This is a genomic window from Pyxidicoccus caerfyrddinensis (genome assembly GCF_010894405.1).
Classification (GTDB): Bacteria; Myxococcota; Myxococcia; order Myxococcales; family Myxococcaceae; genus Myxococcus; species Myxococcus caerfyrddinensis.
The window spans coordinates 290,025-405,367 of record NZ_JAAIYA010000001.1; the positions used below are offsets into that span (position 1 = coordinate 290,025).

The 115,343-nt window shown below is 70.3% G+C and carries 65 protein-coding genes and 2 tRNA genes (2 of these 67 cut by a window edge); 31 read left to right on the forward strand and 36 right to left on the reverse strand.

Annotation, left to right across the window (positions count from 1 at the left end; all coding sequences use genetic code 11):
* The 3 genes in view from G4D86_RS01060 to G4D86_RS01070 are tightly spaced (each overlapping or abutting the next) and all read right to left on the reverse strand, a layout consistent with a single transcriptional unit that may run on beyond the window.
* On the reverse strand, positions 1-11,138 hold the 5' portion of the coding sequence (locus G4D86_RS01060) for a non-ribosomal peptide synthase/polyketide synthase (protein WP_163988418.1). It extends 10,120 nt beyond the left edge of the window; the window shows 11,138 of its 21,258 coding nt (coding positions 1-11,138); the start codon lies at positions 11,136-11,138; its stop codon lies beyond the left edge, outside the window.
* The gene (locus tag G4D86_RS01065) at positions 11,135-22,564 is read right to left on the reverse strand and encodes a non-ribosomal peptide synthetase/type I polyketide synthase (RefSeq protein ID WP_163988420.1); all 11,430 of its coding nucleotides are present in this window, start codon (positions 22,562-22,564) and stop codon (positions 11,135-11,137) included. Before G4D86_RS01065 ends, G4D86_RS01060 begins: the two co-directional genes overlap by 4 nt.
* A complete protein-coding gene (locus tag G4D86_RS01070) occupies positions 22,557-27,926 on the reverse strand; it encodes a non-ribosomal peptide synthetase (protein WP_163988422.1) in 5,370 nt (1,789 codons plus the stop codon). Before G4D86_RS01070 ends, G4D86_RS01065 begins: the two co-directional genes overlap by 8 nt.
* 261 nt (positions 27,927-28,187) lie before the next feature.
* On the opposite strand from G4D86_RS01070, the gene G4D86_RS01075 reads away from it, so the two are divergent.
* The 3 genes from G4D86_RS01075 to G4D86_RS01085 all read left to right on the forward strand — a co-directional run bounded on the left by G4D86_RS01075 (position 28,188) and on the right by G4D86_RS01085 (position 30,977).
* Entirely contained in the window at positions 28,188-29,168 is a 981-nt protein-coding gene (locus G4D86_RS01075; protein WP_163988424.1) for an aldo/keto reductase, read from the forward strand.
* A 217-nt stretch (positions 29,169-29,385) separates the two neighbouring features.
* The gene (locus G4D86_RS01080) at positions 29,386-30,297 is read left to right on the forward strand and encodes a patatin-like phospholipase family protein (protein ID WP_163988427.1); all 912 of its coding nucleotides are present in this window, start codon (positions 29,386-29,388) and stop codon (positions 30,295-30,297) included.
* Positions 30,298-30,335: 38 nt separating this feature from the next.
* Positions 30,336-30,977, forward strand: coding sequence for a glutathione S-transferase N-terminal domain-containing protein (locus G4D86_RS01085; RefSeq protein ID WP_163988429.1), 642 nt, complete (start codon positions 30,336-30,338; stop codon positions 30,975-30,977).
* A gap of 140 nt (positions 30,978-31,117) precedes the next feature.
* Here G4D86_RS01085 and G4D86_RS01090 read toward each other — a convergent pair whose 3' ends face one another.
* Both G4D86_RS01090 and G4D86_RS01095 read right to left on the reverse strand, forming a co-directional pair.
* Entirely contained in the window at positions 31,118-31,936 is an 819-nt protein-coding gene (locus tag G4D86_RS01090; RefSeq protein ID WP_163988431.1) for an endonuclease/exonuclease/phosphatase family protein, read from the reverse strand.
* A gap of 323 nt (positions 31,937-32,259) precedes the next feature.
* A complete protein-coding gene (locus tag G4D86_RS01095; RefSeq protein ID WP_240359971.1) occupies positions 32,260-33,117 on the reverse strand; it encodes an acyl-CoA desaturase in 858 nt (285 codons plus the stop codon).
* A gap of 861 nt (positions 33,118-33,978) precedes the next feature.
* On the opposite strand from G4D86_RS01095, the gene G4D86_RS01100 reads away from it, so the two are divergent.
* The gene (locus tag G4D86_RS01100) at positions 33,979-34,419 is read left to right on the forward strand and encodes a hypothetical protein (RefSeq protein ID WP_163988433.1); all 441 of its coding nucleotides are present in this window, start codon (positions 33,979-33,981) and stop codon (positions 34,417-34,419) included.
* A gap of 173 nt (positions 34,420-34,592) precedes the next feature.
* Positions 34,593-34,733, forward strand: coding sequence for a hypothetical protein (locus G4D86_RS01105; protein ID WP_163988435.1), 141 nt, complete (start codon positions 34,593-34,595; stop codon positions 34,731-34,733).
* A gap of 31 nt (positions 34,734-34,764) precedes the next feature.
* Here the strand turns inward: G4D86_RS01105 and G4D86_RS01110 are convergent, their stop codons facing one another.
* A complete protein-coding gene (locus tag G4D86_RS01110; RefSeq protein WP_163988437.1) occupies positions 34,765-35,553 on the reverse strand; it encodes a DUF4336 domain-containing protein in 789 nt (262 codons plus the stop codon).
* A gap of 210 nt (positions 35,554-35,763) precedes the next feature.
* On the opposite strand from G4D86_RS01110, the gene G4D86_RS01115 reads away from it, so the two are divergent.
* Positions 35,764-37,143, forward strand: a complete 1,380-nt coding sequence (locus tag G4D86_RS01115; protein ID WP_240359972.1) for an FAD-binding protein — start codon at positions 35,764-35,766, stop codon at positions 37,141-37,143.
* A gap of 106 nt (positions 37,144-37,249) precedes the next feature.
* On the opposite strand, the gene G4D86_RS01120 is transcribed toward G4D86_RS01115, so the two are convergent.
* The 3 genes from G4D86_RS01120 to G4D86_RS01130 form a co-directional block, all read right to left on the reverse strand.
* Positions 37,250-39,010, reverse strand: coding sequence for a SulP family inorganic anion transporter (locus G4D86_RS01120; protein ID WP_163988441.1), 1,761 nt, complete (start codon positions 39,008-39,010; stop codon positions 37,250-37,252).
* 20 nt (positions 39,011-39,030) lie between these two features.
* On the reverse strand, positions 39,031-41,430 hold the full coding sequence (locus G4D86_RS01125) for an arylsulfatase (protein ID WP_163988443.1): 2,400 nt from the start codon (positions 41,428-41,430) through the stop codon (positions 39,031-39,033).
* Between the two features lie 176 nt (positions 41,431-41,606).
* A complete protein-coding gene (locus G4D86_RS01130; RefSeq protein WP_163988445.1) occupies positions 41,607-43,976 on the reverse strand; it encodes an arylsulfatase in 2,370 nt (789 codons plus the stop codon).
* 187 nt (positions 43,977-44,163) lie between these two features.
* Here G4D86_RS01130 and G4D86_RS01135 point away from each other — a divergent pair, with 187 nt between their 5' ends.
* Both G4D86_RS01135 and G4D86_RS01140 read left to right on the forward strand, forming a co-directional pair.
* Positions 44,164-45,717: an arylsulfatase gene (locus G4D86_RS01135; protein WP_163988447.1), complete on the forward strand. Its 1,554-nt coding sequence runs from the start codon at positions 44,164-44,166 to the stop codon at positions 45,715-45,717.
* A gap of 100 nt (positions 45,718-45,817) precedes the next feature.
* Positions 45,818-46,885, forward strand: coding sequence for a hypothetical protein (locus G4D86_RS01140; RefSeq protein ID WP_163988449.1), 1,068 nt, complete (start codon positions 45,818-45,820; stop codon positions 46,883-46,885).
* A gap of 380 nt (positions 46,886-47,265) precedes the next feature.
* On the opposite strand, the gene G4D86_RS01145 is transcribed toward G4D86_RS01140, so the two are convergent.
* Genes G4D86_RS01145 through G4D86_RS01155 form a run of 3 tightly spaced genes read right to left on the reverse strand, consistent with a single transcriptional unit; the run spans position 47,266 to position 48,960 of the window.
* The gene (locus G4D86_RS01145) at positions 47,266-48,021 is read right to left on the reverse strand and encodes a DUF5953 family protein (protein WP_163988451.1); all 756 of its coding nucleotides are present in this window, start codon (positions 48,019-48,021) and stop codon (positions 47,266-47,268) included.
* Entirely contained in the window at positions 48,018-48,767 is a 750-nt protein-coding gene (locus G4D86_RS52500; protein WP_338050580.1) for a DUF6310 domain-containing protein, read from the reverse strand. The genes G4D86_RS01145 and G4D86_RS52500 overlap by 4 nt, the downstream gene beginning before the upstream one ends.
* Positions 48,751-48,960 carry a hypothetical protein gene (locus G4D86_RS01155; protein WP_163988453.1) on the reverse strand — a complete coding sequence of 70 codons (210 nt, stop codon included), beginning with the start codon at positions 48,958-48,960 and terminating at the stop codon, positions 48,751-48,753. Before G4D86_RS01155 ends, G4D86_RS52500 begins: the two co-directional genes overlap by 17 nt.
* 516 nt (positions 48,961-49,476) lie before the next feature.
* Between G4D86_RS01155 and G4D86_RS01160 the strand changes: the two genes are divergently transcribed.
* Both G4D86_RS01160 and G4D86_RS01165 read left to right on the forward strand, forming a co-directional pair.
* Positions 49,477-50,244, forward strand: a complete 768-nt coding sequence (locus tag G4D86_RS01160) for a DNA/RNA non-specific endonuclease (protein WP_163988455.1) — start codon at positions 49,477-49,479, stop codon at positions 50,242-50,244.
* Between the two features lie 208 nt (positions 50,245-50,452).
* Entirely contained in the window at positions 50,453-51,469 is a 1,017-nt protein-coding gene (locus G4D86_RS01165) for a formylglycine-generating enzyme family protein (protein WP_205519420.1), read from the forward strand.
* A gap of 12 nt (positions 51,470-51,481) precedes the next feature.
* Here the strand turns inward: G4D86_RS01165 and G4D86_RS01170 are convergent, their stop codons facing one another.
* Together G4D86_RS01170 and G4D86_RS01175 are read right to left on the reverse strand one after the other, a co-directional pair.
* Positions 51,482-52,363: a bile acid:sodium symporter family protein gene (locus G4D86_RS01170; RefSeq protein WP_163988457.1), complete on the reverse strand. Its 882-nt coding sequence runs from the start codon at positions 52,361-52,363 to the stop codon at positions 51,482-51,484.
* 14 nt (positions 52,364-52,377) lie between these two features.
* Positions 52,378-53,526 carry a hypothetical protein gene (locus G4D86_RS01175; RefSeq protein ID WP_163988475.1) on the reverse strand — a complete coding sequence of 383 codons (1,149 nt, stop codon included), beginning with the start codon at positions 53,524-53,526 and terminating at the stop codon, positions 52,378-52,380.
* Between the two features lie 297 nt (positions 53,527-53,823).
* Here G4D86_RS01175 and G4D86_RS01180 point away from each other — a divergent pair, with 297 nt between their 5' ends.
* Positions 53,824-55,083 carry a threonine/serine exporter family protein gene (locus G4D86_RS01180; RefSeq protein WP_163988477.1) on the forward strand — a complete coding sequence of 420 codons (1,260 nt, stop codon included), beginning with the start codon at positions 53,824-53,826 and terminating at the stop codon, positions 55,081-55,083.
* Positions 55,084-55,089: 6 nt separating this feature from the next.
* On the opposite strand, the gene G4D86_RS01185 is transcribed toward G4D86_RS01180, so the two are convergent.
* Complete coding sequence (locus G4D86_RS01185; RefSeq protein WP_163988479.1) at positions 55,090-56,094, reverse strand: HAD family hydrolase; 1,005 nt, start codon at positions 56,092-56,094, stop codon at positions 55,090-55,092.
* A gap of 179 nt (positions 56,095-56,273) precedes the next feature.
* On the opposite strand from G4D86_RS01185, the gene G4D86_RS01190 reads away from it, so the two are divergent.
* Positions 56,274-58,565, forward strand: coding sequence for a hypothetical protein (locus G4D86_RS01190; protein WP_163988481.1), 2,292 nt, complete (start codon positions 56,274-56,276; stop codon positions 58,563-58,565).
* A gap of 64 nt (positions 58,566-58,629) precedes the next feature.
* On the opposite strand, the gene G4D86_RS01195 is transcribed toward G4D86_RS01190, so the two are convergent.
* The gene (locus G4D86_RS01195) at positions 58,630-59,472 is read right to left on the reverse strand and encodes a neuromedin U (protein WP_240359974.1); all 843 of its coding nucleotides are present in this window, start codon (positions 59,470-59,472) and stop codon (positions 58,630-58,632) included.
* Between the two features lie 364 nt (positions 59,473-59,836).
* On the opposite strand from G4D86_RS01195, the gene G4D86_RS01200 reads away from it, so the two are divergent.
* Entirely contained in the window at positions 59,837-61,726 is a 1,890-nt protein-coding gene (locus tag G4D86_RS01200; RefSeq protein ID WP_163988483.1) for a SulP family inorganic anion transporter, read from the forward strand.
* Between the two features lie 28 nt (positions 61,727-61,754).
* Here the strand turns inward: G4D86_RS01200 and G4D86_RS01205 are convergent, their stop codons facing one another.
* Positions 61,755-62,897 carry a chemotaxis protein gene (locus tag G4D86_RS01205; protein ID WP_163988485.1) on the reverse strand — a complete coding sequence of 381 codons (1,143 nt, stop codon included), beginning with the start codon at positions 62,895-62,897 and terminating at the stop codon, positions 61,755-61,757.
* A 207-nt stretch (positions 62,898-63,104) separates the two neighbouring features.
* On the opposite strand from G4D86_RS01205, the gene G4D86_RS01210 reads away from it, so the two are divergent.
* From G4D86_RS01210 to G4D86_RS54205, 3 genes are all read left to right on the forward strand, one after another.
* A complete protein-coding gene (locus G4D86_RS01210) occupies positions 63,105-64,421 on the forward strand; it encodes a DUF2252 family protein (RefSeq protein ID WP_163988487.1) in 1,317 nt (438 codons plus the stop codon).
* A gap of 273 nt (positions 64,422-64,694) precedes the next feature.
* A complete protein-coding gene (locus G4D86_RS01215; RefSeq protein WP_163988489.1) occupies positions 64,695-67,433 on the forward strand; it encodes a CARDB domain-containing protein in 2,739 nt (912 codons plus the stop codon).
* 1 nt (position 67,434) lies between these two features.
* Positions 67,435-67,503, forward strand: coding sequence for a M57 family metalloprotease (locus tag G4D86_RS54205; RefSeq protein ID WP_420821836.1), 69 nt, complete (start codon positions 67,435-67,437; stop codon positions 67,501-67,503).
* A gap of 157 nt (positions 67,504-67,660) precedes the next feature.
* On the opposite strand, the gene G4D86_RS01220 is transcribed toward G4D86_RS54205, so the two are convergent.
* A complete protein-coding gene (locus tag G4D86_RS01220; protein WP_163988491.1) occupies positions 67,661-68,128 on the reverse strand; it encodes an ester cyclase in 468 nt (155 codons plus the stop codon).
* A gap of 188 nt (positions 68,129-68,316) precedes the next feature.
* Positions 68,317-68,829, reverse strand: coding sequence for a hypothetical protein (locus G4D86_RS01225; RefSeq protein ID WP_163988493.1), 513 nt, complete (start codon positions 68,827-68,829; stop codon positions 68,317-68,319).
* 223 nt (positions 68,830-69,052) lie between these two features.
* Between G4D86_RS01225 and G4D86_RS01230 the strand changes: the two genes are divergently transcribed.
* Positions 69,053-70,918: a serine/threonine-protein kinase gene (locus G4D86_RS01230; RefSeq protein WP_163988495.1), complete on the forward strand. Its 1,866-nt coding sequence runs from the start codon at positions 69,053-69,055 to the stop codon at positions 70,916-70,918.
* 20 nt (positions 70,919-70,938) lie between these two features.
* Here the strand turns inward: G4D86_RS01230 and G4D86_RS01235 are convergent, their stop codons facing one another.
* Positions 70,939-71,865 (reverse strand): hypothetical protein, encoded by a 927-nt coding sequence (locus G4D86_RS01235; protein ID WP_163988497.1) that lies wholly within the window; start codon positions 71,863-71,865, stop codon positions 70,939-70,941.
* Between the two features lie 138 nt (positions 71,866-72,003).
* Here G4D86_RS01235 and G4D86_RS01240 point away from each other — a divergent pair, with 138 nt between their 5' ends.
* Positions 72,004-73,059, forward strand: a complete 1,056-nt coding sequence (locus G4D86_RS01240) for a hypothetical protein (RefSeq protein ID WP_163988499.1) — start codon at positions 72,004-72,006, stop codon at positions 73,057-73,059.
* A gap of 28 nt (positions 73,060-73,087) precedes the next feature.
* Here the strand turns inward: G4D86_RS01240 and aac(3) are convergent, their stop codons facing one another.
* The gene (gene aac(3) / locus G4D86_RS01245) at positions 73,088-73,858 is read right to left on the reverse strand and encodes an aminoglycoside 3-N-acetyltransferase (RefSeq protein WP_240359975.1); all 771 of its coding nucleotides are present in this window, start codon (positions 73,856-73,858) and stop codon (positions 73,088-73,090) included.
* A 122-nt stretch (positions 73,859-73,980) separates the two neighbouring features.
* On the opposite strand from aac(3), the gene G4D86_RS01250 reads away from it, so the two are divergent.
* From G4D86_RS01250 to G4D86_RS01260, 3 genes are all read left to right on the forward strand, one after another.
* Positions 73,981-75,234: a cytochrome P450 gene (locus G4D86_RS01250; protein ID WP_163988504.1), complete on the forward strand. Its 1,254-nt coding sequence runs from the start codon at positions 73,981-73,983 to the stop codon at positions 75,232-75,234.
* Positions 75,235-75,383: 149 nt separating this feature from the next.
* Entirely contained in the window at positions 75,384-76,553 is a 1,170-nt protein-coding gene (locus G4D86_RS01255; protein ID WP_163988506.1) for an FIST signal transduction protein, read from the forward strand.
* Positions 76,554-76,639: 86 nt separating this feature from the next.
* Positions 76,640-78,814 carry an ATP-binding protein gene (locus G4D86_RS01260; RefSeq protein WP_163988508.1) on the forward strand — a complete coding sequence of 725 codons (2,175 nt, stop codon included), beginning with the start codon at positions 76,640-76,642 and terminating at the stop codon, positions 78,812-78,814.
* Between the two features lie 95 nt (positions 78,815-78,909).
* On the opposite strand, the gene G4D86_RS52040 is transcribed toward G4D86_RS01260, so the two are convergent.
* Positions 78,910-79,740 (reverse strand): hypothetical protein, encoded by an 831-nt coding sequence (locus G4D86_RS52040; RefSeq protein WP_205519421.1) that lies wholly within the window; start codon positions 79,738-79,740, stop codon positions 78,910-78,912.
* A 103-nt stretch (positions 79,741-79,843) separates the two neighbouring features.
* On the opposite strand from G4D86_RS52040, the gene G4D86_RS01270 reads away from it, so the two are divergent.
* Positions 79,844-80,794, forward strand: a complete 951-nt coding sequence (locus G4D86_RS01270) for an ATP-grasp domain-containing protein (protein ID WP_240359976.1) — start codon at positions 79,844-79,846, stop codon at positions 80,792-80,794.
* Between the two features lie 20 nt (positions 80,795-80,814).
* On the opposite strand, the gene G4D86_RS01275 is transcribed toward G4D86_RS01270, so the two are convergent.
* Positions 80,815-81,501, reverse strand: a complete 687-nt coding sequence (locus G4D86_RS01275; protein ID WP_240359977.1) for a VOC family protein — start codon at positions 81,499-81,501, stop codon at positions 80,815-80,817.
* A gap of 147 nt (positions 81,502-81,648) precedes the next feature.
* Here G4D86_RS01275 and G4D86_RS01280 point away from each other — a divergent pair, with 147 nt between their 5' ends.
* Positions 81,649-82,533 (forward strand): LysR family transcriptional regulator, encoded by an 885-nt coding sequence (locus G4D86_RS01280; RefSeq protein ID WP_163988514.1) that lies wholly within the window; start codon positions 81,649-81,651, stop codon positions 82,531-82,533.
* Between the two features lie 108 nt (positions 82,534-82,641).
* Entirely contained in the window at positions 82,642-83,268 is a 627-nt protein-coding gene (locus G4D86_RS01285; protein WP_240359978.1) for a CHRD domain-containing protein, read from the forward strand.
* A gap of 74 nt (positions 83,269-83,342) precedes the next feature.
* Here G4D86_RS01285 and G4D86_RS01290 read toward each other — a convergent pair whose 3' ends face one another.
* Positions 83,343-83,960: a hypothetical protein gene (locus tag G4D86_RS01290; protein ID WP_240359979.1), complete on the reverse strand. Its 618-nt coding sequence runs from the start codon at positions 83,958-83,960 to the stop codon at positions 83,343-83,345.
* Positions 83,961-84,081: 121 nt separating this feature from the next.
* Here G4D86_RS01290 and G4D86_RS01295 point away from each other — a divergent pair, with 121 nt between their 5' ends.
* From G4D86_RS01295 to G4D86_RS01305, 3 genes are all read left to right on the forward strand, one after another.
* Positions 84,082-84,777: an expansin EXLX1 family cellulose-binding protein gene (locus G4D86_RS01295; protein WP_163988518.1), complete on the forward strand. Its 696-nt coding sequence runs from the start codon at positions 84,082-84,084 to the stop codon at positions 84,775-84,777.
* A 67-nt stretch (positions 84,778-84,844) separates the two neighbouring features.
* Positions 84,845-86,347 carry a DUF6891 domain-containing protein gene (locus tag G4D86_RS01300; protein WP_163988519.1) on the forward strand — a complete coding sequence of 501 codons (1,503 nt, stop codon included), beginning with the start codon at positions 84,845-84,847 and terminating at the stop codon, positions 86,345-86,347.
* Positions 86,348-86,411: 64 nt separating this feature from the next.
* Positions 86,412-89,156, forward strand: a complete 2,745-nt coding sequence (locus G4D86_RS01305; RefSeq protein ID WP_163988521.1) for a M16 family metallopeptidase — start codon at positions 86,412-86,414, stop codon at positions 89,154-89,156.
* Positions 89,157-89,166: 10 nt separating this feature from the next.
* Here the strand turns inward: G4D86_RS01305 and G4D86_RS01310 are convergent, their stop codons facing one another.
* From G4D86_RS01310 to G4D86_RS01320, 3 genes are all read right to left on the reverse strand, one after another.
* Entirely contained in the window at positions 89,167-94,683 is a 5,517-nt protein-coding gene (locus tag G4D86_RS01310) for a DNA repair ATPase (RefSeq protein ID WP_163988523.1), read from the reverse strand.
* Between the two features lie 121 nt (positions 94,684-94,804).
* Entirely contained in the window at positions 94,805-96,964 is a 2,160-nt protein-coding gene (locus tag G4D86_RS01315; RefSeq protein WP_163988525.1) for an SPFH domain-containing protein, read from the reverse strand.
* A gap of 121 nt (positions 96,965-97,085) precedes the next feature.
* On the reverse strand, positions 97,086-97,907 hold the full coding sequence (locus G4D86_RS01320) for a hypothetical protein (RefSeq protein WP_163988527.1): 822 nt from the start codon (positions 97,905-97,907) through the stop codon (positions 97,086-97,088).
* Between the two features lie 180 nt (positions 97,908-98,087).
* On the opposite strand from G4D86_RS01320, the gene G4D86_RS01325 reads away from it, so the two are divergent.
* Positions 98,088-99,221 (forward strand): DNA topoisomerase IB, encoded by a 1,134-nt coding sequence (locus tag G4D86_RS01325; protein WP_240359980.1) that lies wholly within the window; start codon positions 98,088-98,090, stop codon positions 99,219-99,221.
* 2 nt (positions 99,222-99,223) lie between these two features.
* Here G4D86_RS01325 and G4D86_RS01330 read toward each other — a convergent pair whose 3' ends face one another.
* On the reverse strand, positions 99,224-100,261 hold the full coding sequence (locus tag G4D86_RS01330; RefSeq protein WP_240359981.1) for an acetylserotonin O-methyltransferase: 1,038 nt from the start codon (positions 100,259-100,261) through the stop codon (positions 99,224-99,226).
* A gap of 102 nt (positions 100,262-100,363) precedes the next feature.
* On the opposite strand from G4D86_RS01330, the gene G4D86_RS01335 reads away from it, so the two are divergent.
* On the forward strand, positions 100,364-101,089 hold the full coding sequence (locus G4D86_RS01335) for a 2OG-Fe(II) oxygenase (RefSeq protein ID WP_163988529.1): 726 nt from the start codon (positions 100,364-100,366) through the stop codon (positions 101,087-101,089).
* Between the two features lie 56 nt (positions 101,090-101,145).
* Here G4D86_RS01335 and G4D86_RS01340 read toward each other — a convergent pair whose 3' ends face one another.
* The gene (locus tag G4D86_RS01340) at positions 101,146-102,837 is read right to left on the reverse strand and encodes an amidase (RefSeq protein ID WP_163988531.1); all 1,692 of its coding nucleotides are present in this window, start codon (positions 102,835-102,837) and stop codon (positions 101,146-101,148) included.
* A gap of 112 nt (positions 102,838-102,949) precedes the next feature.
* On the opposite strand from G4D86_RS01340, the gene G4D86_RS01345 reads away from it, so the two are divergent.
* Positions 102,950-104,008, forward strand: coding sequence for a patatin-like phospholipase domain-containing protein (locus G4D86_RS01345; protein WP_163988533.1), 1,059 nt, complete (start codon positions 102,950-102,952; stop codon positions 104,006-104,008).
* A gap of 135 nt (positions 104,009-104,143) precedes the next feature.
* Here G4D86_RS01345 and G4D86_RS01350 read toward each other — a convergent pair whose 3' ends face one another.
* Entirely contained in the window at positions 104,144-110,299 is a 6,156-nt protein-coding gene (locus G4D86_RS01350; RefSeq protein ID WP_163988535.1) for a myxosortase-dependent M36 family metallopeptidase, read from the reverse strand.
* Between the two features lie 237 nt (positions 110,300-110,536).
* Between G4D86_RS01350 and G4D86_RS01355 the strand changes: the two genes are divergently transcribed.
* On the forward strand, positions 110,537-110,884 hold the full coding sequence (locus tag G4D86_RS01355) for a hypothetical protein (protein WP_163988537.1): 348 nt from the start codon (positions 110,537-110,539) through the stop codon (positions 110,882-110,884).
* 19 nt (positions 110,885-110,903) lie between these two features.
* Here the strand turns inward: G4D86_RS01355 and G4D86_RS01360 are convergent, their stop codons facing one another.
* The 6 genes from G4D86_RS01360 to murJ form a co-directional block, all read right to left on the reverse strand.
* Positions 110,904-111,851, reverse strand: a complete 948-nt coding sequence (locus tag G4D86_RS01360; RefSeq protein WP_163988539.1) for an aromatic alcohol reductase — start codon at positions 111,849-111,851, stop codon at positions 110,904-110,906.
* Between the two features lie 213 nt (positions 111,852-112,064).
* A tRNA-Met gene (locus tag G4D86_RS01365) sits at positions 112,065-112,138 on the reverse strand.
* 69 nt (positions 112,139-112,207) lie between these two features.
* Positions 112,208-112,281: transfer RNA gene (locus G4D86_RS01370), tRNA-Met, on the reverse strand.
* Positions 112,282-112,381: 100 nt separating this feature from the next.
* On the reverse strand, positions 112,382-114,085 hold the full coding sequence (locus G4D86_RS01375) for a S1 RNA-binding domain-containing protein (RefSeq protein ID WP_240359982.1): 1,704 nt from the start codon (positions 114,083-114,085) through the stop codon (positions 112,382-112,384).
* Complete coding sequence (locus G4D86_RS52510; RefSeq protein WP_240359983.1) at positions 114,073-114,297, reverse strand: hypothetical protein; 225 nt, start codon at positions 114,295-114,297, stop codon at positions 114,073-114,075. The genes G4D86_RS01375 and G4D86_RS52510 overlap by 13 nt, the downstream gene beginning before the upstream one ends.
* Positions 114,298-114,644: 347 nt before the next feature.
* A protein-coding gene (gene murJ / locus G4D86_RS01380; RefSeq protein ID WP_163988543.1) for a murein biosynthesis integral membrane protein MurJ crosses the window boundary here: on the reverse strand, positions 114,645-115,343 show its 3' end. 1,005 nt of this gene lie beyond the right edge of the window; 699 of the gene's 1,704 nt are visible here — the last part of the coding sequence; the start codon falls outside the window, past its right edge; the stop codon is at positions 114,645-114,647.

The following is a 115,343-nucleotide window of genomic DNA, read 5'->3' on the forward strand; positions in this document are numbered from 1 at the left end:
ATCTGCACGGGCACGCCGTGGTCCGCGCGGAACGTCGTGCGCAGCGAGTCGTGGCGCAGCGACAGCGCGTGGAGGGCACGCTCCAGCACCTTCGCGTCCACGGGGCCCATCAGCCTCACCGCCGCGGGCACGTTGTAGGAGGCGCTCCCCGGCTCGAGCTGGTCCAGGAACCAGAGGCGCTGCTGTGCGAAGGACAGCGGCGGGGCCGCGCTCCGGTCCGCCCTCGGCGTCAGCGGCGGAGCGGCCCCGGCGTCACCCGTGCGGCCCCGCCGTTCGATTCGCTCGGCGAGCGCGGCGACAGTGGGGGCCTCGAACAGCTCGCGGATGGGCAGCTCGATGCCCAGCGTGGCACGCAGCCGGGCGACGACGCGCGTGGCCAGCAGCGAGTGTCCACCCAGCTCGAAGAAGTGCCCGTGCAGGCCCACCTGCTCCAGTCCCAGCACCTCCGCGAAGACGCTGGCCAGCGCCTGCTCGGTGTCGGTGCGCGGGGCGACGTAGCCCTCGCGCGCTCCGGCCGCGAAGTCCGGCGCGGGCAGGGCCTTGCGGTCCACCTTGCCGTTGGACGTCAGCGGCAGGGCCTCCAGCACCACGAAAGCCGACGGCACCATGTACTCCGGCAGGGCTCTGCTCAGGACGTCACGCAGGGCCTCGGGCTCCAGCACGCGGCCCTCGCGTGCAGTCACGTACGCCACCAGGTGCTTGTCGCTGGCGGTGGCCGCGCGGGCCACCACCACCGCCTCGGCCACGTCCTGGAGCTTTCGCAGCGCGGACTCCACTTCGGCCAGTTCGATGCGGTAGCCGCGCACCTTCACCTGCGCGTCGGCGCGGCCCAGGAACTCCAGCACGCCGTCCTGCCTCCAGCGGGTCAGGTCTCCCGTGCGGTACAGCCGCGCTCCGGGCACGCCGGAGAAGGCGTCCGGCACGAAGCGCTCCGCCGTCAGGGCCGGCTGCTCCACATAGCCGCGCGCCACGCCATCACCGCCGATGAACAGCTCTCCCGTGACGCCCACGGGCACCGGCTGGCCCTGCGCATCCAGCACGTACACCCGCGTGTTGCCGATGGGACGGCCGATGGGCACCCCACCCTCCACCTGCTCCACGCGCGTCATCCGGTGGCAGGAGGCGAACAGCGTCGTCTCGGTGGGCCCGTAGCAGGCCGTCACCGGAATGCGCAGCGTCTCCAGGACGCGGCGCACGTGCGGCGCGGAGACCACGTCGCCACCGGTGAGGAGCTGCTTCACCGTGCGCAGGCCGTCGAGGTGGCTGTCCACCATCTGCGAGAAGAGGCCCGCGGTGAGGTGGAGCGTCGTCACGCCGTGCCGCACCAGCACCGCCTCCAGCTCGTGCGCGTCGGACGGTGAGCCGGGTGGGAAGACCACCAGTCGCCCGCCGTGCAGCAGCGATCCCCACAGCTCCAGCGTGGAGGCGTCGAAGGAGATGGGCGCGATGAGGAGGAACGTCTCGTCCGGACCGAGGTGCGCGTAGTCGTTGCCGAAGACGGTGCGAAGCACGGCCGCCTGCGGCGTCCCGACGCCCTTCGGCCGGCCCGTGGAGCCGGAGGTGAAGTCGATGTACGCGAGGCTCTCGGGCAGCGAAGTGATGGGGGGCGCGGACGTCGGCTGGCGCGCCAGGGACAGCTCGTCCAGCAGCACCGTGCGCATCCCCGCAGAGGGCATTCCGAGCCGCAGGCTGTCCGTGGTGAGGAGCACCGTCGGGCGCGCGTCCTCCACCATCACCGCGAGCCGCTCGCGCGGGTAGGACGGGTCCAACGGCACGTACGCGCCGCCTGACTTGAGGATGGCCAGCAGCGCCACCACCAACTCCAGCGAACGGTCCAGGGCAATGGCCACGCGCGAGTCGGTGGACACGCCCAGGCTGCGCAGGAACCACGCGAGCTGGTTGGCCCGTGCATCCAGCTCCCCGTAGGTGAGCCGCTCGTCCTCGAACTCCACCGCCACCTTGTCCGGATGGCGCGCGACCACCTGGGCAAACACCTCGGGCAGCGTGCTGCCCCGGGGGTACTCCGAGGCCGTGGCGTTCCAGTCCACCAGCACCTGCCGTCGCTCGGCCCCGGTGAGCATGGACACGGAGGCCAGGGGGGCCTCGGGCCGGTCGACCACGGACTCCACGAGCACGCGGAAGTGCTCCACCATGCGACGGGCGGTAGCGGCCTCGAACAGGTCGGTGTTGTAACCGAGGAAGCCGGAGTAGCCCTCGTCCGACTCCGCGAGGTTCAGCTCCAGCTCGAACTTCACCGGAAGGTCATCGACCTGGAGCGGACTCAGCGACAGCCCCGGCATCCGGAGCTCGGGCAGTGGTGTGTTCTGCACCGCGAACAGCACCTGCACGAGCGGATTGCGGCTCAGGTCGCGCTCCGGCTTCAGCGCATCCACCAGTCGCTCGAAGGGCAGGTCCTGATGGGCGTAGGCGCCCAGGGCCGCCTCCTTCACCTGGCTCAGCACGTCGCGGAAGGACATGCGTGCGCCCACGCGCGAGCGCATCACCAGCGTGTTGACGAAGAGGCCGATGAGCCCCTCCAGCTCTCCGCGCTGGCGCCCCGCGATGGGCGAGCCGACGCTGACGTCCTCTTGTCCCGAGTACCGGGAGAGCAGCACCTGCCACGTGGCCAGCAACAGCATGAAGGGCGTCACGCCCTCCTGCTGGCAGAGGGCGTTCAATCGGTCGGCCACCGCGCGAGGCAGGACCACCGGCAACTGTGCGCCGCGGAAGGTCCGCACCGGCGGGCGGGGCCTGTCCGTGGGCAACTCCAGCGGGGTGATGCCCACGAGCTGCTCACGCCACCACGCGAGCTGCGCGTCGAGCACCGCACCGTCCAACCACTGGTGCTGCCAGACCGCGTAGTCCGCGTACTGGATGGACAATGGAGGGAGCGGAGAGGGCCGGCCCGAGGACAGGGCCTCGTACAGCGCGGCCACCTCGCGCACCAGCACGCCCAGGGACCAGCCGTCGGCGACGATGTGGTGCAGGTTCAGGACGAGCACGTGCTCCCGCTCAGCCAGCTTCAACAACAGCGCGCGCACGAGCGGACCCGTGGCGAGGTCGAAGGGCTTCCGCGCTTCCGCTTCCAGACGTCGGCGGGTCTCCGCCCTTCCCTCTCCCGGCGTCAGGCCGCTCAGGTCCACGTGCTCCAGCGGGAGCCGGACGTCGGACGTGACGTACTGCACGGGCCGGCCCGCGGCGTCCACGACGAAGGTGGTGCGCAGAGACTCGTGGCGAGCCACCAGCTCGCGCAAGCCGCGGTGCAGGACCTCCGTGTCCAGCGCTCCCTCCAACCGGACGAAGGCGGGCAGGTTGTAGGTGGCGGTGCCGGGCTCGAGCTGGTCGATGAACCACAGTCGCTGCTGCGCGAAGGACAGCGGCAGTGCCCCCGTGCGCGGCACGGGGACGATGGCGGGAGCGCCGTCCCCCGGTCGGGCCGCGTCAATTCTCGCGGCGAGGTCGGCGAGCCTCGGGGCTTCGAAGAGGGCTCGAAGCGGCAGCTCCACGTCGAAGGTGGAGCGCACCCGCGAAACGAGCTGCGTGGCGAGCAGCGAGTGTCCGCCCAGCTCGAAGAAGTGGCCGCGCAGGCCCACGCGCTCCAGACCCAGCACCTCTGCGAAGAGGCCCGCCAGTGACTGCTCGGTGGCGGTGCGCGGGGCCATGTAGCCTTCGCGCGCCGCGATTCCCAGGTCCGGCGCGGGCAGGGCCTTGCGGTCCACCTTGCCGTTGGGCGTCAGGGGCAGCGCTTCCAGCGCCACGAAGGCCGACGGCACCATGTACCCGGGCAGGTGCTTCTGGACATGGGCCCGCAGCGCCTCCACCGCGAGCGGCGGCGACGTGGGGACGACGTAGGCCACCAGCCGCGCATCCCCGGCCACGTCCTCCCTCGCGACGACCACGGACTCGCGCACGAACGGGTGCTGCGCCAGCACGGACGCAATCTCCCCCAGCTCGATGCGGAAGCCGCGCACCTTCACCTGGAAGTCCACGCGGCCGAGGAACTCCACCGTGCCGTCCGCGCGCCAGCGGGCCTTGTCTCCCGTGCGGTACATGCGACCACCGGGACGTGCGCCGTACGCGTCCGGCAGGAAGCGCTCCGCCGTCAGCTCCGGCCGGCCGAGGTAGCCGCGCACCACGCCCTCACCCGCGATGTACAGCTCGCCCGCCACGCCCACGGGCACCGGCCTCAGTCCTTCGTCGAGCACGTACAGCGACGTGTTCGCGATGGGCGTGCCCAGCGGCACCGGGCCTGTCACCTCGTTCACCGGGTGCGTGGAGGACCAGATGGTGGTCTCCGTCGGGCCGTACATGTTGTGCAGCACGGGCACGCGCTCGCGCAGGGCGCGGGCCAGCTCCGGCGGCAGGGCCTCGCCGCCCACGAGGAGCTGGCGCAGTTGACCCAGTGCCTTCGCGGACTCGGGCTCCTGGCTCAGCGCGCGCGCCATCGACGGCGTGCACTGGAAGTGCGTCACCCCATGTCGACGCACGGACTCCGCGAACCACGTGCGCGTCCCCGTGTCGCCCTGCACCACCACCTGGAAGCCGCGCGCCAGCGTCCACAACAGCTCCAGCACCGAGATGTCGAAGGACATGCTCGTCACCGCGAGCCACACGCCTCCATCGGCTGGCCCCAGCCGCGCGTCCATGGCCGTGAAGAAGTTGGCCACCGTGCGGTGCGGCACCATCACCCCCTTGGGGCGGCCGGTGCTGCCGGACGTGTAGATGGCATACGCGAGGCTCTCCGCCTCCGCGCCACCGGGCAGGTCGCCATCGTCCAGGGCCGCGAGCCGCGCTTCGTCCGTGTCCAGGCACACCACGGCCACTCCGTCGCGCGTAAGCGCCTCCGCGTGCCCCGACTCCGTCACCCGTACCCGGGCCCCCGAGTCCTCCAGCATGTACGTCAGGCGCTCGCGCGGGTACGCCGGGTCCAGGGGCACGTAGGCGCCCCCCGCCTTGAGCACGCCCAGCAGCGCCACGCCCAGCTCCAGCGAGCGCTCCTGGTGCACGGCCACGCGAGAGTCCGGTCCCACGCCAAGCGCACGCAGGTGCCGCGCGAGTTGGTTGGCGCGCGCGTTGAGCTGCGCGTAGGTGAGCCGCGCGTCCCCGAAGCACAGGGCCACCGCTTCTGGCGTCCGTGCCACCTGCGCCTCGAAGAGCCGGTGGATGGGCGCCGCCGGGAAGTCGGTGGAAGGAACGTTCCATTCCACGAGCACCCGCCGCCGCTCCTCCTCGGAGAGCATGGGCAGCTCCGCCACCGGCCGGGCCGCATCACCGGCGAGGCCCACCAGCAGGTTGCGCAGGTGCGCCATCATCCGCTGGATGGCCGCCGCGTCGAAGCGGCCGGAGTCGTAGGCGAGCTGGAGCAGCAGCTCGCGGCCCGGCATCGCCGTCAGCGTCAGCGGATGGTGGTCCACCTCCAGCGAGCGCGCGTCGCGCACGGCCAGCTCGTCCGACGGCGCGTTCAGCGCGGCGTCCACCGGATAGTTCTCGAAGATGACCAGGCTCTCGAACAACGGCTGGCCCGGGGGCACGTCGCTCCAGCGACGCACCTCCACCAGCGGCGCCAGCTCGTGCTGCCGTGCTTCCAACAACCACGCCTGGAAGGCCTTCAGCCACGACCCCACCGGCTGGGACGGCGTCAGCCGCACGCGCACGGGGATGGCGTTGATGAACATGCCCACCATGCCCTCGACGCCGGCCAGCGCCGCGGGGCGCCCGGAGACCGTCACGCCGAAGACCACGTCGTCATGGCCGCTGTAGCGCCCGAGCAGCAGTGCCCAGGCCGCCTGCACCAGCGTGCCCGGCGTCAGTCCCTGCTGCCGTGCGAAGGCGCCCACCGTCGCCGTGTCGTCCATGCCCAGGCGGAGCTGCAGCTCTCGCCGGCCGCCCTCTCGGGACGTGCCGCCCACGTCGACCCGCGTGGGCTCGGTGAAGCCCGCCAGCGACTTGCGCCAGAAGTCGCGCGCGGCGCCCAGGTCCTGCCGTGCCAGCCACGCGATGAAGTCCCGGTAAGGGCGCACGTCACGACGAGGAGGCGTCAGCCCGCGCCGCACCGCCTCGTAGCGGGTGAGCACGTCGCGCATCACCAGCGGCACCGACCACCCGTCCAGCAGGATGTGCGAGAGGCTGAACACCACGCGCCACACGCGCTCGCCGGTGCGCAGCAGCGTGAGCCGGAACAGCGGCGCGCGCGACAGCACCACGCCTCGCCGCCGGTCCTCCGCGAAGAAGGCGGCCAGCCGCGCCTCGCGCTCATGCGCGGGCACCGTACGCCAGTCCTCCACGCTCACCGGTGGTTCCACCTCGCGCATCACTGCCTGGAGCGGCGCGGCCAGCCCCTCCCAGAAGAAGGCGGTGCGGAGGATGGGATGCTGCGCTGCCGCCTGGCGCCACCCCTGGATGAAGGCCTCGACGTCGAGCGCGCCCTCCAGCTCGAAGGTGATTTGATTGAAGTACGGCTGTGCCTCATCCTCCTGGAGGTGGTGGAAGAGGATGCCCTGCTGCAGTGGTGACAGCGGGTAGATGTCCTCCACGTCGCGCAGGCGCCCGCCCTTCGCGACCAGCCGGTCGGCGAGCGCATCCAGCGCGCCCTGCCCCAACCCCGCCAGCGGGAAGTCCGAGGGCGCAAGTCCGCGCGGGTCTTCCGACGTACCGTGTGCAATCAGCTCGCGCAGCGCCGCGCGCAGCTCCGTGGCCAGCCGCTCCACCGTCTCGCGCCGATGCAGGCCCGAGCCGTACGTGAGCATCAACCGCAGCCGGCCGCCGGTGACGGCGCAGTCCACGTCCAGCAGGTGCGCCCGCTTCCCGCCCGCCGCACGCGTGGGGCCCACGGGCCCGTCCGACAGCGCGAGCGGCGCCGTCGGAGGCAGCACATTGTCGAGCTGCCCCAGGTAGTTGAAGCCCACCTCCGGCGGTGGCAGCGCGCGCAGCCGCTCCCGCAGCTCGCGGTCCGGCGACAGGTAGCGCAGCACGCCGTAGCCCACGCCCTTGCCCGGAATGCGCCGCAGCGCCTCCTTCGCGGAGCGCAGCCACGCGCCGGGGCCCTCCCCCGCTTCTTCCAGCAGCACGGGGTAGATGCTGGTGAACCAGCCCACCGTGCGCGACAGGTCCACGCCCTCGAACAGCTCCTCGCGGCCGTGCCCCTCCAGCTCCACCCGCACGCACGGCGCGCCCGTCCACTGGCGCAGCACGTGGGCCAGGGTGCCCAGCAGCAGCTCGTCCGGCCTCGCGCGGCATGCCTTCGCCACGTCCTGCAGGAGCGCCTGCGTCTCGGCGGGCTCCAGGGAGACTTCCACGAGCCCCGCCGCGCCCTCCGTGTTGGCGGCGCCGTCCCGCACTTCCAGGGGCAGCCGGCCCACGCGCTCCCAGGGCAGCCCGAGCCAGAAGGATGCCTCCTCGCGAGCTGTCGGCGTGCGGGCGTGCTCCACGAGCTTCGACGCCCAGGCCGCATAGGACAGCGTCTTCGGCGGCAGCCTCACGGACTCATCCGTACGGAACTGCCGGTACGCGGTGAGCAGGTCCTCCAGCAGCACGCGCCACGAGACGGCGTCCACCGCGAGGTGGTGGATGACGATCAACAACTCTTGCGGCGCATCCGGCCCGAGGTCGAACAGCACCGCCCGCGCGATGTCGCCCGAGCCCAGGTCCATTCCCACCTGCGCCTTGACGGCGTGGGACTCCAGCGCCGCGCGGCGTGCATCCGGCGTCAGCCCGGAGAGGTCCACCCGCGCGAGGGGCAGCGTCCCCTCCACGCCGGCCAGCTCCTGCCGCCACGGGCCCTGCCCGTCTCGCGTGAAGCGCAGCCGCAGGGTGTCATGGTGCTCGCGCAGGTGCTGGAGCGCGCGCTCCAGGTGCTCCGCGGCCACGCGTTCGCGCAGGGTGAAGCGCAGGGCCTGGTTGAAGTGGTGCGGCTCCGCCAGCTCGCGCTCGAAGAACCAGCGCTGGATGGGGGTGGGCTCCACCGGCCCCGTCACCGGCCCCTGCTCCGCCGCGACGGCGGGCGCTTCCGCGGCCACCGCCGCCAGACGCGCCACCGTGGGGAAGTCGAAGAGCTGCTTCGCGGTGAGGTGCAGCCCGGCCTGCGCGGCGCGGGAGATGATCTGGATGCCGAGGATGGAGTCGCCGCCCAGCTCGAAGAAGTCGTCGTGGATGCCCACGCGCTCTCGCCCGAGCACCTGCGCCCAGATGGCCGCGAGCGCCTCCTCGCGCGCGTCGCGCGGCCCCACCCACGTCTCCGCAACCTCCACCGCGCGCTCCGGCGCCGGCAGCGCGCGTCGGTCCACCTTGCCGTTGGACGACAGCGGCAGCACGTCCAGCGCGACGATGGCCGACGGCACCATGTACTCGGGCAGCCGCTCGGACAGCCACGTCTTCAGCAGCGCGGGGTCCGGCTTCGCGGCGCCGTCATCCTGCGGCACGACATAGGCTACGAGCCTCGCGCCCGACGGTCCGTCGTCCCGCACCACCGCCACTGCGTCCCCCACGGAGGGATGCGCCCGCAGCGCGGCCTCAATCTCTCCCAGCTCGATGCGATAGCCGCGCACCTTCACCTGGAAGTCGGTGCGGCCCAGGTACTCCAGCCGGCCGTCCGCGCGCCAGCGCACACGGTCTCCCGTGCGGTACAGCCGAGCTCCGGGCTCATTGCCGAAGGCATCCGGGACGAAGCGCTCCGCCGTCAGCTCCGGCCGGCGCCAGTAGCCGCGCGCGACACCCGTGCCGCCGATGTACAGCTCTCCCGGCACGCCCACGGGTACCGGCCGCAGGTGCGCGTCCAGCACGTACAGGCGCGTGTTGGCGATGGGCCGGCCGATGGCCAGCGGACCGCTCGCCGGGTCGGTGGCGCTCACCGTGTACACGCAGCAACCCACCACCGTCTCCGTGGGGCCGTACTCGTTGATGAGCCGCGTCTCCGGCGCGTGCTCGCGCCAGAAGGCCACGCCCTCAGCCGTCAGCGCCTCGCCGCCGATGACGAAGGCGCGCGTGCGGCCAGCGGCCTCCTCGGGCCGGAGCTGCTGCGCCAGCATCCTCAAGTGGGTGGGCGTGAGCTTCACCAGGCTGAAGTGGCTGCCCGCGCGCAGCGCCTCGACCAGGCCCTCCACTCCCGCCTCTTCCGGCACCAGCACCACGGGACGGCCGGCAATCAGCGGCGCGAGGAGGCTCGTCACCGTCAAATCGAATGACAGCGGCGAGTGGACCGGAGAGCCGCTGCCCTCGGAGATGCCATAGGCGCGGATGGCCCAGCACAGGTAGTTCACCGCGCCCCGGTGCTCCACCATGACGCCCTTGGGGCGCCCCGTGCTGCCGGAGGTGTAGATGAGGTACGCGAGGTCGTCCGCGGTGGCCAGCGGCTCGGGCGGCGTGACGGGCTCGCGGCCCGCGGTGCGCGCCCACTCGGAGTCCAGGCACACGAGGAACTGCGACGACACGGGCAGCGCGTCCGCCAGCGCGTCCTCGGTGAGCAGCACCGGCACGCCCGTGTCCTCCAGGAGGAACGACAGGCGCGACGCGGGCCAGGCCGGGTCGATGGGCACGTACGCCCCACCCGCCTTCAGCACGGCCCACAGCGCCACCACCATGTCCGTCGAGCGGTGGAAGCACAGCCCCACCAACGTCCCGCGTCGCACGCCCAGGCCACGCAGGTGGTGCGCTAGCTGATTGGCGCGCGCGTCCAGCTCCCGGAAGGTGAGCCGCGCATCGCCCATGCGCACGGCCACCGCGTCAGGCGTACGCTCCACCTGAGCCTCGAAGAGACCGTGGACGGTGGCCTCGGTGGGGAGGTCCGTGCGCGTGTCGTTCCACGCGACGAGGAGCTGGTGGCGCTCCGCATCGGACAGCAGGGGCAGCTCGCCCAGGCGGCCCTCGGGGCGCGCGGCCATCGCCTCCAGCACGCGGCGCAGGCGCTCCAGCTGCGCGTCCGCGAACGCCTCGGTGAAGCGCGTGCGGTCATAGCGCAGGTGCAGCGGCAGCCGCGCACCGTTGGAGGAGATGAGCGTGAGGGCGTGGTGGTCCGCCTCCATCGCGCGCACGTCGCGCACCTCCAGCGCGCGCGAGGCGGAGGTGAGCGCGGCGTCCAGCGGGTAGTTCTCGAAGACGACCAGCGTGTCGAAGAGGGCGGTGCCCGCGGGCACGTCGCTCCAGCGCTGCACCTTCACCAGCGGCGCGTGCTCGTGCTGGCGCGCCTCCACCTGCACCTCTTGAATCCGGCGCAACCACGCCACCCACGGCGTGTCCGGTGACAGCCGCACGCGCACGGGCTGGGTGTTGATGAACAGGCCGACCATGTCCTCCACGCCCGCCAGGTCCGGCGGACGACCGGACACGGTGGTGCCGAAGACGACGTCCTCGGTGCCGGACAGGTGGCCCAGCACCATGGCCCACGCGCCCTGCACCAGCGTGTGCGCGGTGAGCCCGTGCCGTCGCGCGAAGGCATTCAGCGCGGCCGTGGTTTCGGCCGGCAGGTGCAGCACCCGCGTGGCCCGGCCCGGCCCCTCGCCCTGCCCCGCCCCTGTCGCGGTGGGCTCGTGGAAGCCCGCCAGCTCGCGGCGCCAGAAGGACTCCGAGACGGACAGCTCGTGCTCCGCGAGCCAGCCGATGTAGTCCCCGTACGGACGCGGAGACGCGAGGCGCGGCGTGCGGCCCGCGAGCGCGCCTTCGTACAGCGCGAAGACGTCACGCAACACCAGCGGCACGGACCAGCCGTCCAGCACCAGGTGCGAGTGGCTGAACACGAGCCGGTGCGCCTCGTCCTCGGTGCGCAGCAGCGTCAGCCGCACCAGCGGCGCGCGGGACAGGTCGAAGCCGTCACGGCGGTCCTGCTCCAGGAAGGCCGCCAGGCGGGACTCCCGTGCTTCGGAGGACAGGTCGCGCCAGTCCTCCACGCGCAGCGGCAGGTCCACCTCGCGCAGCACCACCTGAACGGGCTCGTCCACGTCGTCCCAGACGAGGGCCGTGCGCAGCACCGGGTGCGCCGCCACCGTGCCCTGCCACGCGCGCGTGAAGGCCCCCAGGTCCAGGCGCCCGCGCAGCTCGCAGACGAGCTGGTTGAAGTACAGCCCCTGGCCGGGCTCCGCGAGCGCGTGGAAGAGCATGCCGCCCTGCAGGGGCGACAGCGGGTACAGGTCCTCGAGGTTGTCACTCATCGCGTCTTCTTCCCGAAGCGGGCGGACAGCTTGTCCAACTGCGCCTGTTTCACCTTGGCCAGCGGGAAGTCGGACGGAGAGTGGCCTCCCGCATCCGGCGCCCGCGACGCCACCACCAGGGCCTTGAGCCGCGCGAGGAAATCCTCGGCCACGGCCACCACCGTCTCGCGACGGTGCAGGGCCTCGCTGAACGTCCACAGCACCTCGAGCCGGCCGTCACGCACCGCGCTCGTCACGTCCAGCGCGTACGGACGGCGAGAGCTCGGGGCCCGCTGCCGCAGCGACTCCCCTTCCGGCGAGAGCGCGAAGGGCGCCCCCGCGTCCACGGCCCCGTCCACCTGCCCCAGGTGGTTGAAGCCGACCTCCGCCGACGGCAGCGCCGCCAGTGACGTGTCGCGCGCCACGTACCGCAGCAGGCCCCAGCCCATGCCCTGCGACGGCACCGCACGCAGTCCTTCCTTCACCGCGCGCAACGCCTCGCCCGGAGCGTGCGTGCCTCGCAGGTCCAGCAGCGCAGGGAAGAAGCGCGTGAACCAGCCCACCGTGCGCGAGACGTCCACGCCCGGGAGAACCTCCTCACGGCCATGGCCCTCCACGTCCACCAGCGCCGTGCTCTTCCCCGTCCACGCGGCGAGCGCCTGCGCCAGCGCGGTGAGCAGCGGGTCCTGCGGCTGCGTGTGCCACGCCTTGGGCACGTCGTGCAGCAGGGCCTTCGTCTCCTCCGCGTCCAGCGTTACGCGCACCGTGCGCGCGGTGGCCTCGGTGTTGACTCCGTCGGAGAAGTCCCGAGGCAGCCCCGCCACCTCACCCCACGGCCGCTCCAGCCACCATGCGCGCTCCGCCGCCAGCTTCTCCGAGCGCGCCAGCGACTCCAGCCCGCGCGCCCACACCTGGAAGGACGTCGTCTTGGGCGGCAGCCGCACCGCCGCGCCCGTCGCGAGCTGCGCGTACACCGCCGCCAGGTCCTCCAGCAGGATGCGCCACGACACCGCGTCCACCACCAGGTGGTGCACCGCCAGCATCAGCCGCGCCGGCCGCCCCGCGTCCGACTCCAGCAGCGCCACCTTCACCAACGGCCCGTCCAGCCGCAGCGACGATTGCAGCGCTTCCGCCTGCTCCATCCGCGCGTGCTCCACAGTCACGGGCTCGCCCGGAGCCGCGGACGCCTGGTGCCAGCCGTCCTCCGCGCGAGCGAAGCGCAGGCGGAGCGCGTCGTGGTGCTCCAGGACGTGCGCCAGCGCCCGCTCCAGCAGCGCCGGGTCCAGCGCCGTCTTCACGTCGAGCAGCAGCGACATGTTCCAGTGCTGCGGCGCCTCCAGCCCCAGCTCGAAGAACCAGCGCTGAATCGGCGTGAGGGCCACCGGGCCCACCACGGGTCCCTGCTCGGCCTGGACGGCGAGCCGCGTCCCCGCGACGGTGGCCAGCCGCGCCACCGTGGGGTTCTGGAAGAGCTGCTTCGGAGACAGCTCGATGCCGGCCGCGCGGGCGCGGGTGATGATCTGCAAGCCGAGGATGGAGTCGCCCCCCAGCTCGAAGAAGTCATCGTGGATGCCGACGCGCTCCAGGTGGAGCACCTCGCGCCAGAGGGCCACGAGCTTCTCCTCCACCTCCGTGCGCGGCGCCACGGCGGGAGCACCCCTGGCCTCGGCCGAGGCCGCGTCGGGCGCGGGCAGCGCGCGCGTGTCCACCTTGCCGTGACGCGTGCGCGGCAGGGCGACCAGCGTCACGTACGCGGCGGGCACCATGTACGGCGGCAGTCGGGACAGCAGCCACGCCTTCATTTCCGTGGTGGTCAGCGCCTCGGTGTTCCCCTCCGTCACAGGGACGACGTAGGCGACGAGCCGCTTCGGCCCCTTGCCGTCCTCTCTCGCCACCACCGCGGCCTCCTTCACCGCGGGGCTCGCGAGCAGCGCGGCCTCCACCTCGCCCGGTTCGATGCGGAAGCCCCGCACCTTCACCTGCGTGTCGGAGCGGCCCAGGAACTCCAGCGTCCCGTCCGCGCGCCAGCGCGCCAGGTCTCCCGTGCGGTACATCCTCGCGCCGGGGCGCCCGTCGAAGGCGTCCGCCACGAAGCGCTCGGCGGTGAGCACCGGCTGGCCCAGGTAGCCCCGCGCCACACCGGTGCCGCCCACGTACACCTCGCCCGGTGCGCCCTGAGGCATCAACTGGCGCCGTGCATCCAGCAGGTACACGCGGGCACCGGGCACCGCGCGGCCGATGGGCACGGAGCCCTGCTCGTCCGGACGCACGCGGTGCACGGTGCTCCAGATGGTGGCCTCGGTGGGGCCGTACTCGTTGAACAGCGCCACCGTGGGCAGCGCCTCATGGTGCGCGCGGGCCAGCTCCAGCGGGCACGCCTCACCGCCCACGCTCACCGCGCGCAGGCCGGACAGTCCGCCCGGCGGCGCCGCCGCGAGCACCTGCCCGTAGAGCGCCGGCACGGAGATGAGGTGTGTGATGCCTGCCTTCGCCATCAGCTCCGCGAGCTTCCGCGGGTCCTCGCGCTCCTCCGCGTCCGGGTAGCGCAGCGTGCCGCCCTCGAAGAGGGACCAGAGCAGGCCCGCCAGCGACGCGTCGAAGGTGAACGGCGCCAGCGACAGGACGACACCGGGCACGCCGTACACCGCGCGCCGAGCCCGCGTCGCGGACACGAGCTGCCGGTGCTCCAGCACCACGCCCCTCGGCCGGCCCGTGGAGCCGGAGGTGTAGACGATGCACGCCGCATGGTGCGCCTCGGGACCCGCCGAAGGCTCGGCGCCCACTTCGGGCAGGGACTCCAGCGACACCACCGCCGTGCCCTCGCGCCCGGGCACTCGCGCGGCCCAGGCCCTGGACGTAACGACGGCGCGCGCCCGCGTGTCATCGAGGATGCCGGAGAGCCGCTCCGCCGGATGCTCCACGTCGAGCACCACCGCCGCAGCCCCGGCGCGCATGACGCCGAGCATTCCCGCCACCACGTCCGCGGGCTGCACCAGCGCGAGCGCCACGACGGCATCCGACCCCACGCCCAACTCGCGCAGGTGCCGCGCGAGCCGCGAGGACAGCGCATCCACCTCGCGGTAGGTGAGCCGCCGGGTGCCGTCCTCCACCGCCACCGCGTCCGGCGTACGCGCCACCTGCGCCGCGAAGCGCGCGGGCACCGTGTCCGAGCCGGAGGGTTCGGGGGCCGCGGACGGGTTCCACTCCACCAGCAGTCGCTGCAGCTCGGCCTCGGACAGGAGGGAGAGCCGCGACAGGCGCTGCTCGGGCGCGGAGGCCACGGACTCCAGCAGGCGGAGCAGGTGCTCCGACAGCCGGGAGATGGTGTCCGCGTCGAAGAGGTCGGTGTTGTACTCGATGGCGCCCGCCAACCCCTCCTTCGACTCCACCAGCTCCAGCGTGAGGTCCAGCTTGGTGGCACCCGTGGGGACCAGGCGGCTGCGGATGTGCACGCCGGCCAGGGACAGCTCGGGCGCGGGCGTGTTGTGCAGCACCAGCATCGTCTGGAAGATGGGCGTGTGGCTCAAGTCACGCGCCACGTGGAGCGCGTCCACCAGCTTCTCGAAGGGCACCTCCTGGTGCGCGAAGCCACCCAGTGCGGAGCGGCGCACGCGGCCGAGCATCTCCACGAAGGTCGGGTCCCCGGACAGGTCCGCGCGCAGGGCGATGGAGTTGATGAAGCAGCCGATGAGCGGCTCCACCTCCGGGCGGTTGCGGCCCGCCACCGGCGTGCCCACCGCGAAGTCCTCCTGGCCGGAGTACGCGTGCAGCAGGGACTGCCACGCCGCCATCAGCACCATGAAGGGCGTGGCGCCCTCGCGACGGCCCACCGCGGCCAGGGACTCCGCCAGTCGCTTCGGCACGGTGACGGGCAGCCGCGCGCCGGGGTACGTCTGCACCGGAGGCCGGGGCCGATCCGTGGGCAGGCGCAGTACGGGCACGTCGGACAGCACGTCCCGCCACCAGTCCTGCTCGGTCTTCAGCTCGGGGCCGCGCATCCACTCCTGCTGCCAGACGGAGTAGTCCGCGTACTGCACGGGCAGCGCGGGCAGCGGCGACGGCTGGCCTTCCATGAAGGCCGCGTACAGCCGCGCCAGCTCGTGCATCATCACGCCCGCGGACCAGCCGTCCGAGACGATGTGGTGCAGCACGAGCAGCAGCACGTGCTCGGTGCCGCTGACTCGCAGCAGCGCCGCGCGCATCAGCGGGCCGGCCTGGAGGTCGAACGGACGGCGCGCCTCCTCCTTCGCCCAGGTGGAGACCTCGTCCTCACCCGCGCCTTCCGCCACCGCCAGGACGATGGGCACCTCCAGCGACGGCGCGATGACCTGCACCGAGCCCGAGTCCGCCATGGCGAACGTGGTCCGGAGGATTTCGTGCCGGCGCACCACCTCGTTGAGGGCGCGCTCCAGCGAGGCCACATCCAACGTGCCGCTCATCACGAGCGTGACGGCGTTGTTGTAGGCCACGTTCCCCGGCTCCAGGTGGTCCAGGTACCAGAGCCGCTGCTGCGCGAAGGACAGCGGCAACGGCCCCTCTCGCGGGACACGAGGGATGGGCGGAGGGCCCTCGGGCTTCTTCGCCGAGGCCCCGGGCGTCGCCGCGACCTTCGGCGGCTTCGGACGGCGTGCCGGCGCGGGCACGGCGGCCAGCAATTCCAGCGAACCGTCGCCACGGCACCGCGCGCGGCGGCCCGTCATCAGCCTGCGCGCCCCCGCTTCCGTGGTCTGGACGATGCGAAGCGACGCGGTGCCCGGCGCATTCCAGAAGCCGCGAGGAACACCCGCGCCCGTGACGGCCAGCTCGCCCACCACGCCCGGAGGCACCGGCCGGCCCCGCGCGTCGACGACCTCGAACGGAATGGAGCTTCCATTCCCGGAAGCGAGCCACGCGCCGAGCCCCCCGTCGTGGCGCACGACCTCCGCGCCCAGCGAGTGGGCCAGCGAAGCCGCGTCCTCTGGCGTCGCGCCCTCCAGCAGCACGCGGCGAAGCACCCCCGCCGCGCCGGGCACTTCCGACAGCGCGCGGGCCTGCGCCACCGTGCAGTGCAGGTGGGTGATGCCCGTCTCGCGCACCAGTGACAGCAGCGCCTCCGCCGCGTTGGGCCCCTCCTGAAGCGTCGCGGAAGGCACCGGTGCTCCCGGCTCCGGTGCGTACCGTCCCCGCAGCGCATCCAGGTGCCGCAGGCCTTCGAGCGTCGCGTCCACCTCCACGCCGAAGTCCACGAGGCAGGCCACCTCATCCACGTCGAGCCCGCGCACGCGCTCCACCACGGGCCCGCAGGAGTCCGGTGTGCCGAAGAGGCCGCCGTCCTCCACGTAGCGCTCCACCCCGTGCTCCAGCAGCGCGTCCACGTCCGCGGGAGTCAGCGAGCGCGGGTCCATCTTCAACCCCTGGCTGGCGACGAAGCCCGCGAGGATGTCCACCGAGCTGCGGAAGTAATTGAGCAACGGCTGGCGCACACGCTCGCGTACTTCGGCCGGGTCCGCGCCCAGGTACGTGTGCATCATCAGGCTCACGTGCCCCCGGCCCGCGTGCCCGTGCTGGTGCCAGGCCTCGCGGTACAGCGCCACCTTCGCGGCCAGCTCCTCCAGGTGCTGGCCCATCAGGTTGGTGAGTACGTACGCGCCCAGCTCGCCCGCCAGGCGGAACGTCTCCGGGCTGCCCGCGGCGGTGAGCCAGACGGGCAGCTCCTTCTGGACGGGACGCGGGCGGAGGGACAGCTCCACCTCGTCGCCCGCGCCATTGCGGCGGCGCACCGTGCCTCCGCGCCACAGCGTCCGGACCTCCTCGACGCCACGGAGCATGACCTCCTTGCGGCGCGCGTACCGGTCCGGCGCGAAGACGAAGTCGTTGGCGTGCCAGCCCGAGGCGAACGACACACCCACGCGGCCGTCGGACAGGTTGTCCAGCACGGACCACTCCTCCGCCACGAGGACGGGGTCATGCAGCGGGAGCACCACGCTGCCCGCGCGGATGCCCACGCGCTCCGTCACCGTGGCCACGCCCGCGCCCACCACCGCCGGCCTCGGGTAGAGGCCACCGAAGGCATGGAAGTGCCGCTCCGGCGTCCACACCGCGGAGAAGCCATTCGCGTCCGCGAACTTCGCCGCCTCCAGCAGCAGCCGGTACTTGCGCCCGCCGAGCGAGTCCTCGTCGTTGGCGAAGAACGACAGGCTGAAGTCCGGCCCCCTGCGCGCGGCCCCCGAGCCCGCCGACAACAGGCTGAAGCGCGCTCGCTCCTCGGGCAGCACCACGCGCAGACCCCGGGTGAGGGCCCACAGCACTTCCAGGCCCGAGCCCGGCGAGTGGGTCTCCTCGGCCGCGAGCCATACGCCCTCCGCCGCGTGGCCGGCCGCATCCAGGTGGTGGAACAGGTCCGCCACCGTGCGGTGCGTGTGGATGGCGCGGAGCCGGTCTCCCGAGGGGCCGACTCTCGGCTCCAGGCACACCATCGTCTCCGCCGCCACGTTCGCCGGACGACTCCGGGTGAGTCCCTCCGCGCGTGAGGCCCGGAGCATCGACTCCGAGAGGGTCTCCAGGGGACGCGCCGCGCCCGAGGCGTCGGTCCCAGGCAGGAGTGACGCGCGAGCCAGCGCGTCTGTGCCCTTCCCTTCCGCGAGCAGCGTGTCCACGTGAAGCACGCGGGTGGCATCCAGCGTCACGCCCGTCCTCACGCGCTCGTGCGTAAGCAGCAGAGGCGGCGGTCCGCCCTCGGACGCGAGCGAGGACAGCTCGCGAAGCTGCGGCACGGAGAGCAGCACGTACGCGCCGCCCGCCTCCAGCACCGCCCAGAGCGCCACCACGCGCTCCACGGACGGCTCCAGGCACACGGCCACCAGCACCTCGGGCCCCACGTCGCGGGCCACCAGCACCGCCGCGAGCCGCCGCGCCTTCTCGCGCAGCTCGCCCCAGGTGATGCTCCGCGCTCCCATCGTGAGCGCCACGGCGCGCGCTTCCTTCGCGGCCCGCGCCTCCAGCAGCGACACGGCGGGCACCTGCACGCGCACGTCCCTGGACTCCGGCACCGGAGCGGCGGCAACGGACGCCACCTCCAGCGGCAGCGCGGAGAGACGCTGCTCCGGGTCCGCCACCGCTGCGGCGAGCAGCGCATCCCAGTGCGCCATCAACCGCTCCATCGTCGCGGGCTCGAAGCGCTCCACGGCGTAGTCCAGCGTGCCGGAGAAGCCCTCGTCGCCCTCGCCCATGGAGATGGAGAGGGACGACAGCACGGCGCCGAACTGCGCCGGCCCGTCCTGGACCTCCACCAGGCTCATCCGCAGGCCCGGCAGCTCCAGGTGCGGCTCGAAGCGGTTGTGCAGGATGAACAGCGAGTCGAAGACGCGCTCGCGGCCCGTGTCCTTCGCGGGCTCGATTTCCTTCACCAGGTGCTCATAGGGCACGTCCGGGTGGGCGTACGCCTCCAGCATCACGTCCCGCACGCGCCCGAGCAGCTCGCGGAAGCTCGGGTCGCCGGACAGGTCCGTGCGCAGCGGCACCGCGTGCGCCACGTAGCCGATGACCGGCTCCAGCTCCGGGCGGCTCCGGTTGCCGATGGGCGTGCCCACCACCAGGTCATCCCGGCCCGACCAGCGCGCCAGTAGCGCCTTCCAGGACGCCAGCAGCACCATGAACGGGGTGACGCCCTCGCGCTGCGCCAACGCATGCACCGCGCGGGTCATCTCCGGAGAGAAGCCCACGTTGCGTCGAGCACCACCCAGCGCGGGCCCGTCTGTGCGCGGGCGGTCCACCGGCAGGTCCAGCGCGCCCGGCAGCGACACCAGGCGCTCGCGCCACGCGGCGGACTGCGAGGTGAACGCGCCCACCTCCAGCGCCTTCCGCTGCCACGCCGCATAGTCCGCGTACTGCACCGCCAGCTCGGGCAGGGGCGACGGCTGGCCCTGCTGGAAGGCGCCGTAGAGCGTCCCCAGCTCCCGCCCGAACACCACCAGCGACCACGTGTCACAGACCACGTGGTGCACCGTGACGGCGAGCAGGTGCTCATCCGGAGCCAGCCGCAGCAGCCGCGCGCGCACCACGGGCCCGCGCTCGATGTCGAGCGGCCGCGCCGTCTCCACGTGCACCAGCCTGCGCCCCTCCGCCTCGCGAGCCTCCGGCGTGGCCCCCGCCACCGGCTCCGGAGTCAGCGGCAGCTTCAGCTCCGGGGCGATGCGGACCACCGTGTGCCCGTCCACCCGGGGGTACGACGTGCGCAGCGCCTCGTGGCGCCGCGTCATCGCCTCCAGGCTCCGCTCCAGCACCGCCACGTCCAGCGTGCCGCTCATCCGCAGCACCATGGACATGTTGAGCGCCGGGTTGCCCGGCACCGCCTGCTCCAGGGCGACCACGCGCTCCTGCACCACGGACAGCGGCAGCGCGCCGTCACGGGGGACGCGCACCAGGGGAGGCAGCGCCGCCTCCGCGCTCTCCGCCCCCGTGCCCAGCCGCGCCTGGATGCGCGCCGCCACGCCCGCCACGGTGGGGGCCTCGAACAAGTCGCTCAGCGGGAGCTGGACGGGAAAGGCTTCGCGCAGGCGCGTCAGCATCTGCGCCGCCATCAGCGAGTTGCCGCCCAGTTCCAGGAAGTCGTCGTGGATGCCGAAGTCCGTGCGCCCCAGTCGCTCGCGCCAGATCTCCAGCACCTTGCGCTCCACGTCCGTGCGCGGCCCGACCTTGTCCGCCGGCAGCTCCGCCACGGGTGCGGGAGCAACCTGCTGCTCCGCCTGAACAGGCGTCGTCGCCTGCGCCGTGGCGACGGCCGTGGCCGGGATGACCGTCGGCACCTCCATCCCAAAGGGCTGGCGCTCGAAGGGATACGTCGGCAGCGACAACCGCCGGCGCTGCTCGTGCGCGTAGACGTCCTGCCAGCGCACCTCCAGGCCCTGCTCCCACAGCGCGCCCAGTGCCTCGCTCAGCGCCGCATGCTCCGACGCCTTCGCCCCCGCGCGAGGCAGCGAAGCCACCGCTCGCCCCGCGTGCCCGCGCAGCCCCAGCCGAGCCAACGCGGTGAGCGCCTGGTCCGGCCCCACCTCCAGGAACACGGTGCAGCCGTCGGCCTTCAGGGCCTCCAGCCCGTCACCGAAGCGCACCGGCGCCCGCATCTGCCGTGCCCAGTACGCCGGGTCCGTCGCCTCCTCCGCGCGAATCCACGTGCCGGTGACGCTCGACACGTACGGCAGCTGGGGCGCGGACAGCCGCAGCCCCGACACCACGCGCTTCAGCTCGTCCATCAGCGGCTCCACCGCCGTCGAGTGGAACGCGTGCCCCGCCGGAAGCCGCAGCACGCCGAGGCCGCGCGACGTCAGCTCGCGCTCCAGCGCGTCCACCTCGGACGTGGGCCCGGACACCACGCACCGCTCCGGCCCGTTCACCGCGGCCAGCGCCAGCCCACCGGACAGCAGCGGACGCACCACCTCCTCCGCCGCGCCCACCGCCGTCATGCTCCCCGGAGGTAGCCGCGCCATCAGTCGCCCGCGCGCCGTCACCAGCGCCAGCGCGTCCTCCAGCGGCAACACCCCCGCGAGGCACGCCGCCGTGTACTCACCGAAGCTGTGCCCCAGCAACGCGTACGGCTTCACGCCATACGCCTCCCAGAGCCGGGCCAGCGCGTACTCCACGGAGAACAGCGCCGGCAGCGCGTAGCGCGGGTCCGCCAACGTGTCGCGCGCGGCCACCTCCGCGCCCGGAGCCGGCAGCAACACGCCGCGCAGCGCCGTCTCCAACTGCGGCCCCAGCCCCGTCAGGCACGCATCCAGCGCCTCACGGTATGCCGGCTCCGCCGCGTACAGCTCGCGCCCCATGCCCACCGACTGCGCGCCCTGCCCCGGCAGCAGGAAGGCCACGCGCCGCTCGCGCGCCGCCGCCACGTCCTCCAGCACCTGCGCCTTGCCCGGAGCCCGCAGCTTCGCCAGCAGTTCCGCCCGGTCCTTCGCCACCACCGTGCGCCGCTGCTGGAAAGCGCGGCGCCCCGCGTTGCGTGTGAAGGCCACGTCCGCGAGCGCCACGTCGGCGGGCGCGGACTCCAGCCAGTCCGCCAACTGCCTCGCCGTCGCGTCCAGCGCTCCCGCCGTGCGGGCGGACAGCGTCACCACCTGCGTGGGCCGGGCGCTCGGCGCGGGCGGCGGAGGCAGCGGCGCCTCCTCCAGCACCGCATGCGCGTTGGTGCCGCCGATGCCGAACGAGCTGACACCCGCGCGCCGGGGCACGTCCCCGCGCGGCCACGGTCGCCGCTCGCTCACGACGAAGAAAGGACTGTTCGCGAAGTCGATGGCCGGGTTGGGCCGCTCGAAGTTCAGGCTGGGAGGCAGCTCCTCATGGTGCAGCGCGAGCGCCGCCTTCATGAGGCCGGCCAGGCCCGCCGCCGTGTCCAGGTGGCCGATGTTCGTCTTCACCGAGCCGAGGCCGCAGTAGCCCTTCCGGTCCGTCTGCCGCCGGTATGCCCGCGTGAGGGCCGCGACTTCAATCGGGTCCCCGAGCGCGGTGCCGGTGCCGTGCGCCTCCACGTAGCCGATGTCCCCCGCCTCCAGCCCCGCGTACGCCAGCGCCTCACCGATGACGTCCGCCTGTCCCTCGACGCTCGGCGCCGTGTAGCCGACCTTCAGGCCGCCGTCGTTGTTCAGCGCGGAGCCGCGGATGACCGCGTACACGTGGTCGCCGTCCCGCAGCGCGTCCTCCAGCGGCTTGAGCACCACCGCCGTCACGCCGTTGCCCGGCACCGTGCCCGCCGCCTTCGCGTCGAAGGCGCGGCAGTGTCCGTCCGGGGAGAGAATCATCCCGTCCTGGAAGAGGTAGCCCGTGCGCTGCGGCAGCGACAGACGCGCCGCTCCGGCGATGGCCATGTCGGACTGGCGCAACAGCAGGCTCTGGCAGGCCATGTGGACGGCGACCAGGCCCGTGGAGCACGCGGTGTAGACGGCCAGGCTCTCGCCGCGCAGCTTCAGCTTGAAGGACGCCTTCGTCGCGAGATTCTCGCCCGTGGTGCCCAGCAATTCGAAGAGCGAGGCCGGGTCCAGCTTCCCCTGCCCCAGCAGCGACAGCGTGTGCAGCGACGGCCCCGCGCCCGCGTAGAGGGAAATCTTCCCCGCGTACCGCTCCGGGTCATACGCCGCGTCCTCGAGCGCGGACCACGCGCACTCCAGGAAGATGCGCTGCTGCGGGTCCATCCACTTCGCCTCGCGCGGCGGCACGTCGAAGAAGCCGGCGTCGAAGGACTCGCCCTCGTCCAGCACCGACGCCGCGGGCACGAAGTCCGGGTGCTTGCGCACCGACTCGGGCACCAGCGGCGACGCCTCCAGCACCTCGGGCTTCAGGCGGGAGATGGACTCCACGCCCTCGCACAGGTTGCGCCAGAAGGCGCGCATGTCGGCGGCGCCGGGAAAGCGCCCGGCCATGCCGATGATCGCGATGTCATTGCCACCAACGCCCGTCGTCGCGTCCTGTTCAGTCATTGCCTCGGGTGTTCCTTCCGCGCCGCTGGAGGACCTGCCTGCGGGCCTCCGCGCGCTCCTGGTGCTTGACGCCTTCCGTCTCGGGCTTCGCCTCGGCGGACAGCCTCCGGGCGAGCGCGTGGACGGTGGGATGTTCGAAGAAGTGCGTGATGGGAACGTCCCGACCGAGCGACTCGCGCAGCCGCGAGCACGCCCGCACCGCCGCCAGCGAGCTGCCGCCCAGGTCGTCGAAGAAGTGCGCGTGCACGCCGACGGACGGATGGCCCAGTGTCTCGGCCCACGCGCGGGCGATGGACTCCTCCAGCGGCGTGCGGGGCGCACCGTCCGGCGCCGCGGTCCTCGCGGGAGGCGGCAGCGCGCGCGGGTCCACCTTGCCGCTCGCCATCAGCGGCAGCGCGGCGAGCGCGATGATGTCCGCGGGCACCAGGTGCTCGGGCAGCCGCGCGCGCAACAGGGCCTTCACCTCGCCCGGCGCGAGCGGCTCAGCGGACGCAGGCACCACGTACGCCACCAGCCGGGGCTCACCGCCCGCGGGAGGCCGCCACACGGTGACATGGGCCTGGCGCATGCCGGCGACTTCTCGCAGCGCCACCTCCACCTCGCCCGGCTCGATGCGGAAGCCACGCAGCTTCACCTGCGCGTCCGCGCGGCCCACGAAGTCGAGCCGCCCGTCCGCGCGCCAGCGCACCACGTCGCCCGTGCGGTACAGCCGCGCGCCGAGCTCGCCACCGTACGCGTCCGGCACGAAGCGCTCGGCGGTGAGGTCCGGACGGCCCAGGTAGCCGCGCGCCACGGACGGCCCGCCCACGTACAGCTCTCCCGCCACGCCCAGGGGCACCGGTTGCAGCGCCTCGTCGAGCACGTACGCGTGGATGTGCGGCAGCGGCCGGCCGATGGGCGGCGGGCCCGCGTCTTCCGGCGAGCAGCGCTCCCAGGTGGCGCACACCGTGACTTCGGTGGGGCCATACGCGTTGACGAACGTCCGGCCATTCGCGAAGCGCGCGACGAGGTCCGCAGGGCAGGCCTCGCCCGCGGACATGAGCATCTTCAACTCCGGGAGCGGCGCCTCCGGCAGAAGCGTGGAGACGGACGGCGGCAGCGTCACCGCGGTGATGCGCTGCTCCTTCAGCACGCGGTGCAGCGCCTCGCCCGCGAGCAACTCACCCGGCGGAGGCAGGTGCAGCGCGGCGCCGGTGGTGAGGGACTGGACGTACTCCGCCACCGAGGCATCGAAGGACGGCGAGGAGAACTGGAGCACCCGCGCGCCCGGACCGAAGGGAAGGCCCGTGCCCATGGACTCGGACAGGTGCACCGCGCCCCGATGGGTCACCACCACGCCCTTGGGCCGCCCCGTGCTGCCCGACGTGTAGATGACGTAGGCCGCGCAGTCCGGCGATGGCACCGAGGTGCCAGCCACGACGGGCTCCTCGGCGGCCTGGCCCGGAGCGCCGTGCTCTTCCCAGCGCAGGAACTCCACACCCTCAGGAAGGACGATCCGCTGCGCCAGCTTCCCATGGGCCAGCAGCACCCGCGCACCCGCGTCCGTGAGCATCCACGCCACGCGCTCGGGAGGGTGCGCCGGCTCGAACGGAACCACCGTGCCACCCGCCTTGAGCACGGCGAGGAAGGCCACCACCGACTCCGGCCCACCGCGCTCCAGCAACGTGCCCACGCGCACCTCGGGCCCCACGCCATGCCGCCGCAGCCGGGCCGCGAGCCGTCCGGCCCACGCATCCACCTCGCGGTACGTCCACCGGGTGGCACCAGCGACGAGCGCCACGGCGTCGGGAGTCCGCGCGGCCCAGGCCTCGAAGAGCAGGTGCAGCTCCGCGCCGGAGGCGTGCTTCGGGGCCTCCGCCCGGCGCCCCAGGTCCAGCAGTCCGCGCCGCTCGTCCGCATCCAGCAGTGGCAGCTCCACCAGCGGAACGTCGGGTGCGGAGGAGACCGCCTCCAGCAGCCCGCGCAGGTGGCGGGCCATGCGCGCGGCGGCGTCCGCGTCGAAGAGGTCCGCGCAGTACTCCAGGCTGGCCGAGAAGCCGCCGTCCACCTCCGCCATCATCAGCGTGAGGTCGAAGGCCGAGGCGCGGTGGCCCAGGGGGAAGGACTCCAGCTCCAGCGCGCCCAGGCGAGCCCGCGCACCTGGCTCCCCGAGGGCGAATGCACCCAGCGCCTCGCGCCCGGGCCGGCCGGACTGCAGCGCGAACATCGCCTGGAAGACAGGCGCACGGGACGGGTCTCGTCGGGGCTGAAGCCGCTCGACGAGTCGGGCGAAGGGCAGGTCCTGATGCTCCAGCGCCTCCAGCACGGTGCCGCGCACCTGCGCCAGCAGGCCGGAGAAGGACAGCCCACGGGGCATGCGCGCGCGCAGTGCCACGGGGTTGACGAAGTAGCCCACCTGCCGGGACAGGTCCGCGCGAGTCCGGCCCGCGGTGGGCGTGCCCACGATGACGTCCTCCTGCCCTGTGTAGCGGCGCAGGAAGGCGACGTATCCCGCCAGCAACGTCATGAACGGCGTGGCGCCATGCGCGTGCGCCAGCGCCTTCAGGCGCGCGGCCGTCGGGGGCTCCACGCGGAACGACACGGTGGCGCCCCGGAAGGACTGGAGCCGGGGCCGGGGCCGCGACGTGGGCAGCTCCAGCGCCGGCAGCTCACCGCCCAGCCGCTCGCGCCACCATGCCTGGAGCGCGTCGCCGGCAGGCCCCGTGTAGCGCACCTCCTGGGCCTGGAGGATGGCCGGTGCAGGAGGCGGAGGCGGGAGCAGTGTGGCGGGTATGCCGTGGACTTCGGCGGTGTAGAGCGCGCCCAGCTCCTCGGCCAGCACCTCCAGCGACCAGAAGTCGGTGACCAGGTGGTGCAGCACGAACAACAACACGGACCCGCCCTGCGCACCGGTGAAAAGGCGCGCGCGGACGAGCGGCCCGTGCTCCAAATCGAAGGGCCGATGTGCCTCGGCGTCGAGCCGCTCGCGCAGGGCCTCCACCGTCATCGCAGAAGCGTCCTCCAGCTCCAGTGACGGCACGGAGGCAGAGGGCCGCAGCACGGGCTCCCCGCGCTCCTCGGGGAACGCGCAGGCCAGGGCCGGGTGGCGCGCGACGAGCGTCGAGAACACGCGCCCGAGCACCGCGGCATCCACGGGCGAGGTGAACCGCAGCGCGCGGGCCACATGGTACGCAGTGCTCCCGGGCGCCATGCGCTGGAGGAACCACAGCGCGCGCTGACCATCGGACACGTACGTCGCGCCACTCGCCAGAGTGGACGGCACCGCCTCCGGACGCACGGAAGCGTCACCGCGCCGCTGCTCCACCCAGGCCGTGACTTCACGCAGGCTCGGTCCCTGGAGCAGCAGCGCGGGCGGGAGCGACACGCGCCATCCCTCCTCCACCGCGTGCAGCACCTCCAGCGCGCGCAGTGAGTCGAGCCCGAAGTGGGTGAGCGGCGCATCCACATCCAGCGCGCCAGCGCTCACGCCGAGCAGCCCCGACACGCGCGACACGAGCCACGGAAGCACCTCGCCCTGCCCCATCGCGGCCTTCGACACCTCGGAGTTCCGCGTCTCAGTCCCGGCCGAGCCCTCCACCGACGAGCGCTCCGCCTGCCCCTCGCGCCACTCCCGCACCACGTCCAGCGTGCCGGCCAGGAACGCTTCGCGGCACGCCCGCCGCTGCACCTTCCCGCTGGACGTCTTGGGCAGCGCGCCCGCGGAGATGAGCACCACCGCATGCGCGGCCACGCCATGCTCCTCGGCCAGCGCCGCGCGGATGCGCGTGAGCACCGTGTCCACGTCCCCCGCCACCTTCGCGGAGACCTCCTGCACCAGCGTGAGCCGCTCCTCCCCGTCCACCTCCACGGAGAACGCGGCGCCACAGCCAGGGCGCAGGCCCGGGTGGCAGCGCTCCACGGACAGCTCCAGGTCCTGCGGGTAGTGATTCCGCCCGCGCAGCACCATCACGTCCTTCAGTCGCCCGGTGACGAAGACCTCGCCGCCTTCGACGACGCCCAGGTCGCCGGTGCGCAGGTACGGCCCGTTATCCGTGCCCACAGAGCCCGCCAGCCGCCCGTGGAACGTGCGCGCCGTCTCCTCCGGCCGCTGCCAGTACCCATCCGCCACGCTGGGGCCCCGCACCCAGAGTTCCCCCACCCGCCCCGGCGCGGATGGCACGCCCGTCTCCGGGTCCACCACGCGCAACTCCTGCCCGCCCAGCGCCGCGCCGCACCCCACCAGCACCGCCTCCACCTCGCCGTCCACCGGGGCCCGCGCCTCGCCGTGCCGCAGCCCCTCGCGAGCGAAGCGCCGCACCACCGGTGCCTCCGCGCGTCGGCCACCGGTGACGATGAGCGTGCCCTCCGCCAGCCCGTAGCAGGGATAGAACGCCTCGCGCCGGAAGCCCGAGGGCGCGAAGGCCTCCGCGAAACGCTCCAGCGTCTCCGCGCGCACCGGCTCCGCGCCGCAGAACGCCACCTCCCAGCGGCTCAAGTCCAACGCGGCCCGCTCCTCCGGCGTGCTCTTGCGCACGCAGAGGTCGAACGCGAAGTTGGGCCCGCCGCTCACCGTGCCGCCGAAGCGCGACACCGCCTCCAGCCACCGCATCGGCTGCTGCAGGAAGAACAGCGGCGGCAGCAGCACGGTGGGGATGTCCCGGAACAGCGGCTGGAGGATGCCGCCAATCAGCCCCATGTCGTGGTACGGCGGCAGCCAGATGACGCCCACCGGGTTGGGCGCCGCATCGAAGCCGCGCGCGATCAGCCCCGAGTTGTGCAGCAGGTGCCGGTGCCGCAGCACCACGCCGCGCGGCGTCCCCGTGGAGCCCGACGTGTACTGGAGGAACGCCACCGCATCACCGTGAAGCTCCACCGGCCGCCACGCCTCCGCCTCCTCCGCCGGCACCGAGTCCGTGGCCAGCCAGCGCAGCGCGCGCAGGTCCGGCGCATCCTCCGTGAGAGGCTCCACCATCCCCGCGATGCCGGACGTGGTGAGCGCCACCCGCGCGCCGCAGTCCGCCACCAGCGCCTGGAGCCGGGGCAGCGTGCGCCCCAGCCGCATCGGGTCCGGCGGATACGCGGGCACCGCCACCACGCCCGCGTACAGGCACCCCAGGAAGCCGAGCACGTACTCGCGGCCGGGCGGGTACAGGAGGAGCGCCCGGTCGCCCGGTTCCAGGTGCCGCCGCAGCAGCGCCGCCACCGCCCGCGCGCCCGCGTCCAATTCGGCGTAGGTGACGGTGCGCTCGCCTTCCTCATCCAGGAAGGTGAAAACGTTCTGTCCGCCCTGCGCCGAGGCCCGGGCGCGGCAGAGGTCCACGAAGGTCAGGTCCTCGGGGCAGACGAATTCGGAGGCGGGGTCGGCGCGCGTCGGCAGGTGCATGTCGTGGGTCCCGGGGGGCCTTCCCAGGAGGGCGCCACAGACGGAAACCCCACGCGCGCACCCCACCCGCAATCCAGGGGCGCCCGCCCTACGGCTCCGCTCAGCGACCCCCTCGGATTCCCCGTACGTTTAGCGGAATCTGGGCAATCAGAAAAGACACCCGTTCATGAAAGACCCACCCGGCCGGAGTATGACGCGACGGCTTCCAGGACAAGGGCGACCAAGCGTCCACGAGTCCTGTCACGACGGAGGATTGAACCGATGAAGTACACCAACCTGGGCCGCACCGGCCTGCGGGTGTCCCGCATCTGCCTGGGCTGCATGAGCTACGGCACGCCCACCTGGCGCCCCTGGGTGTTGGACGAGGAAGCAGCGCAGCCCTTCTTCCGCCGCGCGGTGGAGCTGGGCATCAACTTCTTCGACACCGCGGACATGTACTCGATGGGTGTCAGCGAGGAAGTCACGGGCCGTGCCTTGCGCCGCTACGCGCGCATGGACGAGGTGGTGATTGCCACCAAGGTCTACTTCCCCATGGGCGACGGGCAGAACCTGCGCGGCCTGTCGCGCAAGCACATCGTCCAGGGCTGCGAGGCGAGCCTGAAGCGGCTGGGCGTGGAGACCATCGACCTCTATCAAATCCACCGCATGGACCCGAACACGCCGCTGGAGGAGACGCTGTCCGCGTTGGATCAGCTCGTGCGCCAGGGGAAGGTGCGTTACCTGGGCGCGTCGTCCGCGTACGCGTGGCAGTTCGCGAGGGCGCTGGGCGTGGCGGACCTGCACGGCTGGTCGCGCTTCGTCTCCATGCAGGGGCACTACAACCTCGTCTACCGCGAGGAGGAGCGGGAGATGCTGCCCCTGTGCGAGTCCGAGGGCATCGGCGTCATCCCCTGGTCTCCGCTGGCGCGCGGCCTGCTCGCGGGCTCCCGCAAGTCGCTGAACGACCGCAGCTCCACGGCTCGCGCGAAGTCGGACACCTTCTCCGGACAGCTCTATGACCAGCCCGGGGACTGGGAGGTGGCGGAGGCCACACAGAAGGTGGCCGCCGCGCGCAACGTGCCGCCCGCGCAGGTGGCGCTGGCGTGGCTGCTGTCACGGCCTCAGGTGACGGCGCCCATCATCGGCGCCACGAAGCCCGAGCACCTGGAGGACGCAGTGCGCGCGGTGGACCTCAAGCTGGCCCCCGAGGAGCTGAAGGCGCTCGAGGCGCCCTACAAGCCCCACGAGGTGCGCGGGATGTGACTGCGCTGCCCCCCGGTGGTGACGAGGGGGAGTGTCCTCCCGGGTGCGGGTGAGCCATACGCACGGTGGCAGCGCCCTTTCCGCTCGGGGGCGCCCTGCTCCCGGCGCAAGCCTCGGGTGGGCGGTCGATTCGAGGACGGGCCGAGGGCGTTGGGGTCGCACGAGGGAGTCCCTCCCGGGGCTGGGCTAGAGTCCAGCGATCATCTTGGAGGACTCCATGAAGCAGCTCCTGCGCGTCACCCTGCTCGCCGTGCTGATGGTGGGAGCGGCCTCCTGCCGGCGGAGCGGGTCGGCGTTGCGTCATGCCCCGGAGCGCACGTGCGTGGTGCTCTCCGTGGGGTCGGCGCGGGGGCTGGCGCACCTGGGCGCGCTGGATGCGCTGACAGAGCGCGGCGTGCACATCGACTGCGTGGTGGGCAACAGCATGGGCGCGCTGGTGGGCAGCCTCTATGCCTCCGCTCCCGAGGAGGACATGCGCACCCGTTACCGGGCGTTCTTCCAGGTGTACGAGCACGAGACGATGGAGGAGGCAAAGAAGCGCGGCGTGGTGGGTGCGGCGGTGGGCCTGCTCGCGGTGCTCATCTCGGGCGGTGCGCTGGCTCCGGCGCTCGCGGCGGGGGCGCTGGGCGCGGCGGGAGGAGCGTCATCGGTTCCCGAGCTCAGCCATGAGCGCTTCACCCAGGTGCTGGAGCGCTTCCACCATGGGGCGCGCATCGAGGAACTGCCGGTGCCCTTCGCGACCTTCTACCAGGAGCCCACGGGAGAGGGCCTGCACCGGGTGGCGGCGACGCAGGGCTCCGTCGCGGAGGCAGTGGCCTCCAGCGCGGCCAACCCGTTCCTGTTCGAAGACGCGACGCTCCAGCGCATCGACCCGGGCGCGGATCGGGTGTCGGCGGTGCCCGTGCATGACGCCTGCGAGCTGTTCCCGGGCTCGCGACTCATCGCCATCAACGTCACCGACGAGCCCGCCTTCTACCGTTCCGACCTGGACTGCGAGGTGCGGGAAATCCGCGTGGACATGACCGGCACGTCCGTCGAGGCGTTCCGGGGCGCGGGCGAGGACTTCGAGTTCGCCTGGCGCGCGGGCCATGACGCCGTTATCCGCGCGCTCGACGACGGGCAGTGGTGAGAGTTGCCCGTCTCGCCTCTCGAATTGGAGGAACACAGATGCCAACTGTGCTCGAAGAAATCGCCAGACCTGTGATTGTCGGCCGCTCCAGCTCCCACTTCACGCGAATCACCCGCATCTTCGCCGCCGAGCTGGGCATCGATTACGACCTCCGCGTGGTACGAGACCTCATGTCCTCCAATGCGGAGGACTACGGCGGCAATCCCGCGCTCCGAATCCCGAGCCTGCAGACGTCCCGAGGTGTCTGGTTCGGTGCCCTGAATGTCTGTCGTGAGCTGTACCGGCAGTCGAGCCGCAAGCCCCGCGTCGTATGGCCAGAGGACCTCGACGTGCCGGTGCTGGCCAATGCGCAGGAGCTCGCAACGCAGGCCATGGCGACGGAGGTGTCGCTGGTCATGGCCAAGGTGGGCGGCGGCACGGAAGGTCCGCACCAGGCGAAGATGCGCACCGCGCTGCTCAACATGATGGCGTGGCTGGAGCAGAACGTAGGGACCGTCCTCGCCGCGCTCCCGGCGCAGCGGGACTTGAGCTTCCTGGAGGTCACCCTGTTCTGTCTGGTGACGCATCTGGAGTTCCGGGAGGTCCTGCCGACGGCGCAATACGCCGAGCTGACGCGATTCTGTCAGCAGTTCGCGACGCGCGCTTCGGCCAGTGCGACTGCGTTTCGATTCGATCCTTGAGGGTCGATGAGGCAGCGCCTCTCTGACTGCCCGCGCCGCTCATGCGACGCGGGCGAGACAGGTACGGCCCATCCGACTCAATTGCCGGGCTTTCGAATGTGGAGGCGGCGGGAATCGAACCCGCTGCAATGAGGGGGGCGCTACTTCTTCTTGTCGGCCGGGATGTGCACGTTGCTGTAGATCAGCGGGTGGTCGCTCGCGCGCTGGACCTTCTTGCCGGCGTCGCGGTCGTAGCCGTCGAAGTGCACGCTGGGCGACCCGAAAATCCAGTCGATCCCCACGCGCTTCGAGTGCGAGTTCTTCCCGTTCATCGCCGCCTTCATGTCGGTGCCCTGGGTGATGTGCTGCCGGGCCTCCGCCTTCTCGTTCATGTCACCCGTCAAGATCACCGGGTGGCCGGTCGTCTTCTCCAGCTGCTTGATGAACGCGATCTCCTTCGCGGTCGCGATGTCGCGGTTCCTCTCGTTGTCCGGGTGCTTCTTGGTGTCGGCCGGGTTGTGGACGTTCATCACCCACACCTTCTGCCCGGTCTCCTTGTCCTTCAGCAGCACCACGGGCATCTGCTTCTTGTTGCCCTCGAAGTACGGGACGGTCACATGCGTCCCCTTCACGAAGTCGAACTTGTCCTTGCGCCACGCGATCGAGTTCACCGGGTCTGCGCCTCCGTGCGTCCCCGGGTACAATTCGAACTGGTGCTTGGTGTCGTGCATGAACGCCTGGCGCTGGCTCTTCTCGAACTCCTGGAAGCCGACGACGTCCAGCTTGTGCTGCTGGATCACCTGCGCGGCGAGCTTCATCCGCTCCACGCCGGAGGGGCGGGACGCCTTGTTCCCACCGGGCGCGGTGTGGCTGGCGCCGAGGACGTTGAACGAGCCGATCTTGAAGTCAGTCGGGCCCTTCGACTTCGCGGCGTTGTGGTGGACCGGGGCAGCGTGCCTGGCGGCGTGGTGAACTTTCATGCACAGATTCTCGGCAGGTGAGAGCCTGAGTTGCTCCCTGCTGTGCACATGGTGTCGCCCGCGGGCGAAGAGGTGTGCATTTCGCCCACCCCATCCTACCTTCGACGAACCGCCGCCTGGAAGATGTGGCGCCGCATCCCGACGTTGATCAACAGCCCCATGCCGATCATCACTGCAGGAAGCCGTCACGCTGCTCATGGGCGCTGCCGAGCTACTCGCCCACTGCTTCGGCCGCCCGCCCATCCTCGCCACGCACCCGCGTGTAGAGGGTGGTGACGGATTCGGGCGGGCTGACCCGGGCGCTCATGCCGGCATGATGCCGCTCAAGAAGGAGAGGCAGGAGCATCCATCGCGGGCACCTTCGCCGCGGCGGCTGGCGGCAACGTGGCAAGTCCCAGCTTGACCAGCAACCGCAGCACCAGACCGCCCACGTCGAGCTGCCACGGCCCCCGCCCGAGCATCGGCGAGCGCGGGTGGGCGTGGTGGTTGTTGTGCCAGCCCTCGCCCAGCGCCCACAGCCCCACCCACCACACGTTGCGACTCTCATCGGGCGAGTCGTACGAGCGGAACCCGAGCCTGCCCGCGTGGCACACCGAGTTCACCATGTACTGGGCATGCATCCAGAGCTTGAGCGGCAGGTACAGCACGCACGGCGCCGCCTGCCAGCCCCACACCGCGACGATGAGTGCCAGCAGGAGCGCGTGCGGAACCAACCGGTACCGCAGGAGCCAGAGGTAGTAGCGGTCCTGGGCGAGGTCGCGGCAGTAGGTCTTGTAGGCCTCCCGGTCCGTCGACAAATCATCCACCACCCATCCGAGGTAGCTGTACCAGAAGCCCTTTCGCGGCGTGTGCGGATCCCGCTCCTTGTCGGCGTGCCCGTGGTGGATGCGGTGGTTCGCCACCCACTCGAGCGGGCTGCTCTGCAGGGTCAGCATGGCCGCGGTGACCAGCGCGTACTCCAGCCAGCGGGGGCAGTCGAAGGAGCGATGGGTCAGCTTCCGGTGGAGACCCAGGGTCGTCCCCAGCCCGACCAGCAGGAAGACGCCGAAGCCCGCGAGCACCCAGTCCAGGCGCAATGGGAGCACGAACGCCGCGAGCGCCAGCCCGTGGTAGATGGCCAGGATCAGCCCGACGAGCGGGTTCATCCGGATGGGTCTCGCTGCCAGGCTGGACGTCTGCATGAAGGCTCCACCGTCGGGCTCGGGGCGTCCCACTCGAGACAGGGTACCTCAATTCGCGCGGATGAAGCTGACTCTGCACCCGGAGAAGACGCGGGAGGTAGAGCTTCGCGAAGGGAAGGAAGGCTTCGACTTCCTGGGGTGGCACCTGCACAAGCGGATGTCGGGGAAGTTGTGGGAAGAGAAGCGGATACGCCGCTACGGCCGGGCGGACCGCCGCCAGGCCGACTGCGGCTGGGCGGGGTCGTCCCACACAGAGCCGCCCATCCGCGCCGAAAGATGGGAGCCGACTTAGAAACACGCCCCCAGCTCAACGTCCTGGTAGTACGGGCCGCTGAAACTCCCAAAGACCCACCCGTTATATTCACCGCAATGGCAATGCCACCCTCCCTTTACGGTGGTGTACGTCGCATCGGTGTAGACGAGGTGGTCGTAATAACCGCCATCGCACGGTGGCAGTGCGTCCTCCCGCGTCGCGAGATTGGAGGGCTCGTCCATCGTGGTGTCAACGCCCCCGCACCCTGCCGCCAACAGTCCCGCAGCCAGGAGCCCTCCGGCCATCGTCCTGATTCGCATACCCTATCCTCGCTTTGCTCATCGAAGAAGCAGCCGGTATGGCACGTCCTTGATGAGGTACAGCTTGAGAGCCGACGAACAGAGAAATGATGCAAAAAATCGCCCGACCCCGAGCGCATGGTGCAGTCAGTCGATGAGCGGCAACAGAGCGACGCCTCCATTCCCAGCGGGCCACGGATTCAAGTCCCGTACTCCTCGCCCATGACGGAATTCGGAGGTGCTCACTGCGGGTGCGCAGCAGGCTTGCGCCGGGGATGACCAGAGGGCAGGTAGCCAAAGGGCTTACGAATGATGAGATTGATCGATCGATTCCGGGCCGAGGTGAGTCGACGTGGGCTTTCGATGCCCGGGGAACTCAAGGAGTGCGGCATCTTCTGCGATCTGCTGTGGTCACCGTGCGGTGACGGGGAGTACGTGACTTCCCGCGCCACCGAGGATCCAGCATTCACGGTCACGGGCTACACGCGATGGGTCGCCCTTGCATGTATGCTCGATGAGATTCGTTTCTATGCCGCTTGCCTCTCGCCCGGGAGTGCGTCGTGGTGCTGGACTGGTGAGCAGCCAAATCGTGTTGCGGCGATCGAAGCAGAGTCTGAGGACTCTGAGTTGGCTGTCTTTGAGAGCGTCGCCGATGCGGTGACGTTCTCGGTCAACTATCTCGGGGGAGCCGCACTGCGCGACATCGATGTCGTCCGCATCAAACCACCATTCGCTCGGTACAAACGCTGAAGCTCAGCCACCAACGTGGCTGGACTCGGCGGTTGGGTCTTCACCCACCCAACATCGCGCGACCTCGACCGCAGGTGGGGCGCCCTACCCCGCCCAAACCCGCCGCTTCGCTCGCGGGTCTCGCAGCCCCACAGGAGCGCCACCCGCCTATATTTCTTGCATTTCTATATACGATGATCGAGTACCTGAAGGAGACGAACAGCAGCAAGGTCGCCTCCCCCGCGGTCGATATCCATACGATGGCGCTCGGGTACTTCCTCCTCTTCACGCTCGCCGGCTACTGGCTCTTCGCGACCCGGAAGGAGAAGGGCTGAGCGAGAAAGCTCGAGTGTCGTTTCCAGGACGTCAGCGCAGCCAGGCGAAAGCGCGCTCCAGCCGGGCCACCGCGTCGTCGAGATAGCAGCGGCCATGAGCGAAGAGCACCCGCCGCGGCTGCCATCCGAGCATCCGCTGATAGCAGGCGCGCGCCTGGGCCTTCCGTCCCCACGACGTCGCCTGCACCTCGCGAGGCGTCTGCCCCGGCCACATGGCGCCACCGAGGGTGAGCAGCCACCGGAAGCGCGGCCGGACACGCTCCTGTTCGAGGGCCATGACCAGGTCCGCCAGGATCAACGTCGAGGAGGCCTTGTGGAAGAACACGACCTCTTCCACGAAGCGGCTGCCTCGGAAGACGAGCTGTTCGAGCTCCTGCGCCCATGCGGCGGGAGCGTCATCCTGGAGGTCGGCGTCGAACGGGACCTCGAGCTGCTGCGAGCGTGCGCGCTCACGGACTCCCGGAGAGGCCCAGACCGTCGCATGCGGGTAGCGCGCCTTCCAGGCCGGGAGGGCCGCGTAGTGGAACCTGTTGGGCGAGACGAGGTGCTCGACGGGCCCGAGCGCATCGACCTCCGCGAACAGCGCGGGCGTGGGAGCCGTGGGAGACCAGAGCCACAAGCCGCCCGAGCGCAGCCGGATGACCACCATGCGCGTGGGGAACGGCAGGGAGACGGGGCCATAGCGCATCCGGGCGACGGGGCCGTCCACCCACCAGAGGCCCTCGGAGAGGGGCTTGAGCGTCGAGAGCGGAGTGTAGGGGCGTATTCCGTCGCCCCACTCGATGGGCGCGTGGACGCTCTCGCGGCTTCCCGAAGTCATGGCGCTGGCAGCATAGCCCACGGCACACGCCCCACTCCGAGGCGTTACGCCGTCCGGCCGTGGGCGCTGGAGCCCGTAGGGAGGGCGATTGTTGGGGGTGCTGGCTCGGGATAGAAACCTCCGAGGTGTCAGGAGGAGTCCATGTCGAGTCGAACCGTGTCACGGAGAACGTTGCTCCAAGGTGCGTTGGTCGCAGTGGCATTCAACCCGATGAGCCGCAGCTGGGCCTCCACGCTGGAGGCTGGCGCGGTCCCCCTGCCGCAGCTGGATGGCGAGCTGCTGATGGACGCGGCGTCGCTGACCGCGGCCTCGGACGACTTCGGTCACATCATCCACCGCACGCCGTGGGCCGTGCTCGTCCCCGGCTCGGTGAAGGACATCGTGGCCATGGTCCGCTACGCGCGGCGCCAGGGCCTGAAGATTGCCGCCGCTCGGGGCCTCGGTGAGAGCCACAGCACCTTCGGCCAGTCCCAGGTTCCCGCGGGCATCGTCATCGACATGTCCACGCTGTCGACCATCCACGAGATTTGCGAGGACAGCGCCTGGGTGGATGCGGGCGTCCGGTGGCACGAGCTGCTGCAGGCCTCGCTACCCTCCGGCAAGAGCCCGCCGGTGCTCACCGACTACATCGAGCTGAGCATCGGTGGAACGCTGTCGGCGGGAGGCATCGGCGGGCAGGCGTTTCGCTCGGGCCTCCAGGTGGACAACGTGCTGGAGCTGGACGTCGTCACGGGCCGGGGTGAGCTGGTGCGGTGCTCGCGCTGGCGTGAGCGGCCCCTGTTCGACGCCGTGCGCTCGGGCCTGGGCCAGTTCGGCATCATCGTGCGGGCCCGGGTGCGGCTCGTCGACGTGCCGCCCCGCGCTCGGACGTACACCGCCCTGTACAACGACCTCCACCGCTTCATGGAGGACCAGCGGCGGCTCATCGACGACGGTCGCTTCGACTACGTCGAGGGCTCCGCCGTCGCCTCCAACGGGGGCTGGGCGTATCAGCTCGAGGTGGTGAAGTACTTCACCCCGGGCTCGGAGCCGAACGATGCGCAGCTGCTCGCGGGCCTGGGCTTCCAGCCCGGGACGCTGCAGGTGAGCGACGGCAGCTACTTCGACTTCGCCAACCGGCTCGCGCCGCTGATCGAGTTCCTCAAGCAGCTCGGCATCTGGGGCTTTCCCCACCCGTGGCTGGACATGTTCGTCCCCGCCCGGGCCGCGGAGGCCTTCGTCCAGGAGGTGCTCGCCCAGACGACCGTGGCCGACATGGGCCAGGGGCCCATCCTCCTCTACCCCTTCCGCTCCGCCGAGCTGACCACGCCCTTCCTGCGCACCCCCACGGACCGGCACGTCTTCCTCTTCTCGCTGCTGCGCACCGCCATTCCCCCGACGCCGGAGAACGTGGCGGCCCTCCTGCAGAAGAACCGCGCCATCTTCGACCGGCTCACCGCCATCGGCGGGAAGATCTACCCCGTCGATGCCGTGCAGCTGAGCCCCGCTGACTGGCACCGCCACTTCCACCCCTACTGGGAGCGCTTCGAGCACGCGAAGCGGCGCTACGACCCGGACCACATCCTCACGCCGGGACAGGGCATCTTCTGATCGACGCACCCTGAAGGGACCTCCCCGTGCTCGAAGCCGCATCCCCTGGAGCGGCTCCGGGTACCGGGCAGAGAGCAAGCTCGCCAGACTCCACGGAGGGCTTCCTTCAATGCACAGCGGGAGGCGTCGGCGGGACACCTCCAGGCAGGTGGCCAGCCGCCTCGGCATGGACCTCCAGGAAGCTCCGCACCGCCGCCCCCACCGTCGGATGCAGGTTCTCCCGCCCAATCCGCTCCACCAACCCCGTGCGCCACAGCATCCGTCGCATCGGCGCCCGGGCCTCGGCGATGCCCAGCACCACACCCTCCTCCTCGAACTCCCGCCGCAGCTTCTCCAGCCCCTCCGCCGCCGTGACGTCGAGGTCGAACACGGCGGACGCATCCAGCACGAACCACCGCACCGGCGCCCGCGCCCCCGCCACCAGTGCCCGGGCCTCCTCCCTCAAGTGCCGCGCATTCGCGAAGAAGATGGGCGCGTCGAAGCGGTAGACCACCAGGCCCGGAACCGTCTCCGCATCCGCGTGCCGCTCGATGTCGTGGAAGCCCGGCACCCCTTCCCTCGTGCCGAGCACAGCATCGTGCGGCCGGGCCGCCCGGCGGATGAGGTCTCCCAGCGCCAGCGCCACCGCGACGAGGATGCCCTGGAGGATGCCCAGCACCAGCACCCCCACCATCGTCACCACCGCGAGCACCGCCTCCACCGGCCGGACCCGCCACAAGTCCACGATGGACCGCACATCCATCAGGTACACGGCGGCCACCACGACGATGGCCCCCAGCGTCACCATGGGCAGGTTGCGCAGCAGCGGCGTCAGGAACAGCGCGAAGACGAGCACCACCCCCGACGCCATCACCCCCACCCACTGCGTCCGTCCCCCCATGGACGCATTGACCGCCGTGCGCGAGTCACTCCCCGTGACGGGAAACCCCTGCGTGAAGGCCGTGGCCAGGTTCGCCACGGCCTGACCGATGAACTCCTGATTCGTATCCAGCCGGTAGCGAAACTTGTCCGCATAGATGCGGCCCGCGAGCACCGAGCTGGCGTAGTTCACGAGCGCCAGACTGAAGGCCGCCGGCAGCAGCGCGCGCACGGCCCCGAACTGCACCGAAGGCAGCCCGAAGCCAGGCGGCGTCGCGGAGAGCTCGCCCACCACCTTCACGCCGTCGTGCGCCAGTTGGAACAACTGCCCCGCCGCCGTGGTCAGGACCACCAGGATGAGCGGGCCGGGCGCTTTCGGCAGGAAGCGCCGCAGGAGCACCAGCACCCCGATGATGCCCACGCCGAGCAGCAGCGTCGGCAGATGGGCCCGCTGCACGTTCGCGCCCACCTCGTACACCTGACCGGCGAAGTCGTCCGCCTTGCGCTCCAGCCCGAAGAGCCTCGCCAATTGGCTGCCGATGATGATCAGCGCCGCGCCGTTGATGTAGCCGATGAGAATCGGCCGGGACAGGAAGTCCGCGAGCGCGCCCGCCTTCAGCAATCCCCCGAGGAGGCTCAGCACGCCCACCATCAGCGCGAGCAGCGCCACCAGTGACGCATGGTGCGCGGGGTCCGCCCCTGCCGCCAACGGGGCCACGGCCGCCGCGGCGAGGATGGCAGCCCCCGCCTCCGGCCCGACGATGAGGTGCCGCGAGGGCCCGAACAGCGCGTAGGCCAGCATGCCCGCGATGCCCGCGTAGAGCCCCGCCGCCGGGCGCACGCCGACAATCTGCGCGTACGCCAGCCCCTGGGGGATGAGCATCGCGCCAATGGTGAGCGCGGACAGCAGGTCCGCCCGGAACCACCGGCGCGAATAGCCCTCCGCCAGCCGCAGCCCGGGCACCCCGCGCCGCACGGCCTGCCACGCCTTCGCCGCCGACAGCTTCATCGCCCCCACCATGCCCGCACCTACTGGCGGGCCATCGCCCCGCGGAAGCGCTCCTCGAGCGAGAGGTAGTGGTCGAAGTCCTCCTTGCCCTTGTCGAGCTGCACCCACTTCACCCGTCCGGTGAACTTGCTGTCGCCGTCGTGGAAGCCCTCCGCCACGGACGAGCCCAGCTCCATGCCCACGTCGGCCGACTCCTCGGAGTACACATAGGCCATGGTCTTCTCCACCCGGCCGCGGCCCACCTTCTTGCCGTCCACGTAGAGCGTCACGTCTCCGCCCTTGCCCACGCCTCCGCCGTCGTACTTGAACTCCATGCGGACCTGGTGCGTGCCCTTGGGCAGCGCGCGGTCGGACTCGACGTCGTACCGGTTCAGCCCGACGTAGTTGTAGCAGTAGTGGAGCCGCCCCCCGCGCGCGTAGAGGCACCAGCCACCGAACGCGCCGCCCTGGGTGACGATGACGCCATTCGCACCGCTCTCCGGGATTTCCACCTCGGCGGTGACGGAGTGCGACTTGTTCTTGAGGTTCAGCATCGAGTTCTCGCTGAGCCGCCGCATCGAGCCCGACAGCAGCTGCGTGTCGCCGTGGATGAGCTCGGGCCGCCCGGCAATCTCCGAGTTGAAGCGCTCCATGCTGCGGTCGTCCAGCGGCAGCACGTAGTACTTGGCGGCCTCGATGAGGAAGAGCTGCTTCAGGTCGCGCAGCCTTTCTGGCTGCTCGGCGGCGACGTCTCTCGCCTGCGTCCAGTCCTTCGTCGTGTCATAGAGCTCCCAGACGTCGTCCTCCAGGCCATGGAGCGGCTTGGACTCCCACGGGGTGCGGTGCCGGGTCACGGCCGTCCAGCCCTGGTGGTAGATGCCGCGGTTGCCGAACATCTCGAAGTACTGCGTCTCATGCCGCTCCGGCGCCTTCGCGTCGTCGAAGCAGTAGCGCATGCTCACCCCCTGCATCGGGGTCTGCTGCACGCCGTTGACAATCACCGGCTGGGGCAGGCCCGCAGCCTCCAGGATGGTGGGCCCCACGTCGATGACGTGGGAGAACTGCGAGCGGACCTCGCCCTTCGCCTGGATGCCTCGGGGCCAGTGGACGATGCAGCCGTTGCGCGTGCCGCCGTAGTGCGAGGCCACCTGCTTGGTCCACTGGTAGGGCGTGTCCATGGCATGTGCCCAGCCCACCGCGTAGTGGTTGTAGGCCTCGGGCGTGCCGAGCTTGTCCGTCCGCTGGATGAGGAAGTCTGGGGTCTCCACGCCCTGGATGTCATTGAAGATGAGGCCCTCGTTGAACGTACCGTTGAGCGTGCCCTCGGCGGAGGCGCCGTTGTCGCCGATGATGTAGTAGACGAGCGTGTCCTCCAGCATGCCCATCTTCTGCAGCGAGTCGATGAGCCGCCCGACATGCGAGTCCGCGTACTCGAGGAAGCCCGCGTACACCTCCATCTGCCGCGCGAGCACCGGCCGGAGCTTCTCCGGCATGGCGTCCCAGGCGGGGATTTCCTTGGGGCGCGGGGTGAGCACGGCGTCCTTGGGGATGACGCCGAGCTTCTTCTGCTTCGCGAAGATTTCCTCGCGGAGCGTGTCCCAGCCCGCGTCGAAGCGGCCCTTGTACTTGTCCGCCCAGTCCTTGGGGACGTGGTGCGGGGCATGGGTGGCGCCCGGGGCGAAGTAGACGAAGAAGGGCTTGTCCGGCACGAGCGCCTTCTGCTGGCGCACCCAGTCGATGGTCCGGTCCGTCATGTCCTCCATGAAGTGGTAGCCCTGCTCCGGCGTGCGGTCCGGCTCGATGGGCGTGGTGTTCTCATAGAGCGACGGGTGCCACTGGTTCGTCTCCCCGCCGACGAAGCCGAAGAAGTACTCGAAGCCGGAGCCGGTGGGCCACCGCTCGAAAGGCCCCACCGGGCTCGTCTCCCAGACGGGCACCTCGTGGCACTTGCCGAACTGCGCGGTGCTGTAGCCGTTGAGCTTGAGGATTTCGGCCACCGGCGCGCAGTGGTTGGGCCGCATGCAGGTGTAGCCCGGCGAGGAGGTGGCGATTTCAGTGATGCCGCCGAAGCCCACCGCGTGGTGGTTGCGGCCGGTGAGCAGCGCGGCGCGCGTGGGCGAGCAGAGCGCCGTGGTGTGGAAGCGGTTGTACTTGAGGCCGCCTGCCGCCAGGCGATCCGCGGTGGGGGTGTTGATGACGCCGCCGAAGGCGCTGGTGGCTCCGAAGCCCACGTCGTCCAGCAGGACGACGAGCACGTTGGGCGCGCCGCTCGGAGGCCTCAGTGGAACGATGGGTGGGAACTTCGCGCTCGGGTCCCTGGCGCTGAAGGGGCGCACGCCCTGGTAGAGCTGGTCCGGGATGGGGAGGACCTCGCGCTGGAGTGTGTCGTTGGGAGAGGAACCCGCCCCGTCGCCCGCCTGCCGTTTGCCATTCTTCTTCATGGTGACCTGTCGCCCTCTGTGCCACAGCCTGGGTTGCCGGGAAGCTAGGCCGCACGAGGCTCCGGGCCAGTGCCCCGTGGGGGTGGCTCCGCACAGGCTTCAAGACGCTTCAACCGGCGGGACGACAGCGCGGAGGCGACCTCGGGCGCCTCCAGCGCTCCTCCGCTCCGCCTGGGCTACTGGCGCAGCATCTCGTGCGTGAACTTCGACTCGGCGCGCGTGTTCGCGTCGTAGTCGGGGTGGAAGTCGGGCTTGAGGTCGAAGTCCACGCGGAGGACCCTGCCGGTGAACCGGGCGTTCGACTTGTACTCCGGAGTGACGGCCGTCCCCTTGTCCCAGCCGACGTCGAAGGTCTCGTCCATTGAGTAGCCGACCGACACGGTGCGCGGAATGAAGGCCTGGGCCGCCAGGGCGTCGTCGACGAACAGGCGTCCGTTGCCCCCCGCGCCGTACGGCTCCGGGCCCGTCTTCTCGAACTCGTACCGCAGCTTGTGGTGCCCGGGTGTCAGGGGCGCGGTGGCGCGGATGAAGGTGTATTCGGGGCCGGGGAAGTTGTAGCAGAACACCGGCACGCCATCCTTCAGGTACAGCGACCAGCCCGCAGAGCTTCCGCCCAGTGCGACGACGGGGCCGTTGACGTCGCCCGCGGGAACCTCGATTTCTGCCATCATCTCCCAGGAGCGGTTCTTCGTCTCGGGCCCGGCGAACTCCTGGATGCGCACGGCGCCCTCGTAGAAGGTCAGCCGCTCGCGCTGCTTGTAGAGCCCCTCCCGCCCGAGCGCGCGAACCTGGAAGCGGTCGTCGAGCGGCAGCACCTGGTACTTCCCGGCCTCGGCCCACCACAGGCCCACCAGTTCGATGAGCTTCTTCACCAGCGGGTCGTTCAGGTTGGCCCTATCCCTGTCCTGCATCAGGTCATTGGACTCGGACGGGTCCTCGGCGAGGTTGTAGAGCTCCCAGTGGTCCGCGTCGAAGTCCCACCGCGCCTTGTTCTCCCACGGCTTGCGCCCGTGGTACGTCACGATCTTCCAGCCGTCGTGGTACAGCCCGCGGTTGCCCAGCATCTCGAAGTACTGGGTGGTGTGGTTCGACGGCGCCTTCGCATTGTTGAACGAGTAGTTCATCGGCACGCCCTCGATGGACTCCTGCTGCACGGAGTTGATGAACCGGGGCGCTTCGACGCCGATGGCCTCCAGGATGGTGGGCACGATGTCGGTGACGTGGTGGTACTGCGTCCGCAGCTCACCCCGGGCCTCGATTCCACGGGGCCAGTGGACGATGAGCGGGTTCCGCACGCCGCCGAAGTGCGTGTACTGCTTGCAGAGCTTGAACGGGGCATTGCCCGCGAGCGCCCAGCCCACCGGGTAGTGGTTGTACGAGCCGGGCTGGCCGAACTTGTCGAGCCGGGCCAGGTTCTGCTGCACCGACTCCGGGACGTTGTTGGCCACGCTCTGCTCGTTGAACAGGCCCGTCAGCGTCCCCTCCCCCGAGGATCCGTTGTCGCCGATGAACACGAAGACGAGCGTGTTGTCCAACTGACCCGTGCGCTCCAGGAACTCCACGAGCCGGCCAAGCTGCGCATCGGCGTGCTCGATGAAGCCGGCGTAGAGCTCCGCCATCCGGGCGAACAGGCGCTTTTCGTCGGCGGAGAGCGTGTCCCACTTCTGGACGCCCTCGAGCATGGGAGCGAGCTGCGTGTGCTCGGGCACGATGCCCAGCTGCTTCTGGCGGGCGAGCACCTGCTCCCGGTAGGCGTCCCACCCCATGTCGAACCTGCCCTTGTACTTGTCGGCCCACTCGGGCGCGACGTGGTGGGGCGCGTGCGCGCAGCCCAGGGCCAGCCACGTCAGCCACGGCCGCGTGGGGTCCGCCGAGGTGTGCTGGGAGATCCAGCTGATGCTCCTGTCCACGAGGTCCTCGGACAGGTGGTAGCCCTGCTCCGGGGTGCGCGGAGCGTCGACGGCCTCGCGGTCGAGGAACAGCTTGGGCTCCCACTGGTCGCAGTCTCCGCCCAGGAAGCCGTAGAACCGGTCGAAGCCGAAGACGGAGCCGGTGGGCCAGCGGTCATAGGGGCCGGCAATCGTCGTCTCCTCCGACGGCGTGTTGTGCCACTTGCCGATGCAGAAGCTGGTGTACCCGTGCTGGTGCAGCATGGCGGGGATGCCCGCCTTGTTCTGCGGCTGACGCCCGTTGTAGCCAGGGAAGCCCGTCGCCAGCTCGGTGATGTTGGCCATGCCCACCGAGTGGTGGTTGCGGCCGGTGACCAGGCACGAGCGCGTGGGAGGGCAGAGCGCCGTGGTGGTGAAGTGGGTGTACCGAAGCCCCTGCTGCGCCAGGCGCATCATGTTGGGCGTGCGAATCAACCCACCGAACGGCTCGCACCAGCCGAACCCGACATCGTCCAGGATGACGTAGAGGACGTTGGGCGCGTCCTTCGGGGCCTTCGGTGGAACCGGGAACGCCGGCTCGGAGTCCTCCCACGTCCTGCCAATCCGCCCCGGAAACCGGTCACCTTCGCGGTACGTCTTCAGCTTGTCGTCACCCATGGATTGACGGCCTCCCCGGACGGAAGCTGGTGCGACTCGCGTCCGGGGCAAGCAGCCCTCCCGGGCGGGGCTGACCGTCTTCCGCACCCGGATTGCACGCAGACGGGCGTCACGACCTCCCGTCCGCCCGCTTCTCCCCTTCGCCTCCTGGCCCCTCCAGCTTTGGACGATTCCCGAGGAGGGAGACATGGCGAAGAAGCAACCGAACATCCTCATCATCTGGGGTGACGACATCGGCTGGTTCAACCCGAGCTGCTACCACCAGGGGGCGATGGGCTACCGCACCCCGAACATCGACCGCGTCGCCGCCGAGGGCGCGCGGTTCACCGATTGGTATGGGCAACAGAGTTGCACGGCGGGGCGCGCCGCGTTCATCACCGGCCAGTCCCCCATCCGCACCGGCCTCACCAAGGTGGGACTCCCCGGCGCGAAGCTCGGCCTGCAGCCCGAGGACCCGACCATCGCCGACCTGCTCAAGCCCCTGGGCTATGCCACCGGGCAGTTCGGAAAGAACCACCTCGGCGACCGCGACGAGTTCCTGCCCACCCTGCACGGCTTCGACGAGTTCTTCGGCAACCTGTACCACCTCAACGCCGAGGAGGAGCCGGAGAACGTGGACTACCCCAAGGACCCCAACTTCCGGAAGCGCTTCGGTCCGCGCGGGGTGCTGCATTGCCACGCCAACCCCGACGGCACGCAGCGAATCGAGGACACCGGTCCGCTCACGAAGAAGCGGATGGAGACGGTGGATGACGAGTTCCTGTCCGCGTGCACCGACTTCATCGAACGCTCCAACGCCTCGGGCAAGCCCTTCTTCGTCTGGTTCAACTCCACCCGCATGCACGTCTTCACGCACCTGCGGAAGGAGTCGCAGGGGGTAACGGGCCTCGGGCTGTACCCGGACGGCATGGTCGAACACGACGGCCACGTCGGCCGGCTGCTCGCGAAGCTCGATGAGCTGGGAATCACCCAGGACACCATCGTGATGTATTCGACGGACAACGGCGCCGAGGTGATGAGCTGGCCCGACGGCGGCAGCACGCCCTTCCGCGGCGAGAAGGACACCAACTGGGAGGGCGGCTGGCGCGTGCCGTGCGCCATCCGCTGGCCGGGCGTCATCGAGCCGGGAACCCTCTCCAACGAGATGTTCTCGCACACCGACATGCTGCCCACGCTGCTCGCGGCCGCCGGCGAGCCCGACATCGTCGAGAAGCTCAAGCGGGGCCACACGGCCGGCAAGAAGAGGTTCCAGGTCCACATCGACGGCTACAACCTGCTGCCCTTCCTCAAGGGCGAGGTGAAGGAGAACCCGCGCCGCGCCTTCTTCTATTGGAGCGATGACGGCGACCTGATGGCCCTGCGCTTCGGCAACTGGAAGGTCCACTTCATGGAGCAGCGCGCCCACGGCCTGGGGGTATGGAGGGAGAAGCTCGTGGAGTACCGCATCCCGAAGCTCTTCAACCTCCGGAGCGACCCCTTCGAGCGGGCCGACAGCGACGCGTCGATGTACTACGACCAGTGGTTCGCGGAGCGCGGCTTCATCCTGGTCCCCGCGCAGGCCGCCGTCGGCCAGTTCCTGAAGACCTTCGAGCAGTTCCCTCCCCGTCAGCGGCCCGCGAGCTTCAGCATCGACCAGGCGCTGGAGAAGGCACGGGAGAAGCAGAATGTGCTGACCGGCTCGGTCCCGCCTCCCGAGGAAGAAGGGGTGGCACCGGGCGAAGAGCAGCCCGCGGTCCACTGACAGCGGCCCCCGAGGGCAGGACGGAGGTGCGGGGCGTGACGAACGGCACCGCTCCCCGTCCAGTGGCCACCGTGGAAAGGCCCTCCCACGTTGGAAGCCCATGAAACCGACGACCGTGGGGCTGCTCCTGCTGCTGAGCGCGGCACTTCCTGAAAACGCGTCCGCCGCTGAAAGCAACACCGTTGCTGAAGCGCCCGAGTGCCATACCGCTGCTGACACACGGAAGCTGGGCGGACACACCTTCCAGTTCCCCATCCTCCAGCAGAGCGCCTTCGTGACCACGAACGTGGGCCTCCGGGAGGGCATCGCTCGCTACGACGTGCCGGACCTGCCCATCGGCAGGGCGGGCCAGACGGACGTGCTGCTGACGGGTGTCCAGCAGACGCTGGACCTGGGCTTCGCCCTCACGGACTGGCTGGGCGTGGCGGGCTTCGCGCGAGGCACCCTCATCACCGGTGCGAACGCGCGCTCCCTGCTGGTGGACGGCGCGTCGGTGGAGCTGATCGGCCAGGCGGGCGCCATCGTGCGCGTGTGGCGCAACGAGAGCAGCGGGACGCAGGTCTCCGTGCGCGGCAACTTCGGCTACCAGAACGGCAAGGAGGTCACCATCCTCCCGCTCGCCACCAGCATCCTGAACTCGCCGGGGCTGACGCTCGAGGAGCTGATCCTGGGCAATCTGGGCCGGTTCCTCCTCGTGCCCGCAACGGAGACCTCGGTGAACGGCGGCGCGTACCTGGCCCAGGCCTTCGGCCGGATGTTCTCACTCCAGGCCTCCGCGAATGGCGAGTACGCGTGGCGAGAGCGGAATCCCTTCGACTCGGATCTCGGCGACCGCCTCACCCAGAAGACCCACGCGGCGCGCGTCAACCTCGGGGCCGCGCTCACCGCGGACTTCGCGCCCCACGGAGTCCCCGTGGCCATCATGGGTGAGTACCTGTTCACCACCGGCCAGGAGAGCGAGGCGCGCCTGCCCGACAGGACCTTGAAGTCGAGCACCGTCGCGCTCGGCGTCTACTACTCCGGCCGGCCCAACCTGCAGGTCGGCCTGGGCGCCGTGACGACCCTGAATGCCGCTCCCCGCATCGGAACCGACGGGGATGGCAACCCGGTCGAGTCCGGCACGCCCACGCTCAGCTACGGCCAGTTCATCCTCCGCTACATCTGGTGAGGGCGGAGACGCATTCTCGCAGGCGCCTGAAACGACCTGGCTGGAGCCGGGCCTGGTGGCCGTGGCCGGGCCCGGGGAGTGCGCGCGCGGGTAGACCCCCTGCCGCCAGAGGAGCGCACTCCGCCGAGGCCCCCCAGGCCCCACCCGTGGCAGGTGGTGCTGCGCGACCTGGAGGTCCGGGACGCACGCGAGCTGGCCTTCGGCACCACGCGCCATGTCGGGCCCGCGCACGCCCGGGGACACCCACGTCCAGCTCGGGGATGCGCGGCACTGGTACGAGGAGCGACTGGCGAAGCCGTCACCCTGAAGCACCCTGCCCTCGTTGCCCGAGCATCACGCCGAGCAACATGGCTCCGACGTGGCGCTCGTGAGCTGCGAGGTCAAGGCGCTGAGCGCCCGCCGATCTCCGGGAAGCGCTCGTAGGCCCGTTTGAGCGCGTCCAGGTGGGCGGGGTTGTCCAGGTCGAGCGGCGCGTCCGTGAGTTGCACAACCCAGCCACCCGACGGCGTTCCACGCGCCCGCGTGAGCAGATCCGCGTCGCGCGAGGGGTCCGGGAACCCGATAGCCTGCGCGGCAGCAGCAGACCAGTAGTTCAGCCACCCGAGGTAATAGGGAATCTCGGGCGAGCGGATGTGCTCGAAGAGCTTCAGGGCGGGCAAACCACGGGGTGGGGACGGCGGCCCTTCCAGCGTGGGAGCTATCTGCTCCGCGATGTTCCCCGAAGCGCCGTCCGGCGTCGCATGCCCCCAGAACGCGCGTGCGCCCTCTGCCACTGCTTCAAGCACATCCGCCGCTGCCGTGATAACGGCCGCGTCCAGTGGCAACTTCGCATGGACTTGGAGTTGTGGCCGCCCGCCTGGGCTCACATACGCGGATCGGTGGCGCCCGGAAATCATCACGGGGTAACGCTCATCGTTGTTACATACCATCGGAAACTCGCCGCGCGTTGCTTCCTCAGTCAACCACGCATCGCGCTGTGGCAACGCGGCAAGCCGTCGCCTCTCGGTGACTCTCCACTCCAGGCGCAAGCCGGGGAGCGCCTTTTCCATCCCATGGACGGCAGCGAGTGTGCGGTTGTCGTCACCCAGAAGCGCAGGCGCATAGACGTTGAGAATGAGGGGGCTTCGCGCGGTCATCGTTTGCATCCCGTTACGACGAATACGTCCATGCCGGGAAAACGGTTGGGCGGAAACCTATCGGCGCATTCGTTGTGCGGGACATCTTCGCCCGCGTGCCGCACTGCGATGGGCTCGCACGACGGACGGCGCGGCTTGGTTTCTGGCGGTGGGGGGAAGATGTCTCCGGTGCTCGACCCCTTTGGCTTAGGCGCTTGGTTCGCTAATGGTTCCTTAGCGGGCCGCGTTTGCGCCTTGGACTTCGCGCGCTCGCGGGATGCGTTCCGTTGATAAGCATCGATCCCCTCTTGGATGGCGGCTGCCGCCACCACCGCGCCAACAACAATCACTGCCCCGACGATGATCTCGGGTGCCGCAAAGACACAGAGGGCCACGACTGCGGGAGCGGCTGCATCCGCGTAGGCGACAGCGCATCTTCCGGTAACATCCCGAAACCTGACCCTGTCGCGATCGAGAGCGTGAAAGCACCTCTCCGCCAGGATAGGCCATTCGTTGGAGGCTTCTCGCACCACGCAATGCCCGTCATCCGTCCAGGGGTACAGCGCCCCACGCTGAAGATTGGCGAGTCTCGGGGCTCGGGGCCTCCGGCTCTCCCGGACTCGGCTCCATGGTTGCGCAGGCCGAGAGTAGAAGCAGGAGCGCGATGCAAGTTCGGTGAAGCATGGACACGTCTTTTCAATCAAGCGGGGCGGCGGGTCAAGGCTAGCCCTCGACGGGGACGGCGAACACTTACTCATTCCTCTCATCGGCGAACAGCAGCCGCGTCAGCGCTACGTCATCGTCCAACTCTGGTGGCAGCGGCCACGTCAGCTTCGCCACCCGAACCCGGCCCAGGTAGCCACTCACCGTGCCCGGCGACACCGAGAGGCTGCGCGCTATCGCCCGCCGACCCAGCCCCATCTCCAGGTGCAGCCTCAAAATCTCTCTCAGCTTCCGCATGGACAGTCTCTCTGCCGCCACCGCCGCCTCCGTTTCGGGAGGCGGCGTGGTCGGCGCTCTGTCCAGCGTCGTCAACGTTCCGGCCGGGCCTTCAGTCCGCGCGGGCCTCCACGCTGCTCAGGCCTTGTGCTTCAACCTGCTACAGGTGTTCGCCTCGGTCCGGAATCGGTGTTCGGCTTGTCCCGGAATGGGTGATCGGCTTGCTCCGGAATCGGTGATCGAGATCGTCCGGAGCACACATCCAACCGTCTCCAGGGTGAACGGACCGCCACCCCAACTGCCCCAGCCTGCGATCCGCCTGGCAGCCCCTGGTGCGATCCGTCTGGCCGACCCCGCTACGAACAGCTTGGGTGACCCGACTGCGATCCACTACCCCGGCCCGCTACACGGCGGCGCCGCCGTCCGACCGGGGCCACCGAGGGAGACCCAATCGTTGCGTTCTGATTCTCATTTTCTTGGTACTTGAGTCCGCAAAACCAGCGAAGCTTGTAAAGCAGCTCTTGAGGGAGGACGCACATGAACAAGCTGTCGGTCACGGTGGTTGTGGGCCTGCTGCTCGGCGGTTGCGGCGTCACATCCGACCTTGGAGGCGAAGGCGCCGTCAGTCAGATGGAGCAGGACTTCGGCGGCCCGAGCGGCCTCCTGGACTTCTTCGAGAGCCACTCGGAGGAGGAGATCCGGGAGGCGATGACGCAGTATGGCGTGGGGTACGTCGTCCACGGGAACGTCAACGAAGCGCTCATCAGCGACTGCCCGAAGTACTTCCCGTCGAGCGACCGGAACATCTGGCACACCTTCGATGGCGAGTACTACTTCATCGACAGCGCAGGTCGTCCGAATCGGGCGTACAAATACCTGCCGAAGATCATCGCCGCGCCGCGCGTCGACTCCTGTCAGACGAACGTGGGGCAGTGGGGCGACGCGGAGAACCCCAGCAACGACTATGACGGGGGACACCTCATCGGCTCGCAGCTCGGGGGCTGGGGCTCCCGTGCGAACCTGGTGCCCCAGGATGCCAACTTCAACCGTGGCAACTGGGCTCAGCTCGAGAACAAGATGGCCACGTGCGGGGGCCTGCCGAGCGGCCGGCTGCGCTACTACATCGGTGCGAACTACCCGAACTCCACCGCGCTCATCCCCAACAACATGACGATGGAAATCACGAACCAGTCCACGGGGAGCGCCGTGTCCATGTCCTTCTCGAACGTGGACTCCGGCGGCTCGAACGGCACGAACGAGCGGACCCGTGGCGTCAACTGGCTGTCCAGCCAGGGCTGTAACTGAGGAGGAGCCGGCGCCCGGCGGTCGGGCTCCCGCACAGGAGCCCGGCAGCAGGCGCCAGCGGTTGAAGCACCGCTGCCCCACGGACAGAGGCCGTCGTCCACTTCCAGTGCGCGCCCCCGCCCGCGAGGGCCAGTGCCTTCGTCCTCCGGCGCGTCCAGGTTGCCTCCGGCGGAGCGCGTCCACCGACGCCTCGCCGAGGAACCAGGCCATGAGCAAGGACATGAGCAGCGAGGCAGCGAGGCTGGAGCCGGAACCCTCCCCGACTCCCGAGCCCCCGCCGGGCGAGGCGCCCTTCCCGGACATGACGTGGGTTCCGGGCGGGACGTACTGGATGGGCTCGGACCACCACTATCCCGAGGAAGCGCCCGCGCACCAGGTGACGGTGACGGGCTTCTGGATGGACCGCTTCACGGTGACGAACATGCAGTACGCCCGCTTCGTGGATGCCACGCGCTACGTCACCGTGGCCGAGCGCCCGCTGAATCCCGCGGACTACCCGGGCGCGCTCCCGGAGCTGCTGGTGCCCGGCTCGCTCGTCTTCCGGAAGGCCGCCGGCCGCGTCGATTTGCGGGACATCTCCCGCTGGTGGGCCTACGTGCCGGGCGCGTGCTGGAGACACCCCGAGGGGCCCGGCAGCAACCTCAAGGGACGCGGCAAGCACCCCGTGGTGCACATCGCCTTCGAGGACGCGGAGGCCTATGCCATCTGGGCCGGCAAGGCTTTGCCCTCGGAGGCCGAGTGGGAGCGCGCCGCGCGCGGCGGGCTGGACCGCCAGGAGTACTGCTGGGGGGACGAATTCACGCCCGACGGCAAGCACCTGGCCAACACCTGGCAGGGCGAGTTCCCCTGGCAGAACCTGCGCGAGGACGGCCACGAGGGCACCTGCGCCGTGGGCAGCTTCCCGCCCAACGGCTTCGGCCTGCACGAGATGGCCGGCAACGTGTGGGAGTGGACCACGGACTGGTTCCAGGCGCGCCACACGGGCAACAAGGGCAAGGCCTGCTGCATCCCCGTCAACCCGCGCGGGCCCGCCCAGGCGGACGGCAGCAAGGACCCCGGCATGCCCCAGGTGAACATCCCCCGCCGCGTGCTCAAGGGCGGCAGTCACCTGTGCGCGCCCAACTACTGCCTGCGCTACCGCCCCGCCGCGCGCTCCCCCCAGGCCGTGGAGAGCGGCGCCAGCCACATCGGCTTCCGCTGCATCACGCGCCCCGCGGCGCGCTGAGGACGGCCGGCGTCAGGTGGGCACGCTGCCCGGAGGGACCCGGTCCGCCCGCTCCCGCCGCTTCGCCCAGATCTTGTAGGGAATCAGCGCGAGCAGCCGGACCAGGACGAAGGCGCCCACCACCGCCGCCACCTCCAGCGCCTGCAGGCGTGGGTAGCTCCGGACGATGATGGTCATCGTCAGCGCCGGGTGGGCCATCGCGGCGGCCAGCGCCACGGCCCTGCGGTCCTCGGGCCGGGGTCCGCCCGCCTGATGTCCCAGGAAGTCCGCGACGGACACGAGCACCACCAGTGCCAGGATCGTGGTCACCCCGAGCTCCTTCAACCGCGGCGCCGCCAGGATGATGACCACCACCGCGGCCGCCAGCAGGAGCACGTTGAACACGCGGTCGACCCACACGGCCAGCACTGGCGCCACGCGCGGGAAGAAGTAGTTGACGGCCATGCCCGCCAACATCGGAGGGAGGATCTTCACGAGCAGCATGCGCAGCACCAGCTCGGGAGTGGCATTGAGCTGGAACCCCGACACCCGGCTCAGCACTTCGACCCAGAGGGGCACGGTGACGATGGCGCACAGGGCCAGCAGCAGCAGCAGGTTGAGCGACGTCGTCGCGCTGGCCTTCAGCGACTTCGCCTGGTTCACCTGCAGGGGCGCCCCGGGACAGATGGCCGTGAGCATGATGGCGGCCGCCGCCACCGGGGGCAGTCTGAACAACCGCACCAGCACGTACGCCACCAGCGGCACCGCCACCAGCACCACGGCCAGGGCCCGCGCGTAGAGTCCCGGGCGCTGGAGCACGTGCCGGATGTCTCCCGGGCGCCGCCCCAACCCGGCGGAGAACATGGCCAGCACGATGATGTTGGACAGCGCGAAGGTGATGACGGTTTTCAGCATGGCCCCTTCCCCTTTCAGGGCAGCCCGTCGTGGATTTGCTTGAGGACCGAGATGAACTCCCGGTCCATGATCAGCAGGATGGCCAACGGCGCGAGCGCCGCGGCGAGGAGGCCCGCCAGCGAACGCGTGTCGAACGGGAACAGGCGCATCTTCCGGGCGACGACGAAGGAGCTGCCCAGGTCGATCAGGGAGGAGAAGTCGGGCGCGCCCAGCACTTCTCCGCTGGCATCGTCGCGAAACCACTTCCGTTCGAACCGCCGCGAGTGCCAGGCCGCGAGCGCGGAGAACCGGATGTCTCCCCGCCGCTTGGCCTTCACGAGCTGGGGGGTGAAGAGCCCCAGCGGCGCATAGACGGCGAGCGCCAGGAGCCCTCCGAGCACTACCTGGGGAATGGCGTAGGTCAGCGGATCCGTCACGACTCCGTGGGGCTGGAGCCTCCACTGGTACGCCGCCAGCCCCGCGGACAGCGCGAACACCACCGGCGCGAAGCTGGACTGGCTGATGGCCAGGAACCCCAGGCCGCCCGCCTGGTCTGGATGCGTGGGCACCAGCGCGAGCGGCAGCCGCGAGACGCGGAACAGGAAGCGGGCCCACACGACGGCACGCCATACCCACCGCAGCGCCAGGAACCGGACCAGGGGCTGGCTCACAGTCATGTACCACCAGCCCGCCGGGGAGGGCGCGCCCCCCGTCTCGTTGAACATCCACGCCCGGGAGTGATCGTGCGGTGTCACGAGCACGAGCGCGAAGGCGGTAAGCAGCAGGCAGCCCTCGGCGAGGCTGCTGTCCCGCCACCGCATCGCCGCGCGGGAGGCGTCCTCCAAGGCGGGCCGGCTTCCCACTCCCACCAGATGTGAGACGCGGAACTGGCGCGCGGCCCGGGAGGTGTGCCTGTCGACATAGGGCTCGGCCGCGATGAGCACCGTCATCGCCACCAGCAACTGGGTGTGGACCTGCAGCTCCGAGAACAGGGCATGCGGCGCGGTGCCACCTTGAGCCAGCGCGAGGAGGGGGATGGGCAGCCAGGTCAGGATGATGAAGACGAACATGCACCGGCGCCTGCTGGCACGGTCGGGCTGGACGAGATGGAGCTTGCTCTCGCACTTGAACAGCGGACCTCCCTGCACGATCGAGAAGTCGGTGGATGGGGAGGACTTGTCCATGGTTCGGCGGCATCCAGGCAGTCACGGGGGTGCCAGCCCCACGGGCCGGCCACGGGCGGGTATGCGCGGGCGCCCTCCACTCCACGGTGTGCCCGCGCCCCGGGATTGACAATCCAGGCGACCAGCGGGGCGCCGCGCCTCCGGGGCGCACGGGACAGGCGGGGCGGGAGACCCTCCGTCCGGGGGCTCGCGCGCTTTCGCTCGGGGCGGATGACAGCCCCTCCGTCCGGGCAGAGCTTCACGGCGTCGGCGGAGAGCGGCCCCAAGCAGCGGCCCGGCTCCTCCCTGGGAGGCCCCATGCGTGACACAGCCGCGCCCCCGTCCCCGGCCGAAGAGGACCAGGCCGTGGCCTTCCTGCTCGACCTCGCGCGGGCGCTCCACCTCGCCTACCTGCCTGCCCACGTGGTGGAGGCGCTCACGAAGGCGGCCGCGCGAGGACTGGGGCTCCGCCTGGAGCTGTTCACGCTCCAGAGCTTCGTGGCGACGGAGGTCATCTCGGGAGAGCGGCACCGGGTGGACATCAAGCGCGTGCCCTTCAATCCCCACTGGAACCTGCGCCGGACGTCCGGAGTGCTCCTGCTCGCCCGCGCGGTGGCGGCGGGAAGGCTCTCCCTCCCGGAGGCGCGCGCCGAGCTGGACCGCGTCGTCCAGCAGCCCTCGGCGTACCCGCACTGGCTCGTGTTCCTCGCCTATGGCGTGTACAGCGCGGTCGTCGGAGCCCGGGTGGGCGGAGCGTGGCGGGAGATGGCCGTGGCGAGCCTCATCGGCATCGTGGCGGGCGTCATCCACTACGGCACGCTCAAGTCGATGCGCATCGACCTGCAGAAGAGCTTCCTCGCCGCGTTCCTCGGGACGCTGATGGTCTGTGGCCTCTCCCGGGTGCTGCCACCCTTCGACCTGGCCCGGGCCCTGTTCGGTGGGGCGACGCTGCTCATCCCCGCCATGGTGGTGACGCTGGGGGCCGAGGAACTGGTCAGCGAATCCGTCGAGGCGGGGATGACGCGCCTCACCTACGGCCTGCTGCGCTTCCTGCTGGTGGGCGTGGGCATCACCGCCGCGGCCCGGCTCTGGAGCTTCTTCCTCCCGATTCCCGCCCACCTCCCGGCGAACGCGCTGCCCGAGCCCGTGGTGCTGGCCTTCGTCGCACTGGGAGGCGTGGCGCTGACGGTCTGCATGGGGGGCCGGCAGCGCGAGCTGCCGTGGATTGTCGGCGCGGTGCTGCTGGCCTTCGGAACCCAGGAACTGACGAAGCTCTTCGTCGGAGGACGCGGCAGCCCGCTCGTGTCCGCCTTCGTGCTGGGCGTCGCCGGGCTCCTGTATGCCCGGCTCCCCGGGAGGACCGCGACGACCATCATCATGCCCGGGCTGCTCCAGCTCGCCCCCGGCTTCATCGGCACCCAGGTCATCCTGGCGCTGCTCCATCCGAGGGCGTCCTCCTCCGGAGACAGCTTCTTCGAAGTGCTCCTGGTGTCGGCGCAGCTCGTCATGGGCCTGGTGTTCGCCTCCGCCGTCGCCCAGCCCCGGGGCCGCGCCCTCACGGAGAAGGCGCCGACGTGAGCGGCTTCAGCGCGCCCCGCTGAAGACGCTCTTCCAATCGTCGCGCATGCTGACGACGTTCCAGCCGCCCTCCTTCGCCGCCCGGAGCGAGGCCCCGTCCTTCTCCTGGTAGGCGAACTCCCTGGCCGCGTCGTCGTGGTTGATGAGGAGCTGGAAGGAGGGCCCGCGCCGCTGGTGGGAAGCGCTCAGCATGGCGATGTCTCCGCCGCTGCGGACGTTGCCCGCGACGAACACCGGGGGCCGGCCGATGTGCAGGTCATTGCCCACCGGCTTGCCCTCCTTGTCGTTGAGGTGGTCCAGGCGGGGCTCGCGCCACAGCACGTCCCGGCCACCACGCTTCTCGAACTTCTCCTCCAGGCTGCTGCCGATGACGCGCTCCGGGGGAATGCCATACACCTCCTCGGAGAAGACGCGCATGAAGTCGATGCCCCCGCCCGAGCTGATCCACGTCTGGAAGCCGTTGTCGCGCAGGTACTGGAGCAACTCGAGCATCGGCTGGTAGGCGAGCTGCGTGTAGGGCACGCCGAGCTTCGGGTGACGCGCCGTCTTCAGGAACTGCCGCACCTCCGACTGGAACTGCTCCTGCGTCATGTTCGCGTGAGTGGCCGCGAACAGCTCCATCAGCGCCTTCTCGCCCCCCTCCATCAAGGTGTCGACATCGCCTTCCAGCAACGCCTTGAAGGGCTGCCGCTGCCGGAGCGAGGGGTCCTTCGCGGCCAGCGCCTTGACGCGCTCCACCAGGAAGGCGCCCTGCACTGCCGGCTTCTCCTGCCACAGCGTCCCATCGTTGTCGAAGACGGCAATGCGCTCCTCCTCCGGGAGGAAGTCCGGGCTGCCCTCCGTCGTCACACGGGCGACGAAGCCGAGGATGGCCTGCTTCACCGGCCCGTCGTTCCATGACGGTAGCGGGTCCGCCTTCGCTGCCTGCGCGTGGGCCGCGGACGGGAATACCAGCCCGAGCACGAGCACCAGCGCGACGGGAAGGGCGTGACGGTGGGGACGTGGAGCCATGGGGGCACCTCCTCCGCCACACGCTGGGACCGCCGGGCCCACTTCGCAACGCATGCGTCACACCCGGGAAGGGCTCCGCCAACCATGCGCCACCCCGCATGGCACGGAGCGTCTTGACCCTCGTCGTGATGCAAACGTACCGTGATTACAACTCTTCCATTTCTCTCTGGAATAATCCCATGCATGTCTCTGAAAGCAGTCCTCGCGCCCTGGGCGTCCTCGCCCGGGTGTGGCTGGGCCTCGCGCTGTCCGCCTGTGGCGTTGCACCGGAGCCGTCGGCCGCATCCGTGGACCAGCAGCGCGCGGCGGTGCTGCCCACCAATGGCGTCTGCCCCGGATTGGACGGAGGCTCGCTCTCCATCCCCCACCACTACTGTCACGTGCGGATTGCGCAGCTTGCCTACTACGGCGTCCCCACGGACGCGTACATGGACGACCAGCTCCAGAACGACGTGGACCTGGTCGTGGCCAATGACCCCGCCGTGCGCGCGCACATCGACACCCTGGCGCCGAACACGCCGCAGCTCGTCTACTCGAATGCGAGCAACCTGTATGGCAACTGGAATGGCAACTCGCTCGGCAACGGCGGGCTCCTGGTCCACTGGCTCAACTACGGGGACGCGTATGCCCAGGCGCCGGAGAATCGCGAGAGCGGCTTCTTCCACTGTGACTCCACGCTGCTGAACACCTCCAACAACAAGTACGGCTGTCAGTTCAGCGCGGTGGGCCAGTCCACGGTGCCCGTCTCGCGCTTCTGGCAGGTGAAGACGGGGCCGCTCACAGGCACCGCGGGCTTCACCGACTACACGGCGGCGGCGCACACGACGAGCACCGCTGTGCAGTTCGGCACCACGGGCAACGCGCTCTACATCGGACACACCGACAAGTTCCGCCAGGTCATCGTCACCCTGTCCACGGCGTCGAGTGGCTGGACGTACCAGTGGCAGTACTGGAACGGCGCCGCTTGGACGGCCCTCACCGTCTCCGAGCCCGTGGGCACGTGGACGACCACGGGCACGGCCCGCACCCTCGCCTTCCACCCGCCGAGCGACTGGAAGGCCACGGGCATCGCCGGCGCCGGCTTCGGGGACCGCTTCTTCTACGTCCGCGTCCAGACGACAGCAGGCACGCCCCCGGTGGCGGAGTCCGTCTCGAGCGAGGACTTCGTCTTCACCAGCGGCAACGTCGTCACCATCCCCTCCTTCGACGGCGCGGCGGACACGAACGGCGACGGCTACCTCAACGACACCGAGTGGGCAGCCCGCACCACGGGGAAGGACGCGCGGCTCAAGTGGTGGAGCCGCATGTTCTCCACCTATGGCCAGATGCGCTATGCGACCAACCCCAACTCGTATGCCTTCCGGCTGTGGTCCGCCTGGTACCACCGCAACTGGCTGCCCACCAACGCGCAGGCGGACGCGGTGTTCATGGACAACTCGGGAGCCACGGACCCCTACCCCAACTGGCCCAAGGCGGGCGCGGCCTTCCCCTTCCCCACGCTGGAGTGCGCCGTCCCGTGCACCGGCACGTCCTGCCTCTGCAACAACTACGGCACGGACTACGGGAAGCTCATCCAGAAGGTGGACGAGCAGTACCTCACGTCGTCGGCCTTCACCGTCCTCAACACCTCCGGCTACATCGCGGGCCCCAACGCGGCGCTGGCGCAGGTGCAGAAGGGCATCACCTACGAGGAGAAGTACCCGCGGCCCGTGCAGTTCATGGCCAACAAGTGGAAGGAGGCCCTGCAGCTCACGAAGGACCGGGCCAGCGTGACGCCGCGCCCGCACGTCATCTACGACGTGCTCGTGGCCCCGCCGACCACCGAGGCGTACTGCAAGACGTGCGGCACCGGGACCGGCTGCCCCACCACCTGCGCGTCGTCGTACCCGGCGGGCCTGGGGGGCGTGACGGACACGCGGACGCTGATGGCCGTCCTCGCCTCGCACTACACGCTGCAGGACCCGGAGCTGTCCTTCCTCGACGTGAATGGCGGCGCCGCCCCGGCCTCCTCGTGGCAGTACCACTTCATCCCGGCCTGGCGGTACGACATCGGCACGCCCGACGTGGACCAGCTCACGTGGTTGACGCAGGCGCTGGACGACACGGCAAGCAACGACGCCGTCATCGTGGGCAATGACCCCTCGCCGTACAACAACTGGGATGCGTCCGGCTGCGGCGTCAAGACGCCCGCGAAGTACCGGCTCTACAAGCGCGTCTACACGAAGGGCACGTCGAAGGTCATCGTGCTCTTCAAGTCTCTCTCGTACCACACGGTCTGCACCGGCTTTAACGGCGACTACAAGCAGACACACGTGGGCCCGACGACGGCGACGACGTTCACCTGGGGCAGCCCGCTGCCAGCCACGTGTAGCAAGCTCAAGCCGGACGGCATGGTGGACACGGTGAGCATCAGCGGCACCACTGGCGTGCCCATCGAGAACGCCGAGGGCGTCATCCTCGTCTGCCCCTGAGTGCAGCGCCCTCCGCGTGGGACACGGGCCGCGATGCCCGTGCTCCTTCGCGGCGGCGGGGCGCCTACTGCGCCTTCATCTTGCCCTTGGGAAAGAGGAACGCGAGCTGGAGGCGGAGCTGCCAGTCGGCGCTGCCTTCCGGGCGGACGGCGTTGTAGTACGCGCTCACCGAGCCGTTCAGGGCCTGCCCGCCCACCTTGAACACCCTGCCGGCGCCCGCTCCGAACGGGATGACCCACGGGTCCTCGTCCGCCTCCCAGTTGGCGGTGAGGATGGGCGCCGACGTCACGTACCAGCCCTTCGGCAGGTTGTAGGTGATGAAGTACTGGAGGAGCAGCTGGTTCACCGAGGCCCGGTCCTCGCTTCCGAAGACGGACCACACGTTTTTGGCCAGCACGCCAATCGACCAGGGCTCGGGCTGGACGAGCACCACCACGGAAGGACCGACGGACCACTTCCCCGTGCCCAGGGCGTCGTCCGTCGCCGTGGGCAGCAGCAGCGCCGGTCCCACGCCCCAGATGAGCGCCCCGGGCTTCGCGGGCGCGAAGAAGAACGTGGCGGACGTGTCCCCCAGCCCGAACGTCCCCCCGGTGTCCGCCCCCGCGTCCGGCTGGTACACGACGGGAACGATGATGCGGTTGATGAGGTTCCAGTCCAGCGTCAGCGACACCGGTATCACCGGCTGGATGTTGAGGGTGTTGCGCGTCCGGTTGGACGGGCCGATGCCGAAGTCCACGTTGTCTTGAAGCGGCACGCTGATGAGGTTGGCGACCGGGTTCTGGACGTCCTTCGCCAGGTCCTGCTCCTCGGCCGCCCCACCCTCGCCCGCAGGCTGCTCCCGGGCCGCGGGGTCCTCCTGCGCCAGCGACGCCGGAGCCCACGCCAGCACTCCCAGCAGCCCCGCCAAGCCGCACGCGCTCCGCCACCCCGAGCCCATCACGCCCCCGCTCCCCGGCCTGAAGCGCAAAGCTGGGAGACGCATCCCGCCGTGCCCAGGGTCCCCCGGTCGCACGCCGCTGGGCGCCGCCTCACACCCACGCGTGGAGGGCAACAGGCGGCAGCGCATGCTGGACACGACGGGCCCGCGCGCCCGCCTGCCCCTCCCCGGGGTCCGGGGGGCTCGGGCTGACCATGGACAGTCCACCTGCCCCTCGGAGGTTTGCGCCGCGGGGGCGCCGTCCACACCCCTACTTCATCCCCTTGCACACCCAATCGCATGGCACCCGCCATCTCATTGCGTGTGGAAGTCATCAGGAGCGGAGCCCCGCGCCATGCCCCCCACTCCCGCGAAGCCCGCGGTCTCCTGGCTCGCCCGAGCCATGCCCTTCGTCGCGACAGTGCGCGGCTACCAGCCCGCGTGGCTGAAGCGGGACCTGATGGGCGCGCTCACGGTGACGGCCCTCCTCATCCCGGAGGGCATGGCGTACGCGGAGCTGGCGGGCCTGCCGCCGACGGCCGCCTTCTACGCGGCCCCGGCGGGCCTGGTGCTCTACGCCCTGTTCGGCAGCTCGCGTCAGCTCATCGTGGCCGTGTCCGCCGCGGTGGCGGTGCTCTCCGCCGCCACCGTGGGCGCCCTGGCCGCGGCGGGCTCGCCCCGCTTCGTTGTCCTCACCGCGGCCCTGGCGCTCATGGCGGGGCTCATCTCGCTGCTCGCGGGCGTGCTGCGGCTGGGGCGCATCGCCCAGTTCTTCTCCTCCTCCGTCCTCACCGGCTTCGTCTTCGGCCTGGCGCTCATCATCGCGATCAAGCAGGTGCCCAAGCTCTTCGGCATCGAAGGCAGCAAGGGAAACTTCTTCGAGCGGGTGTGGTTCCTCGTCACGCACCTGGGCAGCACCCACCTCGTCACGCTCCTCGTGGGTGCCGGCAGCCTGCTCATGCTGCTGGGGCTGGAGCGGGTGTCGAAGCGGCTCCCCGCGGCCCTGGTGGTGCTGGCGGTGTCCATCGGCGTCACGGCGCTGCTCGGGCTGGACGCGCTCGGCGTGCACGTGGTGGGCAAGGTGCAAGCGGGGCTCGTCCCGCCCCGCGTGCCGGACGTGGGTCTTCGCGACCTGCTGGGCCTGCTGCCCGGAGCCTGCGGCATCGCGCTGGTGGCCTTCGCCGAGGCCATCGGCCCCGCGCGCATGCTGGCGGGCCGTCACGGCTACGAGGTGAACGCCAACCGGGAGCTGGTGGGCCTGGGCGCCGCCAACATGGGCTCCGGGCTCATGCAGGGCTTCTCCATCGGCTGCAGCCTGTCCAAGTCCGCGGCCAATGATGCCGCCGGCTCCCGCACCGAGGTGTCCGCGCTGCTGGCGGCGGGCTTCACGCTGCTCGTCGCCCTGTTCCTCACGCCCGTCTTCCGCCTCCTGCCCGAGGCCACGCTGGGCGCCATCGTGGTGGTGGCCGTCTCCGGGATGATGGACGTGCGGGAGCTGCGGCGGCTGTACCGGATGCGACGGGCCGACTTCATCGGGGCGACGGTGGCGCTGGTCGGCGTGCTCGCCCTGGACGTGCTGCCGGGACTGCTGGTGGCGGTGGGCCTATCGCTCTTCCTGATGGTGTACCGCGCAAGCGTGCCCCGCCTGAGCGAGCTGGGCCGCGACCCGGGAACCCTCGCCTTCAGCGACCTGCGGCACACGCCGCGCCCGCTGACCGTGCCGGGCATGCTCATCCTCCGGCCGGACGAAGGCATCTTCTTCGCCAACGCCACGTCCCTGCGCGACGAAATCATCGCGCGGCTGAGCCGCGCCCCACGCCGCCCCCAGGCCGTGCTGCTGGACCTGGAGGTGACCGCGGACCTGGACGTCCCCGGCGCCGACATGCTGTCCAGCCTGCGCGACGAGCTGTCGCAGCGGGGCGTCACGCTGATGCTGGCCCGGGTCATCGCGCCCACGCGGCAGATACTGGAGCGCACGGGAGTGATGGCGAAGGTGGGCGCTCCGAACGTCTACGCCCAGGTGCTGGACGCGGTGGTGGAGCACCTGTCCCATACCCCGGCGGTGACTCCAGAGGAGCAAGACCTGCTGCGAGATGGCATGCACCGGCTGCGCGCCCTGGTGGAGGAGGCTGGCTCTACTCTCGATGAGAATCAGGGCGCGGACCGGGAGCGGCTCCAGGACCTGGGCCAGCGCCTGGGCCGCGCCGAGTCCGAGCTGGAGGGACCGGGAAGCACACCGCACTGAGCGGTTGGACGGGAGCGGCCTGCGTTCCCTACGCGCGCCGCCAGGCGCGGGTCACCAGCACCACCAGGACGAGCCCGCCCACCAGCCCCAGGGCCACCAGCGCGAGCAGCCACAGGAAGACCCGGTCCACCAGATGCCCCGCCCGGTCGAAGGCGTGGTCCACCCAGCCGTGGGCCAGGCCGTCGACCTGCTGGAGCGCCCCCACGCGCTCGGCGTGCACGGCGTCCACCACCGCCGCGCGCTCGTGCCCCACCCCCACCAGGATGGCCTCCCGCTCACCGGAGATGAAGTCCTGGAGCGAGCGCCGCTCCGTGTCCAGCGCCTCCAGCACCGCCGCGCGCTCGCGGGCCACCAGCGCGGGCGTGTTCGCGACCATGCCTCCCACGCGGTCGAGGATGTCCACCGTGCGCGCCAGCTCGGCCATGGCGGACTGGAGGGCGGGGGCATTCATGGCATCAGCGGCCACCAGCTCCGCCTGCCAGCGGGCCTGGCGCGGGAGGCTGGCGGCGTAGAGGTCCACCCGCGCCGTGATGTCGCGCGTGCCCTCCAGGAGGCCGGCCGCCTTCTTCAGCAGGCCCCCACCCGAGGACTCCGTCACGGAGGCCAGCAGGGGCGCGGTGGACTCGCGCGCGACGAGCGTCCCCACCAGCGGGTGCTCGGCGGCCCACGCGTGCACTCGCGCCCGCGCGGAGGACACATTCTCGCTGCCGGTGATCTCCCGCCACACCGCCTCCACCTGTGACTCCATGTCACCCAGCGAGCGCTGGGCCTTGGCCAGCAGCTCCGGTGAGGCGCCCGTCGCGGTCTTGGGCAACGCATCCTGGAGCTGGGCCAGCAGCGCCCAGGCATCCAGCAGGGCGGCCACCGGGTCCGGCTGGAAGAGCGCGCCCTGCATGGTGGGCACCGCGTTCGCCTTGAACGTGAGCATCGCCCGCGCCGTTTCGGGCGAGCCCGAGTGCGCGGCGATTTCATCCGCCGCCACCTCCAGCAGGCCGGAGAAGCGCCGGGCCAGATCGCGCACGCGGACGCGCAGCGCGCTCACGTCCAGGTCCGAGTGCCCCACGCGCTCGGCCAGCTCCGAGCGGGGCGGATTCAGCGTGGCACACGCCGGGAGGAGTGCTGCGAGCACCACCACGAACACCCGAAGCTGGAGGCGAGGAACCGGAGACATGAGCCCGGCGCAAGCTGCGCATGCCCGCCCGCTCCGCCGACCCTCCCTAGGAGCAGGTGGGCGCGTTGCGCCCCGGACAGACCCGCGCCTCGACCTTGAAGGCCGCTACCACGTTGCGCACTCGTTACACCACCGACCCCTGCCACGGGAGCAGGCCGAAACCCGGCGGCGCCCTTCCGAGATAACCTTCCAGCCAGGTCCTCCCCCATGCGAATTCCTCCCAAGCCGCCCGCGTCCTCGCGCCCCACTGCCGCCGGGCCCACGGCCCGCGCCACCACCGCGAAGGCCGGGCCGGACGCCGCCACCCGCCGCGAGCCCCGGCAGGCGGTGGCCTTCATCCAGGACTTCCACGCGCGGCTGGACCTGCCCCCGGCACGGCTGAAGGAGAAGCTGGCGCTGATGCGCGAGCGCCCGTCCTCCCTCTTCCGGATGATGCCGGCCCTCTTCCATGCGGACGTGCGAGGCCCCCTGGCGGCGGACGCCCGGCTGCTGGAGCGGCCCGCGCCGCGCATCCGCGTGGTGGGCGACGCGCACGTGGGCAACCTGGGCACGCTCCGGGGGCCGGAGGGGAGTGCAGTGTGGGGGCTCAACGACTTCGACCAGGCGGGCCGCGGCTCGCCGGAAGTAGACCTGACCCGCATGGCCACCAGCGCCGTGCTCACCGCGCGCGAGGCGGGCCTGTCCGCCAGGGAACAGGGCGACGTCGTCCGCGCCTTCGCGAAGGCGTACTTCTCCACGCTGGAGTCGCTCGCCGGAGGCGAGGAGAACCCGGGCGCCTTCCTCACGAAGAAGGAGGCCACTGGCGAGGTGGATGACCTCATCGCCCATGCGGAGGACACCTCACGCAAGGAGCTGCTGGAGCAGTACGCCCGGCTGGACGGCCCGGGGGCGCCGCGCTTCCGCACCACGGACACGCTGCGCCCGGTCCCCGCCGCGCAGCAGCGCGCGGTGCGCTCCGCCCTCGCCTCCTACGAGACGCAGCTCCGCGGCACCGAGGGCGTGGCGCTGCCGCTGCGCGTGCTGGACCAGGCCCAGCGGCTGGACGCGGGCGGCAGCAGCTACGGGCTGGAGCGCTACTACGCGCTGGTGCAGGCGGCGGACCCGAAGCAGCCCCCGGTGCTGCTGGAGCTGAAGGAGCTGCTGGCCTCCAGCCTGGAGTCACCGCCCCGGCCTGCGGATGGCGCGGCGGTGGTGGGCGCACAGCGCGGGCTCGCGGGCCACGCCAACCCGCTCACCGGGGCCACCCAGCTGGGTGGCCGGGCATTCCTGGTGCGCGAGCTGGAGCCGGAGAAGGCGAAGTTGGAGGGCGGCGCGCTCACCGGGAAGAAGGATGTGGTGTCCGCCTTCGCGCAGGCCGGGGTGGTGCTGGCGCGAGCCCATGGCGCCACGCGCGCGCAGGCGCAGAAGCTGGCGGCCTGGGTGGGCCCGGATGCAGGGGAGGCCACCACGCGCCTGGCGGCCTTCGCCCGGACCTACGCGGACCAGGTCCAGGCGGACTGGCGTGCACTGCGTGACGCCGCCTGAGGCGCCGCGTCCCACCCGCTATCCCCAACAGGGCGCCGCGCGCAGTACCTCACCGGCGCGCTCCACCCGAAGTCCACCGGCCCCATGTTCCAGGCGCTGACCGACCTGCGAGGCGCCGGAAAGGACAGCGTAAGCCGATGTAGACAATTCTTATGTTTTAATAACAATCATACAATACCACTGCTTGCCCCCATACTGCCCGCGTTGATATTCCACCCTTCGCGTGAATTGCGCGTTCAGCAGGACTGACTGTTTTCACCTCGGGGTAAGCGCATGAATCGACGAAGCAGCAGGGTTGGAAGTCTTCTTGGCGCGGTGGTGTTGCTGGCGGCGGCTGGGTGCGAGCGCCCGGCGGAGAGCGGCCCGGCAGTTGAGGTGGGCGCCACGAGGCAGGGCGCCGTATCCGGCCCGGACTTCGTGGTGTCCGCGGTAACGGGGCCGGCCAGCGCCACGTCTGGACAGCAGATCTCCGTCTCCGTGACGGTGTGCAACCAGGGCACCGTCGGTGGCAGCGCGCCGGTGGAGGTCTACCTCTCCGCGGACGCAACCATCACCCCCAACGGCCCGACGGGACCCTCGCCGGACTTCTTCGTGGGCTACGCAGCCTCGCCGTACCTCAACGCCGGCCAGTGCCAGGCGCTGACGGTGTCGGGCCCGGCGTACGCGTCCACCGAGGGCGCCTACTACCTGGGCGCCGTGGTGGATCCGCAGAACTCCATCTCCGAGCTGATTGAGAACAACAACACCCTCACCGGCAGCCGCATCGGCGTGGGCAACAGGCCTGACTTCATCGTGTCCGCGGTAACGGGGCCGGCCAGTGCCACGTCCGGACAGCAGATCTCCGTCTCCGTGACGGTGTGCAACCAGGGCACCGTCGGTGGCAGCGCGCCAGTGGAGGTGTACCTGTCGGCGGATGCAACCATCACCCCCAACGGCCCCACGGGGCCCTCGCCGGACTTCTTCGTGGGCTATGTCTCCTTGCCGTATCTCAACCCCGGCCAGTGCCAGGCGCTGACGGTGCAAGGCCCGGCGTATGCGTCCACCGAGGGCGCCTACTACCTGGGCGCCGTGGTGGATCCGCAGAGTTTCATCTCCGAGCTGATTGAGAACAACAACACCCTCACCGGCAGCCGCATCGGCGTGGGCAACAGGCCCGACTTCATCGTGTCCGCGGTAACGGGGCCGGCCAGCGCCACGTCCGGACAGCAGATCTCCGTCTCCGTGACGGTGTGCAACCAGGGCACCGTCGGTGGCAGCGCGCCGGTGGAGGTGTACCTGTCGGCGGATAGCACCATCACCCCCAACGGCCCGACGGGGCCCTCGCCGGACTTCTTCGTGGGCTACGCAGGCTCGCCGTACCTCAACCCCGGCCAGTGCCAGGTGCTGACGGTGCTGGGCCCGGCGTACGCGTCCACCGAGGGCGCCTACTACCTGGGCGCCGTGGTTGACCCGCAGAGCTTCATCTCCGAGCTGATTGAGAACAACAACACCCTCACCGGCAGCCGCATCGGCGTGGGCAACAGGCCCGACTTCATCGTGTCCGCGGTAACCGGGCCGGCCAGCGCCACGTCCGGACAGCAGATCTCCGTCTCCGTGACGGTGTGCAACCAGGGCACCGTCGCTGGCAGCGCGCCGGTGGAGGTGTACCTGTCGGCGGACGCAACCATCACCCCCAACGGACCGACGGGGCCCTCGCCGGACTTCTTCGTCGGCTACGCAGGCTCGCCGTACCTCAATGCCGGCCAGTGCCAGGCGCTGACGGTGCAGGGCCCGGCGTATGCGTCCACCGAGGGCGCCTATTACCTGGGCGCCGTGGTGGATCCGCAGAGCTTCATCTCCGAGCTGATTGAGAACAACAACACCCTGACCGGCAGCCGCATCGGCGTGGGCAACAGGCCCGACTTCATCGTGTCCGCGGTAACGGGGCCCGCCAGCGCCACGTCCGGACAGCAGATCTCCGTCTCCGTGACGGTCTGCAACCAGGGCACCGTCGGTGGCAGCGCGCCGGTGGAGGTCTACCTCTCGGCGGACGCAACCATCACCCCCAACGGCCCGACGGGACCCTCGCCGGACTTCTTCGTGGGCTACGCAGCCTCGCCGTACCTCAACGCCGGCCAGTGCCAGGCGCTGACGGTGCCGGGCCCGGCGTACGCTTCCTCCGAGGGCGCCTACTACCTGGGCGCCGTGGTGGATCCGCAGAACTCCATCTCCGAGCTGATTGAGAACAACAACACCCTGACCGGCAGCCGCATCGGCGTGGGCAACAGGCCCGACTTCATCGTGTCCGCGGTAACGGGGCCGGCCAGTGCCACGTCCGGACAGCAGATCTCCGTCTCCGTGACGGTGTGCAACCAGGGCACCGTCGGTGGCAGCGCGCCGGTGGAGGTGTACCTGTCGGCGGACAGCACCATCACCCCCAACGGTCCGACGGGGCCCTCGCCGGACTTCTTCGTGGGCTACGCAGCCTCGCCGTACCTCAACGCCGGCCAGTGCCAGGCGCTGACGGTGCAGGGCCCGGCGTATGCGTCCACCGAGGGCGCCTACTACCTGGGCGCCGTGGTGGATCCGCAGAGCTTCATCTCCGAGCTGATTGAGAACAACAACACCCTGACCGGCAGCCGCATCGGCGTGGGCAACAAGCCCGACTTCATCGTGTCCGCGGTGTCGAGCGCGAGCAGCGTGAAGCTGAGCCAGACGCTCACGGTCTCGGTAACGGTGTGCAACCAGGGCACCGTCGGTGGCAGCGCGCCGGTGGAGGTGTACCTCTCGGCGGACAGCACCATCACCCCCAACGGTCCGACGGGGCCCTCGCCGGACTTCTTCGTCGGCTACGCAGCCTCGCCGTACCTCAACGCCGGCCAGTGCCAGGTGCTGACGGTGTCGGGCCCGGCGTACGTGCCCACGACAGGCTTGTACTACGCGGGGGCGGTGGTGGATCCGCAGAGTTCCATCGCAGAGCTGATTGACGACAACAACACCCGGGCGGGCACGCGGGTCTCCGTCACACCCTGAGTTGATCCGGTCGACCGCGGCCGGCGAGTGGACCAACTCCGACATCACCTCGCTGGACTATCTCTACTGAGAGCTGGCGCGACAGCCCCCGGGTCCGTTCATGACTCCGGGGGCTCGCTCCTCGCGGGCACCATCATCCCGGGCGTTGCGGTCTGTGGAACCGCAGTGCCCGCGGCGACTTCGTCGCTTGAGCGTCTTCGTGAAGCTGTGAAAGCCGCTGCGCCCAATCAGTGCTGGGCGCCGGGCATGGAGGCTTCCGCCTCCCGGGCGAGGCCGGACCTGGCGCCGATGCCGAGCTGGGTCATGAAGCTCAGCGCGTCGTAGTACTGGCGCATCTCGGCAATCTTCCCGTCGCGGAGTTCGAAGACCTCGATGAGGCGTATCTCGATGGCTCGGTTCGAGGGTGGAATCGTCACGTCCCCCGGACCCTTGAAGGGGCCTTCGTGCGTGCCCCGCCCGGTGATTTCGGCGACGACCCGGTCGCCCTGGACGATGAGGTTCGTGACGTCGACCTTCCCGTCCGGGAGGGCGATGGCCCAACTCTCACAGTGGTCGATGAGCTTCTCCGTCTCGTCGAAGGGGATGCTCTGCACGATGGCGTCCGGGTGCATCACGGAGCCGACGAGGTCGAGGTCCTTCTCATTGAAGGCCCGGTAGAACTCCCGGATGACGGCCGCATTGTCGAGGGTTGCCATGTTCGTCCTCCTCCAGAAGCCATCGAGCGAAGGACCGTGCGCCCGGCCGTGCCGTCACACGCTCCGGCTCCGGGCTCCTGAGCCGGGTCCCCTCGACTGAGTTCGGGACGAGGGCGCCCGTTTGCAAGGCCCTCTCCCGAACCAGCCCGCTCCCTCCCATGGGCCTTCGCCCGTCGACCTGAAAGGGATTAGAAGCCCACGCGCGTCATCGTGAACGGCACCGGCGACACGCTGCCGCCCTTCACCAGGACGATGCCGGTGATCTTCCCGGTGAGGGTGCTGCGCTGGATCTGGCTGATGGCGTAGAAGTCCCGCTCCGCGCCCGTCAGATCCTTGAAGACGATGAGCGCGCCCGTCGCCGGGTTGTTGGGCAGCGCCCAGAAGGTACCGGTCTCCGTGTTGCAGCCGTAGATGGGACACGCGCGGCTCACGGTGCGGACGTAGCTCCCCTCCACGTGGTCCACGTACTCCACGCCCGTCAGCGTCATGGAGGTGATCTCCTCCGCGGCCGCCGGCGGCCAGTAGCGCGTATAGGTTCCCAGCAACCCGGAGAGGCTGTCCGGAGACGCGTACACCGCGGACTCCGCCGTCTCCAGCGCCTCCGCGCCCTCGGGCGCGGGCACCTGCGGCTCCTGACCGCCACAGCCAACGAACAGCCCGAGCCCGACGAGCAGACCTCCAAGACGTCCAACCGAATGCATGTGTTCCCCTGAGGTGTGGTGGTGCAACGTGGCCCTGAATTGAATGATGATTCAGGTTTCATGAACACTACCGGCGCGTCGCGGGTTGGCCAAGAACCATCCGGGTCACGACAACGCCAGGAACGGGCGGTGAGCAGCCGAGCATGCCGCACGGCCCGCGCGTCGTCGCCGCGCGGCCCGCCCTTTGTGTGCCACCTGCTACCGGGATGGTAGGGTTCCTGCCGTGAGAGCGGAAAAGGTGTACTCGGTCGTCAGGACGCTGGGCCAGGGAGGAATGGCGAAGCTGTCCCTCGCGTACTCGCACCTCCGCCGCGAGAACGTGGTCCTCAAGCAGATGACGCTGAAGGCCGATGAGGCCGGCCGCGGGAGCTTCCTCAACGAGGCGCTCCTGAGCCTGAAGCTCACGCATCCCAACATCGTCCGCGTCTACGATGTCTTCGAGAGCCAGGGACAGCTCTTCATCGAGATGGAGTGGATTCCGGGGCGGAGCCTGGAGCAGCTCCTCCGGGCCCGCGCGTCCTCGGGGCTCCCCGCCAGCATCGTCTGCCGGGTGATGTACGACGTGTGCCAGGCCCTGCATGCGGCGCACCACGCCACGGACTCGCATGGCCGGCGGCTCGAGGTGGTGCACCGGGACGTCAAGCCGTCGAATGTGATGGTGGGCCTGGGCGGCGTCACCAAGGTCATCGACTTCGGCATCGCCTGGTCCGCACGGGCGACGGCGCCGGCCGCGCATGAGCTGTTCTTCTCGCCGGGCTACCTCGCGCCGGAGCGGGCGCTGGAGCTGCTCAGGACGGTGCCCGGGGGCGACGAGGGCCTTCCGTCCGAGCCGGTACCGGTGGATGGACGGAGCGACCAGTTCTGCGCGGGCGTGCTCCTCTTCGAGATGCTGGCGGGCCGGCTGCCCATCCCTCCGCCCGCGGATGTCTCCGTCTCCGTTCCCAGCCAGGTGGCGCACTGCCAGCAGCTCGCACGGTGCCAGGTGGACGTGTCGGCGCTGCCGACGGAGCTGGCGGCCGTCGCCGCGAAGGCCCTCGCACGCAGGCCGGAGGACCGCTACGGCTCGTGTCAGGAGATGGCGGAGGCCCTGGCGCGGGCCTGCCCCCTCGCGAGCCCGGAAGAGGTGGGACGCTTCCTGCGCGAGTGCTTCCCCGACGCGCAGCGAGAGGCAGAAGAGGGCCAGCGGGTGCCGGATGCGACCGCGGAGCTCCGCACCCTGGCCATCGGCGCCATGCCCGGGCCCGCCGCCCTCGAGCCGCGCAGGGCGCCTCGCATGCCTTCCCTGCCCGGCGCCCGGGGAGAGCCCGCCTGGGCCACCGCGGGGGCGCTGAACGGCGGGAGCGAGGACCTCCCTGCTCCGCCGCCCGAGCGCAAGCCGTCGCGGTGGGGATGGGGGCTGGCCTTCGTCCTGGTTCTCGGTGCGGCCGGGGCGGTGGTGCTCCGGGAGAATGGATGGCAGTCGCTGGAGGCGGTCCTCCGTGAGCATGGGTGGCCCGCATTGGATTCGCTGCTCCGTGGTGAGGGGGAGCCGCCGAGCGAGCCGGTGACGCCGGTGCCCGCGCCCACCGAGGTGCCGCCCGCGAGTCCCGTGGCGCAGCCACAGACAGCGCCGGAGGTGCCGACCCGCGAAGCCCCCTCCGTCCAGGCCCCGCCGAACAGGAAGAAGGAAGTGCGGCAGGGCACGGGGGCCGCCGCCATTGCCGCCGGAGTGCAGCCGGTGGAGCCGCCGGCCCTGGGCAGCGTGGACGCGGGCAGCCCCACCCGGGCGGAGCCGTCCCTGAACGCAGAGGCCGGGGGCACCCTCGTGGACGGCGAGGCAGGTGGAGGCGCGCCGCGCGTGGAGAAGCAGGTGGAGCCCGAGGATGCAGTCCCGGGCGACGGCTCCCCGGCGGGAGCCCTGGAGGCGGACGCGGGCCTGGCCGACGCGCCCGTTTCCGGCGAGGTTCCGCCGCCGCCATCGGATGAGCCCCGGCCTTCGAGTCCGGCGCAGGACGGCGGCGCGCGCGATGCAGATGCGGCTCCGCCGTCAGGGGCCGCGGCTGCTCCCGAGGCCGGTGTGGAAGCCACGCCCGGTCCCCAGGAGTCCTAGAGCTGCCACCGCATCACTGACTACGGACTCGTGGTCGACAGGTTGGGCATGGCAATCCAGCCCCAGTGACCGGACTGGACATAGCCATACAGGAAGCTGAGGCGGGTCGAGACCTGCACCGCGCTGCCGGAGCTGCAGTCGTAGAGCGGCAGCGAGACGGAGTGCTGAACCTGCGCGCGCTTGAAGTTGAGCCCCGTGTTGTTCGGGTACACGGCCTTCGTCGGGGACCCCTTCCCCGGCAGGTTGGTGATGAGGTTGATGCGCCCATTGCGCCCCAGGTAGTGGACGGCCAGGTTGTTGGCGGGGCAGTTGTCGGTGATGTGCAGCCCCTCGTAGGGCGCGTTGTTCGACGGGATGATGTACCAGTCGCTGTACGTCCCACCCGGGTCCGGGGCCGGCCGGTAGTTCTGGGTCAGCCAGTTCATGATGTTGGTGTAGCCCGCGTCCAGCTGGTCGGGGCGAATCCAGCCGCTGATGCCACCGTTGTTCGTCGGGGCCGAGAAGGCCATGGCCAGGTAGTTGGGAGAGACCGTGGAGATGGTCTTCCGCGTCCCCAGGTTGATACGGACCTGCTGCCCCGCCGCCACGGTTCCCATCACATTCCCGAGGCTGTCGTAGATGTTCGCGGTCGAGGTGGTCTTGAAATAGAGCGTCTTCGAGTTGCGATTGCACAAGCGCGGCCGGGGATCACACTTCATTCCTCCCAGCTCGCAGTTGTTGGGCGTGTTGGGGGAATCCACACCGGGACTCCCGGTTCCGCAAGCCGCGGAGTCCGCGACGGTGCACGGGTTGGCGGCCCAGTCCGCCGTGCACTCACCGTCCAGCTCCTGCTCGGCGGAGGCGACTTCGTCCCGCCCCTCCACCGCCACGGGCGGCGTCACGTCCGCGCCGCAGGCCGTGAGCACGGAGACCAACAACCCCAATCCCCAATGACGAGAGGAAGACATCAGTGCGTTTGCAATGGATGACATGGTTCCGGGTCCTTTCATCGCGGCTCATCCTAGCGCGCCCGGGCAATTCAAGCGATGCAGGTTTTGCGCGTAACGCTTGATTCACAACCCAGGGGCCCGGGCGTCCTGCTGGCCATGGACGACACGACGAATGCCTCCTCGCCCATGGCCGGCTTCCCTCATCCCTGGGCCCTCGCGTTCAGCGCTTCCGGGCCTGGCGACACGGGCCTCCTGCTCATGCAGGAATCGGTGCGCGTGTTCGAAGGTGGCAACCTCCCGGGGCCCGGTGGACCGGGGACGAACTCACCCGAGAAGCTGACGCAGCTCAGCGCCGACTTCGACGCCTGTCTCCAGGTCCTGCCGGGCTTCCTGCCCCGGGCCCTCGAGGTCCACCGGATGGGCGACTACGACGCGGAGCTCGTCATGCGCGCGGCGGATGATTCCGCCCGGCCCGCGTCTCTCCCCGCCGACGCACAGCTCCAGCTGGGCGTCGTGCGCGGGAGCCCGTTGCTCCACTTCACGGCGTTCAAGCTCCCCAGGGTTGCCTTCAAGTTCATGAATGGCTCGCCGCGAATCAGCTTCGGCACCGTCGAAGTCGGCGGCGCGAAGATCTCGTGCTGCGTGCAACAGAACACGGTCCTGTTCTTCCCGAGCGGCACGGCCCGCTACCAGAGTGCCTCGACCTCCGACTCGACGCTGACCTTCGACGATGCGACGGCCAGCAACTACTTCGTCCTGGGCACCCTGCCCGACAACTGGTTCGACGATGGCTCCGCGCTCACGCAGCTGGCCGAGGCCGCGTTCTCCTACCCCACCGGCTCCACCGTCACGTACACGTACGACTCCACCGGACAGACGGTGGACGTGACGTCCACGCTGAAGACAGCCAACGTGCTGGGCTTGCCAGTGAACACGGCGATTCACGGCCTCCTGCCGGGGCACTACCTGCCGAGCCCGATGCAGGACAACACCCCCGTGCTCCAGGGGAACCCGACACCGGTCCGAAGCAAGGCCGGTAAGCCGATGCGCTTCCTCACCGCGCGCGGAGAGCTCAGGGTCTTCGCCGCCAGCAGCTTCACCTGCCGCTACGCGTACCCGGGCATCCTCCCCTGGGTGCCGCCCCTGGACGCGCGCGACCAGGAAGGACGGGCCCAGCTCGAGAAGTGGGTCAACGCCGTCTTCGCGCCTTGATTCCTCCCGGGGCGAAGGTCGCCCCCGGTCAGCGTGCGTGCGCCTCCAGCCAGGCCACGCCGCACGTCACCAGGCGGCGCGCGTCAAACAGATGGGACGGCCCCTGCGCGACCCGGCCCGCACGGCCGCCCCCCTCCGCGAGGCACTGCTTCGCGATGGCCGTGAAGTAATCCTCTCCGGTGGCGAGCAGCGCGTCCGTCACCGGCTCGCTGGTGTCGAACTCCTCGAAGTCCACCCAGCGCCGCTCGCCGTCGACCCGCATCGGCCGCTGGTACCGCGTGATTCGCTTGCCTTGGATGTCCGCCACGTGCTCCGCGTGATGCAGCACCGTCAGCGTGTCGAGCGGCGCGCCGAGCATCAGCACCTTGCCACCCGCCTCCGTCAGCTTGTGCAGCGGAGAGCCCGCGCCATACCCGTATTGCAGCGGGTGGTCCGCGCAGAGCCACTCCGCGCGCGCACCTATCGCCGCCACGCCGGCATCCGGGTGGTCGCTCCGAACCGCCCCAGGCCAGGTGCGCAGCGTCTCCGCGAGAATCCCGTGGTCGCGGCTCGCACGCGCGGTGCGCTTGTCGAACGTGGGAATCTCCTCGCGGAGGCGCGCGTCTTCGAAGTCCTCCGGTTCGACGCCCATCTCCCAGTCCATGTACGCCATGACCGTACCGTCGGCGCCCACCGTGTCGAGCAGCGCCTGCACCACGGTATTCACGCCCCCGAGCACGAGGCCCAGGCTCCGGAGGCCGGCATGCACCATCACCAGTTCGCCAGCACCCAACCCCAGGTGCCGCAGGTCAGCCGTCAAGCTCGTTCGGGTCGCGGGTGTCCTCGTCATGGTCCTCCAGGCCTCCTGCCTCGGGAACATAGAACGAGCGTTCATGTTGAACTCCAGTGAATCCAGCGAAGCGGGTGTTCTATGATTGGGGGATGACCAGCCAGAATGCGCGCGCCGAGGACATCGTGGCCGCCTTCAACCCGATGGCCCCGGACCAGATCGAGAACCCGTACGCGATGTACGCGCGGCTTCGCCGTGAGCGCCCCGTCTTCCACAGCCCCATGTTCGACCTGTGGGTCGTCACCCGGTACGAGGACATCTCCGAGGTGGAGCGGGACACGGGGCGCTTCTCCTCGGTGGGAGCGCTCGATGCCCGGGCCGAGCCGCACCCGTCGGTGCGCAACGTCCTCAAGCAGGGCTACGCCCAGTTCCTCTCCCTCGTGCAGAGCGACCCGCCGGACCACACGCGCATGCGCGCCGTGTTCGGCCGGGCGTTGAGCCCCCAGCGTATCGCCGCGATGGAGCCCTCCATCCGGGCGACGACGAACGGCCTCATCGACGGCTTCATCGGCGACGGCCAGGGGGACCTGGTCCAGCAGTTCGCCTATGCGCTGCCTGCCTTCGTCATCTGCGATCTGCTCGGCGTGCCGCGCGCGGACATGCAGCAACTCAAGGGCTGGTCCGACGACAAGACGCTGCTGATGTCGGCGACGGCGCCCATCGAGCAGCAGGTCGAGAGCGCGCACGGGTTCATCGCCATGGAGCGCTACTTCAAGGAGAAGCTCCAGGAGCGCGGCCGCAAGCCGCGCGAGGACCTGCTCACGCTCCTCGTGCCGCCGTCGATGGGCGGCACCGCGCCCCTGAGCGAGCAGGAGGCGGTCTGCAACGCCATGGACCTGTTCTCCGCCGGCCACGAGACGACGACGGGCCTCATCGGCAACGGCGTGTGGCTGCTCCTCAACTCCCCCGAGCAGCTCAAGGCGGTGAAGGAGGACCCGAGCCTGCTGCCCAACGCCATCGAGGAGATTCTCCGCAAGGAGCCGCCCGTGCGCGGCTTCTTCCGGCAGGTGTTGGCGGACACCACGCTCGGCGGCGTCTCGCTTCCGAAGGGCTCGCGGCTGTTCATCCTGTACGAGTCCGGCAACCACGACGAGACGCAGTTCTCCGAGCCGGACCGCTTCGACATCCGCCGCTCGGACGCCAAGAAGCACCTGGCATTTGGCAAGGGCATCCACTTCTGTGTGGGCGCCGCGCTGGCGAAGCTGGAGGGGCGCATCGCCTTCGAGCAGCTCCTGCAGCGTCTGCCCAACCTGCGGCTGCGCACGGATGAGCCCGCGGTGCGCCGGCCGTACCTCATGCTGCGCGGCTTCGAGCACCTGCCCATCGCCTGGGACGTGCCGGCGTAGGGTTCGCGCCGCGAGGCGCAAGGCGTCTGCCAGGCCAGCGCGGGCCGTGCCGTGTGGTCCCCGAGCGCTCTCACGATTGCGTGCCGCCCCGGTGGTGCGCACCTGCATGAGGAGGGGCAGCAGCCCCCGCGACGAGGGGAACGGCAGGGATGGGAGTGGCACTGCATATCGGGGCGAGCGATGCCCTGGACCCACGACTCGCGGCCGAGACGGCGGTGCGCCAGGCGCTGGAGGGCACGGAGCCTCCCATCCTGGCGCTCGTCTTCTGCACGGAGCAGTACGACCCCGCGACCCTGGCGGGCGCGCTCGGACACGAGCTGGGGAGCATTCCCTGGGCCGGGTGCTCGGCGGCCGGCGTCATCGCGGGGGAGCGGTTGCTCTGGCAGGGCCTGGTGGTGGGAATCCTCGCCGGGGACGTGCGGGCCGGCGTGGGCGTGGCGGGGCCGGTGAGCCGCAGTCCCTTCGAGTCCGGCCGCAAGGCGGTCGAGGACGCACTCATGGGCTTCGGCGCGCCGCCTCCCGAGCGCCGCCGCGCGGTCATCCTCCTGCCGGATGCCTTCAGCGCGAATGGGTGTCAGGTGGTGCAGGGCGCCACCCGCGAGGCCGGAGCCGGGGTGGCGTGGGCGGGCGGCGGCGCGGGCGACAACATGCACTTCGTCCGGACCGCGCAGTTCGCCTTCGGTCACACCTACCAGGACCACGTGGTGGCGGTGGTGCTCGACGCCGACCGTCCTTTCGGCGTGGGGCTGCAACACGGGTGGCGGCCCTACGGGCCTCCGGTGCTCGCAACCCAGACGCGCGGCCCGGCCGTGGTGGACCTCGACTTCTCCAACGCCTTCGAGGTGTACCGGAGCACCGCCGCGCACCGGGGCGACGAGGTGGGCCGCGACGACTTCACCCGCTTCGCCATGCTGCACCCGCTGGGCATCCCCGGCGCCGCGGGCAGCTATGCCATCCGAGACCCCCTCTCCGTGGAAGCGGACGGCGGCCTGCGCTGCCTGGCCGAAGTCCCGGATGGCACCCTGCTGCGGGTGATGGAAGGCGACCCCGAGGCCCTCATCGCCGCCGCGGCCCTGGCGGCGACGGAGGCCCGGGAGCGCGTCGGCGGGGAGCCGGCCTTCGCGCTGCTGTTCGACTGCGTCTCGCGTGCCCGGGTGCTGGGCCCGCGCATCCTGGAGGAGCTGAGCGCGATGCACGGCGCGCTCGGAAGGAAGGTGCCGATGATGGGGTGCCTCACCTTCGGCGAGGTGGGCTCCTTCGGGGTGTCCCTGCCCCAGTTCCACAACAAGACCTCCGTCCTGCTGTCGCTGCCGGTATGAGTGTCAGGCCCGCCACGCCCTCTCCTCATGCCAACCCGGGAGTGACTCCCGGCCCCCCGGCGGACGCCGTCTCACTGGCGAGCGTGATGCAGGAGCTGACCCGGGCCGCGCTCGACCTGTTCGACGAGACGGGCAACCTGGATGACTTCCTGCAGCACATGGCCACCCGGCTGGGCTGCCTCGTCGTGCTGTGGCTGGAGCAGTCTCCGGAGGGAGCAGTGCGGCTGCTCGGCTCCGCGGGGCTGTCGCGCACCTCGCGCGCGCTCCCCCTCACGACGCAGACGGAGGCGGGGCCCGAGCGTGCCCAGGCGGTGGTGCACTGGGGAACCGTCGACCTTCCCTACCCCGAGCTCACCACGTCCTCGCTGACCGTGTGGCAGTTCCCCTTCCAGTTGGTGCTCGAGGGAGGCCTGCCCTCGGAGTTCCTCCTCTTCTTCGAGTCCTCCCGGCCCCTCTTCCCGCAGTACTTCGGGCTGGTGAAGCGCCTGCTGCGGGTGGCGGAGAAGGCGCTCGACCACCGGCGCCTCGATGCGCGCCTGCGCGAGAGCGAGCACCGCCTCTCCGAGCAGATGCTGCTCCTCGAGTACGAGAACGAGGCGACACTCGACGGCATCCTCATCGTCTCCGCCGACGGGCGCATCGTGAGCCACAACCGGCGCCTGCTCGAGCTGTGGGGGCTGACTCCGGACGAGGTGCGGCGCGGAGGCTCGGCCCGCACCCTGCTGCCGATGGCCGCCCAGCACGTGCGGGAGCCGGCGCGCTTCTTCGGCCTGGTGCGCAAGCTCCTGTCCGCGCCGGAGGGGACGTTCGCCGACGCACTCACCCTGCGGGACGGACGCGGTCTGGAGCTCTTCAGCGCTCCGCTGCTGGACCAGGAGCGCCGCGTCTTCGGCCGCGGCTGGTACTTCCGCGACATCACCCAACGCAAGCAGGCCGAGGCCGAGCGGGCGGGACTGCTGGCCCGCGAACAGGCGGCACGGCAGGCCGCGGAGTCCGCGCGCCAGCGCTCCTCCTTCCTGGCCGAGGCCAGCCGCCGGCTCGCGGGGCACCTGGACGCGGACAAGGCGCTGGCGCAGGCGACCGCGCTCGCCGTCTCCTTCCTGTCCGACTGGTGCGTGGCCCTGCTGGTGGAGGACGACGCCCTCTGCGTGCGCGCCGCCGCCCACCGCTCGCCCGAGGGCGTGGAGCAGGTGGGCGCCTTGAGGCAGCTGCGGGTGCCGCTCGACGTGCCCGAAGGAGCGCCGCTGGTGGCGCACACGGGCCGCTCGGCGCTGGTGCGCGGCGAAGAGACCACCGTGCTACCCCTGGCGCCCCTGGGCCTGCGGGAGCCCGCGCACCTGGCGCTGCTGAGCGAGCTGGGCGTCGCCGCGTGGCTGTCGGTGCCGCTGGTGGCGCGCGGACGGACGCTGGGGGTGCTGACGCTCGTCTCCACCTTGGGGACGCACCGCTGGAGTGCGGAGGATGTGGAGCTCGTGGAGAATCTCGCCGCGCGCATGGCGCTCGCGGTGGACAATGCACGCCTGTACGAAGAGGCGCAGCGGGCCATCCGCGTGCGCGACGAGTTCCTCTCGGTCGCGGCCCACGAGCTCTTCACGCCCCTGACCTCGCTCCGCCTCACCGTGCAGGGTCTGCAGCGCGGCGCGGAGGCACCGCCCTCGCCGGCCGTGCTGAGAATCGTGGACCGGCAGACGCAGAAGCTGATGCGCCTGGTGTCCGAGCTGCTCGACACCTCGCAGCTCCGGACGGGACGGCTCGGCCTGCACCTCGAGGACGTGGACCTGGGTCAGGTGGTGCGGGAGGTGGCCGAGCAGCTGGGCCCGGAGCTGGAGCGGACCGGCACGTCGCTGACGCTGGACGTGGCGCCAGACGTGGTGGGCCGGTGGGACCGGCTGCGGCTCGAGCAGGTGGTGCAGAACCTGCTCTCCAACGCGGCGAAGTACGGCGAGCGCAAGCCCGTGGAGCTGCGGGTGCTGGCGGACGCGGGGCTCGCCCGGTTGGTGGTCATGGACCACGGGATGGGCATTCCACCGGAGGACCAGGAGCGCATCTTCGCCCCCTTCGAGCGGGCGATTTCCTCCCGCCACTTCGGAGGGCTGGGGCTGGGGCTGTACATCGTCCAGCGCATCGTCCAGCAGCTCGGGGGGAACATCCGGCTGCTGAGCGAGCCAGGCCAGGGCTCGACCTTCGTCGTCGAGCTGCCGCGAACGTCCCTGCCCTCCTCCCGCGAGCCGCCTCCCGAGGCGGCGCGGCAGCTCCACTGAGGCCGAGGACCTTCACCTCCAGCTCACGGGCGCGCCCATGAAAAGGGCCGGATGCTTTCGCACCCGGCCCTTGGACTGCTGAAGCGAGGCGAGCGTTACTTCGCGCCGCCCTCTTCGCCCACGGCGAGCGTGGTGAGGGGAGGCGTGGGTTTGGTGCCACCCTCTTCGCCCACGGCCATGGTGGTCGTCGGCGGCGGCTTCGTACCGCCCTCTTCGCCCACGGCCATCGTGGTCGTCGGCGGAGGCTTGATGCCGCCCTCCTCACCGAGCGCCTTGGTGGTCATCGGAGGGGGCTTGATGCCACCCTCCTCGCCCACGGCGAGCGTCGTCGCGGGGCCAGGGGGCTTGATGCCGCCCTCCTCACCGAGCGCCTTGGTGGTCATCGGCGGAGGCTTGATGCCGCCCTCCTCGCCCACGGCCAGCGTCGTCGCGGGGCCAGGGGGCTTCGTGCCGCCCTCCTCGCCGAACGCCAGCGTCGTCCCGGGGCCCGGAGGCTTCACGCCGCCTTCCTCGCCGAGCGCCAGCGTCGTCCCGGGGCCCGGAGGCTTCACGCCGCCTTCCTCGCCGAGCGCCTTGGTGGTCATCGGCGGAGGCTTGATACCGCCCTCCTCGCCCACGGCCAGCGTCGTCGCGGGGCCCGGAGGCTTCACGCCGCCCTCCTCACCGAGCGCCTTGGTGGTCATCGGCGGAGGCTTGATGCCGCCTTCCTCGCCCACGGCCAGCGTCGTCGCGGGGCCGGGGGGCTTGATGCCGCCCTCCTCACCGAGCGCCTTGGTGGTCATCGGCGGGGGCTTGATGCTGCCCTCCTCGCCCACGGCCAGGGTGGTCAGCTTCGGCTCCTTGGGAGCCCCGCCTTCCGGCCGGGTCGGCGGCCTGGGCGTCTCGTACTTGATGAACGGCGGTGCCTTCGGAATCCTGGTGGTCACGAAACTCCCCCTGTGAACACCTGGATTGTCGGAAGTAGGCATTTGTAGTTGCCTGAGAAAAAGCGATACCTCCGGATACACCCGGCGGCCTGGGGGCACGGCCTTGAGAATCGGCATCTTCGGTGACGGCAATGACCCGCAGTGCGCGGCGGTGGCGCACGAGGCGGGAGTCCTGGGAGCAGAAGCGGTCATCATCGACAGCGAGGCCCTGGAGCACGGCTGGCCGCTGTCCATGAAGGACGACGAGACGTACTACCTCGGGCAGCGCGTGGACGACTTGCGAGGCTTCTACCTGCGCTTCGTCCCCGCCCCCTTCGTCCCGGCCCTGGAGCAGGACGGAGCGCTGGTGCTCTACCAGGACTGGCACGACCACTTCATGCAGACGCGCGAGCGCGCCTCCTACTTCGTGGCCTGGCTGCTGAAGCTGGCCCACCAGGGCGCCACGCTGGTCAACGGCCCGCACGCCGCCAGCGTCATGCAATACAAGCCCTTCCAGCTCCACGCGCTGCGCAGCCTCGGCGCGCGGGTGCCACGCACGCTCATCTCCAACGACCCGGCCGCCATCCGCGCCTTCCACGCCGAGGTGAAGGACGTCATCTTCAAGCCCATCATGGGTGGCGCCGTCACGCGCGAGCTCGACGCCGAGGCGCTGGAGCGACTGGAGGCCGTCACGGCCTCACCCGTCATCTTCCAGGAACGGGTGCGCGGAGACGACCTGCGCATCATGCTCGTCGGCGACGAGGTCGTCTCCTGCGTGGCCATCGAGACACCCGAGCAGCACCTCGACTTCCGGGCGGACCCCATCTACAGCGGGGGCGAGGCCCGCTACCGCGAGGTGCCGCTGCCCGAGCCGGTGAAGGACTTCTGCCGCCGGGCGGCGCGTGCGTGCGGCCTCACCTTCGCCGGCATCGACATCAAGCACCACGGAGACGACTACGTCTTCCTGGAGCTCAACAGCTCGCCCATCTACCTCGACGTGGAGGTGAAGCTCGGGCACCCCATCAGCCGCGCCATCGCGAAGGCCGTGGTGGAAGGGGCGCGCACCGCGCGGTAGTGCGGCCGCCTCGGTGCTCGTCAGTCCTTCGCCACGCGAGCACCTTCGATGGAGAGCGCGGCATCTTTCGCTGCCTCCTCGGGAGTCTTGCCGCGCTCGCGTGCGACGATGAAGGCGGAGTACCACCCCGACCAGTGATGCTTCGGAGCGGTCGGCTCGTACGCGCCATGGTGCTTCTCTGCTTCTTGGAGAAGCTTGGTCAGGGTCGCGACGTCCCTGCCGAGGCCTCGTCCGGGAAGCCGCGTCTTGACCTCCTGGAGCATCCAGGTGTTGCCGTCTGGATCACTGAATGAGGCCCATGAGCTGTAGGATTGACCTTTCGGGTCCGGGCCCGACACGCGTCCCTTCGTCCCGTCGACCTGGAGGCCGTCCGCGAAATGGAACACCTCGCTCACGCCGACGCCCTGTCCAATGAGCCTGGCGCGTGCTGCCTCGACGTCATCGACGACGAGGAACGTTCCGTGAACCGAGCCCGGCACGGCTGTCGTGAGTCCCTTGCCGAGCATGATGGAGCACTGCGAGCCAGGAGGCGTCATCTGCACCACCCGCCAGTCCTTGCCGTTGGCGAAATCGGCGTCTACCCGCCACCCCAAGCTCTCGTAGAAGCGCTTGGCGCGATCGACATCGGACACCGGGATGACGACGACCTCGAGCTTCAGGTCGACCGCCACCGCGGTGGGGGGTTGGGTGGAGTGTTCATCGCGCATCTGTGTGCTTCTCATTGTGACCTCCGAGCGTTCCCACGCTTCGTGGACCCTCGATTGCCAATGAAGCACCGCACCTGAGCGCGCTGTATTGGCCGGTCGTGTCGATTGCTCGCCCGGTATGTGACATGGTGGCAGCGAGGCAAGAGCATGGACCTGGAAGAGCTGCGGGCCTTTCTCGATGTCGCGGAGACGGGCTCGTTCCTGGCCGCCGCGGATTCCCTGGGAGTGTCGCGCACGACGTTGAGGCGCCGCGTCGAGGCGCTCGAGGCCCGTGCCGGCGTGCCACTGCTCAAGAGCACCCGGTCAGGCATCATCCTGACGGAGGCCGGCACGGTGCTCGCCCAGCGCGGGCGCATCATGATGCAGGAGACGAGCGCACTGCTGGCCTCCATCCGCGAGGTCGGCCAGGCCCCGTCGGGCCTGCTGCGGGTGGTGCTTCCCATCGGGCTCCCGCCGCACCTGCTCACCCCGCTCTTCGGGGCGCTGCGCACCACGTACCCGCAGCTGCGCGTCCACGCCCGCTTCAGCGATGACCCGCTGGGCGAGCCCCTGGACGACGTGGACATGGCGGTCCACTTCGGCGAGGCGCTGCCCAAGGGGCCGTGGCTGTCACACGAGCTGCTGCGCGTCCGTGAGGGGTTGATTGCCAGCACGGAGTACCTGGAGCACCGGGGCGTCCCCCGCTCCGTGGAGGACCTGAAGGGCCATGAGCTGTTCTCGTGGGAGGCTCCGGGAGAGGACGCGCGCCTCTGGCCCTCGCTCCGGGGACCTTCGTTCAGCGTGGAGCCCGCCCTCATCACCCCGGACATCCACCTCATCCGTTCGTGCTGCATCGCCGGTCAGGGCATCGGCCGGGTCCCCAGTGTCGAGCTGCCCGACCCGGGCGGTGTCGGAGAGGTGCTCGTGCCCGTGCTGCCCGACGTCGTGGGCCGGGAGCGCCCGCTCCGCATCAGCGTGCCCGAGGCGCTCTCCGAGATTCCCAAGGTCAAGCACGTGCTCGCGCACATCCAGGGCTTCCTCGCCCCGCTGTGAGCCCTGACGACGCGATATCGGCCATCGCCTGTCCACCTTTGGCCATCGGCCGCCGCCGGTACGGGCTACTCCTGAGGCGCACATTCCGCGCTGGAGCCCGCCATGCACATGCCGACGCGTCTCGCCCTGACGGTTGCCCTGCTGACCCTGTCCGCCCACGCCAAGGAGCCGTCGCAGGGGGCCACGACGTTCACCGTGTACGAGGCCTTCCTCAGCCCCGCGCAAGAGCCCGGTGAGGAGTCGGAGACGCCGAAGGTGCTGGAGAAGAGCCTGGGCGCCACGGCACCTTCCACGCCGCGCGAGAGTCGGAAGTCCCGGGGCTGGGGGCAGGTCCGGTTCGCCAAGGACCTGAGCCGGGCCTACGTCGACGTCCAGATTGAAGGGGTGAACCCCGCCGACATCATCATGTTCCACATCCACTGCGGTCCGCCGGGGGTGCTGGGCCCCGTCGTGGTGAACCTCGGCGAGCACGGTGCCCTGCCGACGACGTTGGCCAGTGGAAAGCTCTCCCTGGAGCTCACCAACAAGGACATCGTCTTCATCAAGGACATGAAGGGCATGAAGCCCGGGCTGCCGGAGAGCTGCCCCGCCGAGCTGGGGTTCGCGACGCAGACGAAGACGATTGCTGGCCTGGAGTCTTTGGCGAAGAAGGGCGTGCTCTATTTCAACCTCCACACCAAGGCGCACACCTACTACGGCGAGATGCGCGGGCAGCTCTACCCCGCCCAGCCGTAGGCGCATTGCACAAGCTCGGGACGCGGCGGCCCTCATGCGCGGAGCCGCCGCATCCATCACGAAAGCCCCACCGCTCAGTACGCGACGACGGTGCGCGGCGTGGTGCTGGTGAAGAAGTCCGCGTAGGTGGCGACGTAGTTGCCGCCGCTGCCCGTCTCGCCGCTGATGACACCGGTCTTGGTGCCACTCACCGTGAGGGTGGTGCCATCCGCGAGGATGGCCAGGCTCCCCGTGTAGATGCGGCCCGAGCCGAACATGCCCGCCGAGAGGCCCTCGCTGCGCACGAAGGCCATCGTCTCCGGGTCCACGTGCCGGAGGGACAGCAGGGAGGGCGAGCTCCCGCTCGGGGAGGACTTGTAGACGTAGCTCACCGCCACGCCCAGGTCGTTGGCCGCCAGGGACAGGACGGGCGTGAAGCTGGTGGACGAGCCCAGCAGCAGGCTCGCCTGGGCCCACGGGCACGTGGCCGAGGCCGCCCGGTTCAGCCGGACGTCATAGACCGGGGGCAGCGTGCCCGGCCGCTGGATGGAGAAGATGTTGAAGTCGCACCCGCGCGAGGTCCCCGCCGTCAGCCCCGCCTCCTGCGTGACCAGCTCCGCGCCCGGCTCCTGCTGCGACTGGGGCTCCTGGCCTCCACACGCGGCGAGTGCGACCGAGACACAAAGATAGACACCACGCTTGAACATTTCCATGCGCTTGCAGCCTCCTTGGTTGACAGGCGCGCAAGCTACCAATCTTGAGAGTCATTGCAGTAACAATCTGTCTGCTACAGGACTGAAAGCCGGCGCCGTTTGCGGGTATGATTCACGGCGTATGCGCTCACTTCGCTCCCAGTCCCGTTCCCTCCTCCTCCCCCTCGCCGCCGCGTTCCTCGCGTGTGGTGCGTGCAGCGACGACGCTTCTGGCGGCGGTACGCCGCTGGGGGAAGAGGTGAAAGGCATCGCCACCTTCTATGACGCCACCGGCGCCGGCAATTGCAGCTACGAGGCCGGCGGCGACCTGATGGTGGCGGCCATGAACACGCCCCAGTACGACGACAGCGCGGCGTGCGGCATGTGCGTGGACATCCAGGGCCCCAAGGGCAACGTCCGCGTGCGAATCGTGGACCGCTGCCCGGAGTGCGACACCGGCCACCTGGACCTGAGCCGCGAGGCCTTCGCGAAGATCGCCGACATGCAGGCCGGCCGCGTCAACATCACCTGGACGCCGGTGTCCTGCGATGTGGCCGGCAACCTCGAGTACCACTTCAAGAACAGCAGCAACGCGTGGTGGACCGCCATCCAGGTCCGCAACCACCGGCTGCCCATCAAGAAGCTGGAGTGGAAGCGCGGCACCGGCGGGTGGAATGACGTGCCCCGCGAGGACTACAACTACTTCGTCAACGGCAACGGCATGGGCGACGGCAGCTTCCAGCTCCGTGTCACCGCCAGCGACGGCCAGCAGGTGGAGGACACCCTCCAGAAGGTGCTCGACGACGACAGCGTCGACGGCTCCAGCCAGTTCCGCTGACACCTGCTACGCTCCTGTTCTCAGGTTGCAGTTGCATCAGCCCGGCAACTGGAGGGGAATCCCGGGCGTGAGCGACGAAACGCTGGAAGCACGGGTGCGGGCCATTGCCGGCGAGGTGCTGGCGGGCGCGCGAGCCATCAACGAGGACGGGGCCGGGAACTGGTCCGTCAGCGAATTGCATGGCGCGCCGGACCTCTCCGTCTCCCAGGGCGAGGACGGACACGTGTCGGTGTCCGTCGAGCTGGTCGATGAGGACACGGGGCAGCTGATGCCCCTGCTCCTCGCGACCACCCGGGGCGACGTGTCGAGACCCGGGCGCGCCGCGAAGCATGGGCTCCTGGCGCAAGCAGAAGCGCTCGCGCGGCGGCTGGGCGCCCTGGACGTGCGGCCCGAAGGGGGCGAGTCGTCCCAGGAGGCCCGGGTGGAGGCCATCGCCCGGGAGGTGCTGCGAGGCACCGGTGTGGACGTGGCGGTCCGTCAGGATGACGAGGGCCACTGGAAGGTGGAGGTCGAGCGGCTCCTCGATCAGGGCCTGTGGGACTTCCACTACCAGGTGCTCGCGACGACCCGGGGCGACGTTCCCATGCCGATGCTCGCCGCGAGGCTCGGGCTCTCCGCGCAGGCCGAGGCGCTCGCGCGGCGGCTGGCCGCCCTGGACGTGCGGCCCGAGGAGGCGCCGCTTCTCGACGACGCCGCCGAGGCCTTCCACGGCGCCGTGGAGGACCTGCGTCAGGAGCTCACGCTGGCCGCCCACTCGCTGCCGGAGATCCTCTCGATTGGCGGAGGACTCCACTGGCCCTACCTGGAGGACGACAGCGTCATCCGGCGGGTGCTGAAGGTGTTCGTCCAGGACGTCCGGCAGCGACTGGCGGACGAGAAGGACTGGCCGGAGGTCATCGAGGCGGACCGGCTGGAGGCCGCCTTCGAGGACCTGCGCGGCGCGGGCATCATCGCGGTGATGGGCGCCACGGACACCCTGAGCGGTGGCTGGGACATGATGCAGGAGCTCGCGCACGAGCAGCGGGAGCGCGGGCTGAGTCCCTGGGGCGCGGTGTTCTTCCACCACCAGGACATCGAGAGCGCGCTGGAGGGCCACCCGCTGCACCTCGCCTTCGGTGAGCTCACCGACGCGGAATACCGGGACGAGGAGAAGGACGTGGTGGTGGCCCGGGCCGTCATGGACGCACTCCGGAAGCATGGCTTCGAGCCGGAGTGGACCGGCAGCGCGAACACCCGCATCGAGCTGCGTCCCGCCTTCCCCTGGCGACGCCGCCGCTCGCGGGTCGACACCACCGAGCACCTCCATTTCGAGCCCCTCCCCGGCGAGCTGCTGGAGCTGCTTCCCCGGCTGCGCACCGTCGCGCTCACGGGCGATGGCATGACGCCGTACGTCCTGTCCGGGATGCGCTCGAGCAGCGTCGAGGAGCTCACGGTGCGGTACGCGTCGGAGGAAGAGGCCCGCGACGCACTGCCCGACCTCGTCGCGCGTGCGAAGAGCCGCTTCCCCCGGCTCCAGAAGGTCACCGTCAGGGACAGCCGCGAGTACGAGGAGACCGTGTACCCGTCCTGACCCATTCCCAACACAACACCGCGAGTCCGCGGCTGCAGGAGGCCCCTTGAGCAAGCCGTCACGAATGACGAGTCGACTCCTCTGGCTGATGGTCCTGGCCACCACCACGAGCGCATGTCTGGGAGTGCGCGGTGCTCCTCGCTTCGGAGCCATGCGGACGGACTCCCGCCCCTTGGAGTTCCGTCACGACATCCGCCTGTACACCGTCGACAACGGAATGACCGTGGTCCTGTTGCCAGACAGGCGTACCAACCTGGTCACGGTCGATGCCCGCTACCTCGTCGGGGCCGCGGACGACCCCGCGGGGCGGGCCGGCCTGGCGCATCTGGTCGAGCACCTGACCTTCGAGGCCCGGACGGACAAGAACCGGGCCAGCATCAAGGACCTCCTCGGCGAGGCGGCCCTCTACAACAATGCCTTCACCAGCCACGACGTCACCCACTACACGGCCACGGCGCTCGCGCACCGGCTGCAGGACGTGCTCGAGCTGGAGGCGCAGCGCCTGGAGATGAACTGCGAGCTGCTCGACGACGCGGTCTTCCGCCGCGAGCGCGACGTGGTGTTGGAGGAGTCCGCCGAGCGGCGCACTCCATGGAGCGACCTCAACCTGGACGTCATGCGCACGGTGTGGGGCGAGCACCACCCGTATGCCCGAGGACTCGGCACGCGCGAGGTCTCGAATGCGACCCGCGATGAAGTCTGCGGCTTCCTCGGCAACCACTACGCACCGGACCGGCTGATGCTGGTCGTCACGGGTGACTTCGACCCCGACCAGGCCGCCCAGGTGATTGCCAAACGCTTTGCCCAGGACACGTGGAAGAGCAACGCCCGGCGAGCTCCCGTCCAGGAGGCCCGGCTCACGGGCACCCGCTCTCGTCATCGTGCCGACGTCGAAGATGCGGTCGCGATGGTCTTCTTCCCGGCGCCTCCCTGGGGAGGCGATGACGCGGTGCTACACATGCTGGCGCTCAATCAGTTTCGCCGGGTGATGGGTGCGGCCGCGGAAGAGGAGGACTGGATCACCGGCGTGGACGTCTCCACCGCGGGCGCGGGGCAGGCGCGGTTGATTCGCGTCATGCTCTCCGTCGATGACCCCAAGCGCCTGGACGCCGCGGTCGACGAGGTCTTCGAGCGCGCACCCACGATGTTCGAAGAGGTCCATCCGTACGTAGCCGCGAGGCTGCTCGGCAAGCTCCAGACCGGCTACGTGGCGACCTACGAGTCATTCGAGGACCGGGGCGCCTGGCTCGGCGACTACCTGACCTATACGCGTCACGACCGCTTCATGGTGCCCGAGCTGGAGGTCCTGTCGCGCACCTCCATGGTGGACGCCGACCGCTATGCCCGGGAGCGGTTCGTCCGGAACAAGAGCCACGTCGCCCTGGTGGAACCCAGTGGCAAGCCGGCAACCGCCACACCGGCAACAGTGGCCTCGGACCGCGAGCCCGACCTCGCTTCGTGGCGGGCGCCCGTGGATGCAAAGGAGGCGCAGCAGCCGCTTCCCGCGCCGACCTCGCGCGGCCACGGCACCGTCGAAGAGCAGCTCCTGGACAATGGGCTCCGCGTCCTCCTGGCGCCGGACCCCACCAGCGCGCTGGTCGATGTGCGGTTGGTGTTCCCGTATGGCGACGCGGCGGACCCATCCGAGCGCCGTGGCCGGGCCGTCGCGGCCGCCTCCTTGCTGGAGCCCGACCCGAATCATCTCTATGCAACCGGCGACTCGTTGCTGATCGGGTGGGGCTTGAGCACCGGCACCCAGCTGGACATCGATGTCTCGGAGACCTCCACGGTGTTCGTGGCGCGCGGCGCCTCCAACCTGGCGGACTGGCACGTGTGGCGGCTGTCGTGGCTCATCGACCAGTGCGTCTATTCGAGCAACACCGTGACGGCCTTCCGCGACGGTGCCGTTCGCGCCAGCAGCAAGGACGCCGATCCGGCGGGGGTGCTGGGCCTGCAGCTCCTGTTCGGTGCCGGGCATCCCTATGCGACTCCACCTCCGACCGGCGAGGCGTGGAGCTGGCTGACCCGGGATGAGCTGGAGCGCTACCGCCTGACGCACTACGTGCCGCGCGGGGCCACGCTGCTCGTCACCGGCGGCTTCGACGCCGCGGCGATGCGAAAGCATGTCCAGACGCTGTTCGGCCCGTGGTCCGATGCGCCCTCCGAGCGGCCCGTGCCGCTCCCCGCCGCCCAGCCCGAGTGGGGACCGAGCTGGGTGGGAACGAGGGACGCGGCCCGGACGCAGGTGGGGCTGGAGGTGGCGTTCGCGACCGCGTCCGACCCCGACCGCAATCTGGCCGCGCGGCGCGTCCTGAGCGAGATGGTCAGGGACCGGCTGCGGATCGTCCGCGAGGGCATGGGGGCCTCCTACGGCGTGCAGGTGTCCTACGCTGCGGGGACCGGGGGCGGCGCGTTCTACATCGAGAGCGAGCTCGCTCCGGCGCGGGCGGCGAAGGCCGCGAGCGCCATCGTCTCCGAGATCGAGGCGCTGCGCACCGGAGCCGGCACCATGGCGGAGGACTTCGTGAGGGCGCGGCGCCGCGCACTGGCCACCGCGATGGCGGACACCGCGGACGTGAGCGCCCGGGCGGACAGGCTCGAATACAGCGTGCGCAAGGGCCTGCCCATCGACCACCTCGACCAGGTCGCGCTCGCCATCAGCAAGGTCACCCCGGCCGAGGTCGCCGCCGTGGCGGCCGCCGACCTCGACGCGCGCCACAGGGTGGTCTCGGTCTCCGCGCCGGGCGACCGCCTGGACGAGGTCCTCACCGCGCTGAAGGCGACGGAGACCCGCATCTTCGACAAGTAGGGACCGCGCCCTACCGGCGCAGCATGGAGCGGAGTAGCTCCAGGGCCTCCGTCACGTTCTGCCAGACCTGGAGCGACTTGACGCCCTCCCCTTCGCCCTGGATGGCGCGCCGCGAGGCCCGCTCCAGGGGGAGGAGCACGCCCTCCACCAGCTCGATCTGCCGGCTCAGCTCCGCCGGAGACGGCCCGGCGATGGCCGTGCGCTGGAGCGCCTCGGCGGGCACGCTGGCCGACACATTCACCGGCCGCTCCGCCAGCGCGGCGATGGCCCGCGAGAGCTGCTCCATGTAGGGCCCGAAGTCCGGCGCGGGCGCCTGCGCCGCCACCACGGCCGGAGCCGCGGGCTGCTGCGCCTGCACCGCCACCCGCTCCGTGAGCGCCTTGAGCAGCTGCGCCAGGTGCTTGAGGTACGGCGCCATGTCCGTGGCCGGCGTCGCGACCGGCGCGGGCGGAGGCGTGGCCTTCACCTCGCGACCCACCTTCGCCACCTCCAGCACGGCGTCGCGCAGGGACTCCAGGTGGGGCAGCACGTCCTCCGCGGGATTCGTCTGCTGCTCGCCTCCGCGCGCCACCTGCGAGGCCGCCTGCACCACCGCGTCGCGCACCGCGCCGAGCTGCTCTTCGATGCCGCTGAGCTGGCCGGTGACGCGGGCCACGGGGTCGTCCTCCTTGCCCCCCATGCGCTTCACGCGCGCGAAGCCCTGCTTGATGTCCTCCCAGCGCTTCGCCTTCTCCGGCGTCAGCCGGCCGCGCATCTCCGCCAGCTTGAGCAGGTTCTGCTCCGCCGCCGTGGTGAGCGTCTGCGACTCGCCCTGGTAGTGGTCGTCGATGAGCCGCTCCAGCTCGTCGTCCGTCATCGCCGCGACGACCTTCTCCGTCAGCTTGTTCATGTTGCGGTAGCTGCCCTGCAACTTGAACGCGGGCTCACTGCGGAAGCGCTCGTCCTGCGCCGCCGAGGCGATGTACTGCATGTTCACCTTCAGCAGCACCGACTGCACCCGGAACATGCGCTGGAACACCGCGACGATTTCCTGCAGCTCCGCCGCCGCGTAGCCGTGCTTCAGCTCGCCCGCGGGCACCTCCTCGCCCTGCGCCATGCGGATGAGGCGGTGCGTGTCGGCCGGGTCTCTCGTGGCCAGCGGCGCCGTCGCCAGGTTGGAGGTCAGCGCGTTCTCGATGTAGCTGAGCGAGAACAGGTGCTCCTTCCCGTCGAGGATGTCACCCAGGTTGTAGGTGTCCGCGCGGTTGGCGAGCATGTCCGGAATGCGGAAGCGCTCGCCCGTCTCCGTGTACGGGTTGCCCGCCATGACGACGCAGAACTTCTTGCCGCGCAAATCGTACGTGCGCGTCCGGCCGTTCCACACGCCCTCGATGCGGCGCTGGCCGTCGCAGAGCGAGATGAACTTCTGGAGCAGCTCCGGGTCCGTGTGCTGGATGTCGTCGAGGTAGAGCATCACGTTGTTGCCCATCTCGAAGGACAGGTTGATGCGCTCCACCTCCTGGCGGGACGTCGCGTTGGGCGCTTCCGCCGGGTCCAGCGACTTGACCGCGTGGCCCAGCGCGGGGCCGTTCACCTTCACGAAGGTGAGGCCCAGCCGGCTGGCCACGTACTCCATCAGCGTCGTCTTGCCGTAGCCCGGCGGAGACATGAGCAGCAGCATGCCCATGCGGTCCGTGCGCTTGCCCTCGCCCGCCGCGCCCAACTGCTTGGCCAGGTTGGCGCCGATGAGCGGCAGGTACACCTCGTCGATGAGCCGGTTGCGCACGAACGAGCTGAGCACCTTCGGCGACAGCTCCTCCAGCCGCAGCTTGCGCCGCTCGCGGTCCAGCAAGTCGCGCAGCATGGCGCGGTAGGCCTGGTACTGCGGCACCCGCACCTGCCGGAACTCACCTGTGCGGGCGAGGAACTCGTCCAGGCGCACGGACAGCTTCCGGTCCTGGATGCGCGGGTGGTTGCCCAGGAGCGCCGTGACTTCGGTGGCCGTCAGCGCTCCCGCCGGCTCGCGGTCCAGCTTGCGCTCGGTGAGCAGCAGCACCGCCGTCTCCAGCGCCACGTGCGTCCACGCGCCGGGGCCCTCCTCGCGCTTCGTCAGGTACGCGTCCACCCACGCGCGCGAAATCTCCAGTCGCGAGCCCAGGTCCTTCTCCAGCCCGCGCAGGTCGTCCTCGAAGGCCGAGCGCGTGCCCTGCCTGTCCAGCTGCCCGAGGAACAGGTCCTTCAGCGCCAGGGCCTCACCGCTGGTGGTGAAGCGCGGGCGCTCCACGCCCAATTCCTCCACGAGGTAGCGGCCCGCCTGCCGCGACTCCGCGGGCGAGTGCGTCAGGCCGTGCGAGGTGAGGAACGCGGAGACGCGCTCGCCCAGCTCGGTGCCCAGCTCCGCCAGCCCGCCGGTGGAGGCGAAGGTGCTGCGCAGCCGCGCGAGGCTGCGCGCGCGCCGGTGGAACAGCGCCCGGCCCGCCTCGTCCGTGTCGAAGGCCCAGAACAGCGCGGCCCAGGCGCGCGGCACCGGGGCGAAGCGCAGCAGGCCCGCGCCCTGGTGCAGGTGGAGCAGCTTCTCCAGCAGCGCCGCCGCGTCCGCGTCGTGCACGCCGCGCTCGTAGCCCTCGTCGAAGCGGTCCGCCGAGTACGCGCGCACGCGCTCCAGCAGCGTGCCGCCCACCGCGGCCTCGTGGAGGACGGACAGCGTCAGCCCGCCCTTCCCGTCCTCCGCGTCGGACAGGACGCACGCGGCCAGGTACTCCGCGCGGTACATGTCCCGCGACTCGGAGACGAGGTGCTGCTCCCAGAGCTCGCGATACTTCAGCAGCTCCGGGTCCTCCACCTTCTGCGAGTAGTCCGTGCCGGTGAGCTGCAGGTACAGCGCGCCCTCGCGCGGCACCAGCGTCAGCTCCAGCGGCTGCGTGTTCACGTTGAAGCGGAACGCGCCCAGCTTGATGAGCGAGTCGCCGTCCGCGAACAGGTCCTGCCTGTCGCGCAGCGCGCGCAGCGCGTCCTGCTTCGCGGACTTGATGCGCGACTGGACTTCGTCCGCGCGCACGCTGTCCTGCAGGCCCATCAGCTGCTCGGCCAGCTGGCGCAGCTTGAGGATCATCGCGTCCGACGCGAAGTACCCGTTGAGCTCGTCGTCCGTCTTGAACGACTTCGCCCGCCGCTGCACGCCCTGGAGGATGCGCTCCGCGGCGCTGAAGAGGCCCTGCGCGCGGCGCTGGCGCTCGTCCACCAGCGACTGCTTCCGGGCGCCGAAGGCCTCCAGCAACTCCTCGCGCTTCTGCGTAATCTGGCCGAGGAACTCGTCGAACTCGCCGAAGCGGCCCTCCAGCTCCTCCAGCAGCACGGTGAGGCGGGACAGCGCCTCGTCACAGCGCTCCGGCGAGTCCGCCTGCGTCAGCGCGCTCTCGATGCTCTGCCCCAGCAGCTTGAACTGGGCGCCAAACTCCGCGCGCTTCTCGCGGCCGGACAGCTCCTTGCGCTTCGCCCCCAGGCTGGCGCGCACCCGGTTGAGGCGGCTGAACAGCTCGGAGATGCCTTCGAGGATGCGCGCGCGGGCCAGCGGGTCGCCCACCTGGAGCCCGCCCACCACCTCGCCCAGCACCTCCAGGCCGTGGGCCGTCTTGTCCACGTCCTCGCCCAGCGGGGCCAGCTCGGACGTCGTCTGGATGGGCTCCAGCTTCGCCAGCAATTCGTCCAGGCGCGTGGCCAGCGGCTGGAGCGCCTCGCCCTTCTGGAGGAAGTCCACGCAGGCCGCGCTGGCCTTGTCGGACGCCTCCACCACCGCGGCCTCCAGGGCCTCCACCCGCCCCAGGTCCATGTAGCGGATGTCCTTGAGGGTAATCAGGTGGCCGCGCTGCTTGCGCAGGTCCGCCAGCGCCTGCATGAAGGCCTCGGCGTTGGTGAGCTGCTCGGGCTGCACGCGCAGAAGCAGCTCGTCCTGGGCCGTCACCGCCGTGGCGAGCGACTCGGTGGCGCGCTTCTGCAGCGTGAGGACCTTCTCGAACTCGTCGATGATGAGCTCGGAGGTGCGCCGCAGCGCCTCCACCGGCTCCTGCAGCGCCGTCTCCGCGTGGCCCAGCCAGTAGTACGCGTCCATCGCGCGGGTGGACGCGGAGACGAGGTCCTCGTAGGTGCGCCGCGTGGGCTTGTCCGACTTCGCAATCCGCTGGAGCGTCAGCGCGTCGGAGATGCCGCGCACCAGCTCCGCGTTGCCCACCTTGCCCAGGTAGCCGGGGGCCGGAGGCGTGGCCGCCGCGTGCTCCGCGGAGACGAAGGGCGTCTGCCAAACCTGCATGGGGTGGACGCGCGTGGGCTCCGCTGATGCGGCGCGGAACACCACCAGCCGCCCGTCCGCGAAGAGGCTCATGCCGTGGGCGACAATCGGGTTCTGCACCTCCTTGCGCACCAGGTTGTACGGGAAGAGCACGTAGGAGCCCTCGTCCCGGCGGTGGAAGACGTAGAGCACGTCCTCCCCGTTCGGCGAGCGGATGGCCCGGATGAACTCCATGCCTTCCGCAGCCGCGGCCCCATCGAAGACCTTGAAGTCTCCCGTCTGGAGGTAATAGCCGCCGGGGAAGACGACGCCCTGGTCCTCCGGCAGCCGCACGCAGGACTGGCCAATGGCGTCGATGCGCACCACGTGCTGCGTGCGCGAGTTGAAGACGAGATAGCGGTATGCCTTCTCCCGGAACGGCAGCACCCGCAGGAGGATGAGCGTGCCCACCTGGGCCCAGGCAAACTCCGCGTCGTCGAGCGACTGGTCCGGGTCCTCCACGGGCTCGCTGTAGATGCCCAGCCCGGTGGAGGTGTTGTCCTCCACCTTCACGGTGAGGTCGCCCTTCACCGTCTCCACGAAGACCTGGTCCAGCACGTTGACGTGCGGGTGCTGGCCGGTGACGTAGTTGTCACGCGTGGCCACCGTCCACTCGAAGTCGTGCGACGGCGGGAAGACGTGGTCTCGCTCGCCCTGGTTGTCCAGGTACGTGGCGCGTCCCTCCACGTCCACGCTGAAGCGGAAGACCTTCACGTCGCGCAGCGACTGGCCCGTCTGGAAGATGGCCAGCAGGCGCGAGTCGCGGTGACGCAGCTGCAGGAGCTTGGCGTCCTTGTAGTACTTGTACAGCTCGCCGAAGTCCTTCACGAAGCGCGGGTCCGCGAGGAAGCCGCCGGCCTCGGTGTTGGGCGCCGAGGACAGGTCGAAGCCCTCGGCCGTCTTCTCGAAGCGGTGGAGCGAGAAGACGTCCGACACGGACGTCTCCTTCTTCAGGCCGATGAAGACGTTGTAGCCGAAGAGCAGGTACTTCCCGACGCTGACGATGTCGCGCGGGACGCAGTTGTTCTCCGTGCGCACCCGCTCGTTGCCGATGACGGAGAGCTCCGTGCCGCCAAAGAGCGACTTGCGCCGCGCATTGAGGTCGTTCGCCTTCGCGCCGAGCGCGTCCGCCTGCGCGAGCAGCCGCGTGCGGATGACCTCGTAGCTGCCGCCCTCCAGCGCCGCCTCGCCCGAGGGAGCCGCGCCCTTGCCGTCACTTGCCATGGATGTTCACCGGAAGAAGCGTAGACCCCCGCCGAACCCGCCTCATGGGGAAGCGGAGCGAGGGTCGTCGAACCAACCCGCCGCCACCGCGAAGGAGCGCGGTGGCGGCCCCATCAGCCTCTCAGCCCTGCTTGTCGGCGGAGGACCGGCTGTCGTCGCCCACCAGCGCCTTCAGGCCCGCGCCCGTCGAAGCCACCGGACTGGACGCCATCTTGTGCAGCAGGGCGGCCACGGCCAGGTTCTGCGCGTCGCCGCTCAGGCCCGGCTTGGAGAGGATTTCCTTCAGGTCCGCCGGCAGGTCCTTCTCGCCGTTGAGGTAGCCGCCGAGCGCTTTCTTCAGGGCCTCGCCGTGGTCCAGCGCGCCGTCCACCGCGGTGCCGAACGACACCGCCTTGACGAAGCGCTCGAAGAACTGGCCGTCGCCGCCGACGATGTTGAACTTCGCGTTGGCGAACGCCTTGGCCAGGACTTCGGCCTGGGCGTGGGCGATGTCCTTGCGCACGCGGATGGTCTCCAGCTCCACGTCGCGCTCCTTGTTGAGCTTGAGGCGGAACTCCTCGTGCTCGCGGCCGACGCCGTCCATCAGCTTCATGGACGCGGCCTTCTCGGCGAGGCCGCGGGCCTCGGCGAGCAGCTTCTCCTGGATGGCCGCGGCCTCCGCCAGCTGCTTCTCGCGGATGGCAATGGCTTCGGCCTCGCCGCGCTTCTGGATGGCGCCAGCCTCGGCCTCCTGGATGCGGGCGCGGGCCAGGCCCTTCTCCTGCTCACCCGCGGCCTCCGCCAGCAGGCGCTCGCGGACGATGTTCGCCTGGGCGTGGCCCTGCTTCTCGATGGCGCCAGCCTCGGCCTCCTTCACGCGCACCTGCGCCATGCCGAGCTTCTCGGTGGCCTGCGCGTCGGCTTCCTTCACCCGCACCTCGGCGAGGCCGTGCGCGGCGGACTCGGCCTGGATGCCCTCGGCCAGGCGCATCTTCGCCTTGGCCGACTTGTCGGCGGCCTCGAGGTCCGCCTCGGCCAGGGTGAGCTTCTCCTTCGCCATGAACACGGCCATCTCGCTGTTGGCCTTGGCGGCGTTGACGTCCTTGACGGTCTTCTCCTGGGCCGCGCCCTCGGCGGTGATGATGAGCGCGTCCTTGCGGCGGGTGGCATCGGCCTTCACGCGCAGGTCCTTGATGCGCTCCTCCTCCTCCGCCACCGTCTTCTCCACGGCGATGCGGGCGCGCACCACGTCGGCGATGAGCTTCTTCTCGCCTTCGAGCGCCTTCTCCTTGGCGATGCGCTGCAGCTCCGTCTCGCGCTCGCGGTTGATGGCTTCCAGGGCTCGGTCCTTCTCCACGCGCTCGGTCTCCACGCCGACCACGCGCTCGCGGTTCTTCTGGGCCACCTCGACCTGGCGCTGCTTGTTCTGCTCGTTGATGAGGATTTCTTCCTCGGCCTTGATGCGGGCGAGCTCGGACTTGGCGTGCTCCTCCTGCTTCACGCGCTCGGCCTCGGAGGACTCACGCGCGTGGATGCTGTCGATTTCCCGCTTCTGCTTCGCGGAGGCCTCCTCGCGCTGGCGCTCGAGGGCGAAGATGGCCTCATCCGCCTCGACGTTGCGCTTGGTGACGGCCATGCGCTCGTCCTGGCGCAGCTCGTTGGTGAAGACGTTTTGCTTCGTCGTCAGCTCGGTGATCTTCCGGATGCCCTCGGCGTCGAGGATGTTGTCCTTGTCGAGCATCTCGACGGGGGTCTGCTCCAGGAAGTCGATGGCGCAGTCCTCCAGCATGTAGCCGTTGAGGTCTCGGCCGATGACGCGGACCACCTGGTCCTTGATTTCGTCACGCTTGGTGTAGAGCTCGACGAACTCGAAGCTCTTGCCGACCGTCTTGAGGGCCTCGGAGAACTTGGCCTCGAAGAGGTTCTCCAGCGTCTCCTGGTCGGAGGCGCGCGCGCAGCCGATGGACTGCGCCACCTTGAGCACGTCCTCGCGCGTCTTGTTCACGCGCACGAAGAAGGTGACCTTGATGTCCGCGCGGATGTTGTCCTTGCAGATGAGGCCTTCCTTCCCGCGGCGGTCGATTTCGACCGTCTTCAGGGAGATGTCCATCACCTCGGCCCGGTTGATGATGGGGTACACCACCGTGCCGGTGAAGGTGACGTGCGGCTCGCTCTTCAGCGTGTTGACGATGAGGACCTTGCCCTGGTCCACCTGGCGATAGAGCCGGACGATGGTGAGGGCGATGCCGCCGAGGACGATGACGCCCACCGCGATGATGGGGAGGAGCTGGTAGAGTTCCATGGCCTTTCCTGTACGTAATGACCGCGGGCCTTGTACCAAGCTCCGGAAGCCCCCCGCAAAAGCCTCCCGGATGGTGATGTGCCGACGGCCGCCCTCCCAAAGGGCCACCGCCGGAAGTCTCTCAGTGACGTGCCCTGGCGCGAGCGATGCTGGCGGCCTTGCCCGGGTCATCGAGCTGCTTCGCTTCTTCCGGCAGGAGCCAGTCCACCGGCTCCACCTCGTAGACGTGCTTCTCGGCGTCGTAGCCGAGGATCAGCGCCGGGTCTCCGCGCTTGAGTTCGTTGGCCTTGGCGCAGACGACGTTGAGGATGAGGCCCGCGCCGCCGTCCTCGAAGGTGGCGTGACCGAAGCGCTCCGTCACGCTGCCGCTGGAGATGTTGCACACGCGGCCCATCAATTCCTGCCGCCCGGGCGCGCGCTTCATCACGAAGACGGGCCGCAGCGGCCGCACGGCGAGGCCGGAGAGGACCATGGCCGCGATGAAGCACGCGAGGCCCAGGGTTCCGCTGATGAGCCACGAGGGAAGCGTCGGCCCCAGCGCCGCGTGCACGGGGCCCGCGCTCAGCAGGGACAGCGTCCAGGAGATGAAGCCCACGAGGCTGACGGACACGGTGAGGGGGATGCCCGCGAAGCCCAGCGCCGCGAGGATGCCGCCGTCCACGTCCGCGGAGTGGTCATGCGCGGCCGCGGCCTTGACGCCGCCTTCCAGCGCACCGCCCGCCGCCTTCGCGCCGCCCTCCAGCGCGCCGCCCGCCGCCTTCATGCCTCCCTGGAGCGCGCCACTGGCGGCCTTGGCGCCGCTCTCGAAGTCCAGGTGGCCGTCGAGCATGTCGATGCCCACCGCTCCGATGATGACGAAGAGCCAGTACGTCAGCACCACGCCCATGACGATGGTGAAGACGGCGGTCGGGAAGGCAAGGATGGCGCTGAGGAACTCAGTCATGGGGCTCGGCAGGCACTCTAATCGAGCTGTATTCCCATCGAAAATGCGTCCAGGCGCTTTTCTGCCAGGCCCGTGGGCAGGCATCCAGGCGACGCCTGGGTTGTCGAGCGACCAGGGGCTGCGCACAACAGGAAGGCCCCTGTGCATGGAGCACCGGGGTCTGCCTGTCCCGTGAACCGCATGATGATGCAGGTCGAGCCCACTTCACCGACGACAGAGCCCCGGAAGGAGGGGCGGCGCAGACCGGGCGGCGAGACGCAGCTCGAGCGGCTCCAGCGCACCGGCCTCCGGCGGCTGGGCTCGGCGAAGAGCGGCTTCCGCTACGTGCGCGCGGACGGGAAGGCGGCGACGAAGGCGGACCGCGAGCGCATCGACGCCATGCGGATTCCCCCTGCGTGGAGCCAGGTGGCCATCGCCCCCTCTCCTTCCGCGCGCCTGCAGGCGGTGGGCATGGACGCGGCGGGACGCTGGCAGTACCGCTACCACGCGTCCCACACACGCCGGCAGGAGGAGGAGAAGTTCCAGCGCATCGTCGGCTTCGCGCGGGCGCTGCCGCGGATGCGGCGGCGCGTGAGTGCGGACCTGCGCCGGAAGGGGCTGGGCCGGGACAAGGTGCTGGCCTGCATGCTGCGCATCCTCGGCTCGTGCTTCATCCGCCCCGGCAGCCAGCAGTACGCGGACGAGAATGGCAGCTTCGGACTGGCCACGCTGCGCAGGCGGCACGTGCGCGTGGCGGGCGACACGGTGACGTTCGACTTCCCGGGCAAGAGCGGCAAGCAGCAGTACCGGCAGCTCAAGGACAGGCGCGTGGCGACCATCGTCCGGCAGTTGATGAAGGTGCCCGGGCGGGACGTCTTCAAGTTCGTGCTGGATGACGGCGCCGTGGTGGACGTGCGGCGGCGCCACCTCAACGAATACATCCAGGAGGTCATGGGCCCGGGGTTCAGCGCCAAGGACTTCCGCACCTGGGCGGGCACGCTCATCTGCGCGTGCGCGCTGGCCAGGGCCCGCGAGCGCGTGAAGCGCGAGGCGGGCAACGACAGCGGCCTGACGAAGAAGACCACCCTCAAGAAGACGATGGTGGCCGCCGTGAAGGAGGCCGCCGAGCACCTGGGCAACACGCCCGCGGTGGCGAAGTCCTCGTACATCTACCCGTCCGTGCTGGCCATGTTCGAGCGTGGCCAGGTGGTGGACCGCTACTTCGACTCCGTGGACGAGCTGGCCGCCACGAAGAGCGGGGGCCTCCACTGCTCGGAGAAGGCCCTGCTCGACATGCTCGACGAGGAGAAGCACCGGGGCTCCGCCTGCCAGTAGCGTCAGGCCGGCACGAGCTCGATGACGCTCGGAGGCATGGTGGTGGGCAGGATGTTGGCAATCTTCATCCCGGCCTTGCGCGCCAGCGCGACGTACTCCGCCTCGGTGCGCTCCTGGCCGCCCACGAGCACGAGCATCGCCATGTCGTAGAGGTTGCCGAAGTGCATCGCGTTGTCGCCCGGCAGCACCGTCTCCACGATGAGCAGCTTCGAGTCCGGGCGCATCGCCTGACGGATGTTGGCGAGGATGCGCAGGCTCTTCTCGTCGTCCCAGTCGTGGAGGATCTGCGACACGATGTAGACGTCCTGGCCCTGGGGAATCGTGGCGAAGAAGTCGCCGTCGACGACGTCGCAGCGATCCTTCAGCCCCATCGACGCGAGCCGCTCGCGCGCCTCCGCGGCCACGTGCGGCATCTCGAAGATGGAGCCGCGGATGGCCGGGTGCGCGCCGAGGATGTGCGAGATGAGCGTGCCGGTGCCGCCGCCCACGTCCATGACGGTGCGCACCGCGCTGAAGTCATACGCGTTCACCACCGCTGGCGCGTTGAGCGTCTGGTACGCGGCCATGCTCCCGTTGAAGATGGCGGCGTCCTCCGGGTGCGCGGACAGGTAGTTGAAGAACGAGTCGCCCATGAACTTCTCGACCGAGGGCTCGCCCGTGGTGAGCGAGGACTTCAAGTCCCCCCACGCCTGCCAGGACAGCAGGTGACCGTGCGCGCGCAGCGAGCCATAGACGGAGCCCGGGTTGTCCTTGCGCAGCATGGCGCCCAGCTCGGTGAGCCCCCAGCACTCGGTCTGCTCGTCCTTCCGCAGCACCCCCAGGCCGCTGAGAAGGCGAAGCATCCGGCGGAGCGCGGGCGCGTGGGTGCCGCTCGCCTTCGCGAGCTCCTCCACTGTCTTGGGCACGTCACCGATGGTGTCGGCGATGCCAAGCTCGGCCATGATCTGGAGACAACGGGATACCCAGAAGCCGTACACCATCTGGGTCATGATGAGGGCCGCGGGAGGAGGAGTGCTGGACGGTCGAGGGTGCTGGCTCATGAGTCCTTCTCTGGGGATGAAGGAACGACAAGGCTGGAACCTAGAAGGTAGGCTGTAAAATCGCTATTGCTCTGTTGGGCATGTCTTACGGTTTTCTCAATTGTGCATACTTACACGACCCAGCGTGAAGCCCTACCTGCACCGGCGCTCCATGCGCTCCGGGAGGCTCTGCTCGGCTCGCGCTTCGTCGCGCGCAGCCCGTTGATGGGGACGTTCCGCGCCAGCCGCGGCTTCGCCTTCATCTTCACGCACGAGGGCCGCGCGCCCCTGGAGGCCCGCTTCCCGTTTCTCTCTTGCTACCTGGCGAGGGTGTTGGATCCAGGCAGTGCTCGCGGGTTGCTCCCCTGGCGCGAGCGGCTGCTGGGGGCCCGGAAGGAACGTGTTCTACCCAACGCTTTCTACCTGAACCTGCTCCTGCTGGACGCGGGCACGGCCGTGGGCCGGCACATCGACGCGACGCTTCAGGAACCCAGTGGCGTGCCTGATGCCACGCCGCGTCACGTGAGCGTGCTGTACCTCCAGGTCCCCGAGCGCGCGAAGGGCGGCGAGCTGTGCCTCCTGCGCGACAACGTTCCGGTGGGCAAGGTGCGCCCTCGCGAGGGGATGCTGGTGCACTTCCGCGGCGACCTCCAACACGAAGTGCGGCCCTTCACCGGAGGCCCGGAGGGCGCGCGGCGGGCGAGCCTCGTGTGCGAGCAGTACGCCTTCCCTCCCGAGGCCCTCGCGCGCATCCCCTCCTTCCGCATCCAGTCCAAGGCCGGCTTCGCCGCCTATCTCGACGACTGGCGGGAGCGGCCCGACGCCGGCCCTGCGGGCGAACTGGAGTAACCCGGTTCCAGGTGCCACGGCATTGCGGAACTGCCGTGGGCACCCGGCGGTGAGACTCAGGTGGCGGCCTTCAGGCGCAGGTCCGCCGTGGGAGCGAACGCAGGCGGCCTGCGGTGGTGCGACGCCTGCTCGTAGGCGTAGGCGAGCTTCAGCAGCGTGGGCTCGCTCCAGGCGCGGCCGATGAAGGACATGCCCACCGGGAGCCCGAAGACGTAGCCGACGGGCACCGTGATCGTGGCGTAGCCGGAGACGGCCGCGGGCGTGGAGCTGCTGCCCAGCCAGTGGTCGCCATTCACGAGGTCGATGAGGCCCGGAGGTGCCTGCGTGGGGGCGACGAGCGCGTCCAGCTTGTGCTTCGCCATCACCGCGTCCAGGCCCTGCTCGCGCGACAGCTTGCGGCAGTCCGCCAGGGCCTTGCGGTACTTCTTGTCCGTCAGCGGCCCCTTCTCCTGAGCCATGTGGAACAGCTCCTGGCCGAAGTACGGCATCACCGTGGAGCGGTGCGCGTCGTTGAACTGGATGAGGTCCGCGAGCGTGCGCGGGTGCGTCCCCTCCCCCAGCCCGGCGAGGTACGCCTCCAGGTCCGCCTTGAACTCGTAGAGCAGCACCTCGAACTCGGGCTCGTCGATCTTCGCCGCCGTGGGGATGGGGGCCGGGTCGATGATGGTGGCGCCCTGTGCCTTCATCAGCTCGATGGCCTGCTCCACCAGCGCGTCGGAGGGCGCGTGGTAGCCGAAGAAGCGCTCGCGCGGCACGCCGATGCGCGCGCCCTTGAGCCCGTTGGGGTCGAGGAACTTCGTGTAGTCCGCGTGGGCCTTGCCCTGGCTCGCGGCGGTGGCGGCGTCCGCCGCGTCGAGGCCCGCGAGCACGGAGAGCAGCGCCGCGGCGTCCGCCACGGTGCGCGTCATGGGGCCGGCGGTGTCCTGGGTGTGGGAGATGGGGATGATGCCGGTGCGGCTCACCAGGCCCACCGTGGGCTTGAGCCCCACGAGCGAGCTGGCCGCCGAGGGCGACACCACGGACCCGTCCGTCTCCGTGCCCACGGCCACCGCGCAGAAGTTGGCGGCGGCGGCGACCCCGGAGCCCGAGCTGGAGCCCGACGGCGTCCTGTCCAGGGCGTACGGGTTGCGCGTCTGGCCACCGCGCCCGCTCCAGCCGCTGGAGGACTTCGTGGAGCGGAAGTTGGCCCACTCGCTCAGGTTCGTCTTGCCGAGGATGACCGCGCCCGCCGCGCGCAGGCGCTCGACGATGAAGGCGTCGCGCGAGGGCACCGCGCCCACGAGCGCGAGCGAGCCGGCGGTGGTCTGCATGCGGTCCGCGGTGGCGATGTTGTCCTTGATGAGCACGGGGATGCCGTGCAGCGGCCCGCGCGGCCCCTTCTCCTTGCGCTCCTTGTCGAGCGCCGCGGCGATGGCGAGCGCGTCCGGGTTCAGCTCGAGGACGGACAGCAACGGGAGGTCTCCCTTGCGGTCCAGCTCGTTGATGCGCGCGAGGTAGCGCTCCGTGAGTCCGTGCGCGGTGTGCTGGCCGGACTTCATTCCCGCCTGGAGGTCCGCGACGGTGGCCTCCTCCAGCTCGAAGGGCTTCGACGCGGGGGCCGCCACCGGAGCCTTGCCGGCCGGTGGCGCGGCGGGGGCCTGCGCGTGGGAGTCCAGCGTGACGAGGGCGGTGGCGGCGGCCGTACCACCGAGGAAGGCGCGGCGGCTCAGGCCCGCGGAGGGACTGCCAGGAGGAGTGGGCTTCTTCATGGGGTGCCGCGCACTACAGCAGCGGCGCGCGGACTGTCGCAAGCGGAGCGTGCCGCTGCACGACAGGGCTGCCGCGCGCGGGGGCCGCGCCTGCTACCGTGCCGCCCCCGATATGGCATCCAACCTGACCCTCCTGGCCGGCCCTGACGCACTGCGGATGATTCGTGAGCGGGGCCTGCGTGGCGATGACGTGGACGTCGTGCCCGGCGCCTCCGGTGGACCGAAGTGGCTGGTGCTGGCCGGCCTGGACCGCGCCCTCTTCGCCGGGCTCTTCAAAGGGCGCACGCGGCCGCTGCACCTGATTGGCTCGTCCATTGGAAGCTGGCGCCTGGCGTGCGTGGCGCAGGCGGACCCGGTGGCGGCGCTGCACCGCTTCGAGGCGGCGTACATCGACCAGCGCTACCCCGCGAAGCCTCCGCCGTCGCTGGTGAGCGAGACGAGCGCGCGCATCCTGGACGCGCTCCTGGGCGACGAGGGCGAGGCACAGATTCTCGAGCACCCGTGGGCCCGGCTGCACGTCGTCACCGCGCTGTGCCGCGGGCCCGTGGGCATGGAGCACCCGCGCGTGCAGATGCTGGGACTGGCGCTGTGCGCGATGGGAAACCTCGTGAGCCGGCGGACGCTCGGGCTGCACATGGAGCGCGTCATCTTCCACACCGCGGGGGACACCAGTCCGTTCGCCGGGCTGAGGGATCTACCCTCCGTGCACCTGCCGCTGACGCGGGAGAACCTGCGCCCGGCGCTGCTGGCCTCGGGCTCCATTCCCATGGTGCTCAGCGGCGTGCGGATTCCGGGCGCGCGGCCCGGGGTGTACCGGGACGGAGGCGTGCTCGACTACCACCTGGACCTGGACTTCGGCCCGGGCGAGGGGCTGGTGCTCTACCCGCACTTCTACCCGTACGTGGTGCCCGGCTGGTTCGACAAGTCCCTGCCCTGGCGGCGCGCGCGTCCGGCCAACTTCCGCAGGGCGCTCCTGATTGCACCGTCCGCGGAGTTGGTGGCGCGGCTGCCGGGAGGGAGGATTCCGGACCGCGTGGACTTCGAGCGGCTCAAGGACACCGAGCGCATCCGCGCGTGGAACCAGGTCGTCTCCGAGAGCGAGCGCATGGGGGACGAGCTACTGGAGCTCATCGCCACCGGGCGCCTCGCGGAGCACGTGCGGCCGCTCTGACGCGCGGGCCCGCAAAAAGAGCGGCGGCCGGCCTCCGCGAAGGGAGAACCGGCCGCCGCAAGACTTCAGAAGCTCAGTGGGGAACCGCCGGACCCGGGCCTTTCAGCCACCCGGGCCTGGCGGCACCGTCACGACTCAGGCCAGCGTGTTGCGCCGACGGCGCAGCAGGCTGAGGAGCGCCAGGCCGAGCATGCCGGCCGGAGCGCCCGCGCCCGTGGAGGAGCAGCCGCCGCCATTCTCAGGCGTGGCCGTGGCTTCCACGGTGGCGGTGTGCGTCCCGCCGCGAGCATCCGTCACGGTCAGCTTGAAGCTGAACGTGGCGCTGTCGTCGTCGAGCTCGGGGACGTTCACGCCGAGCACCGCCTGGTTGGGGCTGCTGAGCGTGACGGCCGGGCCGCCCGTCTGCTCCCACTTGTAGGTGAGGGCGTCACCATCCGGGTCGCTGGAGGCCGAGCCGTCGAGGGTCATCGCGGTCTGGTCGCCAGAGAGGATGATGCGCGCCTTCGCCACCGGGACGATGTTGTCGGACTGCGTGACAGTCACCGTCACCGTGGCCGCCTCGCTGGTGAGCGTTCCGTCGCTCACCACCAGGCGGAAGGTCAGCTCCGTGTTCGCGTCGACATCCGGCGCGGTGAAGGACGGCTTGGCCGTGGTGGCCCCCGTCAGCGTCACCCACGGGCCGCCCACCTGCGTCCACTGGTACGTCACCGTGGAGCCATCGGCGTCAGCGCTGGCGCTGCCGTCGAGGGTGACCGCGGTCTTGCCCTTGGCGGACACGGCCGCACCGGCCTCGGCGACCGGCGCCCGGTTGACCTGGCGCACCGTCACCACCACGTCGTGGGTGGCCGTGGCATGGCCGTCGCTCACCGTCACGCGGAAGGTGAGTTCGGTGTCTGCCGTCACCTCGCCCGTGGAGAAGGTGGCCGTCGCGGAGTCAGCGCCCGTGAGCGTGACCTCGGTACCGGACACCTGCGTCCAGGCGTAGGTCAGCGTGTCGCTGTCCGGATCCGCGGCGGTGGCCGCGAGGGTCGCGGTGCTGCGCTCGTCGACCACCACGGCGGAGGCCGTGACGGCCGGCGCGCGGTTGACCGCGTTGATGGCCACTTCCACCGTGTCGCTGGCCGTCGACTTGCCGTCGCTCACCGTCAGGATGAAGGAGAGCGTCTCACCGGTCGCCGTCTCCGGCGCGGTGAAGGTGGCCACCGCCGCGTTGGCGTTGGACAGCGCCACCGGGGTGCCGGACACCTGCACCCAGTGGTAGGTCAGCGCGTCGCCGTCCGCGTCGCTCGCGGAGCCGCTCAGCGTACCCGCGCCGCGCTCGTCCACGGCGCCATCCACGCCCGCGTTCACCGTCGGAGCGAGGTTGATCTGGCGCACGTTCACCACCACGGTCTGCGTGGCCGTGGCCGTCCCGTCGGTCACCGTCACGGTGAACGTCAGGACCGCGTCCGCGGACACCTCGCCGGTGGAGAAGGAGACGCTCGCGGTGTTGGCGCCCGAGAGCACCACCGTGTCGCCGCCCGTCTGCGCCCAGCTGTACGTCACGGTATCGCCGTCCGGGTCGGAGGCGGAGGCCGAGAGCGTCGCCGTGCTGCGCTCGTCGAAGGTGGCGGACGAAGCCGTCACCATCGGCGCGCGATTCACGTTGCCAACGGACACGCTCACCGAGTCGCTGCCAGACACCTTGCCGTCGCTCACCGTCAGGGTGAAGGAGAGCGTCTCACCCGCCGCCACGTCCGGCGCGATGAAGGTCGCCGTCGCGGTGTCGTGGCCATGCAGCCCCACCGGGGTGCCGGCGGTCTGCGTCCACTGGTAGGTCAGAGACTGGCCGTCCTCGTCGCTCGCGGAGCCGGTGAGCGTCACGGTGGCGCGCTCGTCGGCGGTGGCGTCGAGGCCCGCGTTCACGGTCGGAGCGCGGTTCAGCTCGCGCACGGTCACCGTCACCGTCTGGGTGGCAGTGGCCGAGCCGTCGCTCGCCGACACGTTGAAGGTGAGGATGGAGTCAGCGGACACCTCGCCGGTGGAGAAGGAGACGGTCGCGGTGTTGGCGCCCGAGAGCGTCACCGTGTCGCCGCCCGTCTGCACCCAGCTGTACGTCACGGTATCGCCGTCCGGGTCGGTGGCGGAGGCCGTGAGGGTCGCCGTGCTGCGCTCGTCGAAGGAGGCGGACGAAGCCGTCACCATCGGCGCGCGATTCACATTGCGGATGCTCACGTCCACGTTGTCGTTGACCGTCGTCTTGCCGTCGCTCACCGAGAGGCGGAAGGAGAGCGTCTCGCCGGCCGCGGCGACGTCGGGCGCGGTGAAGGTCGCCATCGCGGTGTTGTAGCCGCGCAGCGCCACCGCGGTGCCGGACACCTGCGTCCACAGGTAGGTCAGCGCCTCGCCGTCCGCGTCGCTCGCGGAGCCGGAGAGCGTGACGGAGGTGCGCTCGTCGGCGGCGCCGTCGAGGCCCGCGTTCGCCGTCGGAGCACGGTTCACCTGGCGGATGCGCACGGTCACCGTGTCGGTGGCCGTGGTCGTGCCGTCGGTGGCGGACAGGCGGAGCACCAGGTCGGTGTCGACCGTCACGTCGGGCGCCGTGAAGGAAGGCGTCAGCGTGTTGCCGTTGGTCAGCGTCACCAGCGGGCCGGACACGCGCGCCCAGGTGTAGGTGAGCGCCTGGCCGTCCGCGTCGAAGCCGTTACCGGAGAGGGTGACCGGCGCGCGCTCGTCGACCGTCACGTCCGGGCCGGCCGAGATGACCGGCGCGGAGTTGCCGCACTGGCCGTTGTCGTCGCAGATCTTGATGAACGGCAGGTTGGTGATGCCGGAGAAGGACAGGTCGTCCAGCACCCAGCCCGTGTTCGCGGCACCGTTGTCGCTGCCGACGCGGAAGCGGATCTGCACCGTCTTGCCCGCGTAGGCGGTGCCCAGGTTCACCGAGGCGACGTTGAACGCCGGGAAGCCCGCGGTGGTGCCGACGAAGGCGCGGCGGCCCTGCAGCGGGTTGAGGTTGCCGTTGTACGTCACCAGCACGCCGTTATACAGCGCGGTGCCGATGTCGACCCACGTCGCGCCACCGTCCTCGGTGAGCTCGATGACGGCGCCGTCGTAGTTGCCGCTGGCGTCCGCCTCGAAGTCGAAGGAGTGACGGAAGGACACGATGAACGGCGCGGAGGTGCCGACGTTCAGCTCCGGGGTGATGAGGCGGGAGTCGCCCGGGCCGCCCAGGTCCTCGCCGAAGAAGGCGCGATTGAGGTCCGTGAACTCCACGACGGTGAACTCGGAAGGAAGCAGCTCCTCGTCGTACTCGGTGCTCCAGGGCAGGTTGCTCGGCGTGCCCTCCACCGTCTCACTGGTGGTGGCCTCGGCGACCTCGTCGTAGTTGGTCTTGAAGGCGAGCGTGTCGCTCTTGTCGCCCGGGACGGCCTGGCGGTCATCGCGAACGGAGTACGTGAAGTCGATCCGCTGGGCAGTGCTCGCGCCCGTCAGGGTGACGGGGATGGAGGCAAAGCCCAGGTCGCCAATCTGCATGACCGGGAACGTCGCGCTGCCACGGTCACCCAGCGACACGCCCGGCGTGCTCGTCACGACGGTGACGCTGCTGGTCTCGGCGGCCTCGGAGCCGTTGTTGTAGACGACGAAGGTCAGGAAGCCGGACTCACCGTTGTCGAGGATGCCGTCCTCGTCACCCGGGTGCGCCGGGTCGTCCTCGTAGAAGGCGGCGAGCGTCTGCACTTCCGAGCCCACGTTGAAGCTCTCCACGACACCCGCGTGGGTGGTGGAGTTGCGGTCCGGGGCGATGGCGCCCACGCCCGCGCCGCGCTTGGCGAAGGCCTGCCAGAGGCGCTGGCCGTCGGCCGGGTCATTGGCCATGGCCGACGCGATGACGGCGTCACGCGCCTCCAGGAAGGTCGGAGCCGCGGGAGTGAGCTTGTACCCGTTGACCAGGTAGCTCTTCATGCGGTCCTGCGCCTCCTGGAACGGATGCGCGCGCAGCAGCGCCGTGTAGCACTCCCACAGCATCGTGGCCCAGACCTCGCCGGAGTTGTGGACCTCGGCGTTGTTGCCGGCAGGCGCGATGAGGTTGCTGGTGGGCAGCGCCACGCCGTCGGTGATGTGCTTGAACGTGAGGGGGTTCTTCGCCATGTCCGACGAGTACGTCACGCGGCGGATGCCGAAGAACGCGGAGTCCGGAGAGCTGCCACGGGTGGCGTACTCGGCCGCGCCGTAGGCACCGTTCCAGTTCGCGTTGGCCGGGACGTTGATGTCCTCGGGACGGGTGATCATCAGCAGGGCGGTGAAGTCGCCCCAGCCCTCGCCCATGGACCGGCCCTGGTTGTTGCTCAGACCCGAGGCGTTCTGGATGAGGCGGTTGCTGATGTAGTGCCCCCACTCGTGGGCCACGATGACGTTGTCCACCGTGCCGTCGAGGTTGATGGCCGCGGCGCGCGACAGGTGAACGTTGAGGCCGGCGACATTGCGCAGCTTGTTGCCGTCCGCCAGCGTGATGCGAACCGCGGGAATGGTGATGCCGGTGGCCGTGCCACCGAGGGGGGAAACGAAGCCGGCCGCGTTGTCGGCGATGAGGAGGCCGATGGCGCCCGCCGCCTGCGCGGTGGCGGCCTTCACGGTGAAGGCGCACGTACCGCGGTCCATCAGTGCAATCTTGCCGGCGACCGCCGCCGCGTTGGTCAGCGGGGAGCAGCCGTCCGTGGTGGACGGGCCAGCGGCGTCCGCCGCGTCCTGGCCGACGACGACGTCACCCGTGACGTCGTACGTCTGGGGACCGAAGCCCGAGGCGATACCGACCTTGTACTCACCCGCGACGCTCGCGGGGGCATTGACGATCAGCTGCCCGCTGGGACCCGAGAACAGGTACATGCGCATGCGCGGGGACGCACCGTCCGCCGGCGTGAGCATGTTCGCGTTGTTGGTGCCGCTGTAGTCCTGGGCCTGCGCGCGGATGGCGTCGTTGCCAATGCCGCCGCGGCCGTAGTTGTCGGCCTGGGCGTTGCCGGACGCCTCGTCGAAGCCGGCGTCGTAGTACCAATCGTGGAGCCAGTTGTTCATGAAGAACAGGCTCGTCGTCGCCGCGGAAATCTGCTCCGCGTTCGCGTACGGCTGGATGTCGAACAGCATGGTCCGGTCGAACACGCCGGGCGCGGTGACGGTGGGGCGCAGGTCGCCGTCGTTGTAGCCGTCCGGAGCCGTGAGGTTCGCGAACGCGTCCGCGTTGTTACCGCGCGTCACCGTGGCGTCGTCCGCCAGCCAGGGGTCGTTCTGGCTGAAGGGCGCGTTCTGCAGGGTGACCAGGGCGGGAGCGACGTACGGGGGACGGAAGCCGTCCGGAAGGCCCGTGGGGTGCGGCGTGGCGTTGTTGCCGGCGGGGCCGTCGTGCGGGGTGTACGGCGGCGTGGAGTCCGCGAACACGCGGTAGCTGAACTCCGCGTCCGCCGCCAGGTTCATGCGCAGCAGGATGCGGCCGTCCAACGCGGAGATGACGTACGAGTAGTAGTCGGAGTCCGTGCTGTCCGGGCGACCGGTGTTGAGCTCCACGTAGTACGCGGGCACCAGAGAGGTGGGCAGCGAGAAGAGCACCTGCTTCGCGCGCGCCGGGATGACCAGCCCCTCCGCCAGGGGACGGGCATAGGTGGCCAGCTCGAAGTGCGTGTACTTGCCGGCGTTCTGCGCCTTCACGTTCCGGAGCAGGCTGGCATCCAGCGCGGTGCCGGTGAGGTCCTGGTACGCAGCGGCGACGGCGGAGCTGGCCGTGAGCTGGAACCGGACGCGCGGCGCGACACTGCTGGAGACGTGCTTGGAGAGGCTGCCGGAGACGGCCACCAGCTCGTTCTTGCGGTTGAGCAGGAGGTTGAGCGACTGCCGGAAGACCTCGATACCGTTCGCCTCCTGGGCCAGCGTGACGACCTTCACGCCCTGCCGGTTCTCGCTGACGTTGACGACTCGCGCGCCCGCGGCCTCGAAGGAGCTCACTCCGTAGAGGGCGGCGGCGTCCGCGATCTGCGCCAGAGCGGCCTGCTCGGGCGCCATGCTCGCGAACTGGGAAGACGCGCTCAGCTTCGACTGATCCGCGCTCTTCCGAGCCCAGAGGAACGTAGGAGAACCGGTGCGCTCATCAAGATGAGCAACGCGCGGTCCCTTGGAGTCCACGGGCTTGAAACCAGCGGCGACTCGACCCGCGGGCTTCGCGTCCTGCAGTGCATCGTAGTTCGGCAGCGTCCGGGCAACAGCGCTGGTACCGGACAACACCAGCGACAGGCCAGACAGCGTGGCAACCAACCTTCTCACGTGGGGGAACTCCCTGGTTCAACGGCGGGGTGGGAGCTACCTTGAGACCTGGGAGGGTGTCCCAGCACCATCGCCGGAACGCCAGGTCACGAATGTCGCCCCCGGGTGACAAAGTGTCACCTGTTGAGAAGATTAGTGCCCTTACTGATGTAGGTTGAAAGGCGACATCTGCGGTTATTCCCAACGCGACGCATAATTCCGTGGTTACGGCAGGTTATGCGAGGGCTCGGAGGAAAAATGCGGTGGGTGCGAAGCCTCGTGGGGCTGCTTTTCGTCGGATTCTGGGTGGCCGTGGTGCCCCCGGCCTGCCGTTCCACGGCGGAAACAGCGCCCGCGGAGACACGACGTCACGGCCAGGTGACGGATGGTGGCAGCGACACGCCCTTCCAGGGCGTGCGGCGCTGGGACGCGGGCATGGAGCCGCGCGAGGGCCCGCCGCACTTCCCTGCCCCCGCCGCCGACGCGGGCGGCTGCCCCGGAAAGCAGGAGCGCTGTTGCGATGGGCACTGTGGCACGGCGCTCGAGTGCGCCCAGCTCGCGTGTGATCCGGTGCCTCAGCGACAGCCCGCGCCCGAGGAGCGCTGAGCCGCGAGTCCCCGCGCGCTCACGGGTGCGCGGGCAACGAAGCCTCCTCGCGCGACGGCAGCCACGGCCGCCCCTTCGCCTCGAGGTACTCGCGGACCGTCATGGGGCGAAGCCGCGAGAGCTCCGCATTGGCCGGGTTGCGCAGCCTTCCCCGCCCCGCGAGCTGCAGCAGGAGGTGCGGCTGCACGAGTGCCTCGCGGGCCGCGGCCTCCGGGGCGCTCATGCGCGCGAGGTGGTGGCGCAGGTCCTCCACCGTGCCACGACAGACGCGCTGGAGCTGCCGGCCCGTGAGCTCCTCGTAGAGCCGTGAGACTTCATTCACCGTCACCACGTCCCCCACGAGCTCCAGGCGCCGGCCCGCCGCGCGCGGGTCCACCACGGCCTGCGCCACCCACCGGGCCGCGTCGCGCATCGCGGTGACGTCGAAAGGCTCGTCGCCGGTGCCCCAGTACGCCACGTGCCCGCGCTCCAAATCGAACACGTGCGCCAGGGGTGACAGCGCCACTTCCATGAAGGCGCCGCAGAGGATGAACGTGTGCCGCACGCCGCTGCGCTCCACGGCGTCCGCGACGCGCCGGTGCAAGTCGAGCTGCGCGTCCTCGCCGTCGCGGAGCTGGAAGAAGTCCGGCGAGTAGTCCGAGGGGATGAAGCGCATGACGCCGTGCCGCCGCGCCACGTCCAGCAGCCGGAGCTGACCGTCCACCACGACGTCGGGCCCGCCGCGCACGGCGGAGATGACCGCGTCCATGCCCTCCACCGCCGAGCCGAGCGAGCGCACGTCCTGGAGCGAGCCCTCGACGAGCGTCACACCCTGGTCCGCGAGCCCGTCCAGTGACTCGGGACGCGTGCCGGGACGCACCAGCACGTGCAGGTGGATGCCGGGCCGGGACAGGAGCGCCGAGGCGAGCTGATGCCCGAACCTGCCCGTGCCTCCCACCAGCAGGACGTGCGTGGCCTCGGTGTCCATCGTCCGCTCCTCCTCACCGGCGGGCAGGCGCGCGGCGAAGGGGTGCGTCCACGCATGCTGCCCACACCGGGAAGATGGAGCGTGAGGCGGGCACTGACTGCGTGGTGCGCGGGGGCGCCCCTGGTCCGCACGAGGGACGAGCAGGAGTCCTGGCGGTGGGCGCACAAAAGCAATCGGCCCGGTCATCCAAGAGGATGACCGGGCCGATCCGAGTTGCGGGGGCAGGATTTGAACCTGCGACCTTCGGGTTATGAGCCCGACGAGCTACCAGGCTGCTCCACCCCGCGTCATGTTGTGTCTGTCTTCGAACCGCTGAGTCCCGGCCTTCATTCCGGCCGGGCATCAGGTGCTACGAGTTGCGGGGGCAGGATTTGAACCTGCGACCTTCGGGTTATGAGCCCGACGAGCTACCAGGCTGCTCCACCCCGCGTCAGTGGTTGCGGCGAGGGGGTTAGTACCGTCCCCGCCCTGGAGCGTCAACACCTTTCTCCGCGCTGCGCCATTCGGTGCGCAGCGCGGAGAGAGGAGCGTTACTTGCGCATCTTGCCGAGCAGGTCGGCGAAGGTGCCGAAGCCCTTCTTGCCCGCGGCCTGACCCTGCGGCTGCTGCGTCTTCTGCCAGGCCTCCACCTCGGCGCGCTCCTCCGCGCGCTGCGCGGCGGTGACGGAGAGACGGATCTTCCCGGACGCGTCGATGTCCAGGATGGCCACCTTCACCTCCTGGCCAAGCGAGTAGTGCTTGCGCAGGTCGGTGCCGCGCTCGGTGCCCGTCTCGCTCGCGGGGAGCAGGCCCTTGCCGCCGGGGAACTGGAGGAACACGCCGTACGGCTCGATGCGGTCCACCTTGCCGACGACGACCTGCCCCACCTGGGGACGGGGCGCGGCGGGCTGACGGGCCGCGGCGGGCGCGGCGCTGGCGGCGGCGGCCGGACGCTCCTCGGGAGGACGCTGCGCCTCCTCCTCGGAGATGCGGCGCAGGCCGATGCGCTTGTCGGTGGTGTCGATCTTCTCGACGGCCACCCAGATGACCTCACCCTCCTTCACCACGTCGCGCGGGTGCGCGATGCGGCGGTCGCTCAGCGCGGAGATGTGCACGAGGCCATCCACGCCGGGGCGCAGCTCCACGAAGGCGCCGAAGGGCTGCAGGCGGACGACCTTGCCCTGGAGCCGGTCGCCTTCCTTGATCTCGGAGATGGCCTTCTTGAAGGGGTCCTCCATGCGCGCGCGCATGGACAGGGTGATGCGCTCCTTCTGCTTGCTCTTGTCGGGCGAGTTGGGCTGAGCGGCCTCCATGCGGAGGATCTCCACCTCGACCTCGTCACCGGCGTTGACCACCTCGGACGGGTGACCGACGCGCGTGTACGAGAGCTCGGAGACGGGAATCATGCCCTCCACGCCGCCCAGGTCGACGAACACGCCGAAGTCGCGCACGCCGGAGACCTTGCCCTTGACGACCTTGCCCTCGGCCAGGGTCTTGCGCGTCTCCGAGGCCAGCTTGCGCTGCTCCTCTTCGAGCAGCGCCCGGCGCGACAGCACCACGTTGCGATCACGGACCTCGGTGACGCGGAACTGGAGCTTCTCGCCGATGAACTGGTCCGGCTTCTCCACGAAGCGCAGGTCCAGCTGGCTGATGGGGCAGAAGGCGCGGATGTCGCCGATGGCGACCTCCACTCCGCCCTTGTTCACGCTCAGCACCATGCCCTCCACGGGCATGCCGGAGGCGCGGGCCTCGGCCAGCATGGCCATGGACGCGCTGCCCTTGGCGAGCGCGCGCGACAGGAGGATGCCCTTGGCGCCCACCTCGATGACGTGGGCCTCCAGGCTGTCACCCACGCCGAAGCGGAGGATGCCCTCGTCGTCCTTGAGCTCGCGCAGCTCGATCATCGCCTCGCTCTTGGCGGAGCCCTCGAGCGACACGAACGCGGTGTCCGCGCCGAGCTGGAAGATGGTGCCCTTGACCTTCTCGCCCACGCGCACGCCGCGGCGGCCCGGAGCACCGCCCTGCGCCTCGAACATCTCGGCGAAGGACTGGGACTCGGGGACCTCCTCGTAGAGCGCGCTGGAGGGCGCGGGCGTCGGCGTCACCGGACGCGGCGCGGGCGTGGGGGCCGGCGTCGCGGCGGAGGCCTCGGCAGCGGCCGTGGTCTCCTCGGACGTGGCCGTCGCGTCGGCGGGCTTCTCGTCCGCGAGGCCCCGGGTCTCGATGGCACCCGAGGCGCGCTTCACGACCACCATGGGGCCGGACGGGCGGCGCTCGCCGCCACCGCTCCCGCCACCACGGCGCTCGCCGCCCCGGTCACCGCCAGGACGAGGAGGACGATCGCCACGCGGGGCGCCACCCTCGGGCCGAGGCGACGCTTCGCGCTCGCCACGACCTCCGCGGTCGCCACCACCACGCTCACCACCGCGGCCACCTCCGCGCCCACCCCGATCCCCGTCCCGGCCACTGCCCCCAGAGGGGATGCCGAGCATCACGTCGCCGAAGGTAGCCTTCGGCTTCTTGGGACCCATCCCGCCCGGACCGCCCGAATTGGAACCGCTCTTCTCGTCGCTCACTGCCGAGACCTTCCTGAGACGAATTCGACCCTGGCTTCCCGAGAAGCCGGGCCCCGGTGAAAAAGGCGGCGCACTCTACACGCACGCCAACTCCGGAGGAAGCCAGATGACGCGCACGCCGCGTGGGCCGTTGCTTCGTTGTTGAACGGAGGCAGCGCGTCAGGCCATCCCAGGGGCACTGTTTGCCACCCCAAGGATGTGCCGGCCGGTCCGTGAGGAGCCGAGTATTCGCGGGCGGTTAGCGCACCAGCCGGAGCTTGCGGCCGACCTTGCGGAACACCGCCCCGGCCTCCGGGACACCCATGGCCGCGGCCAGTGCGAAATAAACGATTCCGAAGGGCACGGCGGTTGCCAGGAGGCCCAACGCGGGGTGCAGCCGGGGCGGCACGAGCAGCTCGCCCCCCCACTCCGCCGCCACGCCGGGCATGGGACCGAGCAGGGACGCGAGCCCCAGCTTGATGCCCAACCCGACGAGCCCGGCGATCGCGGCCGCGGTCCACAGCCGGGGCAGCAGTCCGGGGGGGACGCCCACCGGGCCGAGCTGCTTCACGAGCTTGCGCCGGAGCAGGCTGGACTCCAGCCAGGCCACCATTCCGCCCGCCAGGGTGAGCCCCAGCGCGCCCAGGTAGTCCGGCAGGCCCACCCACCCCGGGAGCTTCAGGCCCAACAGCCACGCGCCCAGCGCGCCCGTGGACACGCGCACCACCGCGAAGCGCAGAGGCGTCTTCGGGTCCTTCAGCGCGTAGAAGGCGGAGGCGTAGAGCCGGCCCACGGTGGAGGCCACCAGGCCCACCGCCGCGCCCATCAGCAGGTACCAGAGGTAGCGCGAGTCGGCCGAGTCGAAGCGCCCCGTCTGCAGGAGCGCCGCGGCCACCATGTCCCCCAGGAAGAGGAACGCGGCGGCAGAGGGCACCACCCAGAAGGCGATGCGCCGCGC

What these genes read in the sequence shown, in the direction of transcription:
- G4D86_RS01065 (WP_163988420.1), bottom strand. Translation starts at nt 22,564, where the DNA reads ATGACTGAACAGGACGCGACGACGGGCGTTGGTGGCAATGACATCGCG.
- G4D86_RS01070 (WP_163988422.1), bottom strand. Translation starts at nt 27,926, where the DNA reads ATGCACCTGCCGACGCGCGCCGACCCCGCCTCCGAATTCGTCTGCCCC.
- G4D86_RS01075 (WP_163988424.1), top strand. Translation starts at nt 28,188, where the DNA reads ATGAAGTACACCAACCTGGGCCGCACCGGCCTGCGGGTGTCCCGCATC.
- G4D86_RS01080 (WP_163988427.1), top strand. Translation starts at nt 29,386, where the DNA reads ATGAAGCAGCTCCTGCGCGTCACCCTGCTCGCCGTGCTGATGGTGGGA.
- G4D86_RS01085 (WP_163988429.1), top strand. Translation starts at nt 30,336, where the DNA reads ATGCCAACTGTGCTCGAAGAAATCGCCAGACCTGTGATTGTCGGCCGC.
- G4D86_RS01090 (WP_163988431.1), bottom strand. Translation starts at nt 31,936, where the DNA reads ATGAAAGTTCACCACGCCGCCAGGCACGCTGCCCCGGTCCACCACAAC.
- G4D86_RS01095 (WP_240359971.1), bottom strand. Translation starts at nt 33,117, where the DNA reads ATGCAGACGTCCAGCCTGGCAGCGAGACCCATCCGGATGAACCCGCTC.
- G4D86_RS01100 (WP_163988433.1), top strand. Translation starts at nt 33,979, where the DNA reads ATGATGAGATTGATCGATCGATTCCGGGCCGAGGTGAGTCGACGTGGG.
- G4D86_RS01105 (WP_163988435.1), top strand. Translation starts at nt 34,593, where the DNA reads ATGATCGAGTACCTGAAGGAGACGAACAGCAGCAAGGTCGCCTCCCCC.
- G4D86_RS01110 (WP_163988437.1), bottom strand. Translation starts at nt 35,553, where the DNA reads ATGACTTCGGGAAGCCGCGAGAGCGTCCACGCGCCCATCGAGTGGGGC.
- G4D86_RS01115 (WP_240359972.1), top strand. Translation starts at nt 35,764, where the DNA reads ATGAGCCGCAGCTGGGCCTCCACGCTGGAGGCTGGCGCGGTCCCCCTG.
- G4D86_RS01120 (WP_163988441.1), bottom strand. Translation starts at nt 39,010, where the DNA reads ATGAAGCTGTCGGCGGCGAAGGCGTGGCAGGCCGTGCGGCGCGGGGTG.
- G4D86_RS01125 (WP_163988443.1), bottom strand. Translation starts at nt 41,430, where the DNA reads ATGAAGAAGAATGGCAAACGGCAGGCGGGCGACGGGGCGGGTTCCTCT.
- G4D86_RS01130 (WP_163988445.1), bottom strand. Translation starts at nt 43,976, where the DNA reads ATGGGTGACGACAAGCTGAAGACGTACCGCGAAGGTGACCGGTTTCCG.
- G4D86_RS01135 (WP_163988447.1), top strand. Translation starts at nt 44,164, where the DNA reads ATGGCGAAGAAGCAACCGAACATCCTCATCATCTGGGGTGACGACATC.
- G4D86_RS01140 (WP_163988449.1), top strand. Translation starts at nt 45,818, where the DNA reads ATGAAACCGACGACCGTGGGGCTGCTCCTGCTGCTGAGCGCGGCACTT.
- G4D86_RS01145 (WP_163988451.1), bottom strand. Translation starts at nt 48,021, where the DNA reads ATGACCGCGCGAAGCCCCCTCATTCTCAACGTCTATGCGCCTGCGCTT.
- G4D86_RS52500 (WP_338050580.1), bottom strand. Translation starts at nt 48,767, where the DNA reads ATGAGAGGAATGAGTAAGTGTTCGCCGTCCCCGTCGAGGGCTAGCCTT.
- G4D86_RS01155 (WP_163988453.1), bottom strand. Translation starts at nt 48,960, where the DNA reads ATGCGGAAGCTGAGAGAGATTTTGAGGCTGCACCTGGAGATGGGGCTG.
- G4D86_RS01160 (WP_163988455.1), top strand. Translation starts at nt 49,477, where the DNA reads ATGAACAAGCTGTCGGTCACGGTGGTTGTGGGCCTGCTGCTCGGCGGT.
- G4D86_RS01165 (WP_205519420.1), top strand. Translation starts at nt 50,453, where the DNA reads ATGAGCAAGGACATGAGCAGCGAGGCAGCGAGGCTGGAGCCGGAACCC.
- G4D86_RS01170 (WP_163988457.1), bottom strand. Translation starts at nt 52,363, where the DNA reads ATGCTGAAAACCGTCATCACCTTCGCGCTGTCCAACATCATCGTGCTG.
- G4D86_RS01175 (WP_163988475.1), bottom strand. Translation starts at nt 53,526, where the DNA reads ATGGACAAGTCCTCCCCATCCACCGACTTCTCGATCGTGCAGGGAGGT.
- G4D86_RS01180 (WP_163988477.1), top strand. Translation starts at nt 53,824, where the DNA reads ATGCGTGACACAGCCGCGCCCCCGTCCCCGGCCGAAGAGGACCAGGCC.
- G4D86_RS01185 (WP_163988479.1), bottom strand. Translation starts at nt 56,094, where the DNA reads ATGGCTCCACGTCCCCACCGTCACGCCCTTCCCGTCGCGCTGGTGCTC.
- G4D86_RS01190 (WP_163988481.1), top strand. Translation starts at nt 56,274, where the DNA reads ATGCATGTCTCTGAAAGCAGTCCTCGCGCCCTGGGCGTCCTCGCCCGG.
- G4D86_RS01200 (WP_163988483.1), top strand. Translation starts at nt 59,837, where the DNA reads ATGCCCCCCACTCCCGCGAAGCCCGCGGTCTCCTGGCTCGCCCGAGCC.
- G4D86_RS01205 (WP_163988485.1), bottom strand. Translation starts at nt 62,897, where the DNA reads ATGTCTCCGGTTCCTCGCCTCCAGCTTCGGGTGTTCGTGGTGGTGCTC.
- G4D86_RS01210 (WP_163988487.1), top strand. Translation starts at nt 63,105, where the DNA reads ATGCGAATTCCTCCCAAGCCGCCCGCGTCCTCGCGCCCCACTGCCGCC.
- G4D86_RS01215 (WP_163988489.1), top strand. Translation starts at nt 64,695, where the DNA reads ATGAATCGACGAAGCAGCAGGGTTGGAAGTCTTCTTGGCGCGGTGGTG.
- G4D86_RS01220 (WP_163988491.1), bottom strand. Translation starts at nt 68,128, where the DNA reads ATGGCAACCCTCGACAATGCGGCCGTCATCCGGGAGTTCTACCGGGCC.
- G4D86_RS01225 (WP_163988493.1), bottom strand. Translation starts at nt 68,829, where the DNA reads ATGCATTCGGTTGGACGTCTTGGAGGTCTGCTCGTCGGGCTCGGGCTG.
- G4D86_RS01235 (WP_163988497.1), bottom strand. Translation starts at nt 71,865, where the DNA reads ATGTCTTCCTCTCGTCATTGGGGATTGGGGTTGTTGGTCTCCGTGCTC.
- G4D86_RS01240 (WP_163988499.1), top strand. Translation starts at nt 72,004, where the DNA reads ATGGACGACACGACGAATGCCTCCTCGCCCATGGCCGGCTTCCCTCAT.
- G4D86_RS01250 (WP_163988504.1), top strand. Translation starts at nt 73,981, where the DNA reads ATGACCAGCCAGAATGCGCGCGCCGAGGACATCGTGGCCGCCTTCAAC.
- G4D86_RS01255 (WP_163988506.1), top strand. Translation starts at nt 75,384, where the DNA reads ATGGGAGTGGCACTGCATATCGGGGCGAGCGATGCCCTGGACCCACGA.
- G4D86_RS01260 (WP_163988508.1), top strand. Translation starts at nt 76,640, where the DNA reads ATGCAGGAGCTGACCCGGGCCGCGCTCGACCTGTTCGACGAGACGGGC.
- G4D86_RS01275 (WP_240359977.1), bottom strand. Translation starts at nt 81,501, where the DNA reads ATGCGCGATGAACACTCCACCCAACCCCCCACCGCGGTGGCGGTCGAC.
- G4D86_RS01280 (WP_163988514.1), top strand. Translation starts at nt 81,649, where the DNA reads ATGGACCTGGAAGAGCTGCGGGCCTTTCTCGATGTCGCGGAGACGGGC.
- G4D86_RS01285 (WP_240359978.1), top strand. Translation starts at nt 82,642, where the DNA reads ATGCCGACGCGTCTCGCCCTGACGGTTGCCCTGCTGACCCTGTCCGCC.
- G4D86_RS01290 (WP_240359979.1), bottom strand. Translation starts at nt 83,960, where the DNA reads ATGGAAATGTTCAAGCGTGGTGTCTATCTTTGTGTCTCGGTCGCACTC.
- G4D86_RS01295 (WP_163988518.1), top strand. Translation starts at nt 84,082, where the DNA reads ATGCGCTCACTTCGCTCCCAGTCCCGTTCCCTCCTCCTCCCCCTCGCC.
- G4D86_RS01305 (WP_163988521.1), top strand. Translation starts at nt 86,412, where the DNA reads ATGACGAGTCGACTCCTCTGGCTGATGGTCCTGGCCACCACCACGAGC.
- G4D86_RS01310 (WP_163988523.1), bottom strand. Translation starts at nt 94,683, where the DNA reads ATGGCAAGTGACGGCAAGGGCGCGGCTCCCTCGGGCGAGGCGGCGCTG.
- G4D86_RS01315 (WP_163988525.1), bottom strand. Translation starts at nt 96,964, where the DNA reads ATGGAACTCTACCAGCTCCTCCCCATCATCGCGGTGGGCGTCATCGTC.
- G4D86_RS01320 (WP_163988527.1), bottom strand. Translation starts at nt 97,907, where the DNA reads ATGACTGAGTTCCTCAGCGCCATCCTTGCCTTCCCGACCGCCGTCTTC.
- G4D86_RS01325 (WP_240359980.1), top strand. Translation starts at nt 98,088, where the DNA reads ATGATGATGCAGGTCGAGCCCACTTCACCGACGACAGAGCCCCGGAAG.
- G4D86_RS01330 (WP_240359981.1), bottom strand. Translation starts at nt 100,261, where the DNA reads ATGAGCCAGCACCCTCGACCGTCCAGCACTCCTCCTCCCGCGGCCCTC.
- G4D86_RS01340 (WP_163988531.1), bottom strand. Translation starts at nt 102,837, where the DNA reads ATGAAGAAGCCCACTCCTCCTGGCAGTCCCTCCGCGGGCCTGAGCCGC.
- G4D86_RS01345 (WP_163988533.1), top strand. Translation starts at nt 102,950, where the DNA reads ATGGCATCCAACCTGACCCTCCTGGCCGGCCCTGACGCACTGCGGATG.
- G4D86_RS01355 (WP_163988537.1), top strand. Translation starts at nt 110,537, where the DNA reads ATGCGGTGGGTGCGAAGCCTCGTGGGGCTGCTTTTCGTCGGATTCTGG.
- G4D86_RS01360 (WP_163988539.1), bottom strand. Translation starts at nt 111,851, where the DNA reads ATGGACACCGAGGCCACGCACGTCCTGCTGGTGGGAGGCACGGGCAGG.
- G4D86_RS01375 (WP_240359982.1), bottom strand. Translation starts at nt 114,085, where the DNA reads ATGGTGGTCGTGAAGCGCGCCTCGGGTGCCATCGAGACCCGGGGCCTC.